At 68.3% G+C, this 109123-nt stretch carries 107 protein-coding genes, 5 tRNA genes and 4 pseudogenes (2 of these 116 running past the window's edge); 74 read left to right on the plus strand and 42 right to left on the minus strand.

Features of this window, described 5'->3' with window-relative positions; translation table 11 throughout:
* The 3 genes from ACZ5RK_RS04695 to ACZ5RK_RS04705 all read left to right on the plus strand — a co-directional run.
* Positions 1-3794, plus strand: partial view of a glutamate synthase-related protein gene (locus tag ACZ5RK_RS04695; RefSeq protein WP_464909858.1) — the 3' portion only. It extends 685 nt beyond the left edge of the window; only the last 3794 of its 4479 coding nucleotides appear in the window; its start codon lies beyond the left edge, outside the window; its stop codon occupies positions 3792-3794.
* A 33-nt stretch (positions 3795-3827) separates the two neighbouring features.
* Positions 3828-4184, plus strand: coding sequence for an IS5 family transposase (locus tag ACZ5RK_RS04700; protein WP_464909859.1), 357 nt, complete (start codon positions 3828-3830; stop codon positions 4182-4184).
* An 88-nt stretch (positions 4185-4272) separates the two neighbouring features.
* The gene (locus ACZ5RK_RS04705) at positions 4273-4740 is read left to right on the plus strand and encodes a transposase (protein WP_464909860.1); all 468 of its coding nucleotides are present in this window, start codon (positions 4273-4275) and stop codon (positions 4738-4740) included.
* Between the two features lie 116 nt (positions 4741-4856).
* Here the strand turns inward: ACZ5RK_RS04705 and ACZ5RK_RS04710 are convergent, their stop codons facing one another.
* Together ACZ5RK_RS04710 and ACZ5RK_RS04715 are read right to left on the minus strand one after the other, a co-directional pair.
* Positions 4857-6050 carry an MFS transporter gene (locus ACZ5RK_RS04710; RefSeq protein WP_464909861.1) on the minus strand — a complete coding sequence of 398 codons (1194 nt, stop codon included), beginning with the start codon at positions 6048-6050 and terminating at the stop codon, positions 4857-4859.
* Between the two features lie 43 nt (positions 6051-6093).
* Positions 6094-7806, minus strand: coding sequence for a hypothetical protein (locus tag ACZ5RK_RS04715; protein ID WP_464909862.1), 1713 nt, complete (start codon positions 7804-7806; stop codon positions 6094-6096).
* A gap of 25 nt (positions 7807-7831) precedes the next feature.
* Between ACZ5RK_RS04715 and ACZ5RK_RS04720 the strand changes: the two genes are divergently transcribed.
* The 8 genes and pseudogenes from ACZ5RK_RS04720 to ACZ5RK_RS04755 all read left to right on the plus strand — a co-directional run bounded on the left by ACZ5RK_RS04720 (position 7832) and on the right by ACZ5RK_RS04755 (position 18357).
* Positions 7832-8587, plus strand: coding sequence for a PP2C family protein-serine/threonine phosphatase (locus ACZ5RK_RS04720; protein ID WP_464909863.1), 756 nt, complete (start codon positions 7832-7834; stop codon positions 8585-8587).
* Positions 8587-10542 carry a protein kinase domain-containing protein gene (locus ACZ5RK_RS04725; RefSeq protein ID WP_464909864.1) on the plus strand — a complete coding sequence of 652 codons (1956 nt, stop codon included), beginning with the start codon at positions 8587-8589 and terminating at the stop codon, positions 10540-10542. The genes ACZ5RK_RS04720 and ACZ5RK_RS04725 overlap by 1 nt, the downstream gene beginning before the upstream one ends.
* Complete coding sequence (locus ACZ5RK_RS04730; protein WP_054647082.1) at positions 10539-11183, plus strand: response regulator; 645 nt, start codon at positions 10539-10541, stop codon at positions 11181-11183. The genes ACZ5RK_RS04725 and ACZ5RK_RS04730 overlap by 4 nt, the downstream gene beginning before the upstream one ends.
* Positions 11158-12463 (plus strand): annotated as a pseudogene (locus ACZ5RK_RS04735) (sensor histidine kinase). The gene ACZ5RK_RS04730 and the pseudogene ACZ5RK_RS04735 overlap by 26 nt, the downstream one beginning before the upstream one ends.
* Before the next feature lie 24 nt (positions 12464-12487).
* Positions 12488-13036 carry a hypothetical protein gene (locus ACZ5RK_RS04740; RefSeq protein WP_464909865.1) on the plus strand — a complete coding sequence of 183 codons (549 nt, stop codon included), beginning with the start codon at positions 12488-12490 and terminating at the stop codon, positions 13034-13036.
* A 46-nt stretch (positions 13037-13082) separates the two neighbouring features.
* Complete coding sequence (locus ACZ5RK_RS04745; protein WP_464909866.1) at positions 13083-13493, plus strand: hypothetical protein; 411 nt, start codon at positions 13083-13085, stop codon at positions 13491-13493.
* Positions 13494-13523: 30 nt separating this feature from the next.
* Positions 13524-15737: a PD-(D/E)XK nuclease family protein gene (locus tag ACZ5RK_RS04750; protein WP_464909867.1), complete on the plus strand. Its 2214-nt coding sequence runs from the start codon at positions 13524-13526 to the stop codon at positions 15735-15737.
* Positions 15734-18357 (plus strand): annotated as a pseudogene (locus tag ACZ5RK_RS04755) (UvrD-helicase domain-containing protein). The gene ACZ5RK_RS04750 and the pseudogene ACZ5RK_RS04755 overlap by 4 nt, the downstream one beginning before the upstream one ends.
* On the opposite strand, the gene rpsI reads toward ACZ5RK_RS04755, so the two are convergent.
* On the minus strand, positions 18354-18740 hold the full coding sequence (rpsI, locus tag ACZ5RK_RS04760) for a 30S ribosomal protein S9 (RefSeq protein ID WP_464909868.1): 387 nt from the start codon (positions 18738-18740) through the stop codon (positions 18354-18356). The pseudogene ACZ5RK_RS04755 and the gene rpsI overlap by 4 nt on opposite strands.
* Positions 18740-19165, minus strand: a complete 426-nt coding sequence (rplM, locus tag ACZ5RK_RS04765) for a 50S ribosomal protein L13 (RefSeq protein WP_464909869.1) — start codon at positions 19163-19165, stop codon at positions 18740-18742. Before rplM ends, rpsI begins: the two co-directional genes overlap by 1 nt.
* A 131-nt stretch (positions 19166-19296) precedes the next feature.
* Here rplM and ACZ5RK_RS04770 point away from each other — a divergent pair, with 131 nt between their 5' ends.
* Positions 19297-20949, plus strand: a complete 1653-nt coding sequence (locus ACZ5RK_RS04770; protein ID WP_464909870.1) for a CTP synthase — start codon at positions 19297-19299, stop codon at positions 20947-20949.
* On the opposite strand, the gene ACZ5RK_RS04775 is transcribed toward ACZ5RK_RS04770, so the two are convergent.
* The 5 genes from ACZ5RK_RS04775 to cycA form a co-directional block, all read right to left on the minus strand.
* The gene (locus ACZ5RK_RS04775) at positions 20946-21971 is read right to left on the minus strand and encodes a DUF815 domain-containing protein (RefSeq protein WP_464909871.1); all 1026 of its coding nucleotides are present in this window, start codon (positions 21969-21971) and stop codon (positions 20946-20948) included. The genes ACZ5RK_RS04770 and ACZ5RK_RS04775 overlap by 4 nt on opposite strands.
* Before the next feature lie 44 nt (positions 21972-22015).
* Positions 22016-22091: transfer RNA gene (locus tag ACZ5RK_RS04780), tRNA-Lys, on the minus strand.
* 39 nt (positions 22092-22130) lie between these two features.
* Positions 22131-22742 carry a thiamine diphosphokinase gene (locus ACZ5RK_RS04785; RefSeq protein ID WP_464909872.1) on the minus strand — a complete coding sequence of 204 codons (612 nt, stop codon included), beginning with the start codon at positions 22740-22742 and terminating at the stop codon, positions 22131-22133.
* Entirely contained in the window at positions 22739-23689 is a 951-nt protein-coding gene (locus ACZ5RK_RS04790; protein ID WP_464909873.1) for an ABC transporter ATP-binding protein, read from the minus strand. The genes ACZ5RK_RS04785 and ACZ5RK_RS04790 overlap by 4 nt, the downstream gene beginning before the upstream one ends.
* Positions 23690-23746: 57 nt before the next feature.
* Positions 23747-24193 (minus strand): cytochrome C-552, encoded by a 447-nt coding sequence (gene cycA / locus ACZ5RK_RS04795; RefSeq protein WP_464909874.1) that lies wholly within the window; start codon positions 24191-24193, stop codon positions 23747-23749.
* Positions 24194-24445: 252 nt separating this feature from the next.
* Here cycA and ACZ5RK_RS04800 point away from each other — a divergent pair, with 252 nt between their 5' ends.
* The 23 genes from ACZ5RK_RS04800 to ACZ5RK_RS04910 all read left to right on the plus strand — a co-directional run bounded on the left by ACZ5RK_RS04800 (position 24446) and on the right by ACZ5RK_RS04910 (position 42291).
* Positions 24446-24847, plus strand: a complete 402-nt coding sequence (locus tag ACZ5RK_RS04800; RefSeq protein WP_464909875.1) for a SoxW family protein — start codon at positions 24446-24448, stop codon at positions 24845-24847.
* Entirely contained in the window at positions 24840-25292 is a 453-nt protein-coding gene (gene soxY / locus ACZ5RK_RS04805; RefSeq protein ID WP_464909876.1) for a thiosulfate oxidation carrier protein SoxY, read from the plus strand. The genes ACZ5RK_RS04800 and soxY overlap by 8 nt, the downstream gene beginning before the upstream one ends.
* A gap of 11 nt (positions 25293-25303) precedes the next feature.
* On the plus strand, positions 25304-25630 hold the full coding sequence (soxZ, locus tag ACZ5RK_RS04810; RefSeq protein ID WP_054647296.1) for a thiosulfate oxidation carrier complex protein SoxZ: 327 nt from the start codon (positions 25304-25306) through the stop codon (positions 25628-25630).
* Positions 25631-25674: 44 nt separating this feature from the next.
* On the plus strand, positions 25675-26448 hold the full coding sequence (gene soxA, locus ACZ5RK_RS04815) for a sulfur oxidation c-type cytochrome SoxA (protein ID WP_054647295.1): 774 nt from the start codon (positions 25675-25677) through the stop codon (positions 26446-26448).
* A gap of 9 nt (positions 26449-26457) precedes the next feature.
* Positions 26458-27030, plus strand: coding sequence for a sulfur oxidation c-type cytochrome SoxX (gene soxX, locus ACZ5RK_RS04820; protein WP_464909877.1), 573 nt, complete (start codon positions 26458-26460; stop codon positions 27028-27030).
* Positions 27027-28748, plus strand: coding sequence for a thiosulfohydrolase SoxB (gene soxB / locus ACZ5RK_RS04825; protein WP_464909878.1), 1722 nt, complete (start codon positions 27027-27029; stop codon positions 28746-28748). The genes soxX (ACZ5RK_RS04820) and soxB overlap by 4 nt, the downstream gene beginning before the upstream one ends.
* Positions 28745-29302, plus strand: coding sequence for a sulfur oxidation c-type cytochrome SoxX (soxX, locus tag ACZ5RK_RS04830; RefSeq protein ID WP_464909879.1), 558 nt, complete (start codon positions 28745-28747; stop codon positions 29300-29302). The genes soxB and soxX (ACZ5RK_RS04830) overlap by 4 nt, the downstream gene beginning before the upstream one ends.
* A 3-nt stretch (positions 29303-29305) precedes the next feature.
* On the plus strand, positions 29306-30112 hold the full coding sequence (soxA, locus tag ACZ5RK_RS04835; RefSeq protein WP_054647294.1) for a sulfur oxidation c-type cytochrome SoxA: 807 nt from the start codon (positions 29306-29308) through the stop codon (positions 30110-30112).
* 2 nt (positions 30113-30114) lie between these two features.
* Positions 30115-30546, plus strand: coding sequence for a rhodanese-like domain-containing protein (locus ACZ5RK_RS04840; protein ID WP_464909880.1), 432 nt, complete (start codon positions 30115-30117; stop codon positions 30544-30546).
* Complete coding sequence (locus ACZ5RK_RS04845) at positions 30543-31397, plus strand: translation initiation factor 2 (RefSeq protein ID WP_464909881.1); 855 nt, start codon at positions 30543-30545, stop codon at positions 31395-31397. Before ACZ5RK_RS04840 ends, ACZ5RK_RS04845 begins: the two co-directional genes overlap by 4 nt.
* 9 nt (positions 31398-31406) lie before the next feature.
* The gene (locus tag ACZ5RK_RS04850; protein WP_464909882.1) at positions 31407-32696 is read left to right on the plus strand and encodes an FAD-dependent oxidoreductase; all 1290 of its coding nucleotides are present in this window, start codon (positions 31407-31409) and stop codon (positions 32694-32696) included.
* 70 nt (positions 32697-32766) lie between these two features.
* Complete coding sequence (gene soxC, locus ACZ5RK_RS04855; RefSeq protein ID WP_464909883.1) at positions 32767-34050, plus strand: sulfite dehydrogenase; 1284 nt, start codon at positions 32767-32769, stop codon at positions 34048-34050.
* Positions 34043-34591 carry a c-type cytochrome gene (locus ACZ5RK_RS04860; protein ID WP_464909884.1) on the plus strand — a complete coding sequence of 183 codons (549 nt, stop codon included), beginning with the start codon at positions 34043-34045 and terminating at the stop codon, positions 34589-34591. The genes soxC and ACZ5RK_RS04860 overlap by 8 nt, the downstream gene beginning before the upstream one ends.
* Positions 34592-34600: 9 nt before the next feature.
* Entirely contained in the window at positions 34601-35269 is a 669-nt protein-coding gene (gene ccdA / locus ACZ5RK_RS04865) for a cytochrome c biogenesis protein CcdA (RefSeq protein ID WP_464909885.1), read from the plus strand.
* Positions 35270-35344: 75 nt separating this feature from the next.
* Complete coding sequence (locus ACZ5RK_RS04870) at positions 35345-35914, plus strand: ABC transporter ATP-binding protein (protein WP_464909886.1); 570 nt, start codon at positions 35345-35347, stop codon at positions 35912-35914.
* A gap of 41 nt (positions 35915-35955) precedes the next feature.
* A complete protein-coding gene (locus tag ACZ5RK_RS04875; protein WP_464910056.1) occupies positions 35956-36621 on the plus strand; it encodes a heme exporter protein CcmB in 666 nt (221 codons plus the stop codon).
* Positions 36622-36673: 52 nt separating this feature from the next.
* Complete coding sequence (ccsA, locus tag ACZ5RK_RS04880; protein WP_464909887.1) at positions 36674-37360, plus strand: cytochrome c biogenesis protein CcsA; 687 nt, start codon at positions 36674-36676, stop codon at positions 37358-37360.
* Between the two features lie 91 nt (positions 37361-37451).
* The gene (gene ccmE / locus ACZ5RK_RS04885) at positions 37452-37880 is read left to right on the plus strand and encodes a cytochrome c maturation protein CcmE (protein ID WP_464909888.1); all 429 of its coding nucleotides are present in this window, start codon (positions 37452-37454) and stop codon (positions 37878-37880) included.
* On the plus strand, positions 37877-39808 hold the full coding sequence (locus ACZ5RK_RS04890; RefSeq protein ID WP_464909889.1) for a heme lyase CcmF/NrfE family subunit: 1932 nt from the start codon (positions 37877-37879) through the stop codon (positions 39806-39808). The genes ccmE and ACZ5RK_RS04890 overlap by 4 nt, the downstream gene beginning before the upstream one ends.
* Positions 39805-40341: a TlpA family protein disulfide reductase gene (locus tag ACZ5RK_RS04895; protein WP_054647095.1), complete on the plus strand. Its 537-nt coding sequence runs from the start codon at positions 39805-39807 to the stop codon at positions 40339-40341. The genes ACZ5RK_RS04890 and ACZ5RK_RS04895 overlap by 4 nt, the downstream gene beginning before the upstream one ends.
* Complete coding sequence (locus ACZ5RK_RS04900; protein WP_054647094.1) at positions 40338-40757, plus strand: cytochrome c-type biogenesis protein; 420 nt, start codon at positions 40338-40340, stop codon at positions 40755-40757. The genes ACZ5RK_RS04895 and ACZ5RK_RS04900 overlap by 4 nt, the downstream gene beginning before the upstream one ends.
* Positions 40754-41734: a c-type cytochrome gene (locus tag ACZ5RK_RS04905; RefSeq protein ID WP_464909890.1), complete on the plus strand. Its 981-nt coding sequence runs from the start codon at positions 40754-40756 to the stop codon at positions 41732-41734. Before ACZ5RK_RS04900 ends, ACZ5RK_RS04905 begins: the two co-directional genes overlap by 4 nt.
* Before the next feature lie 2 nt (positions 41735-41736).
* Entirely contained in the window at positions 41737-42291 is a 555-nt protein-coding gene (locus tag ACZ5RK_RS04910) for a QcrA and Rieske domain-containing protein (protein ID WP_464909891.1), read from the plus strand.
* Here ACZ5RK_RS04910 and tyrS read toward each other — a convergent pair.
* Positions 42288-43589 carry a tyrosine--tRNA ligase gene (gene tyrS, locus ACZ5RK_RS04915; protein ID WP_464909892.1) on the minus strand — a complete coding sequence of 434 codons (1302 nt, stop codon included), beginning with the start codon at positions 43587-43589 and terminating at the stop codon, positions 42288-42290. The genes ACZ5RK_RS04910 and tyrS overlap by 4 nt on opposite strands.
* 22 nt (positions 43590-43611) lie before the next feature.
* Here tyrS and ACZ5RK_RS04920 point away from each other — a divergent pair, with 22 nt between their 5' ends.
* The 3 genes from ACZ5RK_RS04920 to ACZ5RK_RS04930 are packed head-to-tail and all read left to right on the plus strand — an operon-like array spanning position 43612 to position 44442.
* Positions 43612-43989 carry a hypothetical protein gene (locus tag ACZ5RK_RS04920; protein ID WP_054647093.1) on the plus strand — a complete coding sequence of 126 codons (378 nt, stop codon included), beginning with the start codon at positions 43612-43614 and terminating at the stop codon, positions 43987-43989.
* A 58-nt stretch (positions 43990-44047) separates the two neighbouring features.
* The gene (gene rpsT, locus ACZ5RK_RS04925) at positions 44048-44347 is read left to right on the plus strand and encodes a 30S ribosomal protein S20 (RefSeq protein ID WP_054638082.1); all 300 of its coding nucleotides are present in this window, start codon (positions 44048-44050) and stop codon (positions 44345-44347) included.
* Between the two features lie 11 nt (positions 44348-44358).
* Positions 44359-44442: a 30S ribosomal protein THX gene (locus ACZ5RK_RS04930; RefSeq protein WP_008632889.1), complete on the plus strand. Its 84-nt coding sequence runs from the start codon at positions 44359-44361 to the stop codon at positions 44440-44442.
* A 32-nt stretch (positions 44443-44474) separates the two neighbouring features.
* Here ACZ5RK_RS04930 and ACZ5RK_RS04935 read toward each other — a convergent pair whose 3' ends face one another.
* The 5 genes and pseudogenes from ACZ5RK_RS04935 to ACZ5RK_RS04955 all read right to left on the minus strand — a co-directional run bounded on the left by ACZ5RK_RS04935 (position 44475) and on the right by ACZ5RK_RS04955 (position 50494).
* The gene (locus tag ACZ5RK_RS04935; RefSeq protein ID WP_464909893.1) at positions 44475-45215 is read right to left on the minus strand and encodes a DUF4388 domain-containing protein; all 741 of its coding nucleotides are present in this window, start codon (positions 45213-45215) and stop codon (positions 44475-44477) included.
* The gene (gene thrB / locus ACZ5RK_RS04940; protein WP_464909894.1) at positions 45200-46078 is read right to left on the minus strand and encodes a homoserine kinase; all 879 of its coding nucleotides are present in this window, start codon (positions 46076-46078) and stop codon (positions 45200-45202) included. Before thrB ends, ACZ5RK_RS04935 begins: the two co-directional genes overlap by 16 nt.
* A gap of 833 nt (positions 46079-46911) precedes the next feature.
* Positions 46912-47826, minus strand: coding sequence for a transposase family protein (locus ACZ5RK_RS04945; RefSeq protein WP_464910057.1), 915 nt, complete (start codon positions 47824-47826; stop codon positions 46912-46914).
* Between the two features lie 77 nt (positions 47827-47903).
* Positions 47904-48969, minus strand: a pseudogene (locus ACZ5RK_RS04950) (IS630 family transposase).
* Positions 48970-49045: 76 nt separating this feature from the next.
* Complete coding sequence (locus ACZ5RK_RS04955; protein ID WP_464909895.1) at positions 49046-50494, minus strand: NAD(P)H-hydrate dehydratase; 1449 nt, start codon at positions 50492-50494, stop codon at positions 49046-49048.
* A 22-nt stretch (positions 50495-50516) separates the two neighbouring features.
* Between ACZ5RK_RS04955 and ACZ5RK_RS04960 the strand changes: the two genes are divergently transcribed.
* Complete coding sequence (locus ACZ5RK_RS04960; protein WP_464909896.1) at positions 50517-51251, plus strand: SIR2 family NAD-dependent protein deacylase; 735 nt, start codon at positions 50517-50519, stop codon at positions 51249-51251.
* The gene (locus tag ACZ5RK_RS04965) at positions 51248-51781 is read left to right on the plus strand and encodes a hypothetical protein (protein WP_464909897.1); all 534 of its coding nucleotides are present in this window, start codon (positions 51248-51250) and stop codon (positions 51779-51781) included. Before ACZ5RK_RS04960 ends, ACZ5RK_RS04965 begins: the two co-directional genes overlap by 4 nt.
* Before the next feature lie 79 nt (positions 51782-51860).
* On the opposite strand, the gene der is transcribed toward ACZ5RK_RS04965, so the two are convergent.
* Positions 51861-53159, minus strand: coding sequence for a ribosome biogenesis GTPase Der (gene der / locus ACZ5RK_RS04970; protein WP_464909898.1), 1299 nt, complete (start codon positions 53157-53159; stop codon positions 51861-51863).
* Positions 53160-53238: 79 nt separating this feature from the next.
* Between der and ACZ5RK_RS04975 the strand changes: the two genes are divergently transcribed.
* Both ACZ5RK_RS04975 and ACZ5RK_RS04980 read left to right on the plus strand, forming a co-directional pair.
* Positions 53239-53799 carry a lysophospholipid acyltransferase family protein gene (locus ACZ5RK_RS04975; protein WP_054647535.1) on the plus strand — a complete coding sequence of 187 codons (561 nt, stop codon included), beginning with the start codon at positions 53239-53241 and terminating at the stop codon, positions 53797-53799.
* An 81-nt stretch (positions 53800-53880) separates the two neighbouring features.
* Positions 53881-54246 (plus strand): DUF4870 domain-containing protein, encoded by a 366-nt coding sequence (locus ACZ5RK_RS04980; RefSeq protein ID WP_464909899.1) that lies wholly within the window; start codon positions 53881-53883, stop codon positions 54244-54246.
* Here ACZ5RK_RS04980 and ACZ5RK_RS04985 read toward each other — a convergent pair.
* A complete protein-coding gene (locus ACZ5RK_RS04985) occupies positions 54224-54598 on the minus strand; it encodes a 4'-phosphopantetheinyl transferase superfamily protein (RefSeq protein ID WP_054647534.1) in 375 nt (124 codons plus the stop codon). The two genes, ACZ5RK_RS04980 and ACZ5RK_RS04985, sit on opposite strands and share 23 nt — an antisense overlap.
* A 52-nt stretch (positions 54599-54650) precedes the next feature.
* Between ACZ5RK_RS04985 and rsmF the strand changes: the two genes are divergently transcribed.
* From rsmF to ACZ5RK_RS05005, 4 genes are all read left to right on the plus strand, one after another.
* Complete coding sequence (gene rsmF / locus ACZ5RK_RS04990; protein WP_464909900.1) at positions 54651-56021, plus strand: 16S rRNA (cytosine(1407)-C(5))-methyltransferase RsmF; 1371 nt, start codon at positions 54651-54653, stop codon at positions 56019-56021.
* 131 nt (positions 56022-56152) lie between these two features.
* Positions 56153-56674 (plus strand): hypothetical protein, encoded by a 522-nt coding sequence (locus tag ACZ5RK_RS04995; protein ID WP_464909901.1) that lies wholly within the window; start codon positions 56153-56155, stop codon positions 56672-56674.
* 56 nt (positions 56675-56730) lie between these two features.
* Complete coding sequence (locus tag ACZ5RK_RS05000) at positions 56731-57411, plus strand: response regulator (protein WP_054647600.1); 681 nt, start codon at positions 56731-56733, stop codon at positions 57409-57411.
* The gene (locus tag ACZ5RK_RS05005; protein WP_464909902.1) at positions 57408-58502 is read left to right on the plus strand and encodes a sensor histidine kinase; all 1095 of its coding nucleotides are present in this window, start codon (positions 57408-57410) and stop codon (positions 58500-58502) included. Before ACZ5RK_RS05000 ends, ACZ5RK_RS05005 begins: the two co-directional genes overlap by 4 nt.
* Positions 58503-58534: 32 nt before the next feature.
* Here the strand turns inward: ACZ5RK_RS05005 and ACZ5RK_RS05010 are convergent, their stop codons facing one another.
* From ACZ5RK_RS05010 to ACZ5RK_RS05060, 11 genes are all read right to left on the minus strand, one after another.
* Positions 58535-59590: a 3-dehydroquinate synthase gene (locus ACZ5RK_RS05010; protein ID WP_464909903.1), complete on the minus strand. Its 1056-nt coding sequence runs from the start codon at positions 59588-59590 to the stop codon at positions 58535-58537.
* Positions 59568-60122, minus strand: coding sequence for a shikimate kinase (locus ACZ5RK_RS05015; protein WP_464909904.1), 555 nt, complete (start codon positions 60120-60122; stop codon positions 59568-59570). Before ACZ5RK_RS05015 ends, ACZ5RK_RS05010 begins: the two co-directional genes overlap by 23 nt.
* A gap of 15 nt (positions 60123-60137) precedes the next feature.
* A complete protein-coding gene (gene aroC / locus ACZ5RK_RS05020; RefSeq protein WP_464909905.1) occupies positions 60138-61289 on the minus strand; it encodes a chorismate synthase in 1152 nt (383 codons plus the stop codon).
* Between the two features lie 172 nt (positions 61290-61461).
* Positions 61462-63711, minus strand: a complete 2250-nt coding sequence (locus tag ACZ5RK_RS05025; protein ID WP_464909906.1) for a secretin N-terminal domain-containing protein — start codon at positions 63709-63711, stop codon at positions 61462-61464.
* A gap of 11 nt (positions 63712-63722) precedes the next feature.
* A complete protein-coding gene (locus tag ACZ5RK_RS05030) occupies positions 63723-64631 on the minus strand; it encodes a competence protein (protein WP_464909907.1) in 909 nt (302 codons plus the stop codon).
* A complete protein-coding gene (locus ACZ5RK_RS05035) occupies positions 64628-65215 on the minus strand; it encodes a type IV pilus inner membrane component PilO (RefSeq protein WP_464909908.1) in 588 nt (195 codons plus the stop codon). The genes ACZ5RK_RS05030 and ACZ5RK_RS05035 overlap by 4 nt, the downstream gene beginning before the upstream one ends.
* Positions 65205-65828: a flagellar protein FliT gene (locus tag ACZ5RK_RS05040; protein ID WP_464909909.1), complete on the minus strand. Its 624-nt coding sequence runs from the start codon at positions 65826-65828 to the stop codon at positions 65205-65207. The genes ACZ5RK_RS05035 and ACZ5RK_RS05040 overlap by 11 nt, the downstream gene beginning before the upstream one ends.
* A complete protein-coding gene (gene pilM, locus ACZ5RK_RS05045) occupies positions 65821-66954 on the minus strand; it encodes a type IV pilus assembly protein PilM (RefSeq protein WP_464909910.1) in 1134 nt (377 codons plus the stop codon). The genes ACZ5RK_RS05040 and pilM overlap by 8 nt, the downstream gene beginning before the upstream one ends.
* Positions 66955-67084: 130 nt before the next feature.
* Positions 67085-68089 carry a homoisocitrate dehydrogenase gene (locus ACZ5RK_RS05050; RefSeq protein ID WP_464909911.1) on the minus strand — a complete coding sequence of 335 codons (1005 nt, stop codon included), beginning with the start codon at positions 68087-68089 and terminating at the stop codon, positions 67085-67087.
* 65 nt (positions 68090-68154) lie between these two features.
* A complete protein-coding gene (locus ACZ5RK_RS05055) occupies positions 68155-68649 on the minus strand; it encodes a DUF5317 family protein (protein ID WP_054647147.1) in 495 nt (164 codons plus the stop codon).
* 50 nt (positions 68650-68699) lie between these two features.
* Positions 68700-70103, minus strand: a complete 1404-nt coding sequence (locus ACZ5RK_RS05060) for an HD-GYP domain-containing protein (protein WP_464909912.1) — start codon at positions 70101-70103, stop codon at positions 68700-68702.
* Between the two features lie 678 nt (positions 70104-70781).
* Between ACZ5RK_RS05060 and guaB the strand changes: the two genes are divergently transcribed.
* Entirely contained in the window at positions 70782-72266 is a 1485-nt protein-coding gene (gene guaB / locus ACZ5RK_RS05065) for an IMP dehydrogenase (protein ID WP_464909913.1), read from the plus strand.
* Between the two features lie 9 nt (positions 72267-72275).
* Here guaB and ACZ5RK_RS05070 read toward each other — a convergent pair whose 3' ends face one another.
* The gene (locus tag ACZ5RK_RS05070) at positions 72276-72512 is read right to left on the minus strand and encodes a hypothetical protein (protein WP_464909914.1); all 237 of its coding nucleotides are present in this window, start codon (positions 72510-72512) and stop codon (positions 72276-72278) included.
* A gap of 39 nt (positions 72513-72551) precedes the next feature.
* On the opposite strand from ACZ5RK_RS05070, the gene ACZ5RK_RS05075 reads away from it, so the two are divergent.
* A complete protein-coding gene (locus tag ACZ5RK_RS05075; RefSeq protein WP_054647146.1) occupies positions 72552-73010 on the plus strand; it encodes a hypothetical protein in 459 nt (152 codons plus the stop codon).
* A gap of 174 nt (positions 73011-73184) precedes the next feature.
* Here the strand turns inward: ACZ5RK_RS05075 and ACZ5RK_RS05080 are convergent.
* Together ACZ5RK_RS05080 and ACZ5RK_RS05085 are read right to left on the minus strand one after the other, a co-directional pair.
* Positions 73185-73261: transfer RNA gene (locus ACZ5RK_RS05080), tRNA-Ile, on the minus strand.
* Between the two features lie 101 nt (positions 73262-73362).
* A tRNA-Pro gene (locus ACZ5RK_RS05085) sits at positions 73363-73439 on the minus strand.
* Positions 73440-73494: 55 nt separating this feature from the next.
* Between ACZ5RK_RS05085 and ACZ5RK_RS05090 the strand changes: the two genes are divergently transcribed.
* The 5 genes from ACZ5RK_RS05090 to ACZ5RK_RS05110 are packed head-to-tail and all read left to right on the plus strand — an operon-like array spanning position 73495 to position 78935.
* Positions 73495-73812: a cupin domain-containing protein gene (locus tag ACZ5RK_RS05090; RefSeq protein WP_054647145.1), complete on the plus strand. Its 318-nt coding sequence runs from the start codon at positions 73495-73497 to the stop codon at positions 73810-73812.
* A 42-nt stretch (positions 73813-73854) separates the two neighbouring features.
* Positions 73855-76020, plus strand: a complete 2166-nt coding sequence (locus tag ACZ5RK_RS05095; protein ID WP_464909915.1) for an ATP-binding protein — start codon at positions 73855-73857, stop codon at positions 76018-76020.
* Positions 76017-76388: a response regulator transcription factor gene (locus ACZ5RK_RS05100; protein WP_464909916.1), complete on the plus strand. Its 372-nt coding sequence runs from the start codon at positions 76017-76019 to the stop codon at positions 76386-76388. The genes ACZ5RK_RS05095 and ACZ5RK_RS05100 overlap by 4 nt, the downstream gene beginning before the upstream one ends.
* Positions 76372-77511 (plus strand): HEAT repeat domain-containing protein, encoded by a 1140-nt coding sequence (locus ACZ5RK_RS05105; protein ID WP_464909917.1) that lies wholly within the window; start codon positions 76372-76374, stop codon positions 77509-77511. The genes ACZ5RK_RS05100 and ACZ5RK_RS05105 overlap by 17 nt, the downstream gene beginning before the upstream one ends.
* Positions 77508-78935, plus strand: a complete 1428-nt coding sequence (locus ACZ5RK_RS05110) for a glycosyltransferase family 2 protein (protein ID WP_464909918.1) — start codon at positions 77508-77510, stop codon at positions 78933-78935. The genes ACZ5RK_RS05105 and ACZ5RK_RS05110 overlap by 4 nt, the downstream gene beginning before the upstream one ends.
* Here ACZ5RK_RS05110 and ACZ5RK_RS05115 read toward each other — a convergent pair.
* A complete protein-coding gene (locus tag ACZ5RK_RS05115; RefSeq protein ID WP_464909919.1) occupies positions 78900-80069 on the minus strand; it encodes an MFS transporter in 1170 nt (389 codons plus the stop codon). The two genes, ACZ5RK_RS05110 and ACZ5RK_RS05115, sit on opposite strands and share 36 nt — an antisense overlap.
* Before the next feature lie 36 nt (positions 80070-80105).
* Between ACZ5RK_RS05115 and ACZ5RK_RS05120 the strand changes: the two genes are divergently transcribed.
* Genes ACZ5RK_RS05120 through ACZ5RK_RS05135 form a run of 4 tightly spaced genes read left to right on the plus strand, consistent with a single transcriptional unit; the run spans position 80106 to position 83831 of the window.
* Positions 80106-80960, plus strand: a complete 855-nt coding sequence (locus ACZ5RK_RS05120; protein ID WP_464909920.1) for an NAD(P)H-dependent flavin oxidoreductase — start codon at positions 80106-80108, stop codon at positions 80958-80960.
* Between the two features lie 20 nt (positions 80961-80980).
* Positions 80981-82687 (plus strand): FAD-dependent oxidoreductase, encoded by a 1707-nt coding sequence (locus tag ACZ5RK_RS05125; RefSeq protein WP_464909921.1) that lies wholly within the window; start codon positions 80981-80983, stop codon positions 82685-82687.
* A 9-nt stretch (positions 82688-82696) separates the two neighbouring features.
* A complete protein-coding gene (locus ACZ5RK_RS05130) occupies positions 82697-83191 on the plus strand; it encodes a hypothetical protein (RefSeq protein WP_054647372.1) in 495 nt (164 codons plus the stop codon).
* 25 nt (positions 83192-83216) lie between these two features.
* A complete protein-coding gene (locus ACZ5RK_RS05135) occupies positions 83217-83831 on the plus strand; it encodes a TetR/AcrR family transcriptional regulator (protein WP_054647373.1) in 615 nt (204 codons plus the stop codon).
* A gap of 48 nt (positions 83832-83879) precedes the next feature.
* Here the strand turns inward: ACZ5RK_RS05135 and uvrA are convergent, their stop codons facing one another.
* Complete coding sequence (gene uvrA / locus ACZ5RK_RS05140; protein WP_464909922.1) at positions 83880-86738, minus strand: excinuclease ABC subunit UvrA; 2859 nt, start codon at positions 86736-86738, stop codon at positions 83880-83882.
* A 160-nt stretch (positions 86739-86898) separates the two neighbouring features.
* On the opposite strand from uvrA, the gene ACZ5RK_RS05145 reads away from it, so the two are divergent.
* The gene (locus tag ACZ5RK_RS05145) at positions 86899-87930 is read left to right on the plus strand and encodes an SIS domain-containing protein (protein WP_464909923.1); all 1032 of its coding nucleotides are present in this window, start codon (positions 86899-86901) and stop codon (positions 87928-87930) included.
* Positions 87931-88069: 139 nt separating this feature from the next.
* Here the strand turns inward: ACZ5RK_RS05145 and ACZ5RK_RS05150 are convergent, their stop codons facing one another.
* Positions 88070-88399, minus strand: coding sequence for a tRNA-binding protein (locus tag ACZ5RK_RS05150; RefSeq protein WP_054647774.1), 330 nt, complete (start codon positions 88397-88399; stop codon positions 88070-88072).
* A 44-nt stretch (positions 88400-88443) separates the two neighbouring features.
* A tRNA-Ile gene (locus ACZ5RK_RS05155) sits at positions 88444-88520 on the minus strand.
* 61 nt (positions 88521-88581) lie between these two features.
* Between ACZ5RK_RS05155 and ACZ5RK_RS05160 the strand changes: the two genes are divergently transcribed.
* Positions 88582-88773: a YgaP family membrane protein gene (locus ACZ5RK_RS05160; RefSeq protein ID WP_054647773.1), complete on the plus strand. Its 192-nt coding sequence runs from the start codon at positions 88582-88584 to the stop codon at positions 88771-88773.
* The gene (locus ACZ5RK_RS05165) at positions 88770-89294 is read left to right on the plus strand and encodes a DUF402 domain-containing protein (protein ID WP_054647772.1); all 525 of its coding nucleotides are present in this window, start codon (positions 88770-88772) and stop codon (positions 89292-89294) included. Before ACZ5RK_RS05160 ends, ACZ5RK_RS05165 begins: the two co-directional genes overlap by 4 nt.
* Here ACZ5RK_RS05165 and ACZ5RK_RS05170 read toward each other — a convergent pair.
* From ACZ5RK_RS05170 to ACZ5RK_RS05185, 4 genes are all read right to left on the minus strand, one after another.
* Complete coding sequence (locus ACZ5RK_RS05170; RefSeq protein ID WP_464909924.1) at positions 89291-90310, minus strand: hypothetical protein; 1020 nt, start codon at positions 90308-90310, stop codon at positions 89291-89293. The two genes, ACZ5RK_RS05165 and ACZ5RK_RS05170, sit on opposite strands and share 4 nt — an antisense overlap.
* A 45-nt stretch (positions 90311-90355) precedes the next feature.
* The gene (locus ACZ5RK_RS05175; RefSeq protein ID WP_054647706.1) at positions 90356-90904 is read right to left on the minus strand and encodes a LabA-like NYN domain-containing protein; all 549 of its coding nucleotides are present in this window, start codon (positions 90902-90904) and stop codon (positions 90356-90358) included.
* 82 nt (positions 90905-90986) lie between these two features.
* Positions 90987-91994, minus strand: a complete 1008-nt coding sequence (locus ACZ5RK_RS05180; protein WP_464909925.1) for an NAD(P)/FAD-dependent oxidoreductase — start codon at positions 91992-91994, stop codon at positions 90987-90989.
* A 96-nt stretch (positions 91995-92090) separates the two neighbouring features.
* A complete protein-coding gene (locus ACZ5RK_RS05185; protein WP_464909926.1) occupies positions 92091-93122 on the minus strand; it encodes a zinc-binding dehydrogenase in 1032 nt (343 codons plus the stop codon).
* 118 nt (positions 93123-93240) lie between these two features.
* On the opposite strand from ACZ5RK_RS05185, the gene ACZ5RK_RS05190 reads away from it, so the two are divergent.
* From ACZ5RK_RS05190 to ACZ5RK_RS05245, 12 genes are all read left to right on the plus strand, one after another.
* The gene (locus ACZ5RK_RS05190; protein ID WP_464909927.1) at positions 93241-94989 is read left to right on the plus strand and encodes an ABC transporter substrate-binding protein; all 1749 of its coding nucleotides are present in this window, start codon (positions 93241-93243) and stop codon (positions 94987-94989) included.
* Between the two features lie 53 nt (positions 94990-95042).
* Positions 95043-96026: an ABC transporter permease gene (locus ACZ5RK_RS05195; RefSeq protein WP_054647292.1), complete on the plus strand. Its 984-nt coding sequence runs from the start codon at positions 95043-95045 to the stop codon at positions 96024-96026.
* 6 nt (positions 96027-96032) lie between these two features.
* Complete coding sequence (locus ACZ5RK_RS05200; protein WP_464909928.1) at positions 96033-97379, plus strand: ABC transporter permease; 1347 nt, start codon at positions 96033-96035, stop codon at positions 97377-97379.
* Between the two features lie 72 nt (positions 97380-97451).
* Positions 97452-98471 carry an ABC transporter ATP-binding protein gene (locus ACZ5RK_RS05205; RefSeq protein WP_054647293.1) on the plus strand — a complete coding sequence of 340 codons (1020 nt, stop codon included), beginning with the start codon at positions 97452-97454 and terminating at the stop codon, positions 98469-98471.
* Complete coding sequence (locus ACZ5RK_RS05210) at positions 98468-99451, plus strand: ABC transporter ATP-binding protein (protein WP_464909929.1); 984 nt, start codon at positions 98468-98470, stop codon at positions 99449-99451. Before ACZ5RK_RS05205 ends, ACZ5RK_RS05210 begins: the two co-directional genes overlap by 4 nt.
* 102 nt (positions 99452-99553) lie before the next feature.
* On the plus strand, positions 99554-100180 hold the full coding sequence (locus ACZ5RK_RS05215; protein WP_054647291.1) for an acetoin utilization AcuB family protein: 627 nt from the start codon (positions 99554-99556) through the stop codon (positions 100178-100180).
* Positions 100174-101301, plus strand: a complete 1128-nt coding sequence (locus tag ACZ5RK_RS05220) for an acetoin utilization protein AcuC (protein ID WP_464909930.1) — start codon at positions 100174-100176, stop codon at positions 101299-101301. Before ACZ5RK_RS05215 ends, ACZ5RK_RS05220 begins: the two co-directional genes overlap by 7 nt.
* A 4-nt stretch (positions 101302-101305) precedes the next feature.
* On the plus strand, positions 101306-101503 hold the full coding sequence (gene ttuB / locus ACZ5RK_RS05225; RefSeq protein WP_054647268.1) for a sulfur carrier protein TtuB: 198 nt from the start codon (positions 101306-101308) through the stop codon (positions 101501-101503).
* 1 nt (position 101504) lies between these two features.
* A complete protein-coding gene (gene ttuA / locus ACZ5RK_RS05230; RefSeq protein ID WP_464909931.1) occupies positions 101505-102470 on the plus strand; it encodes a tRNA-5-methyluridine(54) 2-sulfurtransferase in 966 nt (321 codons plus the stop codon).
* Positions 102471-102584: 114 nt separating this feature from the next.
* Positions 102585-104171, plus strand: coding sequence for an alpha-amylase family glycosyl hydrolase (locus ACZ5RK_RS05235; RefSeq protein WP_464909932.1), 1587 nt, complete (start codon positions 102585-102587; stop codon positions 104169-104171).
* A 4-nt stretch (positions 104172-104175) separates the two neighbouring features.
* The gene (locus ACZ5RK_RS05240; protein WP_054647267.1) at positions 104176-104814 is read left to right on the plus strand and encodes a class I SAM-dependent methyltransferase; all 639 of its coding nucleotides are present in this window, start codon (positions 104176-104178) and stop codon (positions 104812-104814) included.
* Complete coding sequence (locus ACZ5RK_RS05245; RefSeq protein WP_464909933.1) at positions 104805-105554, plus strand: methyltransferase domain-containing protein; 750 nt, start codon at positions 104805-104807, stop codon at positions 105552-105554. The genes ACZ5RK_RS05240 and ACZ5RK_RS05245 overlap by 10 nt, the downstream gene beginning before the upstream one ends.
* A gap of 19 nt (positions 105555-105573) precedes the next feature.
* Here the strand turns inward: ACZ5RK_RS05245 and ACZ5RK_RS05250 are convergent.
* Together ACZ5RK_RS05250 and lnt are read right to left on the minus strand one after the other, a co-directional pair.
* Positions 105574-105660: transfer RNA gene (locus ACZ5RK_RS05250), tRNA-Leu, on the minus strand.
* Positions 105639-106970 carry an apolipoprotein N-acyltransferase gene (gene lnt, locus ACZ5RK_RS05255; protein WP_464909934.1) on the minus strand — a complete coding sequence of 444 codons (1332 nt, stop codon included), beginning with the start codon at positions 106968-106970 and terminating at the stop codon, positions 105639-105641. The genes ACZ5RK_RS05250 and lnt overlap by 22 nt, the downstream gene beginning before the upstream one ends.
* A 69-nt stretch (positions 106971-107039) precedes the next feature.
* On the opposite strand from lnt, the gene ACZ5RK_RS05260 reads away from it, so the two are divergent.
* The gene (locus tag ACZ5RK_RS05260; RefSeq protein WP_464909935.1) at positions 107040-107741 is read left to right on the plus strand and encodes a metallophosphoesterase family protein; all 702 of its coding nucleotides are present in this window, start codon (positions 107040-107042) and stop codon (positions 107739-107741) included.
* Here ACZ5RK_RS05260 and queG read toward each other — a convergent pair.
* Entirely contained in the window at positions 107652-108791 is a 1140-nt protein-coding gene (gene queG / locus ACZ5RK_RS05265) for a tRNA epoxyqueuosine(34) reductase QueG (RefSeq protein WP_464909936.1), read from the minus strand. The two genes, ACZ5RK_RS05260 and queG, sit on opposite strands and share 90 nt — an antisense overlap.
* Before the next feature lie 18 nt (positions 108792-108809).
* Between queG and ACZ5RK_RS05270 the strand changes: the two are divergent.
* Positions 108810-109123, plus strand: a pseudogene (locus ACZ5RK_RS05270) (homoserine dehydrogenase) (it continues 684 nt past the right edge of the window).

The raw sequence follows: 109123 nt of genomic DNA on the forward strand, positions 1-109123 counted from the left end.
CCTTCGGTCTCCTCGGCCACAACGGGGAGATCAACACCATTGAGAGGCTGAGGCGCGAGATGGACTACCTGGGCATCCCCCGCACCGGGGGCTCGGACTCCCAGGACCTAAACCGCATGCTGGAAGGGCTCATCTACCGCTTCGGCCTCTCCCTCCCCGAGGCCATGGACCTGGTCTTTCCCCCCATCCTGGGGGAGGTCAAGGGGCTCGCCCCGGAGTTGCAGGACCTCTACATGGCCCTGCGCCAGCGCTTCGGGCCCCTGGCCCAGGGACCCGCGGCCATTGTGAGCCGCCACCGGGACGAGGCGGTCTTCGCCACGGATGCCATGGGCCTGCGGCCCCTCTGGCAGTTTGAAACCCCTTACGAGCTGGTGTTTTCCTCGGAAAGGGGGGTGTTCAGCGCCGAGGAGTTCGTCTCCGACCCCAAGCCGCTGGCCCCGGGAGAGAAGGTCTACCTGCGCCTTACCCCGGAAGGCCCCAAGGTCCTGCCCTTTGACCGGCACCAGCGCCTGGTGCTGGAGCGGCTCTCCGCCCGCACCCCGGTGGAGGGTTACCGGGTGCACCTGGGGGGTCCCCTAAGGCAGGGGCCGCCCCCCTTGAGCGGGGGGAGCGGGGTGGAGGTGGAGGAGAAGCCCGCCCCGCCGCCCTTGGGGCTGGAACGGGCCTTTGGCTGGGACCGCTGGGACCAGGCCTACCTCGAGGCCCTGGCCAAGACCGGGAACGAGCCCATCGGCTCTTTGGGCTACGATGGCCCCCTGGCTGCCCTTAATCCGGAGAAACCCAACCTGGCCGAGTTCTTCAAGGAAACGGTGGCGGTGGTGACCAACCCCGCCATTGACCGGGAGCGGGAAATTGAGCACTTCTCCACCCGCATCCTCTTGGGCCGCCGCCCCTTGCCCGACGGCCGGGGTGGGGGAAGGGTGGAGGAGCTCCTTCTGCCCATCGTCTTGGAAGGGGACCGGGGCCTGGCGGAAAGCTTCGGCACCCTGACCCTCTCCGAGGTCCGGGCCCGGTTCAAGACCGCTACCCTGGTGCCCCAGTTCGCCGTGGAGGAGGGGCTTTTGGCCGGTCTCAAGCGCCTGGAGGAGGAGGCGGTGCGGGCCGTGGAGGAGGGGGCCGAGGTCCTCATCCTCTCCGACCGGGAGGCCTTCCAGGGAGGCGTTTGGATTGACATCGGGCTCGCCGTGGCGGCGGTGAACCGGGCTCTCCTCAAGCGGGATGCCGAGGGGGTGGCCCTGAGGCGCAGGACCTCCCTCCTGGTCCACTCGGGGGGCGTGAGGAACCTCCACGACGTGGCCTTCCTCCTGGGCCTCGGCGCCGAGGCCGTGGCCCCCTGGCTCATGGAGGAGAAGGCCCGGGCCCTGGAGGGGAGGAAGGGGGTGGCGGGTGTCCTCGAGGCCCTCCGCAAGGGCCTGGAGAAGGTCATCTCCACCATGGGCATCCACGAGCTCCGGGGCTACGGAAGGATCTTTAGCGCCATCGGCTTGAAGCCCGAGCTCGCCGAGTACTTCGGCACCCGGAACTTCCTGGGCTCGGAAAACGCCGGGTACGGCTTCCTGGAGCTAGAGCGGACCCTCTTGGAGCGCGAGGGTTTCCTCCGGGCGGAGAAAGTCCTCCCGGCCAAAGACTTCCGCTTCAACCCCCGCATCTACAAGGCCGCCCAGGAGGTGGCCACGGGCCAGGCCCCCTACGCCCACTTCCAGGAGAAGGTCCGCGCCCTCGAGCGGGAAAACCCCGTGGCCGCCCGGCAACTTCTGGAGGTACGCTTCCCCGAAAGGAGCGAGGTGGCCCCGGAGGAGGTGGACCTTTCCGTGGGGGCCCACTCCCTGCCCTTCGTCATCAGCGCCATGAGCTTCGGCTCCCAGGGGGAGGCCGCCTTTAGGGCCTACGTGGAGGCGGCCAAGCGCCTCAACATGCTCTGCGTCAACGGAGAAGGCGGGGAGATCCCTGACATGCTGGGGAAGTACACCCCTTGGCGGGGGCAGCAGGTGGCCTCAGGCCGCTTCGGGGTCCACGCCTACATGCTGAACTCCGCCAGCGTCATAGAGATCAAGATCGGCCAGGGGGCCAAGCCCGGGGAAGGGGGGCACCTGCCGGGCAAGAAAGTCTCGGCCAAGGTGGCGGCCGCCAGGAACGCCGTCCCCGGGGTGGACCTCATCAGCCCCTCCAACAACCACGACCTCTACTCCATTGAGGACCTGGCCCAGCTCATTGAGGAGCTGAAAACCGTGAACCCCAGGGCCTTGGTCTCGGTAAAGGTGCCGGTGATTCCCGGCATCGGCACCATCGCCGTGGGCATCGCCAAGGCGGGGGCCGACGTCATCACCCTCTCGGGGTTTGAAGGGGGCACGGGGGCGGCCAGGCTCCACGCCCTGAAGTACGCCGGCCTTCCCGTGGAGATCGGGGTGCGCCGGGCCCACCGGGCCCTGGTGCGGGCCGGGCTTCGCGACCGGGTGGAGATCTGGGCCGACGGCGGCCTGAAGACGGCCTACGACGTTTTGCGCATGGTCCTTTTGGGCGCGGACCGGGTGGGCATGGCCACCATGGCCATGGTGGCCATCGGTTGTACCATCTGCCGAGGGTGCCAGCTGGACACCTGCCACGTGGGCATCACCACCCAGATAGAGACGGTGGAGGAGGCCCTGGCCCACGGCCTCAAGCGCTTTGTTCCCCAGGACACGGAGCGGGCGGTGGAGCAGCTCACCCGTTTCTTTGAGGCCAAGGGGGAGGCCCTGCGGGAACTGGTGGCCGCCTTGGGGGCCCGCTCCCTTAGGGAGGTTCGGGGCCGGGTGGACCTTCTCTACCAGCGGGACCACCTGGAGGAGCTGGACCTCGGCTACTTCTTCCAGCCGGTGGAGGAGCCCGAGTGGCTCAAGGACACCTCGGCCCACGTGCTGCGGAAGCCCCTGAACCAGCTCACCCGCACCATCACCGAGGTGGTGATGGCGGCCTACCAGGAGGGGAGCAAGCGCCTCCTTTTCCAGGAAGGGCCGGTGGACTCCACCGACCGGGCCCTGGGGGCCCACCTCTCCGGGGAGATCGCTAGGAGGCGCCTCTACGGCAAGGGCTTTGACGCCCAGGTGGAGCTCCACCTGGATGCGGGGAGCGTGGCCGGGAACGGCCTCGCCGCCTTCAACGTGGAGGGGGTTAAGGTGGTGGTGGAGGGCGGGGCCCAGGACGGGGTGGCCAAGGGTGCCTTCGGCGGGACCGTGGCCGTCCTCAAGGGGCGGAACCCCTATGGGGCCTACATGGACGGCTCCGTGGGCAAGAGCTTCGCCTACGGGGCCATCGGAGGATTCCTGGCGGTGGAGGGCATGGCCGACAGCCGCTTCTGCATCCGCCTCTCCGGGGCGGACGTGGTGCTGGGTGGGGAGCCCGAGCGCCCCTTGAGGGACGACCTGGGCAACCTGGCCGCCCGGGCCCAGGCCAAGGGCTTCGCCTTTGAGTACATGACCCGGGGCCGGGCCCTGGTCCTGGGGGATCCCGGACCTTGGATCTGCTCGGGGATGACGGGGGGCCGGGTCTACCTGCGCCACTGGCCGGAGATGGGCCTCACCGAGGAGGCCATGAAGCGCCGCCTGGCCAAGGGGGCCAAGGTGGCGGTGAAGCCCCTGGACGCCCGGGGGGTGGAGGACGTGCGGGAACTTCTTTCGGCCTACATCGCCCTTCTTCGGGAGGCCAAGCGGGAGGAGAAGGCGAGGAGGCTGGAGGCACTCCTGGAGGACCCTGCGCGGCACTTCCGTATGGTGGAACCCGTGAGCCAGCAGGTGGAGCAGGGGGTGAGCACGGAGTAAGAGGCTGTCGTAAAAGGGTGCCACACTTGAGGGGTGGTTCTTCGCAGAGCCTACCCCAGCGACCTGAGGGATGAGGAATGGAGCATCCTGGAGCCCTTGATCCCGGCCCCCAAAGCCGGCGGTCGCCCCGCCAAGGTGCCGAGGAGGGAAATAGTCAACGCCATCCTTTACGTCCTGGAGAACGGCATCAAGTGGCGGGCTATGCCTCATGATTTGCCCCACTGGTCCACGGTCTACCACTACTTCCGCAAGTGGCAGAAGGAGGGCGTATGGGAGAAAGCCGTCCAGGCTCTGGCCCGCCAGGACCGGGAACGAGAGGGGAGAGAGGCCTCCCCCAGTGCCTTGGTCATGGGTCAGCCCGTGAGGGCTACCTTGCCAGTCAGTCTGTAGTCACGAGCGAAGCTCGTACCTTGCAGACCACGGAAAAAGGGGGCCCCGAGGGAACGACGGGGCGAAAGTCACGGGCGAAGCCCGTATCTTGAAGGTCAAGGGGAGAAAACGGCAGATCCTGACGGACACGGGGGGCCGGTTGCTGAAGGCCTTCGTGCACCCGGCCAACGAGCACGATAAGCGGGGTGGGGAGGCCCTGCTCCTGGGGATGGACCTCTCCCTCTGGCCCCGGGTGCGGAAGGTCTTTGTGGACTGGGGGTACCGGGGCCTTCGGGGGCTGGCTTCTTCCCTGGGGCTGGAGCTTGAGGTGGTGGCCCGTCCCCACGCGGGGGTGCGAGGGGTCTGGGTGCGGGAGGGGGAAGAGGCGCCGGAGCTTCCGCGGGAGAGGGGGTTCAAGCCCTTGCCCAAGCGGTGGGTGGTGGAGCAGACCTTTGCCTGGCTTGGGCGGGACCGGCGGTTGTCCAAGGACTACGAAGCTAACCCTGGGGTGAGCGAGGCCTGGGTGTACTTGGGCATGCTACGCTTGTTGGTGAAGCGGCTGGCCAGGGCCGCGTAGCTTCCGTGGAGGGGTTTTACGACAGCCTCTAAGTACCCCGCTCTGGCTTTCGCCAGAGCGGGGGCCCCAAAAGGGCTTTCCCGGGCCTTCGCGTGGCAGAACCAAGGCGTGGGCGCTTAGGCTTCCCTGGCCTTGGGGGCGGGGAGGCCCCCGGTGAGGAGGGTGTAGCCTGCGGCCAGGGCCACCATGGCCCCCGCCAGGAGGAAGACCCTGGGGGCCCCGAGGACCCCTTCCAGGGCCCCGCCCAGCATGGTGCCGATGAGAACGGCGGCGTTCATCACGGCGCTGAAGGCGGCGAAGATCCGCCCCCGCATCTCCTGGGGGGTGTTGAGCTGGAGGATGGAGCGGGCGGGCACGATGAAGGCCATGTTGAGGAAGCCGCTTACGAAGAAGGCGGCCAGCGTCCAGGCGAACACCGGAAAAAGCCCCACCGAGGCCTCAAAAACCCCGAAGAGGAGGAGGGCGAGGAGGAAGAGGCGCTCCCTGGGAATCCGCCTCAGGAGGTGGGGGAGGCTCACTCCCCCCAGGATGGCCCCCAGGGCCATGGCCGCCTCCATGAAACCGAACCCCGCCGACCCCACCCCGAGCCACTTGAGGGCCAGGACCACGCCCAAGGCCGTCTCCACCGAGCCGAAGGCCGCGGCGGCGAAGAGGGTGCCCACCGCACGCCGGATGGTGGGGTGGTGGAGGAGGTGGCCCAGGCCCTCCTTCACCCGCTCCAGGTACCCCGCCTTGGGGAGCCTTTGGGGCCTTAAGGAGGGGAGGCCCTGGAGGAGGAGGCCCGAGGCCAGGTAGGTGAGGGCGTCCAGGTAGAAGGCGAAGGCGGGGCCCACCGCCGCCACCAGGATCCCCGCCGCCCCCACGAAGAGCACTTCCGAGAGGCGGTCGGCCAGGAGGATGAGGCTGTTGGCCTCGTCCACCTCTTCCTCGGGCACCAGGTCGGGGACCACGGCGTTCTGGATGGGGTCGTGGAGGTCCCGAAGAAGCTCTATGAGGAAGACCAGGAGGAGGAGCGCGGGCAGGCTCTTGGCCCCGAGGAGGGGGATGAGGGCCACCAGGGGGGCCCTAAGGAGGTCGGACCAGACGAGAAGCCGCTTGCGGTCCTGGGTGTCGGCCCAGGCGGAGAGGAGGGGGGAGAAGACCACGGTGCCCAGAAGTTGCACCCCCAGGACCAAGGAGACCCAAAGGGCCTTCTCCGTGAGGAGGTAGACCAACACCAAAAGGGCCACCCGGTGGACCTTGCTCCCCGCCTGGGACACCAGGTAGGAAAGGATAAGCCGAGCGAAGGCTTGGTGTCTTAGGACCTTCATAAAATCCCCCTTGTGGGGGATTTTACCCAAAAGGTTTCCAACGTCAAGGGTTTTCCATCACCAGGTAGGCCACCCTGCGCCCCTCCCGGGCCAGCACCACGGTTCCCTCGGGCAGGCGGTAGAGGAGGAGGTCCTTGAGGCGCCGGGGCACCTCCCCCGCCTGGCCCACGTAGGCCACGTCCTCCCTGAGGCGGAGGGAAAGGACGCTGTGGCCCACCTTGAGGGCCTGGGGCTCAGGGGAGAGGGAGAGGAGGTGGACCTCGGCCCCCAGGGTCTCCCGGGTGGGGGGGCGGCGGCCCAGGTACTCCCGGAGGGCCTCGGCCAGGGCCCGGGCCTCCCCCTCCAGGTTCAGGGCCCGGCCCACCTCCAGAAGGAAGGGAAGGGGGTCGGCGGGCCCCAGGCGCCTTAAGGTGAGCTCCAGGCCCTTGCGGGCGAAGTCCAGGAGGGCCTCTTCCGGGGCCTGGCGGTACTTTTCCGCCAGGGCGGGGCCGAAGGCCTCGGGCTGAAACTCCCCCTTGAGCCTGGCGGAGAGGGCCCGGAGGAGGCGGAGGTGGGCGTAGTCCTTCTCCGGGGAGAGGAGGCGGGCCAGCACCCTGCCCTCCGAAAGGAGCTCGTAGAGCCGGGGGGCGCTCCGGGCCTCGAGGCGGAGGTGAAGGAGGGGACCCTCCCGCACCGCCCAGACCTCCAGGTCCTCCCAGGGGAGGACCAGGGTTTCCTCCAGGGGGTGGTCCTCCCCGGCCAGGCCCAGGTGCCACACGCCTTCCGCCTGGCTCAGGGTGAGGGAAAGGGGCCCGAGCTGGACCCGTCCGGGCCTTAGGGGCAGGGTGGCCAGGTTTTCCCGGACCTCCCCCGGGGGGGGCACCTCGGGCCAGGGGGTTTCCCCCTGGGGGGTGGGGAGGAGGTTGAGGAGGGCGAGCACCTTCTCCATGGCCACCCGGAAGCGGCGCCTCTCCTCCTCCAGGAGGAGCTCCCGCCGCCTCTCCTCCTGGGCCTCCCTCTTGAGGCGCTCCTCCAGGCGGGCGATCTCCTGGGGGCTGGCGCCAAGCCCTTTGGCCTCCTCCAGGGCCCGCCGCAGGGCCAGGAGGTCCCGCCTGGGAGGGAGGCCGTAGGCCCCGTCCCATTCCAAAAGGCGGTTGAGGAAGCGGCGCAGGTAGGTGCGGGTCTCCTCCGGGGGCAGGGGGAGGTCCTTGGGCAGGTGGAGGGCGGTTTCCAGGTACTCCACGAGGAGGGCCTTGGCCACCTTGGGGTCCTCCAGGTCCAGGAGGGTATCGGAAAGGGAGGGGATGGGGTGGCCCGGGGTGAAGCGGGAAAGGTTGAAGTCTCGCCGGAAGCCCTCGGTCTCCCGATAGGCCTGGTAGTTTTGCAAGAAGGCGTGGATGAGCCTGAGCTCCTCCCGTCTTCCCGAAAGGAACTCCTTGGCCTTGGCCTGGGCCTCCCGGAGGGCGTGGAGGCGCCAGACCTTGAGGGCCAGGTTCTTAAGGTCCAGGGGCCTTTCCTCGGGTTCCGGAGGGGCGGCTTCCTCCAGGAGGAGGGGAGGGAGGTCCGGGGGGGCCTCGAGGGGCCTCTGGCCCCTCAGGGCCCGGAAGCGGGCGTCCGCCTGGCGGAAGCGCTTGGCCAAGGGAGCGGGGAGCCGGCTTTGGGCGAGGAGGGAACGCAGCTCCAGCAGGGCCCGCTTGCCTCCCTTGGGGGTGCGGCCTTGGAGGAGGTCCTCCACCCGGTACTCGTAGAGGTCCACCAGATCGGCCAGGCGCTCCACCCTTTCATCCTATACAATGGGGCCGATGCGCCTTGCTCCCCGGTTCCAGGTGGCCGCCGTTTCCCACGTGGGGCGCCGCCGGAACAACGAGGACTTCCACCGGGTCCTCCGCCTCGAGGTTCCCCAGGGCAACCTCTTCCTCCTGGCGGTGGCCGACGGCATGGGGGGGATGGAGGCGGGGGAGTGGGCGAGCAAGGTGGCCATAGAGGCCCTCTCCGAGGCGGTGCGGGCCTACGCCGAGCACCTCAAGGGGGGCCGCCCGGCCGTGGGGCTTCCCCGGGTGATGGAAAAGGCCTTCGCCCTGGCGCAAAGACGGGTGGAGAAGGAGGCGGAAAAGCCGGGCCGGCGGGGGATGGGCACCACCCTCACCGCCTTCCTCTACGCCGACTGGCTGAAGGAGGGGGTGGTGGGGCACATCGGGGACTCCCGGGCCTACCTCCTGGGCAAGGGGGGGCTTCGCCGCCTCACCGAGGACCACTCCTGGGTGGCGGAGCGCCTCAAGGAGGGGGTGCTGACCCCCACCGAGGCGGAGCGCCACCCCTACCGCAACGTCCTCACCCGGGCCCTGGGCCTGCCCGAGGCCCGCTTTGACCTCCTCTCGGTGCGCCTCATGCCCGGGGAGGGGGTCCTCCTGGTGACCGACGGCCTCTACGGCCTGGTGCCCGAGGAGGAGTGGCGGCTGGACAAGGACCTGCAGGCGGGCCTCGAGGCCCTCCTCTCCGAGGCTTTGCGCCGGGGCGGGGACGACAACGTCACCGCCGTGGCCCTGAGGGTGGAGTGATGCCCCTGCTTTTGGCCTTCCTCCTGGTCCTTCTCACCGCGGCCCTGGCCGTGCGCCTCTCTCCCTGGCCCTTGGCCTTCCTCCTCGCCCTCCTTTCCGGGGCGGGGGTGGCCCTAGGGGTGAGGCCCGAGGCGGCCCTCCCCTGGCTTCTCCTGGCAGTGGGGGCCCTGGCGGCCCCCCGGGTGTACCTGGGGCCGAGGCGGAGGTTTCCCAGGCGGAGGCCTGCCCGGGAGAAAAACCCCACCCGCACCAAGACCACGGAGGAGGAGCAGGCCCTGGCCCAGCGCTACGAGGTCCTGGAGAAGGTGGGGATCGGGGGGATGGCCACCGTCTACAAGGCCAGGGACAAGAAGACGGGCCGCCTGGTGGCCCTAAAGGTGCCCCAAGAGCGCTTCGTGGGCGACCCCCGCTTCGTGCGCCGTTTCCACCGCGAGGCGGAGGTGCTGGCCAAGATGGACCACCCCAACATCGTCAAGGTCTACGACCACGGCCAGGTGGAGGGGGTCCACTTCATCGCCATGGAGTTCCTGGAAGGGGAGGGCCTGGACAAGCTCATTGAGGAAAAGCGCCTCAACCTCAGGCAGGCCGCCGCCATCCTCGCCCGGGTGGCGGACGCCCTCTCCCACATCCACGCCCAGGGTATCGTCCACCGGGACATCAAGCCGGGGAACATCATGGTCCTCAAGGGGGCCCTCCGGGAGGACGGGGTGGACCCCCGGGGGGTGCGCCTCATGGACTTCGGCATCGCCGCCGGGAAGGTCCTCACCCGCCTCACCATCACCGGGGCCCGCATCGGCACCCCCGTGTACATGAGCCCAGAGCAGGCCAAGGGGCAGAAGCTGGACCACCGCTCGGACATCTACTCCTTGGGCATCGTCCTCTACGAGGCCCTCACCGGCCAACCCCCCTTCACCGGGGGGTACGAGACCGTGATCCACCAGCAGATCTTCCAGATGCCCACCCCTCCCAAGCAGCTCCGGCCGGAGATTCCCCAGGCCCTCTCCGACCTGGTGCTGAAGATGCTGGAGAAGGACCCGGCCAAGCGGCCGGGCCTCGAGGAGGTCATCCGGGTCCTGGAAGGCCCCTGGGGCGAGGAGCGGGGCCTGCCCCACCCCCACTACCTCCTCCTGGGAGTGGAGGCCAAGAAGGGCACGGTGCGCCTCTTGGACCTGGAGGGCACCCCGGCCCGCCTCCTTTCCGGCATCGGCTCGGCCCCCGGCCACTTCCCCGCCCCTCCGCTGGCGGTGGCCGCCGACCCCGAGGGAGGGATCTGGGTCTCCGTCTTTGAGCACGGGGCCAAGATGCTCCACCGCTTTTCCCCCGAGGGGGCCCTGCTCCTTTCCACCGGTCCTTACGGGATGAAGCCCGGGGAGTTCCTCTTCCCCCTGGGCCTGGCCGTGGCCCATGGGGCCCTTTTCGTTCTGGACGGGGAGACGGCCACCATCACCCGCCTGGACCTCCAGGGCCGCTACCAGGCCCGCTTCGGCGGGCAGGGCCTGGGCCGGGGGAGCTTCCAAGACCCCAAGGCCCTGGTGGCCTCGGGGGAGTTCCTCTTCGTCCTGGACTACGGCAACCGCCAGGTGCAGCGCCTTTCCCTGGACGGGCGCTACCTTTCCCGCTACGCCTTCCGCCGCTCCAGGGAAAGCGAGGAGCTCAGGCTCCTGGGGGGCGTGGGGGCGGCGGGAGAGAGGCTTTACCTCTACGACGCCGAGGCGGGCAAGGTGCGGGAGCTGGACCTTTCCGGAACCCTCCTGGGGTCCTACGCCTTACCCCTTCTGGAGGGGGAGGACCGCATGAGCCTGGTGGAGCTCCTTCCCTTCGGGGGCATCCTCTACGCCGCCCGGCGGGGAAGTCCCCGGGTCCACCGCATTGACCTGGGGACCGGGGAGGCCCTTGCCCCCCTGGAGGCCTACGCCCCGGTGCGGGCCCTGGCCCTTTGGCGGAATCCAGCATGAGGGTTCTTCTGGTGGAGGACGACCCAGGGGTGCGGGAGGCCTTGGAGCTGGGCCTCTCCCTGGAGGGGCACGAGGTGCGGGCCGCGGCGGGCCCCGGGGCGGCCCTGGCCCTCCTTCCCTGGGCCGAGGCGGTGATCCTGGACATCCTCCTGCCCGAGGGGGACGGGTTTTCCCTCCTCAAGGAGATCCGCGCCCGCTCGGAGGTGCCGGTCCTCATCCTCACCGCCCTGGACCAGGTGGAGTGGCGGGTGAAGGGCCTTAGGGAGGGGGCGGACGACTACCTGGTGAAGCCCTATAGCCTCCAGGAGCTCCTCGCCCGCCTCGAGGCCCTGGCCCGCCGGGCCCGCCGCGAGGGAGAGGTCCTGGCCTACAAGGACCTCCGCCTCTACCCGAGGCGCATGGAGGCCTACCGTGGGGAAAGGCGCCTTCCCCTTTCCCCCAAGGCCTTCCTCCTCCTCAAGGCCTTCCTGGAAACCCCGGAGGAGGTGATCCCCAAGGAGGCCCTGATGCGGAAGGTCTGGGGGGAGGTGGTGGAGCCCGCCACCCTGGAGGTCCACCTCTCCGCCCTCCGGAAGGCCCTGGGGGAGCCCAGCCCCATCCAGACGGTGCGCGGCTATGGCTACCGCCTTTTCCTCCCTTAGGGGGAGGCTTCTCGCCCTACTCCTCCTCTCCCTGTGGCTCTTCCTCCTCCCCTTGGCCTGGCTTTCCGTCCGGGAGGCCGAGCGGGCGGCGGGCGAGGACCTTCAGCGGGCCCTCTTCACCCGGCTTTACCTCCTTAGAGAGGAAAGCTTCCCGGAAAGCGAGGCCCTCCTTCTGGAGCTCTTCCGCCTGGTCCAGCTCTTCGGGGGAGGGGTGGGGTTCGTGGTCCAGGGGGAGGAGGCCCGCTTCACCCAGGTGGAGGCCTGGCCCCTGCCCCAGGAGCTCTTCCAGGCCCTGAAGGAGGGGCGGCCCTACCAGGGGGTCTGGCGGGGAAGCCTCTACGTGGCCCTGCCCGGCAGGGGGTTTTCCTTCGGGGTGGCGGTGCCTTTGGAGGGGGTTTCCGCCTTGGGACGGAGGCTTTTCCTCCTTTACGCCACCTGGGGCGGGGGGCTTCTCCTCCTGGTCTTCCTCCTCGCCGCCTGGGGCTTCTCCCTGGCCCTGCGGCCTTTGGGGCGCCTGGAGAGGCTTTTAAAGGAGCGCTCCCCGGAGGACCTGAGCCCCCTCCCCGACCCTGGCCTCGCCGAGCTCCGCCCGGTGGTGGCTGCCCTCAACGCTCTTCTTTCCCGGGTGGCGGGGCTTCTGGCCGAGCTCTCCGAGAAGGAGGCCCTGGCCCGGCGCTTCGCCCGCCACGCCTCCCACGAGCTCCGGACCCCCCTCGCCGCCCTCAAGGGCTACCTGGAGGTCCTGAGGCGCAGGCCGGAGGCCAAGGCCCTGGAGGGGGCCCTGCGGGAGGCGGAGCGCCTGGAGCGGCGGCTTACCGGCCTTTTGCGCCTCTCCCGCCTTCGAGGCCACCCCCCTTTCCCCGAGGCCCCTGGACCTGCGGGCCTTCTTGCAGGAGAGGGGGGTGGAGGTGGAAGGGGAAGGGGAGGCCTTGGCCGACCCGGAGCTTCTGGCCCTGGCGGTGGAGAACATCCTGGAAAACGCCAGGCTGCACGGCGCCCCTCCCGTGCGGGCAAGGCTGGTGAGGGAGGGGGAGGGGGTGTGGCTCTGGCTTACCGATGCGGGGCCCGGCTTTCCCCAGGACCTCCTGCCCCGGGTCTTCAAGCCCTTCGTCCACGGGGGACGGGGGATGGGCCTGGGCCTGGCTCTGGTGGCGGCCGTGGCCCGGGCCCACGGGGGAAAGGCCCGGGCGGAGAACCGCCCGGGGGCGGCGGTGGGGCTTTTCCTGCCTTTAGGTTCCCTTAAGGTTTCCCCCGGTGCGCCCTTTGGGGAGGAGGGCTAGCCTGGACCTCGGGAGGTGATGGGCATGAAGCAGGCCGTGGTCGGCGTGCTGGCTTTGGTGGTGGGCCTCTCCCTGGCCCAGCAGGTGGACTACCGGGAAGTGGCCCGCTCGGCGGCGGCCCTGGCGCGCCTGCAGAGCGTGGCCCAGGGAGCCGCGGGGGAGGAAAAGCTCCTCGGGTGGGCCAAGGCGGTGAAGGCCCGGGCGGAGAAGAGCTACGAGGCCAAGGAGTACTTCAAGGCCCTGCGGGAGGCCCAGGCGGCCCTTCTCCTCTACCGGGCGGCCCGGGGGGAGCCCCAGGTCCGGGCCCGGGCACAGGCCCACATGGGCTTCCACCCCGGCTTTGGCCCCAGGGGCTGGCACGAAAAGGGCGTGGACCCTTCGGCCCGCCTGCGGGCCCGGGCCCAGGCCGCTTCCCAGCGGGCGGAGAAGGAGCTCGCCTACTACCGGGGCCAGGACCCCTTGGCCAAGGACCTGGTGGCCGAGGCCAAGAACCGGCTGGAGAAGGAGCCCGGCCGGGCCTGGATGCTGGCCCAGGCGGCCTTGGCCCTGATCTCGGCGGAGCGGGGCTTCTGACGCCACCCCATCCCGGCGCAGCCGGGATGGGGGCTCCAAAAAGCCTATGCGCTGGCCTATGCTCCTCCTCGTCCTCCTGGGGATGGCCCTGGGGGAGGAGGAGCCCAGGCCTTTTCCGGGGGAGGCCGTGCTCCTCCGCTGCGGTGAGGTGGTGCGGGGCCTCGAGGTCCTGGCCCTCTACCGGGAGGGGAGGGCCACCCTGGTCCTCCTGGGGCGGGAAACCCCCCTTCTCCTCTTGGCCCTGGAGGGGGAGAGGCCCTACCCCCACCTGGGCCCTCCCCGGGGCAGGCGCCTTCCCAAGCGGTCCCTTCCCTTCCTGAAGGAGCTCTCCCTGGCCCGGCGGGTGGTGGCGCTTTCGGGGGAGTACCGTTGCTTCGTCCTCCACCGGGGGCGGGTGGTGGGGGTGTTGCGCCTGGGGGAGGACCTCCATCCCCTGCCCCTACCCCAGGCCCCTTGAGGGGCCCGCCCGGGGTACAATGCCCCTCATATGAAGCCCGGGCTCTATCCCCTATGGGGTCCCCCGGCCTCGGGGAAGACCCGGCTGGCCCTGGTCCACGCCCTGGAGGCCCTCCGGGAGCGGGGGCGGGTGTGGTGGGTGGGCCTGCCCCACCAGCGCTTTTACGTTCTGGAGCGCTTCGGCAGAGAGGGGGCCTTTTTGGGCCTGGAGTACCTTTCCCTCCAGGCCCTTTACTACCGGGTGCTGGCCGAGGCGGGGCGCCTTGGACCCCTCCTGCCGGGGGCGGGGCGGGTGGCCCTGGTGGCCGAGGCCTTGCGGGCCCTATACGGGCCCGGGGTGGCCCCCGGGGAGGCCCGGCTTTTCGCCCGGGCCATCGCCGAGCTCAAGCGTTTCGGCCTCTCCCCCTTCGCCCTGCCCAAGGAGGGGGAGGCGGGGAGGCTGAGGCGGGTCTACCTGGCGTATGAGCGCCTGAAGTGGGGAAGCCTGGACTACGACGACTTCCGCCGCCTGGCCCTGAAGGTTCCCCTCCGCCTTTTCCCGAGGCCCCGCCTGGTGGTGGTGGACGGCTTCCGGGAGGTGGGGCCTTTGGACCTGGCCTTTCTCCGGCGCCTGGCCCGGGAGGTGCCCGTGCTCCTTACCCTCGAGGTCCTGCCCCAGGGCCTAGACCCCTGGGAGACCCTCCCCCCCAGGCCGGTGCGCAAGGAGGTGTGGCGCCTGGCCAACCCCGTGGAGGAGGCCCGCCACCTCCTTAGGGCCCTGAAGCGGGCCCTGGCCCCCCGGGAACAGGGAGGGGAGGGCCTGGCCCCGGAGGAGGTGCTGGTGGTGGCCCCGGAGGAGCGCATCGGGGGGCTCCTTCTCCTCAAGGAGGAGTACGGCCTCCCCCTGGAGGACGGCCGGGAGCGGGCCCTGGCGGAGACCGAGGAGGGGGAGAGGGTCCTGGCCCTCCTGAGCCCCTTTCCCACGGGGCGGGACCTCCTGGCCCTGGGGTTTGCCGCCCTGGGGCGGCGGGCCTTGCGCCTGGGGTTGGCGGGGGAGGAGGCCCTCGAGGCCTTGGCCGAGAGGGAAGGCCTCCTGCCGGAGTGGGAGGCCTTCCGGGCCCTGCGCACCCCGGGGCCGGACCCCTTGGCCTGGGCGGAGGAGGCCTTGGAAAGGGTGGGGGTTTCCGCCAAGGAGCCCTTCCTTTCCCGGCTCCGCCTGGCCCTCCGGGTGGACGGGGGAAACCCCCTCTCCTGGTGGCGGAGCCTCCTCCTGGACGAGGCCCTGCCCCCGGAGGGGGGAAGGGGCGTTCCCGTCCTTCCCCCCTTGCGGGCCACGGGGGTGCGGGCCAGGAGGGCCTACGTGCTGGACTGGGTGGCGGGGCGGTACACCCTGGGGGAGGGGGAGGACTACTTCCTCCTGGAGGAGCTCCGGGAGCGGGGGCTCTTGGAGAAGCTTCCCCGGCGCCTGAGGGGCCTGGACCCCCTCTTCTTGGAGGAGATGGCCACCCGGGGGGAGGAGGTCTTCCTCCTCTACCCGGAGGCCGGGCCCTCCGGCCTGTACCCCCCCGTGGAGGCGGGGAGAAGGCCCAGCCCCCTGCCCCCGGGAAGCCGCCTCGAGGCCCTGCCCCACACCCCCTTCCGCCCCCCCTGGCCCTCGGGCGGGGGAGGGCCTCCTTCCGTGGAAACCCTGAGGCGCCTTTTGGAATGCCCTTTCCGGACGTACATGGAGCGTTTCCCCCTGCGGGAGGCGGAGGAGGATGGGTACTGGTCCCTGCTGGCCCGGGAAGGGGAAGGGCTTCGGGACCGCCCGGAGGTGGGGCCCTGGCTTGAGCGGCACCGGGCGCACCTGGAGGGGATGCGGTTCTTCGTCGTCTGGGAGCGGGCAGGCTACCGCCTGCGCCTGGACGGGGTGCGGCGGGAGGGGAAGGCCTTGCACCTCTACCGCCTTCTCCCGGCCGGGGCCGAGCCCGAGTGGGACGCGCGGAAGCGCTGGACCGAGTGGAAGGCCCTGGAGGAACTCCTGGAGGGCAGCTTCAAGCCAAGGGTGGAGGAGGTCTACCTCTGGGCCTGGCCCTGGCTGGGGGAGCCCGTTCCTTATCGCAAACGCCCTTTCCGCCGGGGGGAGAGGCCTAGGCCCTTGGAGGCCATCAGGCCAAGGCTGGAGGAGGCCCTGGCCTTGTGGCAAGAGGGCCCTTTCCCCCTCAGGCCCGGGAGCCACTGCCATCCCTGTCCCTACAAGGACGTCTGCCGGAAGGAGGAGCTGTGAGGCTTTACGTGGCCTCGGCGGGCACGGGCAAAACCCACACCTTGGTGGAAGAACTCTTGGCCCTGCTGGAAAGGGGTGTGCCCCTGCGGCGCATTGCCGCCGTCACCTTCACCCGCAAGGCGGCGGAGGAGCTGAGGGCCCGGGCCAAGGAGGGGGTGGAGCGTCTTCTGGCGAAGGCCCCGGGGGCCCCTTGGGCCGAGGAGGCGGGGCGGGAGGTGCACGGGGCGGTGTTCACCACCATCCACGGCTTCCTGGCGGAGGCCCTCCGCCACGCGGCCCCCATGCTTTCCCTGGACCCGGACTTCGCCCTTTTGGACGAGCTCGTGGCCGAGGCCCTTTTCCTGGAGGAGGCGAGGAGCCTCCTCTACCTCCTGGGCCTTGCCCCGGACCCTTGGCTGGAGGTCCTCCACGCCCTCTACCGGAAGCGCCCCCTGGCCGAGGGGTTCACCCCCCTCCCGGGGGCGGAGGAGGCGGTGGGGCTTTTCCAGAAGGTCCTGGAGAGGTACCGCCGCCGCACCCGGGAAGCCCTGGGTCCGGGGGACCTGGAAGCCTGGGCCCTCCGCCTCCTGGACCACCCCGGGGCCCTGGGGCGGGTGGTGGAGCGTTTCCCCCACGTCCTCGTGGACGAGTACCAGGACCTGAACCCCCTGCAGGGCCGCTTCTTCCAGGCCCTGGAGGGGGCGGGGGCGGAGGTGGTGGCCGTGGGGGACCCCAAGCAGTCCATCTACCTCTTCCGCAACGCCCGGGTGGAGGTCTTCCGCGAGGCCATGGGGCGGGCAGAGGAGGTCCGCCCCCTGGGCCGCACCTTCCGCCACGCCCGGGAGGTGGCCCGCTTCCTCAACCGCTTCGTGGCCCTCTTCCCCGAGGAGGAGCGGGTCTTGGTGGCGCCCGAGCGCCTCGAGGAGGGGCGGGTGGAGGTCCACTGGGTGGTGGGGGAGGGGGATTTGGAGGGGAAGCGCAGGCGGGAGGCCGCCCTTCTGGCGGAGCGCCTTCTCGCCCTGGAGAAGGAGGGCTTCGCCTTTTCCCAGATGGCCGTCTTGGTGCGAAGCCGCACCAGCCTCCCCCACCTGGAGGCCGCCCTGCGCGCCCGGGGGGTGCCTTACGGGCTTAGGCGGGGACGGAGCTTCTTCAACCGCCCCGAGGTGCGGGACCTCTACCACGCCCTGCGCCTGGCCCTTCTGGAGGGGCCCTTGGGTCCGGAGGAGCGCCTCTCCCTCCTGGCCTTTCTGCGGGGGCCCTGGGTGGGGCTGGACCTGGCCCAGGTGGAGGAGGCCCTGCGGGCGCAAGACCCCCTTCCCCTCCTGCCCGAGGCCGTGCGGGAGCGGCTTTCCTGGCTGAAGGGGCTGGCCGGGGCCAGGCCCCTGGAGGCCCTGAAGGCCCTGGCCCGGGAGGAGGGCTTCCTGAGGAGGCTTTCCCCCAGGGCCCGGGCCAACCTGGACGCCCTGCTCCTCCTGGCGGCCATGGAGCGCTTCCCCGACCTCGAGGCCCTCCTGGAGTGGCTAAGGGTCCGGGCCCAGGACCCCGAGGCCAGCGAGCTCCCCGAGGGGGGGAGGGGGTAAGCCTCCTCACGGTGCACGCTGCCAAGGGGCTGGAGTGGCCCGTGGTGGCGGTCTTTGACCTGGCCCGGGAGGACCCCCCCTTCCGGGACCCCGTGGCGGTGGGCCCGGAGGGCCAGGTGGCCCTCCGGGGGACGGAGGCCTTCCCCCGGGTGCGCAAGGCCTGGGCCCAGGCCGAGGAGGAAGAGAGCCTCCGTCTCCTCTACGTGGCCCTTTCCCGGGCTAAGGACGTGCTTTTGGTGACGGGAAGCGCCTCGGGCCGCCCGGGGCCCTGGGCCAGGGCCTTCGGGCGCCTCGGCCTGGGGCCGGACGCCGAGGACCCCTGGGTCCATCGGCATCCCCTGGGGGAGGCGCCCCTTCCCGTCCCCCTCCCTTCTTCCCCCCTCCCTCCGGAGCCCGCCCCCTACGCCGCCCTGGCCTTCCCCGCCCGCCCCTTCCCCCGGGTCTACTCCCCCAGCGCCCACCGCAGGGCCGAGGAGCCCCTTCCCCTGCCTGAGGCCCTGGAGGGGGAAAGGGCCCCGGAGTTCGCCCGGGCCCTGGGCACCCTGGTCCACTACGCCATCGCCCGCCACCTGGACCCCGAGGACGAGGAGGCCATGGCCGCCCTCCTCCTCCAGGAGGTGGCCTTCCCCTTCGCCCCGGAGGAGCGGGGGGCGCTTTTGCGGGAGGCCCGCCTGCTCCTCCGCCACTACCGGGCCATGCTGGGGGGCCCCCTTCCCCCCTTGGAGGCCCGGGAGGAGGACCACGCCGAGCTTCCCCTGGTCCTGCCCCTGGGGGGAACGGTCTGGTACGGGGTCCTGGACCGCCTGTACCGGGTGGGGGAGACCTGGTACCTGGAGGACTACAAGACCGACCGGGAGGTGCGCCCGGAGGCCTACCGCTTGCAGCTCGCCCTCTACCGGGAGGCGGTGCGGCAGGCCTGGGGGCTCCAGGCCGAGGCCCGGCTGGTCTACCTCCGCCCCCGGGAGGTCCACCCCTTCTCCCCCGAGGAGCTCAGGGCGGCCTTGGCGGAGGTGGCAAACCCCCCCGGGGAGGCCCCGGGGGGTGAGGAAGGCCAGGCCTAGCGCTTGGAGTACTGGGGGGCGCGGCGGGCCTTGTGCTTGCCGTACTTCTTGCGCTCCACCATGCGGGCGTCCCGGGTGAGGAAGCCCAAGGGCTTGAGCTTCGCCCGGTAGTCGGGGTTGTACTGGAGAAGGGCCCGGGCCACCCCCAGCTTGATGGCGTCCACCTGGCCGCTCTTCCCGCCCCCCCTCACGGTGATGTAGGCGTCAAAGCGGCCCAGGGCGTCCACCGCCCTAAGAGGCTCCAGGGCCGCCACCGCCCGCACCAGCCCCTGGAAGTACTCCTGGAAGTCCTGGCCGTTCACGGTGACCTTACCGCTTCCCGGCCTCAGGAAGACCCGGGCCACCGCCTCCTTCCGCCGTCCGGTGCCGTAGTACTGCTCCATCACTTGACCTCCAGCTTCTCGGGCTTCTGGGCCTGGTGGGGGTGGGTGGGCCCGGCGTAGACCTTGAGCCGCTTGAAGAGCCTCCGGCCCAAGGGCCCCTTGGGGAGCATGCCCTTCACCGCGTGCTCCAGCACCCGCTCGGGGTGGGTGGCTAGCATCTTCTCCGCGGGGATCTCCTTAAGGCCCCCGGGGTAGCCGCTGTAGCGGGTGTAGACCTTCTGCTTGAGCTTTTTGCCGGTGAGGCGGATCTTCTCGGCGTTCACCACCACCACGAAATCCCCCATGGCCATGTTGGGGGTCCAGTCGGGGCGGTGCTTGCCCCGAAGGAGGGTGGCGATCCTGGTGGCGAGCCGCCCCAGGGTCTTGCCCTCGGCGTCAATCAAAACCCAGCGGGGTTCCGCTTCTTTAGGCACGTACGTCTTCACCAGGGCCCTCCTTATGGCTTGGGCGAAAAGGCTCCGCTCTTGACGGGGGATCGGGGGACCCCGCAAGAACGCCAAAGGTAACTTTACCACATCCCTAGGGCCTATGGGTAGATGTGGTAGGCTAAAGACCCGTGAGCGGGGTTTCCCAGCACCCAGCCAAGCCCAGAAAGTACATCTTCGTCACCGGGGGGGTGGTTTCCAGCCTGGGGAAGGGGATCCTCACCTCTTCCTTGGGGGCGCTCCTCCGGGCCCGGGGTTACCGGGTGACGGCCATCAAGATTGACCCTTACGTCAACGTGGATGCGGGCACCATGCGCCCCTACGAGCACGGGGAGGTCTTCGTCACCGCCGACGGGGCCGAGACCGATCTGGACATCGGCCACTACGAGCGCTTCCTGGACATGGACCTCTCCCGGGGCAACAACCTCACCACCGGCCAGGTCTACCTCTCGGTGATCCAGAAGGAGCGCCGGGGAGAGTACCTCTCCCAGACCGTCCAGGTCATCCCCCACATCACCGACGAGATCAAGGAGAGGATCCGCAAGGTGGCCGAGGAGCAGAAGGCGGAGATCGCCGTGGTGGAGGTGGGGGGCACGGTGGGGGACATAGAGAGCCTGCCCTTTTTGGAGGCCATCCGCCAGTTCCGCTTTGACGAGGGGGAGGGGAATACCCTCTACCTGCACCTGACCCTGGTCCCCTACCTGGAGACCAGCGAGGAGTTCAAGACCAAGCCCACCCAGCACTCCGTGGCCACCTTAAGGGGCGTGGGCATCCAGCCCGACATCGTGGTCCTCCGCTCCGCCAAGCCCGTGCCCGAGGAGGTGCGCAGGAAGGTGGCCCTGTTTACCAACGTGCGCCCCGGGCACGTCTTTTCCAGCCCCAACGTGGAGCACCTCTACGAGGTGCCCCTCCTCCTGGAGGAGCAGGGCCTGGGCCGGGCGGTGGAGAGGGCCTTGGGGCTCGAGCCCGTCTTCCCCAACCTCGCCTTCTGGCAGGAGGCGGTGCGGGTCCTGAAGCGGCCGGAGCGCGCCGTGCGCATCGCCATCGCCGGGAAGTACGTGAAGATGCCGGACGCCTACCTTTCCCTCCTCGAGGCCCTCAAGCACGCCGGCATCAAGAACCGGGCCCGGGTGGAGGTGAAATGGGTGGACGCCGAGGCCCTGGAGGGGGCGGACCTGGACGAGGCCTTCGCCGATGTTTCCGGGATCCTGGTCCCCGGGGGCTTCGGCGTGCGGGGGATCGAGGGCAAGGTGCGGGCGGCCCAGTACGCTCGGGAGAGGAAGATCCCTTACCTGGGCATCTGCTTGGGCCTGCAGATCGCCGTCATTGAGTTCGCCCGCAACGTGGCCGGGCTCAAGGGGGCCAACTCCACGGAGTTTGACCCCTACACCCCTCACCCGGTCATTGACCTCATGCCCGAGCAGCTGGAGGTGGAGGGCCTCGGGGGCACCATGCGCCTGGGGGACTGGCCCATGCGCATCAAGGAGGGCACCCTTCTTCACCGCCTCTACGGCCGGGAAGAGGCCCTGGAGCGCCACCGCCACCGCTACGAGGTGAACCCCCTCTACGTGGACGGGCTGGAGCGGGCGGGCCTCGTGGTCTCCGCCACCACCCCGGGGATGCGGGGCCGGGGGGCGGGGCTGGTGGAGGCCATTGAGCTTAAGGACCACCCCTTCTTCCTGGGCCTCCAGAGCCACCCCGAGTTCAAGAGCCGTCCCATGCGCCCCTCCCCGCCCTTCGCGGGCTTCGTGGAGGCGGCGCTCAGGCATCAGGGAGGGGCTTAGAGCAGCGTCCTCGCGAACTGCCTCGCCACCCGGCCGGAGAAGCCCTTCTCTAGGGCGAAGCGAAGGGCCTTTTGCGCCTCCTCTTCCGTGAGGGGCCGGCCCAGGTGGTGGGCCACCGCCTTCAGGTAGAGGGCCTTGTCAAAGGGGGGGAAGGTGAGCACCAGGCCGAAGCGCTCCGCCAAGGCCAGCTCCTCCTGGAGGGCGTCCCAGGCATGGGGGGCCTCCCCGGGGAGGGGGTTTTCCCCCAGGCGGCGCACCAGGTGGCGGCGGTTGGAGGTGGCGAGGAGGAGGACGTTTTCCGGGGGCCCCTCGAGGCTCCCCTCCAGGAGGGCCTTGAGGTGGTGGAAGGCCTCGTCCTCGGGGTCTAGGGAGAGGTCGTCCAGGAAGAGGAAGAAGCGGTGGGGAAGGAGGGAGAGCTTCTCCAGGAGGGCTTCCAGGCGGGGAAGGGCTTGGGGCTCCACCTCCACCATGCGGGCTTCCGGAAGGTGGAGGAGGCCCTTGGCGGCGGTGCTTTTCCCCGTGCCCCGGGCCCCGTAGAGGAGGGTGTGGAGGGCAGGCTTGCCGGAGAGAAAGCGCCGGGCGTTCTCCCGCAGGGCCTCCCGCTGGGTCTCGTAGCCCAGGAGCTCCTCCTCCCGGGGAAGGCGGGGGTGGGGGAGGGGGTGGAGCTCCCCGTCAAAGCGGAAGGCCCGGTAGAGGGCAAAGGGCCAGGGGCCGTGGGCCTGAAGGACGGCCACCAGGGCCTCCGGGTCGCGGGCGAGGAGGGCCTCTAGGGCCCCTTCCTCCGCCGGGTGGGGCGGGCGGGTGCCCAGGCTTCCTAAGGGCTTCTCCTCCCGCAGGCGGTGGAGCTCGGTGAAGAGGGCCTCGAGGTCCAGACGCACCAGGTCCAGAAGCCCAGGGGTGGGCCTCAGGGCCCGCCAGGCCCAGGGGGCCTTGAGGAGGGCCTGGGCCAGGGCGTAACCCCAGGGCTCGCCCTGGGGGAGGTCCAGGGAGAGGAGGTCCAGGGGCCGTTTGGGCAGCTCCATGGGCCCCATCATAAGGGCTTCCCCCGGGTTTCCCCGGGGGGCTTTGGTGGGCCGCACAGGACTCGAACCTGTAACCCACCGATTAAGAGTCGGTTGCTCTACCGGTTGAGCTAGCGGCCCAAACGCCAAAGGCTAGTGTAGCCCCCCTTTTTTCCCCTGTCAAGGGAAGAGGTAAAGGAGGGCCCGCCCCCTTTCCACATGGACCCTGAGGGGCCCCAGGGCCTGGTTTTCCAGGGTGCGGGTGGTGGCCCGGAGGGGGGTGGGGGGGAGGTTCCACCGGGCCCCTTCCACCCCCAGGGTGGCCTCAGGGAAGGGGAGGAGGCTGAAGGGGCTTCCCGGCCTTAGGGGAAGGCCGTGGGTCCCAGGCAGGAGGGGGAGGGCCCAGGTGAGGCCGTCGGTGAGTTCCACCCGACTCCCCTTCTCCGCCAGGAGGAAGGCGAGCTCCAGGTGGGCCAGGGTGTGGTCCAGCCGTCCCCCCAGGCCTCCGAGGAGGAGCACCTCCTCCGCTCCGGCCTCCAGGGCCTTCCGGAGGAGGGCCTCCCCGTCCGTCAGGTCCTTTTCCCGGGGCAGGACCTCCTTGGGGACGGGAAGGGCCTCCTGGAGCCAGGAGGGGCTCGAGTCCATGTCCCCTAGCCAGAGCTCCAGGGGAAGCCCCAGGGCCAGGGCGTGCCGCGCCCCCGAGTCCGCCGCCCAGAGGCGAAAGCCCCAAAGCCTTTCCTTCAGCCCCTCCGTCACCAAGAGGGGGCCCCCGAGGAGGAGGGCGAGCCTCATCCCTCCAAGGCTACCGCCTGGGCGAGGTCCAGGTGAAGGCCTACCCCTTCCCCCTCCTTGGGGCCTTCGGGGGCCTCGAGGTAGAGCCGCACCCCCCTCGCCCGCACCCAAAGCCCCACCCGGGGCCCGAAGAAGAGGCGCTCCTCCACCACCCCTACCAGCGCCCCGCCCAAGGCCAGGGCCTTAGGGGGGAGGAGGTGGGCCTTGGGGGGGAGGCCCAGGGCCTGGCTTTCCTCGGGGGAGAGGAGGTTCTTGTGCCCCAAAAAGCGGGCGGCCCAGGCGTTTTGGGGGCGGGCGTAGACCTCCTCGGGCCGGCCCACCTGGACGAGCCTCCCCTCCCGAAGAAGGGCCACGCGGTGGGCGAGGAGGAAGGCCTCCCCCTGGTCGTGGGTCACCAGGAGGGTGGTCACCCCCTCCTCCTTCAGGGTCTTACGGAGAAAAAGCAGGAGTTCTTCCCGAAGCCGAAGGTCCAGGGCCCCCAGAGGCTCGTCCAGGAGGAGAAGCCTGGGCCTACTGGCCAGGGCCCGGGCCAGGGCCACCCGCTGCTGCTCCCCTCCCGAGAGCTCCCTTGGGCGCTTCCCGGCGTGGGGGGTGAGTTCCATCCTCTCCAGGAGTTCTTCCACCCGGGCCTCCCGCGCCTTCTTGGGCCAGCGGGCCTCCACCAGGCCGAAGGCGATGTTCTCCGCCACCGTGAGGTGGGGGAAGAGGGCGTAGTCCTGGAAGAGGAAGCCCACCTTTCGCCTCTCCGGGGGGAGGGGGGTGAGGTCCTCCCCGCCGAAACGCAGGAAACCCCCGTCGGGCCTGAGGAGCCCGGCGATGAGCCTGAGCAGGGTGCTCTTTCCGCTTCCCGAAGGTCCTAGGAGGGCCAGGGTCTCCCCCTCGGCCACGGAGAGGGCGAGGGCGAGGCGAAAGCCGGGAAAGGCCTTCTCCAGAGAAAGCTCCAGCACCCTCCCATTAAACAGGAAGGGCCTGGGGCATCTCCCCAGGCCCTGGCCCGAGAGGGGCTACTTCAGGCCCAGCTTCTTCCGCTCCTCCAGCACCTGCTGGGGGGTGAGCTTCTTCTCCCTGAGGGCCTTCACCTCCTGGGGAGTGAAGGGCTTGAAGTCCTTCACCTTCTTGTCGTCCCCCCAGGCGGTGGCGATGTGGGTGAGGAGGGCGGCGATCTCCTCGTCCTTGAGGCCGTTGAAGGCGGGCATGGCCCCGTTATACTTCATACCCTTCACCTCAATCTGCCCCTGCAGGCCCCAGAGGAGGACCTTGATGAGGTACTCCCGCCCCCCCTGCTTGGAGAGGATCTCCGCCACGTGGCCCGCCAGGGGCGGGAAGGCCCCGGGAAGGCCCTGCCCGTTCGCCTGGTGGCACCCCGCGCACTGGGCGTAGAGCTTGGCGCCGTCCGCCTGGGCGAAGGCCAGGCCGCCGAGAAGGAGGAAAGCCATAAGGGTCCGCTTCATCTTTACCCTCCGGGGTATAGGGTAGTTTGTCCCTAGCCCCCCGTCAAGGGGTGTACCTTTAGCCTGGCTTAAGGCGTTTACTCTTTGGGGGTATGAACGGGCGGTGTGGGATAAGGGAAGGGGGCTTGTGAATAAGTACACGGGGGATTGTCGCCCGGGGCTCTTGATTTTTTCCTGACCTGCGGGTAAGGTACAAATGTCCTTGGGTGTACCCAGGCGGTGTGAAGTATGTACGTATACCGGGTACTTTGGATGCTCCTTCTGGGCCTGGCCCTGGCGGCCCCGGATTTCGCTCGCTGGTATCCCTTGCCCCAGGCCCAGGTCCTGGCCCAGGCCCACGGGCGCATGGTCCTGGTCTACTTCCACAGCCCCCACTGCCCCTACTGCGACCAGATGAACACCTTCGTCCTCTCCGACCCGGCCGTGAGCCGCCTTTTGGAGGAGCGGTTCGTGGTGGCCTCCGTGGGCACCGAAACCCCGGAAGGGCAGGAGCTTGTCCGGCGCTTCCGGGTGCCCGGAACCCCTACCTTTGTCTTCCTCGCCCTCCGCAAGGGGGCGTGGGAAGAGGTGGGCCGGCTTTTCGGCAGCCGGCCCCGGGCGCAGTTCCTGGAGGAGCTGCGCCAGATGTGTGCCAAGGGAGGTGCGTGTGAATAGGCGAGCGTTTCTAAAGGCAACCGGCATGACCCTGGGGGCCGTGGCCCTTTCGGGGCTTCCCGTGAGGGCCCAGGGCCTCGAGGGCGAGGACCTGGCCCACCTGGAAAAGGCCCTGCAGGAGACCCTGGGCAAGGGCTTCAAGGACCTCGCCCCTTCCGATCTGGTGAAGCTCACCATGCCTGCCATCGCCGAAAGCGGGGCCAACGTGCCCGCCGAGGTGGAGGTCAACCTGCCCTCGGCCCAGGTCAAGGCCGTCCACCTTTTCGCCGACAAGAACCCCACTCCCCGCCTGGTGAGCTTCATGCCCATGAAGGCCCTACCCTACTACGCCACCCGGGTGCGCCTGGCGGAGACCACGGCCATCCGTGCGGTGGTGGAAACGGCGGACGGGAAGCTTCTCCTGGCCTCGGCCAGCACCCGGGTCACGGTGGGCGGGTGCGGTTAAGGAGGTGAGCCATGGCGATTCGCGTGATCGTACGCACGACCCCGGCCAAGCCCAAGGTGGGCGAGGAGTTCAAGCTCCAGGCGGTGGCCCAGCACCCCAACGAGCCCGGCACCCGCCGGGACGCCGAGGGGAAGCTCATCCCCGCCAAGTACATCAACCTGGTGGAGGTCTACTTTGAGGGGGAGAAGGTGGCGGAGGCCCGCCCCGGGCCTTCCACCAGCGCCAACCCCCTCTACGGCTTCAAGTTCAAGGCGGAGAAGGCCGGGACCTTCACCGTCAGGCTCAAGGACACCGACGGGGACACGGGCGAGGGCACGGTCAAGCTGGAGCTGGCGTAGGGCAGGCGCCCGGGCTTTCCCGGGCGCCTTTATGGAGGTGGCGTATGCAGAAGGCGGTGCTTTTGGCGCTTCTCCTCCTGGCCGTGGCCCTGGCCCAGGGGGATGTGGACCCCAGGGAGGAGGCCAAGCGCCAAAAGGAGCTTCTCCTAAAGACCGCGGGCATCCTCCCCACGGAGCTGGTGGTGGCGCAAGGGGAGGAGCTTTTCCGCCGTAAAGGGCCTTCCGGCAAAACCATGGCCGAGTGCGACTTCGGCCTGGGGAAAGGGGTGTTGGAGGGAGCGGCCGCCCGGCTTCCCCGCTACTTCCTGGATACGGGCAGGGTGGAGGATCTGGACAGCCGCATCGTCACCTGCATGACCCGGGTCCAGGGGTACAAGCCCGAACAGGTCAAGCGCTCCGAGGTGGTGGCCGTGGCTTTTTACGTGGCCAGCAAGTCCACGGGGCACAAAATCCAGGTGCGCCTCCTCTTTCCGGAGGAACGGGAGCTTTACGCCCTAGGGGAGAAGCTCTTCTACGCCCGCACCGGGGCCCGGGACGTGGGGTGCGCCACCTGCCACGTGACCTACGTGGGGCGTCGCGCCGGGGTCCTGCCCTACGCCGATGTCCTGGGCAAGGACAAGTCCTGGACGCACTGGCCCGCCTACCGCTACTCCAACGACCAGACCTGGACCATGCAGGACCGCATCCGGGCCTGCTACGGCAACATCGCCCACCCCCAGCCTGCCCTTTACTCCCAGCCCGTCCTGGCTTTGGAGCTCTTCCTGGCCTACCACGCAAACGGGGCGGTGGTGGAGGAGTGGCCCGCCTTCGTGCGGTGAGGAGGAAGCATGCGGAAGGTTCTTGTAGCCTTTTTAGCCTTTGCCCTGGCCTTCGCCCTGGCCCAGCGCTACTTCGCCGAGGGGGAGCTTAAGCTCATCCAGACGGGAGGCAAGGCCTACGCCGAGGTTTTTGCGAACCAAAGGCCCGACCAGGCCCTCTGCTCCCTCCACCAAAACCGCCTGCCCGCAGACCTCCTTCCCAAGTTCCTGGAGGAGCAGCGGGCCCAGATCCAGTACCCGGCGGGCGGGAAGCTCATGGGGGACTGGAAAAAGGGCGGGGCCATCTTTAACAACCTGCAGAAGGCCAACTGCTTCTCCTGCCACTTCGGCTCCCCGGTCCACCTGGGGGGGGATGTGGGGCCGAGCCTGGAGAAGTACGGCCTCAAGCGGGGCCAGTCCGAGGCGGTGCAGCGCTACACCTACGAGGTGATCTACAACTCCTGGGCCTACTTCCCCTGCACGGTCATGTACCGCTTCGGGGCCCAGGGCCTCCTCACCCCGGAGGAGATCGCCGACGTGGTGGCCTACCTCCTGGACCCGGAGAGCGAGTTCAACACCAAGCCAGCGGTGGGGTCTAGATGAACCGCAGGGAGCTCCTCAAGCTTCTTTCCGCCCTGGCCGTTTTGGGGCCTAAGGGGGCGGCCAAGGCCCTGGAGAACCCTTCGTCCCTCTACGACCTCCCTCCCTTCGGCAACGCCACCCTCCTCTACTTCTCCGACCTCCACGGCCAGGCCTTTCCCCACTACTTCATGGAGCCCCCCAACCTCATCGCCCCCAAGCCCCTCATGGGCCGCCCCGGGTACCTCACGGGGGAGGCCATCCTTCGCTACTACGGGGTGGCCCGGGGGACGCCCCTCGCCTACCTCCTCTCCTACCTGGACTTCATGACCCTGGCCCAGGCCTTCGGCCCCGTGGGAGGCCTCTCCGCCCTCACCGCCCTCATCCGAGACCAGAAGGCCCGGGTGGAGGCGGAGGGAGGGCGGGCGCTGGTCCTGGACGGCGGGGATACCTGGACCAACTCCGGCCTCTCCCTCCTCACCCAGGGGGAGGCCATCGTGGCGTGGCAGAACCTCGTGGGCGTGGACCACATGGTCTCCCACTGGGAGTGGACCCTGGGGCGGGAAAGGGTGGAGGAGCTTCTTAAGACCTTCCGGGGGGAGTTCCTCTCCTACAACATCGTGGACGAGCTTTTCGGGGACCCCCTCTTCCCTGCCTACCGGATTCACCCGGTGGGGTCCTATGCCCTGGCGGTGGTGGGGGCGAGCTACCCCTACGTGAAGGTTTCCCACCCCGAGGCCTTCACGGAGGGCCTTTCCTTCGCCCTGGACGAGAGGAGGCTCCAGGAGGCGGTGGACAAGGCCCGCTCCGAGGGGGCGAACGCCGTGGTCCTCCTCTCCCACAACGGGATGCAACTGGACGCCGCCCTCGCCGAGAGGGTGCGGGGGATTGACCTCATCCTCTCCGGCCACACCCACGACCTCACCCCCTTGCCCTGGCGGGTGGGGAAGACCTGGATCGTGGCGGGGAGCGCCGCCGGCAAGGCCCTCATGCGGGTGGACCTGAAGCTTTGGAAGGGCGGCATCGCCAACCTCCGGGTGCGGGTGCTTCCCGTTTTGGCCCAGCACCTTCCCAAGGCCGAGGACGTGGAGGCCTTCCTCGAGGCCCGGCTCGCCCCTCACCGAAACCACCTCTTCGCCCCCTTGGCGGTTTCCGAGACCCTCCTCTACAAGCGGGACACCCTCTACTCCACCTGGGACCAGCTGGTGGGCCAGGCGGTGAGGGCCCTCTACCCCGAGGTGGAGGTGGTCTTCAGCCCGGCGGTGCGCTGGGGGACCACCCTCCTCCCGGGGCAGGCCATCACCTGGGACCACCTCTACGCCTTTACCGGCTTCACCTACCCCGAGCTCTACCTCTTCTACCTGCGGGGGGAGCAGATCAAGGCCGTGCTGGAGGACATCGCCAGCAACGTCTTCACCCCCGACCCCTTCTACCAGCAAGGCGGGGACGTGAGCCGGACACACGGCCTCACCTACGTCCTGGACCCCGATGCCCCCGCGGGCCGCCGGGTGGGGGAGATCGCCCTTAACGGCAAACCCCTGGACCCCAACCGCCGCTACCTGGTGGCCGCCTACGGGGGCAGGCTCCAGCGGGTGGGGGAGGCCAAGCCAGGCCACGAGCCCAGGCCCATCTACGAGATCTTGGCCGACTACCTCAGGTCCGTGGGCCGGGTGCGCGTCCCGCCCGAGCCCAACGTCAAGGTTTTGGGGCGCAACTACCGCGTGCCGGAGGTGTGGGAATGAGAAAAAAAGCGGTTTTGGCCGTGGGCGTTTTGGTCTTGGGCCTGGGGCTCTCCCAGGGGCCTTTCCGGGCCCGCCTCGAGGCCGCCATCCAAAGCGGAGGCCCCGGGTTCGCCAAGGTGATGCTTTCCCAGGACAAGGGGCAGGCCCTCTGTTCCCAGTACCGGGACAAGCTGCCCCCGGACCTTATCCCCCAGTTCCTGGCGGAGCAGAAGGCCCTGATCCGCTACCCTGCGGGCGGGAAGCTCATGGGGGACTGGAAAAACGGGGAGAAGGTCTTCACCGACCCCAAGCGGGGCAACTGCTACGCCTGCCACGCCGGGGTGCCGGGAGAGGTGGCCCACGGCACCATGGGGCCGAGCCTCACGGGCTACGGCCAGCGGGGGCAGTCGGAGGCGGTGGTGCGGTACACCTACGAGAAGATCTACAACGCCTGGGCCTTCGTGCCCTGTTCCCTCATGTACCGGGGCGGGGTCCACGGCCTCTTCACCCCCGAGGAAACCGCCGACCTGGTGGCCTTCCTTCTTGACCCCGAGTCCCCCATCAACCGGAGGTGAGTCGTGAGCGTGCGGAAGAAGCGTTTGGCCTTGCTGGCAGGGGTGGCCCTGGGGGCGCTGGGAGGGCTTGTGGCCTACACGCAGCAGAGCAAGCCCCTGGACCCCTTTGAGGAGGCCATGCGCCAGCGGCAGATGTACCTGGAAACCTTTGGCGTCCTTCCGGGGGAGCTCTTCGCCGAGGAGGGGAAGGAGCTCTTCCACCGGAAGGGGCCTTCGGGCAAGACCCTCGAGGCCTGCGACTTCGGCAAGGGCCCGGGGGTCCTGGAAGGGGTCTACGCCCTCCTCCCCAAGTACTTCCCCGACACGGGAAGGGTGGAGGACCTGGAGAGTAGGGTCTACACCTGCATGCAGCGGGTGCAGGGCTTCAAGCCCCAGGAGATCAAGCGGGACGAGGTGCGGGCCATCACCACCTACATCGCCTCCTTCTCCTCCAAGGCCAAGATCCAGGTGGTGCCCAAGCACCCCCAGGAGCTCGCCATGTACAACCTGGGCCGGGAGCTTTGGTATACCCGGGCAGGCCCAAGGGACATGAGCTGCGCCGTCTGCCACGACCAGTACGCCGGCCAGCGGGTGCGGCTTTCCCCGGTCAGGAGCCCCAAGCAGGGCCTGGGCAACGAGTGGCCCGCCTACCGTTTTGAGGAGGACCGCCTCTACACCTTTGAGGACCGCATAGACTTCTGCTACGAGTCCATCGGCATCCCCAAGCCGGAGTTCTACTCCGATGCGCACATCGCCCTGGCCACCTACATCCTGGCCGAGGCCACCAAGGCCGGGCACGCCTTTGAGGAGTTGCCCTTCTTCACGAGGTAAGGATGCGCCGCCGGGACCTCCTCGCCCTTCTACCCCTCCTCGCCCTGGGGAAGGCCCAGGGGGAGGAGGGCTGGACCCAGGCCTTCGGCCGGTTCCTCAAGCGGGTGCCCCCGGCGAGCTATCTGGTCTACCCCACGGAGGCCCGGGACCTTCTCCTCTTTGAGCCCTTCCTTCTGGACGTGCGCACCCTGGAGGAGCGGAAGAAGGGGTACATCCCGGGCTCGGTGCACATCTACGCCGGGGAGGTCCCGGACCGCCTGGCCGAGCTTCCTAAGGACAAGGAGGCGCTCATCCTCGTCTACTGCAACTCGGGGAGCGTCTCGGCGGTGGTGGCGGCGTTTCTGCAGGCCATAGGCTACAAGAACGCCAAAAACATAGCCCACGGCTTCAAAGGCTGGCTGGACGCCGGCCTTCCTGTGGAGGGAGGATCATGAGGAAACTGGTTGCCCTTTTGACCCTGGTCCTGGGTCTGGCCTCCGCCCAGTCCCTGGTGGTGGAGGTCCAAGGCTCCTTGGAGGAGGTGGAGGCCAAGACCCTCCAGGCCCTCAAGGCCTCGGGCCTGGAGGTGGAGCGGGTCCTGAACCTGGGCGAGCAGGTGCGCCAGGTGACGGGCCCGGGCTTCCCCGATTACCGCCTGATCGTGCTCAAGCCGGAGAAGGGAAGCGCCGAGGCCGTGAGCAAGAACCCCATGGCCGCCATCGTTCTGCCCCCCACGGTCTTCGTCACCGGGGAGGGGAAGCGGTACATGGTGGGCACCTTTGACGGCAGGCTCCTCTTCTCCATGCTCCAGGTCTACGGCGGGGAGGTGGAGCGCCTCACCTGGCGCCTCGAGGCCGCTTTGGGCCGTCTCGGCCCCGTGAAGCGGGTGGCCCCCGCCCTCATGCCCGACCCCCAAAGCGGCATGATGCCCGCCCTCCTCTACCGGGTGCCCGGGGCCAAGGTGGAGGACGTGGTGCTCCTGGTGGAGTCCGAGCTCACCGCCCACGGGCTCAACCTCCTCCCCAACGTCAAGGTGGGGCCGGTGACGGTGATCATGCCCTGCAAGAGCGAGTGGGCCCGCATCATGTTCCTCACCCAGCCCGCCGGGGGTTTCGCCGCCCCCTGCCGCTTCTTCGCCATGCAGATGGGGAGGGACGTCCTGGTGGGGGCCATTGAGCCCATGCTCATGACCATCATGCCCCGGGTGATGGGCTCGCAGGCGGTGCCCATGCTGCAGGAGGCCCGGCAGGTCATGACGGAGATCCTGGAAACCACGGGCGGGGCTCCCTACCGCCCTGGTCAGTGAGGAGGGAAGATGGCAAAGGTGAAGCGCAGGGATCTTCTCAAGGCGGGGGCCGCCATGGCGGCGGCCGGGGCTTTGGGGGGCAAGGGCCTGGCCCAGGAGTTCTACGCCAGCCCCCCCACCCTCCTCCCCCGCACCCGGGCCCCCCGGGTGGTGGTCATCGGGGGTGGATGGGGGGGGACCACGGTGGCCCGCAAGGTGAAGCAGCAGGCCCCCGAGGTGGAAGTGGTCCTGGTGGAGCAGAAGCCCATCTTCATGTCCTGCCCCATGTCCAACCTCTTCCTGGCGGGGCTGAAGCCCTTGGAGTGGCTGGTCTTTGACTACACCAACGTGGTCAAGGACGGGGTCATCTTCGTCCAGGAAAGGGTCCTGGACATCCAGCGGGACCGCCGCCTGGTGCGCACCACGGGGGGCTACCTGGCCTACGACCTTCTGGTCCTGGCCCCGGGGATCGATTACATGTACGAGGCCATCCCCGGCTACGCCGAGGTGAAGCACCTCATGCCCGTGGGCTTCAAGCCCTTTGAGCACATCGCCCTACGCCGCATGCTGGACCAGTTTGACGAGACCGGGGGGGAGCTGGTCATGTACATCCCCAACCCTCCCTACCGCTGCCCCCCTGGGCCCTATGAGCGGGCGGCCATGCTGGCCTGGCGGCTTAAGACCAAGGGGGTCAAGGGCAAGGTCATCGTCCTGGACGCCAACCCGCAGCCCGTCTCCAAGGCCCCGGGGTTCCTCGCCGCCTACAATGAGCTCTACAAGGACTACCTGGAGTACCACCCCAACACCCGCATCACTGGGCTGGACTACGGGAAGAAGCGGGTCCTGACGGAGCTTGGGGACGTGCCCTTCGCCCTGGCGGACATCATCCCCCCCATGAAGGCAGGGGAGCTGGTGCGCACCGCAGGCCTGGGGGAGCGCTGGGCCAACGTGCGGGTGCCCTACTTCCTCTCGGAGAAGGACGACCGCGTCTACCTGGTGGGGGACATTACCGGCAACACCCCCTTCCCCAAGAGCGGCATGGTGGCCTACGTCTCCGGCACCATCGTGGCCCGGCAGATCGTGGAGCGTCTGAAGGGCAAGCCCCTCGCCGAGATCCCCCCCGAGCTTCCCCACAACATCTGCTACTCCTTCGTGGACTCGGAGGAGGCCATCTGGGTCTCCGCCAACTACTCCTGGGACGAGGCGGCCAAGCAGATCAAGGCCCAAAGCGCCGTGGACAACCAGCGCTCCCAGGCGAACGGCATCGCCGCCATCGGCTGGGCAACGGGGCTTTGGAACGACATGTTCGGCCCGGCCTGAGGGCCTAGACCCCCGCCCCTTTGGGGGGCGGGGTTTTCCCTTGCCGGAAGGGAATACGCTAGGAGGGTATATGGACCGAAGGAGGTTCTTTCGGCTTTTGGGCGCCGGAGGGCTTTTAGGCCTCCTCAAGGGCAAGGCCCAGGGGCTTCCCTGGACGGAGGAGACCTTCGCCCCCACCAAGACTCTGGGGGCGCCCCTTTCCGAGTACGGGGAAAGGAGCCCCTTCGAGGCCGAGGTGGTGCGCTACATCTCCCCCAACCTGCGCACCCGTCACTCGGGGGCGGACTTCGCCCCTCTGGAGAAGCTGGAAGGGGTCATCACCCCCAACGGGCTCCACTTTGAGCGCCACCACGCCGGCGTGCCCCAGGTGGACCCCAGGCACTACCGCCTGGTGATCCACGGGATGGTGGAGCGCCCCCTGGTCTTCACCCTCGAGGACCTCAAGCGCTTCCCCTCCGTTACCCGCACCTACTTCATTGAGTGCGCCGGGAACGGGCAGAACGGCTACCGCAACCCCCCGGACCCCAATCTCACCGCCACCCGCAGCCGCGGCCTCGCCTCCAACGCCAGCTGGACCGGGGTGCCCCTGGCCCTCCTCCTCAAGGAGGCGGGGGTGAAGCCCGGGGCCAGGTGGCTCATCCCCGAGGGGATGGACGCCGCCATGTACACCCGTTCCCTCCCCCTGGAGAAGGCCATGGAGGACGTCCTGGTGGCCTATGCGCAAAACGGGGAGGCGCTTCGGCCCGAGCAGGGCTATCCCGTGCGCCTGGTGGTGCCGGGGTGGGAGGGGAGCATCCAGGTGAAGTGGCTAAGGCGCATCCTGGTCACGGACCTCCCCGCCATGGCCAAGGACGAGACCAGCGAGTACACCGACGTCATGGCCGACGGGCGGGTCCTGGCCTTCACCTGGGTCATGGACCCCGAGTCCATCATCACCTACCCCTCGGGGCTGCAGAGGATCCGGCCCGGCTTCCACGAGATCCGGGGTCTCGCCTGGAGCGGCCACGGGCGGGTCACCAAGGTGGAGATCTCCTTTGACGAGGGCCGGACCTGGCGGGAGGCCGCCCTCGAGCCCCCCGTGGAGCGGTACGCCTTCGTGCGCTTTAAGCTCCCCTGGTACTGGAGGGGCGAGGAGGTGGTCCTTTGGAGCCGGGCCTGGGACGAGAAGGGAAACACCCAGCCCACCCGGGAGGAGTTCTTCAAGAAGTGGGGGAGGAACAACCGCTACCACTACAACGCCATCCAGGCCTGGCGCATCCTGCCGGACGGCCGGGTGGTGAACGGGGACCGGCCCCTGGGAGGCCGGGCTTCCGGCCCCGCCGGGGGATGCGGGGGGGAGGTGTTTGATGTTTAGGCGCGCGCTCTTGGCCCTGGCCTTGGCGGGTTTGGCGGTGGGGGCCCGGTACCAGCTGGGCACCCCCATCAGCGAGGAGCTCGCCGCCCAGTACGACCTAAGGCCCGTGGTCCTCCCCGACGGCCGTGGGCTTCCCCCGGGGGAGGGGAGGGTGGAGGAAGGGGAGCGGATCTACGCCGAGAAGTGCGCCTCCTGCCACGGGGCCCGGGGGGAGGGCTACCCCTTCAACCGCCTGGTGGCCGAGCCCTTCCCCATCACCCCCGACACCGAGCCCGCAGAGTACGCCATCGGCAACTACTGGCAGTACCCCACCACCCTCTTTGACTACATCCGCCGGGCCATGCCCTTTGGACAGGAGGGGACCCTCACGGACGAGGAGGTCTACCACCTGGTGGCCTTCCTCCTCTACATGAACGGCATCACCGAGGCCAATACCCCCATCAACCAGAAGACCCTGCCCACCCTCAAGATGCCCGCCCGGGAGCTTCTTCACCTGGACCCTGAGACCAAGCGCCGCTTCCCCTGGCTCACCCTGCCCTAGGATGGAGGTATGACGCTTTCCCTGACGGCGGCCTTTCTGGCGGGGGTGCTCTCCTTCCTTTCCCCGTGCGTGCTCCCCCTGGTGCCCACCTACCTCTTCTACCTGGGAGGGGAGAGGGGACGGCCTCTCTTCAACGCCCTTTTCTTCGTCTTGGGCTTCGGGGCGGTCTTCTTCCTCCTGGGCCTGCCCTTCACCCTCCTGGGGGGGCTTCTCTTTGAGCACCGCCAGACCCTGGCCCGGCTTGGGGGGGTGGTCCTCATCCTCTTCGGGCTCTACATGCTGGGCCTCAGGCCCAGGTGGGGGGTTTCCCTCCGCTACGAGGGGGAGACGGGCCGCCCCTTGGGGGCCTTTCTCCTCGGGGCCACCCTGGCCTTGGGCTGGACCCCTTGCATCGGCCCCATCCTGGGGGCCATCCTCACCCTCACCGCCGTGGGAGGGGGGGTGGGGTTCCTCCTGGCCTACATCCTGGGGCTTGCCGTGCCTTTCCTCTTGGTGGCCCTCTTCGCCGAGCGGCTAAAGGGGTGGCTTAGGCGCGCGGGGCGGCTTTCCCACTACGTGGAGGTCTTTGCCGGGGTGGTCCTCATCGCGGTGGGGGTCCTCCTCCTCACCGACACCTTCACCGCCCTGAACACCTTCTTCCTGCGCCTCACGCCGGAGTGGCTACAGAAGTACTTGTGAGGCCACCCCCATGGGGCTCCGGAAAGGCCTTCCCTCCCCTCTCGGCCCGGGCGAAACCCCTAAACTGGGTTAGGCATGCTCCTTCGCCTCGAGGCCCTCTCCAAACGCTTCGGACGGGACTGGGTGGTCCGGGACCTGAGCTTCTCCCTGGACCGGGGGGAGGTGGTGGCCCTCCTGGGGCCCAACGGCTCGGGGAAGACCACCCTCTTAAGGCTCATGGCGGGGCTTTTGAAGCCCACCCGGGGCCGGGTGGAACGCCGGGGCCGGGCCCTCTTCCTCCCCAACCCCCCGGCCTTCCACCGGCACCTCACCGCCCGGGAGCACCTCCTCTTCGACCTGGCCTTCCACGGGGCCCGGGGGGACTGGAGGGGGGCCTTGGGGCGCTTTGGCCTCCCCGCGGACCTTCCTCTGGCCGCCTTTTCCAGCGGGATGAAGAAGCGCCTGGCCCTGGCCCGCCTTACCCTCCTGAGGCCGGATCTTTGGCTTTTGGACGAACCGGAGACCGCCTTGGACCTGGAGGGAAGGACCCTCCTTCTGGAGACCATCCAAGACGCCCGGAAGGGGGCTTCCGTGGTCCTGGCCACCCACGACCGGGCCTTGGCCGAGGCGGTGGCCGACCGGGCCCTGGAGCTGGGGGGGGCATGAGGCCGTCCTACCCTGGCCTGGACCGGGGAGGGGAGGGAGGGGTGCGGCGGGTCTGGCTTTTGGCCTTGCGGGACCTCCGCCTCGAGGTCCGGGACCGCTCCGGGCTTCTCTCCATCCTGGCCTTCCTGGGGGCGATGCTTTTCATCATGGCCCTGGCCTTGGGTCCCGAGGAGGCCCCCCTGCGCCGGGCGGCTCCAGGGGTCTTATGGGTGGCCCTGGCCTTCCTCTCCACCCTCCTCTCCACCCGGGCCTTCGCCTTGGAGGTGGAGGAGGGCACCCTGGAGGACCTCCTCCTCGCCCCGGGGGGCAAGGAGTGGATCTACCTGGGCAAGCTGCTCTTCCAGATGCTCCTTCTTCTTCCCTTAAGCCTCCTGGCCCTTTTTCTGGCCGCGGGGCTCTTCTACCTGCCCCTGGAAAGGGGGCTTTCCCTCTTCCTCACCCTGGCCCTGGGCACCCTGGGCTACGCCAGCGTGGCCACCTTCTACGCCGGCCTTCTCGCCCGGCTCCGGGGGCGGGAGGCCCTTTTGCCCCTCCTCCTCTTCTCCCTGGTGGTCCCCGTGGTCTTGGCCTCGGTGCGGGCCACGACGGGGCTTATGGAAGGCCTTCCCCTGGGGGAGGTGGCCTCCTGGTGGCAGCTTCTCCTGGTGTTTGACGCCGTTTACGTGACGGCCAGCGCCCTCCTCTTTCCCCTGGTCATGGACGGGTGAGGCCACAGACTTCTAAGCCAAGGAGGGCCTATGCTGGAAACGGAGGAATGCCATGCTTAAGGCGGCCTATCCGGAACGCCCCGATGCCCTGACCTGGGTTTTCCTGGGCCTGGGGCTTCTCCTCTTGCCCCTGGGCCTCTACCTGGCCCTGGCGGCCCCGCCCGATGTGAACCAGGGGTACCTGGTCCGCATCATGTACCTGCACGTCCCCGGGGCCTGGCTCGGCTACCTGGCCTTTCTCGTCACCTTCCTCTACTCCCTCCTCTACCTCTTCCGCCAGGACCCCCGCTACGACCGGGTGGCCTCGGCCAGCGCCGAGATCGGCCTGGTCTTCATGGGCCTGGCCCTGGTGACGGGGATGCTCTGGGCCAGGCCCACCTGGGGGGTCTACTGGACCTGGGAGCCCCGGCTCACCACCACCGCCATTCTCTTCGCCGTGTACGTGGGCTACTTCCTCCTCCGGGGGGCCATAGAGGACCCCGAGCTTCGCCGCAAGGCGGCGGCGGCGGTGGGCATCCTGGGCTTCCTCAACGTGCCCATCAGCTACATGTCGGTGAAGTGGTGGCGGAGCCTGCACCAGACCCAGTCCATTGACCTCACCACGGGCAAGATCCACATAGCCCCGGAGATGCTCCAGGCCCTTCTCTTTAACCTCCTGGTCTTCACCCTGCTCTACCTGGGCTTCGTGCGCTTCCGGGGTTTTCTGGTCGCCCTGGAGGAGAGAAAGGAGGAGGCGTGATGGGGGTCTTCGTCACCTGGGTTTACGCCCTCACCTACCTCACGGTCTTCGGGTACCTGGCCTACCTCTTCTTCCGTTACCGGAGGGCCAGATGAGGGCGAAGTACGTCTTCGGGCTCGTGGTGGTCCTCGGGGCCCTGGCCTACCTCCTCTTTGGGGGGCTTGGGCAGAACCTGGTGTACTTCCTCACCCCCTCGGAGTACCTGCAGGCAGAGGCCAAGTACGCCGGCCGCCCCGTGCGCCTGGGGGGGTTGGTGAAGCCCGGCACCGTCCGGTACGACAAGGACCTTTTGGAGCTTCGCTTTGTCCTCACGGACGGGGTGGCGGAGGTGCCGGTCCTCCACAAGGGCACCCCCCCGGGCATGTTCAAGGAGGGCCAGGGGGTGGTGGTGGAGGGCCGCTTCCAGGAGGGGGTCTTCCGGGGCACCAACCTCCTGGTGAAGCACTCCGAGACCTACCAACCCCCCAAGGCGGGCTGGACCCCGGAGGACGTGCGCAGGCTCATTGAGGAGGCCAAATGACCCCGGCCCTTCTCGGCAACCTGGGGGTGAGCCTGGCCCTGGCCTTCAGCCTCCTGGGGCTTGCCTTGGGCCTCCTGGCCTACTTCCAGGGGGATGGGCGCTTCCTTAAGGGGTTGAGGGCCCTGGCCCCCCTGGCCCTCCTGGGGGCCCTGGCGGCCTTTTTGGCCCTGGAGTGGGCCCTCCTCACCCACGACTTCAGCCTGGCCTACGTGGCCCGGAACCACTCCACCAAAGACCCCCTATGGGTGACCCTGGTGACGCCCTGGGCGGCCCTCGAGGGCAGCATCCTTCTCTGGGGCCTCCTCCAGACCCTCTACACCCTTCTCGCCAGCCGGAAGCCCCTGGACCCCTGGCGGGCCTCCCTGGTCCTCGCCGTGCTTTACGGCGTCCAGGTCTTCTTCTTCGGGGTCATGGCCACCATCGCCAGCCCCTTTGAGACCCTTGCCAGCCCGCCCCAAGACGGCGTGGGCCCGAACCCCCTCCTCCAGAACCACTGGATGATGGCCGTCCACCCCGTGCTCATGTACCTGGGCTTCGTGGGCCTGAGCGTGCCCTTTGCCTACGCCGTGGCGGCCATGGCCTCGAGGCGCTACCAGACCTGGGTGGAGGAGACGAGGTGGTGGACCCTCATCGCCTGGGGCTTCCTCACGGCGGGGAAGGTGGCGGGGATGTGGTGGAGCTACGAGGTCCTGGGCTGGGGGGGGTACTGGGCCTGGGACCCGGTGGAGAACGCCAGCTTCATCCCCTGGCTTCTCGCCACCGCCTTCCTGCACACGGCCATCGTGCAACAGACCCGGGGGGCCTTCAAGGCCTGGAACTTCGCCTTCGTGACCCTGGCCTTCGCCGCCACGGTGCTCGGCACCTTCCTCACCCGTAGCGGCGTGATCCAGTCGGTGCACGCCTTCGCCGAGGGCCCCGTGGGGCCCGCCTTCCTGGGCTTCTTCCTCCTGGTCATGGGCTTGGGCCTGGGCCTTCTCTCCCGGGTTTCCCGGGAGGTGCGGGACCTTACGGTCTTCCACCCCTTTTCCCGGGAGGGGGCGCTTCTCCTGGGGGCCTTCTTCTTCGCGGGCTGGGCCCTCGTGGTGGTCCTCGGCACCTTCTACCCCCTCCTGGTGGAGGCCTTCGCCAAGGCCAAGGTGAGCGTGGGGGCCCCCTTCTTCAACCAGGTTTCCGCCCCCTTGGGGGCGGGGATCCTCCTCCTCATGGGGGTAGGGCCCCTCCTGCCCTGGCGGAGGCCCCGGAGGGAGGCCCTGCGCAACCTGTACCTGCTCCTTCTGGTCCTGGCCCTGGGCACGATTCTCGGCTTCCTCCGAGGCTACGCCCCGGGGGCCTCCCTGGCGGTGGGGCTATTCCTCTATAACACGGCCGCCATCTACCTCTTGGCGCGGGAGGGCGTCCTGGCCCGGGTGCGGGCGGGGCTTTCCCCCTGGGGCTTTCTGGAGAACCGGAGGCGGGTGGGAAGCCTCGTGGTCCACTTCGCCGTGGCCCTCATGGGCCTGGCCATCGCCTTCAGCCAGACCTACCGCCTGGAGAGCGAGAAGACCCTCTACCGGGGGGGGACGTGGGAGGTGGCGGGGGTGCGCATGGCCTTCCAGGGGGTGCGGGCTTTGGACGAGGGGCGGCGCTTCGCCGTGGAGGCCCTCCTCAGGACCGACCGCTTCGGCGAGGTGAGGCCCAGGCTCCACTTCTACCCCCAGATGAACAGCCCCCTCCCCGCCCCCAAGGTGGTCTACACCCCGGGCAACGACTACTACTTCCTCCTCATGGACTTTGACCGGGAGAAGGGGGAGTGGGCCTCCTTTAGGCTCATCGTCACCCCCTTGGTCTTCTGGATGTGGGTGGCGGGGGGGCTTATGGCCCTGGGCACCCTGTACATCCTCTGGCCCACGGCGAGGCCGGAGGAGGCCAAGGGGGTGAGCCCGGCGTGAGGGGGTGGCTCTGGCTCCTCGTGGTTTTGGGCCTGGGAGGCCTGTTCTGGTGGGGGATGCAGCGGAACCCCAAGGACCTTCCCTCGGTCCTGGCCCAGGAAAGGCGGCCCGCCCCGGACTTCGCCCTGCCCCTTCTTCCCCCGTACCGGGAGGCCTGGGGGGAGACCTTCCGCCTGGCCGACTACCTGGGGAAGAAGCCCATTGTCCTGAACTTCTGGGCGAGCTGGTGCTACCCCGCCTGCTACGAGGAGGCGCCCGTCTTGGAGGCCGCTTGGCGCCGCCACCAAGGGGAGGCCCTCTTCGTGGGGGTGAACACCCAGGACAAGGAGGCCGAGGCCTTGCGGTTTATCGCCCAGTTCGGCCTCACCTTCCCCCAGGTTTACGATCCCCGGGGGCGGGTGGGGGTGGACTACGGGATGTACGGGGTGCCGGAGACCTTCTTCATTGACCGGGAAGGCCGGGTTCTGGCCCGGCACGCCGGGGCCATTGACGAGGCCACCTTGGAAAGGTATCTGGCGGAGGTGGTGCCATGAGGTGGGTTCTCTTGCTCCTCGCCCTTCTCCTCCCCGCCCTGGCCCAGGAGGGCCCGCCCCCTGACCTCTCCCCCGAGGTCTTCCAGATCGCCCGCACCCTGCGCTGCCCCGTGTGCCAGGGGGAGTCGGCCGCCGAGAGCAACTCGGGGGTGGCGGTGGAGATGCGCCGGATCATCGCCGAGATGCTTCGGGAGGGGAAGACCAAGGAGGAGATCCAGGCCTTCTTCGTGGACCGCTACGGGGAGTGGATCCTCTACGAGCCCCCAAGGCGCGGGGCCACGCTTTGGGTGTGGCTTCTGCCCCTTTTGGGGCTTCTCCTCCTCGGCCTTGGCCTTTTTGCCTACTTCCGGCCCAAGCCGCTTCCCAAGGAACTCCTCGAGGAGGCGGAGCGCCGCCTAAAGGAGCCTCCCCGATGACGGCCACCCTGCTTTTCCTCGGCCTTTTCCTCCTGGGCCTCTTCCTGGCCTTGAGGCCCCTCCTCGGGCCCAAGGAGCCCTTTCCCGAGCCCCCGAGGCGGGAGGAGCTCCTTAAGGAGCTTCAGGTCCTTAAAGGGGAGGTGGAGGCCCTGGAGGGGGAGGAGAAAAAACGGGCCCTGGCCCGCATGGTGGAGGTGGAAAGGCTTCTTGAGGGCTACCGCCCCCCGGCCCCCCGGGCCTTCAACCCCTGGCCCGTGGCCCTGGCCCTGGGGGCCGTGGTCCTTCTGGGGGTGGGCCTTTGGCGCTACACCCTCCCCCGCCTTCCCGGGGAGACCACCGTGACCCAGCGCCAGGAGGCCCGGGAGCTCAAGGCCCTGGCCGACAGGGCCAGGCGCACGGGGGCGGTGGAGGACCTCCTCGCCTGGGGGCGGAAGGCCTACGAGCTCCAGGCCTTTGACCAGGCCGCCGAGGCCTACCTGGAGGTCCTGAAGAAGGACCCCAAGAACATAGAGGCGGTGCGCCGGGTGGGGATCCTCCTCTTCATGGGGGGGCGGCTGGAGGAGGCCAGGCTTTTCCTGGAGATCGCCCAGCACGCCGACCCCAAAGCCGCCGAAGGGTGGCTTTTCCTGGGGAACCTCTACTTCCAGGAGGGGAGGATGGAGGAGGCCATCGCCGCCTGGGAGAAGTACCTGGAGGCAGGGGGGGAGGCCCGGGAACGGGTGGAGGGCCTCATCGCCATGGCCCGGGCCCAGGCCCAGGGAGGGAAGGACGGGAAGAGCGTCTACCAGGCCCGCTGCGCCGCCTGCCACGGCCCCCTGGGGGAAGGGGGTCTTGGCCCCAGGCTTAAGGGGAACCCCATCTTGAAGGCCCCGGAGGCGGTGCGGGAGATCGTGCTCAAGGGAAGGGGGCAGATGCCCCCCGTGCCCCTCTCCCAGGAGGAGCTTAAGGCCCTCCTGGACTACCTGGCCAGCCTCTAGCCATGAAGCGCCGCGACCTGGTCTTTTACCTCCCCGTGGCCGTGGCCGGGGGGTTCTTCGCCTGGTTTGGGGTGCGCACCTACAACCTCCGCTTCCGCCCGAGGCCCGAGGTGGGAGAGCCCACCTGGAGGGAGGGCCCGAGGGTGGCCGTGGCCCACCTCGGGGAGCTTGGGGTGTGGCAGGTGAAGCCCTTCGCCTATCCCCTCCCCCTGGGGGGGCTTAAGGCCTACCTCCTCCGCCTGCCCGAGCCCGCCCCCGGGGGGCTTTCCGTGGGGGAGGAGCACTACCTGGCCCTAAGCCGCATCTGCACCCACCAGGGGTGCACGGTGAACTTCGTCCCCGACCCCGAGGCGGCCTCCCTCCTCTACAACTTCCGCTACGAGAGGCCCTTTTTGGGCTGTCCCTGCCACTTCGGGGCCTTTGACCCCCTGCTTGGGGGGAAGGCCGTCTACGGCCCCCCCCGCTTTCCCCTCCCCAGGCTCCGCCTTCAGGCGGAGGGCGAAACCCTCTACGCCACCGGCCACGAGGTGCCCCTAAGGCCCATGGAGGGCGGTTAGCCCCTGAGCCGCACCCGCACGAAGCGGTCCCGGCCCCGCTGGAGGATGCGGGGGCGGGAGAGGTCCACCTCGAGGCTCGGGTCGGTGAGGACCTCCCCGTCCAGCCTCAGGCCCCGGTTCTGGATGAGCCTCTTGGCCTCGGCGTTGGAGGGGGTGAGGCCCGCCAGGGTGAAGAGCCTGGCCACCCAGATCCGGCCCCCCTTGAGCTCGGAGGCGGGGATCTCCACCTCGGGGATCTCCTCGGGAATCCCTCCCACGGCCACCTGGTCGTAGCGCGCCTCCGCCCTTCTCACCGCCTCGGGGCCCGCCTCCTTGTCCTTCCCGAAGGCCTCCCAGGCGTACCCCAGCCCCTCGTAGAAGGCCCGGTCTATGCGGGGGGGGATCTGCGGCAAGGCGTAGGCGGCGGTGAGGAGGCGGGCGAGGACCCGGTGGGCGGGAACGGGCCCTTGCCGGAGGAGGGCCTCTATCTCCTCCTCCTCCTCCAGGTCCGTGAGGAGGCGGAGGTAGCTCGGGAGGAGGGGGTCCGGCACCCGCATGAGCTTCTTGAACATCTCCTCCGGGGGCTCGGCCACCCCGATGTAGTTGTCCAGGCTCTTGCTCATCTTCTCCCGCCCGTCCAGGCCCACCAGGAGGGGCATGAGGAAAGCCACCTGGGGGCTTTGCCCGTAGGCCTTCTGCACCTCCCGGCCCACCAGGAGGTTGAAGCGCTGGTCCGTCCCCCCCATCTCCACGTCGGCCTTTATGGCCACGGAGTCGTAGGCCTGGGCGAAGGGGTAGAGGAACTCGTGCAGGGAGATGGGGATCCCCTCCTCGTAGCGTTTTTTAAAGTCCTCCCTCTCCAGCATCTGGGCCACGGTCATGAGGGAGGTGAGGCGCACCACCTCCTTGAAGGTGAGGCCCTCCAGCCACTGGGAGTTGTAGCGGAGTTCAAAGAGGTGGGGCTCCTGCCTCAGGATCTTCCCCGCCTGCTCCACGTAGGTCTTGGCGTTTTCCCGGGTCTCCTCCAGGGTGAGGGGGGGCCTGGTCTTGGATCGGCCTGAAGGGTCCCCGATCATCCCGGTGAAGTCCCCGATGATGAGGACCACCTTGTGCCCGAGTTCCTGGAACTGACGCATCTTTCTCAGGACCACCGCGTGGCCCAGGTGGAGGTCGGGCCGCGTGGGGTCGGCCCCCAGCTTCACCGTGAGGGGCCGACCCTCCCTTAGCTTCTCTAGAAGCTCCTCCTCGGGGAGGATCTCCTCTGCTCCCCGCTTCAAAAGGGCCAGGGCCGCTTCCGGGGAAAGCCTCGGGTCCGCCATGAGCCCAAGTATACTGAAGGCAATGCGGAGCCTGCTTTTCCTTGCTTTGGCCGCCCTGGGCCTCTATTGGTACGCCGAGCGTTACGGGCTCGCGGTGGGCTACCCCCCCTTCCTGCCCGTCTTTTACTGGAAGTACACGGGGGAGGCGGTCTACCCCATCCGGGTCACGGGGCTTTACGATGCCATCAAGGTGAAGGTTTCGGGAAGCCTCCAGGAGGGCCGCCTCCAGGTGGCCCTGCTCAAGGGAGGGCGACCCTTGGGGGAAAGGACCTTCGCGGGCACCTTCCAGGAGGAGCTCCGCTTCCCCGTGGAGGCCGGGGAGTATGCTTTGCGCTTTCACCTGGAGGGGGCCAAGGGCCAGGCCCGCTACGACTGGGTGGCCACCAAGTTTGCCCCTTAGGCGCAGGGTGTGCTACACTTAGCCCTGGCTTGCCCTTAGGGGCACGAAGGGGAGAGAGATGGCGCAGAAGAAGCCTAAGAGGAACCTATCCGCCCTCAAGCGGCACCGGCAGTCCTTGAAGCGCCGGCTTCGCAACAAGGCCAAGAAGTCGGCCATCAAGACCCTGAGCAAGAAGGCCATCCAGCTGGCCCAGGAGGGCAAGGCGGAGGAGGCCCTCAAGATCATGCGCAAGGCCGAAAGCCTCATTGACAAAGCGGCCAAGGGCTCCACCCTGCACAAGAACGCCGCCGCCCGCAGGAAGTCCCGGCTGATGCGTAAGGTGAACCAGCTCCTCGCCGCCCAGGGGGCGAGCGCCTAAGGAGGTGGGGCATGGGTAAGGGCGACCGCCGCACCCGCAGGGGCAAGATCTGGCGGGGCACCTACGGGAAGTACCGCCCCCGCAAGAAGAAGTAGGAGGCCCGGAGGGGTAAGGGCACGGGGGGTAGTTAGGCTTCCCCCTCTTTTTCCATCTCCCAGGTGAGGTCCCGGAGGAGCCAGCCCCGGCCCGGGGGGGCGACCTCCCCGGAGGCCAGGGCCTGGACCAGGTAACGGCGCACCAAGCCCACGGGCACCCCCTGGGCGATGACCTCGCCGAGGTTTCGGGTGCCGTCCAGAAGGCCCTGGAGCTGGCCGAACTCCTCCAGGGTCTTGCCCTTTCGCCCCTGGTAACGGATGCGCAGGGCATACCAGGCGTAGCGGCGGAGGGGGTAAAGGTCCCCTTCCCGCACCCCCATGTAGGCCCGTTCCATGGCGATGAGGAGGGGAACGCCCCAGGCCTTGGCCGCCGCCCGCACGCTTTTCCCTCCCTGGAAGACCTCCAGCAGAGGCTTGGGGCGGAGGGCTTCCAGCACGCGGCTGGGCGAGTCTAGGAGGCAGCGGAAGCGGTCCCACTCGTCGTTGACCCGGGCCCACTCCCCGAGGAGGGTGGGGAAGGGTAGGGGGGGTTTTTCCGGGGGGGCCTGCCCCGGCTGGAAGCGGAAGGTGCCTTCCTTAGGGTGGAGGGGGAAGGTGAAGAGGGCCTCGAGGCCCTCCCAGTCCAGGATGGCCGCCCCCACCACCTCCCCCTGGGCGAAGCGGAGGGTGAGGGGGAGGGGGCCGGCCTGCACCTCCAAGGTGCCGGAACGGCGGTGGCCGTGGATGAGTTCCAGGACCTCCGTGAGGGGGATGAGGCTCAGGTCTCCTTCCACCGGTATCCCTCCCCGATGCCCAAGACCAGGGTACGCCCCTCTCCCCGGTAGGCGGCAAGGGCCCTCATCACCGGCCCTTCCTCCCCCTCCCGCACCAGGGCGGCCAGGGTGGGGCCCGCCCCGCCCACGAAGGCGGCCAGGGCCCCGGCCTCCAGGGCCTTCTCGGTGGCCTCCAGAACCCCGGGCATGAGGTGGGCCCGGTGGGGCTGGTGGAGGCGGTCGCGGCAGGCCTCCCTTAGGGCCTCGAGCCTCCCCGAGCAAAGCGCCGCGGGCCAGAGGGCGCTTCTTGCCAGGTTGAAGACGGCGTCCTCCAGGGGCACCTCCCGGGGCAGGGCTTCCCGGGCCAGGGGGGTGGGGACCTCGTAGGGGGGAATGGCGAGGACGAAGCGCACCCCTTGAGGCCTGGGCAGGGGGATGGCCAAGGGAGGGTGGCTCAGGGCGGCCACGAAGCCCCCGTAGACCGCGGGGGCCACGTTGTCGGGGTGGCCCTCGAGGCCCGCCGCCACCCGGAAGACCCCATCCCGCCCGAGCCTCCCCCCGGAAAGGCGGTCCGCCAGGGCCACCCCGGCCACCAGGGCGGCGGAGGAGCTTCCCATGCCCCGGGCCAGGGGGATGGGGTTGAAGGCCCGCACCCGCAAGGGGAGGGGTTCCAGCCCCAGGGCCCGCATCCCGGCCCGGTACCCCTCGTGGATCAGGTTGTCCGTACCCTCCACGCGGCCCTCTCCTTGGTAAAGAAAGGTGTCCTCCAGGGCGGGGGCGGCCTCCACCTCCAGGTAGAGGTCCAGGGCCACGCCCAAGGCGTCAAAGCCCGAGCCCAGGTTGGCCAGGGTGGCCGGGACATAGAGGGGGGGAAAAGGTTCCATAGGCCCTATACCGCCCCCAGCATACCAGGACTTTCCCTGTGGTCTTGACAAGAAGAAGAAGAAGAGGCCCTATTTTAGGAGCGGAGGTGATAGAATGAAGCTGGCCACGCTGGGAGGGCTTGTGTTTATGGTCTTGGGTTTGCCATTGGCCATGGCTCAGGCCATGCCCTTCTCTCAAGAAGGGCCTTCTTGCCCATTGCCGTGGGATGAGATGGTGAAACCTCTGGAGAACCAGTGCTTGGACCCCGGCAATGGTGGCTCAGCGGTGTGCGGGAGCTACAATTGCTTTACGAAATGCGAAACCGTGACAGTTCAGGACTGTACCTTGAAATGGGCTTGCATAGCGGGCGAGGTAGTTTGTGTAAGGTATGGTGCAGTAGCACCTTATCCGTGTATGGCCACAATATTTGTCTGCAATGCTTTTGGCTGGGTAAACGAGTGTTTTGAGAGGCAGGAGGAGAGATGCCAAACTTACTGCGTACGCTAGCCAATAGTTTTGCAAGGTTGGCTCGCAGGGCTGCAGAAATCGTTTGGTATACTGGATTTCCCATCAGCTTCTTCAATCTTCTACGTGAGGTCCTCCATCATTGGAGGGCCGGAACATTTTCCGGGGAGGACGCTTTGGTTACCCTTGCATTGGTTATAATGGTGTGGAGCGCATTCCGATTTGTGGGCACCCCACTTGGTGGATCTCTCTTAGCTATCGCTTACATCGCCTATTCCTTGGAAGGCAGGTAATGGGTTTGCGCAGTCTTCGCTGCGACATGCCTTTGTGTGCTACCTCATAGCTCCACCCCGGCCATCCTGAGAAGCACCCGGCTACGGGTCAGCCGTTAGGCTACCTTGCTGAGGTTGTGAACGAGCAGGATGAGATTCACCCGGGCCACCAGACCCCAGTAGGACCGCGCTACAAGATGTTTCCCTAACGGGAAAGCAGCTATCCGATGAAGCCCCAAAGACCGCACCATCACGCTGAAGCGGGTCTCAATCCAGTTCCGTACCCTCCCCAACAAGGTACGCTGGCGCGTGACCCATCCTTTCCATCCCGTCTCCACCACCTTCCCTCCCCTGACCCGATAGGGCGGCGTCTTGACCCCCTGGACCCAGCGAAAGCCCCGGTCTCCCAAGACCGCGGGCAATCCCTCCACCAGCTCCTTTCCCCAGGTCTCCCGGGCGTTGCCGGGGAGGATGGTCCAACGAAAAAAGAGGCCGTGCTCGTTCATCACCGGCATGAGGACGTAGCCTGCAAAAGCCCCCAGGGGTCCCACCCCCACGGCAGCCTCGGGAAGAGAGAGGCCGTGAATCCGGTGGCCGTGGGCCAGGGGGATGGGCTTGAGGTCCACCACCTGCAGGAGGCCTTTTCCCCCGGAAAGCCTTATGGCGAGGTGGGCCAGCAGTTTCTGAGCCTTTTGAAGGACCCGGTAGAAGCGGGATAGGTGGGGCAGGGAGGGGAAGTAGGCCTTGAGGGTGGTCTTAGCGGCCAAGTAGCCTTTGGCAAGATCCTGGCCTTGAAACAGGAGAGTCACGGCCGAAGGCCGTATCTTGCAGATAGCGAGGGTCAGGAGCTCGGCCAGGGTGGCCTTCTGGTGCTTTTGCTTTGGGGGGAGCTTGAGGCCCTGGGCCTCCAGGGCTTTCAGTTCATCGGCGAGGTACGGGCTACGCCCGTGACCTACCCAGATGTAGGTAGCCACGAGAGTCAGCTCCGAAGGAGCTACCTTGCGGGTTTCCGCGTCAAGATGGTAAGTCAGCCGAAGGCTATGTTCTGGGGGTGCTCACGATCTTGCCTCATGGCACCCCCTCTTTTTTCACACCTCGGGGGTCCAGGTCAAGTAGCACACGAAGGCATATAAGTGCCCACGCATAGACCTTGCGACACCCCCTGCCCCATCCGCTCCCGCAGCCTCTCAAGGGCCTCGGCCACCGCCCCCCTCAGCTCCCCCACGCTCCCGTAGTGCCTCCGGGGCAGCAAAAACCCCTTCACCCGCCGCCACACCCCCTCCACCGGGTTCAGGTGCGGGCTGTACCGCGGCAGGTAGGCCACCTCCAACCCACGCTCCCTCCACCTCCCCGCCGCCTCCCGAAAGGCCCGGGACCGGTGAAAGGGCGCGTTGTCCAGGAACACCACCCCACGCGCCGCCTCCCGCTCCACCTCCCGGCTCAGTCCCTCCAGGTAGGCCACCACCTCCCCCGTCCCGCACCGCCCCTCCAGAAGCCTGTACCCCAGGACCCAGCCCCCCCAGGGAAGCCTCTCCAGGTGCGCCACCGCGTTCACCCGTCCCGACCTCCCCCAGGACCGCGGCACCCGCACCGCCTCCCCCTTCCTCGCCCAGGCGTAGGTGGGAGGCAGGGAGAGCCCAAACCCGCTCTCATCCAAAAAGAACACCCTCAGCCCCCCCTTTCCGCCTCCCCCAGGGCCGCCTTGAACCCCTCCACCTCCTCCTCCCGGGGCTTCCCCGTGGGCACATAGCGCGTCCGTTTCCACCGGTAGCCCATCTCCAGAAGCCTCCGCCGCACCGTCCCCGGGTGGAAGGTCACGAAGAAGCGCCTCTCCAGAGCCTCCAGAAGCCGGGGGGCCGTCCAGGCCTCCTCCCCCCGCAGAAGCTCCCGCAGGAAGGCGCTCATGGCCGGGGTCCACCGGGGCCTGGCCCCGGGGGCTTACCGTCCTCAAGCCCCTCTATCCCTCTCTCCAGCCACCGCCTGAGGTCGCGGTGGAGGGTGGTGCGGTCCAGGCCCAGGTGGCGGGCGATCCGGGGAGCCGTCCACCCCTGGGCGGCAAGGCGTACCGCCTGGGCCCGGCGCCGGACCTTGTGGGGGACCACGGGGTTGGTCTCCAGCTCCCGGAGCTGGGCCTCCTGCTCGGGGGTCAGGTGGATGCGAAGGGGGGCGGGCATGTAGATAGTTTAATGCATGGACACTTAGCAAGGCCGAGGGCAAGGCTATCCGCTGAATGGGAGCAGGAGGAGATGCTCATACCCGGGAAAGGGGCCAGGGGGTCCGCCCCTCCGCCAAAAGCTTCCTTGCCCAGGGCAAAGCCTCCGCCACCTCCCGGGCGAGGAGGCCCACCCCCTTCTCCTCCGCCAGGAGGTCCCCGGCGAGGCCGTGGAGAAAGACCCCAAGCCTGGCGGCGTCAAAGGGGGGAAGCCCTGCGGCCAGTAGGGCGGCCATGGCTCCCGAAAGCACGTCCCCCGTGCCCCCCGTGGCCAGGGCGGGGTTTCCCGTGGGGTTCACAAAGAGGCGGCCCCCTTCCGCCACCACCGTGGGGTTCCCCTTGAGGACCACGGTGAGCCCCGTCCGCTCCGCCAGGGCCCGGGCCGCCCCCAAGGGGTCCTTGGCCACCTCCTCGGGGGAAGCCCCAAGGAGCCTCCCCGCCTCCCCCGCGTGGGGGGTGAGGAGGGCGGGGACGCCCGCCTCCCTATAGGCCTCGGCCACCTCGAGGTGAAGGGCATCGGCGTCCAGAACGGTGGGGAGACGGGCCCTTAGGGCCTCGAGGGCCCACTCCCTGCCCCACGGCCCCCCGCCCATGCCCACGGCCAGGGCCTCCACCTTGAGGGGGGGGAGGGTGGGGTGGGAGACGGGGTGGAAGACGGCTTCCAGGGGCTCTAGAGGGGCGCCCTCCGGGGCCACCAGGTGCACAAGCCCCGCTCCCATGCGGTAGGCCCCGAGGGCGGCGAGGATGGGCGCCCCGGCGTAGCGGAGGCCCTCCCCCCTATACCCTCCCAGGACCCCCACCCGGCCCACGCTCCCCTTGTGGGCGGTGAGGGGGCGCTTGGGGAGGAGGGGCCTTAGGGCTTCGGGACTCGCCACCTCGGGGAGGTCTTCCCGCTCCAGGAGAGCCTTGGGGAGGCCGATCTCGGCCAGGTAAAGCTTTCCGCAGGCCTCCCTCTGGAAAAGGTGGGGGGTTTTGAGGGCGGCGAAGGCCACCGTGGCCGTGGCCTTGATGTGGGGGCTGAAGGGGAGGCCCGAGGGCAGGTCCAGGGCGAGGACGGGAAGGCCCGAGGCGTTCACCCGCTCCACGAGCCCGGCGAAGAAGCCCGTGAGGGGCCCCTTGAGCCCGGTGCCGAATAGGGCGTCCACCACCACCTCCCCTTCCTGGAAAAAGGCCTCCTCCAGCGGCTTCACCTCCACCCCGTGGGCCAGGAGGGCCTGAAGGGTGAGAAGGGCATCCCCCCCTTGGCCTTCGGCGGCGTGGACCCGCACCCGCACCCCTTCCAGGAGGAGGTGCCGTGCCAGGACCAGGCCGTCCCCGCCGTTGTTCCCCTTCCCCGCCAGGACGAGGGCGGGGGCCTTGCCAAAGAGATCCAGGTAAACCCTCGCCGCCTTCATCCCCGCCCACTCCATGAGGAGGAGGCTGGGGTAGCCCATCTCCACGGCCTTCCGGTCCGCTTCCCGCATGGCCTCGGGGGTGAAGAGCCTCATGGGTTAAGGATACGATGGGACCATGGAGCGCCTGGAGGAAGCCCGGAAGCGCCTGGAGAAGGCGGGGCGGGTGGCGGTCCTCACAGGGGCGGGCATCTCTAAGCCCTCGGGCATCCCCACCTTCCGGGACGCCGAGGGCCTTTGGAAGAACTTCAACCCCCTGGACTACGCCACCCCCGAGGCCTACGCCCGGGACCCCGAGAAGGTCTGGGCCTGGTACGCCTGGCGCATCCAGAAGGTGCGGGAGGCCCGGCCCAACCCGGCCCACCTGGCCCTGGTGGAGCTGGAAAGGCGGGTCCTGCAGAGGGGGGGAAGCTTCCTCCTGGTGACCCAGAACGTGGACGGCCTCCACGCCCTGGCGGGAAGCCAGAACCTGGTGGAGCTTCACGGCAACATCCTGAGGGCCCGGTGCGAGGCCTGTGGGAAGCGGTTTTCTTTGCCCGAGGTTTTCACCCCGCCTCCTTTCTGTCCAGATTGCGGCCACCGGGCCCGGCCCGACGTGGTCTGGTTCGGGGAGTTCTTGCCGGAGGGGGCCTGGGAGAGGGCAGAAAGGGCCTTCGCCGAGGCCGATTTTGCTCTGGTGGTGGGCACCAGCGCCGAGGTGGAGCCCGCCGCCTCCCTGGGCCGGATCGCCTTCGCCTCGGGGGCCCACCTGGTGGAGGTGAACCCGGAACCCACCCCCCTCACCCCCCTGGCCCACCTCTCCTTGAGGATGGGGGCGGTGGAGGGGATGGCGGCCCTTCTGGAGGGGGCATGACCGCCGGTCTGCGGCTTCTTGCGGACCTCGCCACCCTGGCGCGGGCCGGGGTGGTGGGCTGGGTCCTGCTCCAGGTGGGCCTGGGGCCGGAGGCCTTGGAGCGGGTGGTTCGCCTGCTCCTCCTAGGCTGGAGCCTGGACGTTTTGGACGGGGTTCTCGCCCGGGCTTCCGGGAGGCCCTCCCCCCTGGCCGCTTGGGACTATCCCCTGGACGCGGGCCTGGCCTGGGCGGGCTGGGCTTACCTGGCGGAGGCAGGGCTTGTGCCCGTGGGGTTCGCCTGGGCCTGGGCGGTGTTGGCGCTGGTCTTCCTCCTCCGCCACCCCCGGAAGAGCCTTTCCATGCTCCTCCAGGTGCCTCCCACCTTCGCGCCTTTCCTTGTGGCCTTTAACCTGGCCCCTACGGCTTTCCGGGAGGCGGTCCTTTGGGCGGCCCTGGCCTTGCTCCTGGACGGCCGCCGCTTCCTCGGGGTGGTGCGGGAGTTCATGGAGGAGACAGGCCTTCTCCCCTCTTCCCGGTCCCGAAGCCGCTAAGGGCCCGGTGGTCCAGTCCAGCCAAAGGTCCCCGCGCTCTGTCTAGGGTGCGGGAAAGCCCTTTGGGGGCCCCCACTACTTAGGCCTCCTCCCGCCTGCCCCGGAAGACCAGGCGGAAGGGGACCTCCCTCAGGCCCAGGTCCTCCCCGATGCGGTTTTTGAGATAGTTCTCAAAAGCTCGGGTGACGAACTCCGGGTGGTTCACGAAGAAGACGAAGGTGGGCGGGGCCACCTCGGGCTGGGTGGCGTAGAGGATCTTCAGGGGCTTGCCCTTGAAGTTGGGCATCTGGACCCGGCTGGTCCACACCGCTAGCCAGCGGTTGAGTTCCGAGGTGGGGATGCGGGTGTGGTTGAGCTCGTAGAGGCGCACCGCCTCGCGGAAGACCTTGTCCAGGTTCTGCTTGGTGAAGGCCGAGGTGTACACCCAAGGGAGGTGCTCCAGGTGGGCGAGCCTTCCCCGGAGTTCCCGGCGCACCCTAGGGGCCTCCTCCTTGGCCACCAAGTCCCACTTGGTCACCACCAGGAGGACGGGTTTGCCCTGCGCCAAGGCGTGGTTGGCCAGCTTCAGCTCCCGGTCCCCCGCCTGGAAGGGGTCCACCACCAGGAGGACCACGTCCGCCTCCTCTATGGCCCGGAAGCTCCGCTTGATGGCCAGCTCCTCCACCAGGCTTTCCGGGCGCTTGCGGATCCCGGCGGTGTCTACCAGGACGAAGCGCTGGCCCCCAAAGAAGAACTCCACGTCAATGGCGTCCCGGGTGGTGCCGGCTTCCTCGGATACGATGACCCTCTCCTCCCCCAGGATGGCGTTTAGGAGGCTGGACTTCCCGGCGTTGGGCCGGCCCACGATGGCGAGCCGTATGCCCACCACTTCGGGCTCGGTCTCGATCTGCCGGACGGGGAGCTTCTCCCAGATGGCCTCGAGGAGCTCCTCCAATCCCCTTGCGTGCTCGCTGGAGGTGGGGATGGGGTCGCCGAAGCCTAAGGCGTAAAGGGGGCCCAGGTAGTGCTCGTGCTTGGGGTCGTCCACCTTGGTGGCCACCAGGATCACGGGCTTGCCCTTCTTGCGCAGGTGCTCGGCCACCTCGAGGTCCGCCGGGGTGAGCTCCGCCCTCCCGTCCACGGCGAAGAGGACCAGTTCCGCGTCCTCCAGGGCCTGGTCCACCTTCTCCTGGATCTTCCTCTCCCACTTATCCCCCGACCAAAGCCCCCCGGTGTCCACCAGGAGGAAGCGGCCCCGGTCGGTTTCCACCACCCCCTCCTTGAGGTCCCGGGTGACCCCGGGCACATCGGCCACCACCGCGCTCCTTTTTTTCAGGAGGCGGTTGAACAGGCTAGACTTGCCCACGTTGGGCCTTCCCACGATCACGACCTTATGCATCTTGACCCCACAAAAAGGGGCGGGGAGGCCCCCGCCCGCACTGGTTTTCAGTATAGCACGCCGGGTATACTCTCGGGGCATGCGGCGGCTTGCCCTCTTTCTGCTTCGCCTCTTCGGCTGGACCTTGAAGGTGGAGCCTCCTCCCAGCAAGCGGTACGTCCTCATCGGGGCGCCCCACACCTCCAACTGGGACTTCGTGGTGGGGATTCTGGCCCTGTGGGGGGCGGGCATCCCCGCCCGGTGGCTGGGCAAAAAGGAGCTCTTTAAGCCCCCCTTGGGCTTCCTCATGCGGGTCCTGGGGGGCATCCCCGTGGACCGCTCCCGGCGGAACAACCTGGTGGACCAGGCGGCGCGGATTCTCCGGGAGCGGGAGGTGGCCATCCTCGTCACCCCTGAGGGCACCCGGGGCAGGGCCCCCTACTGGCGCACGGGCTTTTACTACATGGCCCTCGAGGCGGGGGTGCCCATCGCCCTGGGTTATGTGGACTTCCCCCGCAAGGAGGTGGGCATCGGGGGCTACCTTTACCCCACGGGGGACCTCCTTAAGGATTTCGCCGCCATCCGCGCCTTTTACCGGGACAAGCGGGGGCTCAGGCCGGAGAAGCAGGGGCCCATCCGCATCCGGGAGGAGGGGACCTGAGGGCTCCCTCACGCCCCGCCCCTCTGGAGCGGGGAAGACTTCGGAATAAGGCCCCTTCTCCTTTTAGAGTAAACTGCTTTCATGGAACAGCCCACGCCGGTATCCGAGGCGGACCGCACCTGGGCCGCGGTGGCCCACCTGGCTCCCCTGGTGGGTTACTTTTTGCTCATCGGCCAGATCCTTCTTCCCTTGGCTATCCTCCTTTGGGGTCCCAAAAGCGCCTTCGTACAGGATCACGCTAAGGAATCCCTGAACGGCCAGATCAGCTATACCCTTTACGGGCTGGCCCTCTTTCTCCTGGCGATCACCGTGGTGGGCCTAGTCTTGGTCGTGCCCTTGGGGATCGCCTTGGTGGGGTTGGTCCTTTGGAACATGGTGATGGGGGCCTTGGCCGCGGGACGGGGGGAGGTGTACCGCTACCTCCTCATTCTCCGCCTGGTTCCCTGACCAGGACCACCACCGCCAGGGCGTGGGTCCGCTCGTGGCTTAGGGAGAGGTGAGCCACGAGGTTTTGGCCTCGCATCACCCCTTCCAGCGAGGGGGCGAAGCGCAGGACGGGCCTCTTCCCCTCCATGCCTACCCAGACCGCTTTCCAAGAAATGGGATCGGGCCAGCACTTTTGAAAAGCCTCCTTGGCGGCCAGGCGGGCGGCGAGGCTTGGGAAGGGGTTTTTGCGGGCCAGGGCATAGGCCACCTCTTCCTCGTGGAAAAGCCGCCTTAGGGCCTTTTCCCCGTGCCGGAAAAGGAGCCTTTCCACGCGGGCGATCTCCACCAGGTCGGCCCCCAGGGCGACGATCATGGGCCCATGGTATCCCTTGAGCCCTTCGGGCTTCCCGTGCTAGGGTACTCGGGTGCTGCCCAAGGCCTTTCTCTCCCGCATGGCCGAGCTCCTCGGGGAGGAGTTCCCCGCCTTCCTGAGGGCCCTCACGGAGGGAAGGCGCGCGTATGGCCTACGGGTGAACACCCTGAAGCTTTCCCCCGAGGGCTTCGCGAAAATCGCTCCCTGGCCCCTCACGCCCATCCCCTGGTGCGAGGAAGGGTTTTACTACCCTGAGGAAGCCCGGCCTGGCCCTCACCCCTTTTTTTATGCCGGGCTCTACTACATCCAGGAGCCCAGCGCCCAGGCGGTGGGGGTGCTTTTGGACCCTAGGCCCGGGGAGCGGGTCTTGGACCTGGCGGCGGCCCCGGGGGGCAAGACCACCCACCTGGCCGCCCGCATGGGGGGAAGGGGCCTCCTCCTGGCCAACGAGGTGGACGGCAAGCGCATCAGGGGTCTCTTGGAGAACGTGGAGCGCTGGGGGGCGGGGCTTGCCGTGACCCAGGCTCCCCCTAGGGCCTTGGCCGAGGCCTTCGGGGCCTACTTCCACCGGGTCCTCCTGGACGCCCCCTGCTCCGGAGAGGGGATGTTCCGCAAGGACAAGGAGGCCGTGCGCCACTGGGGGCCCTCGGTTCCCAGGAGGATGGCCGAGGTGCAGAAGGGCCTCCTCGCCCAGGCCTCGAGGCTGGTGGGCCCTGGGGGGGTCCTGGTCTACTCCACCTGCACCTTCGCCCCCGAGGAGAACGAGGGGGTGGTGGCCCATTTCCTCAGGGAGCACCCGGAGTTCCGCCTGGAGGACGCCCGCCTCCACCCCCTTTTCGCCCCGGGGGTGTCGGAGTGGGGGGAGGGGAACGGGGAGCTTTGGAAGACCGCGAGGCTCTGGCCCCACCGCCTCGAGGGGGAGGGGCACTTCCTCGCCCGCTTCCGCAAGGAGGGGGGGGCCTGGAGCACGCCGCGCCTGGAGCGCCCTTCCCCCCTTTCCCCGGAAGCGGGGAGGGTCCTAAGGGCCTTCCTGGAGGAGGCGGGGCTTTTTTTGGAGGGGCCTGTCCTGGAACGGGCGGGCCACCTCTACCTCCTTCCCGAAGAACTTCCTGCCCTCTTGGGCCTCAAGGCCCCCGCCCCCGGCCTCTACCTGGGGAAGGTGCAGAAGGGCCGCTTCCTCCCCGCCAGGGCCCTGGCCCTGGCCTTCGGGGCTACCCTCCCATGGCCCGGGGGGCTTCCCCGCCTCGCCCTCCTCCCCGAGGACCCCAGGGCCCTGGCCTTCGCCACCGGGGAGGGGGTGGCCTGGGAGGGGGAGGATACCCCCCTGGCCCTGGTGGTGCTGAGGACGGCGGTGGGGGAGTTCCCACTGGACTGGGGCAAGGCCAAGCGCGGGGTGCTCAGGCCCGTGGGGATAGGGCTTTGAGGGCCCCAGCCTCCTCATGTTGCCGAGCCTGGGCGCGTTCACCCAGGGTTCACAGAAAACGCCTGTTTCTTTCACGCCTTCCTCCCTACCCTAGGGCTGACCCTGGTAGGGGTCAGAAAGGAGGAAGGAGGATGAAACGGCAAGCTTGGATGGTTCTGATGGCGGTGGCGGCGGTGGGAGTGGCCTTGGCCTACGGGCCCCGCATGGGAGGGGCAGGCCAGGGTGGTTCCCAGGCGGGGATGGCGGCGGGGTTGGTCCGGACCTTGCACGACGATGTGGTGACCGCCCTGGGCCTCGCCCCGGAGGAGCTCATGGCCCTGCGTCAGCAGGGGAAGACCCTCGCCCAGATCGCCCAGGAGCGGGGGGTGGATCTCGCCAGCCTGGAGGCCAAGCTGGTGCAGGCCCGTAACGCTGCCATTGATGAGGCGCTTAAGAACGGAAGCCTCAGCGAGGCCCAGGCCGCTTGGATGAAGGCGCGCACGCAGGTGGTGGTGCGGGCCATGCTGGAGCGGCAGGTGGGGCCGGGGACCGGTTCGGCCTACGCCAAGAGGGCAGGGCAGGCAATGACCCCTGGAGGGCCCGGCTATCCCACTTCTCCCCGCTCCCCCCGGGGCGGGGCCCATGGGCCCTTCGGGCCGGCTTGGAATAGGTAGCGGGTGAGCGTTTCTTACGGGCCCACACCGGAAGGGTGGGCCCTTAAGCTTGGAGTATGGCAGGAGAGCTCATCCTGGTGGTGGAGGACGAGCCCCAGATAGCCGACACCTTGGAGCGCTATCTGAGGGCGCAGGGATTCCGTACCGAACGGGCGGCGGATGGGGAGCGGGCCCTGGAGGTTTGGCGGGTTACCCGGCCTGACCTGGTCCTGCTAGACCTGATGCTGCCCCGGCTGGACGGCCTCGAGGTGTTGAAGCGCATCCGCCAGCAGGACCGTACCCCGGTTATCGTGATCACCGCCCGGGCGGAGGAGGTGGACCGCGTCCTGGGTTTGGAGCTGGGCGCGGACGATTACGTGGTGAAGCCCTTTAGCCCCCGGGAGGTGGTGGCCCGGGTCCGGGCGGTGCTTCGGCGGGCCCAGGGCTTGGTCCGCCCCGCCAGCCATCTTCAGGTTGGGGCCTTGGAGGTGGACCTCGAGGCCCTAAGGGCTCGTTGCCAAGGCCAGGAGCTCTCCCTCACCCCCACCCAGGTCCGCCTCCTGTACCTTCTCATGGCCCGGGCGGGGAAGGTGGTGTCCCGGCAGGAGCTTTTGGATGGCCTGGAGACCGAGGCGGACGAGCGCACGGTGGACGCCCACGTGAAGAACCTGCGGGCCCGTCTGGGGCCCTGCGCCGCCCTCTTGGAGACGGTGCGGGGCTACGGTTACCGCTTGCGGGAAGGACTGGAGGAAGGATGAGGCTTCTCCCGCGCCTCGCCCTGGCCATAGCCTTGGTGGCGGTGTCCGTGGCGGGTCTATCCGGCTGGTTGGCCTACCGGGTGGCGGCGGACCACGTGGGGCGGGCCTTGTCCCTGGGTGGGGGCCTGGGTAACCCGGGGGCCCCTCGCATAGGCCTGCGCCAGCAACGCCTCTTGCAGGACCTGCGTTCCTCCTTGTGGACGGCGGTGGGGGGAGCGCTTCTTCTGGGTTTGGGGGTAGGGACCCTCCTCGCCTTGAACCTGGTGCGCCCAGTGCAACAGCTGGCCGAGGTGGCCGAGGCGTACCGCAAGGGGGATAGACACCGCCGAGCCCGGGCAGAGGGGACGGACGAGGTGGCCGAGGTGGCCAGGAGTTTCAACCTCTTGCTGGACACCCTGGAGCGCAAGGAGGCTGAGGAAAAGAGGCTCTTCTCCGACATCGCCCACGACCTGCGCACCCCCCTCACCGTTCTTCAGGGCGACCTGGAGGCCATGGAGGACGGGCTCCTGCCTTGTACGCCGGAGAACCTCCGAAGGCTTCAGGAAGAAGTGCGCTTCTTGGCCCGGCTCGTGGAGGATATCCGGCTCCTTACCCAAGTGGAGGAGGGAGCCGTGCAGCTCTCTCCTAAGGTTTTGGACCTGGGGGCGCTGGCCCAAAAAATGCTGGACCGATTTCGTATTCAGGCGGAGGCCAAGGGGGTGCAGCTCTCCCTGGAGGTGGAACCTCTCTGGGTGTTGGCAGATGCGGGGGCGCTTTCCCGTGTCTTGCAGAACCTCTTGGACAACGCGGTGCGCCATACCCCACCGGAGGGAAGGGTGGAAGTGGTGTTGGGAAGGGAGGGAAGCTGGGCCCGGCTGGAGGTGCGGGACACGGGGCCGGGGCTGCGCCCTGGGGAAGAGGAGAAGGTGTTCCAGCGGTTTTACCGGGGAGACCCCGCCCGCACCCGGGGGGGAAGCGGCCTGGGGCTATCCATAGCCAAAGCCCTGGCCGAGGCCATGGGAGGAAGGCTTCAGGGCGCGAACCGAAAGGAGGGGGGAGCGGTCTTTACCCTCTGGCTTCCCTTAGCCCAGGGGAAGGGGTTGCCTTCGTGAGCCCCCTTGCCCAGCGCCGGGCGGGAGGCCGGTTAAGGTCCCGGCTTCTCGAGGCCGAGGGCGGCGAGCTCTTCTTGCCATGGGCCGAAGGCCTCCCGCAGGAGGGCTTCGGGCAGGGGGCGGATCTCCAGGCGCCCGGGGGCTAAAGGGATGACCCAGTGGAGGCTTTCCGAGACCTTCTTCTTGTCCCGGAGGAGGTAGGGGAGAAGGTCCTCCAGGGAGAGGCGGGGAAGGGGGGGCGGGGAGAGCCAGAGGAGGAGGCGGCGCACAAGGGGCAGGAGGTCCTCCCCGCCCAGGGCCTTCCCCAGAAGGGCGGCGTAGAGGAGGCCGTAGGCCACCGCCGCCCCGTGGGGGAGGGCGTGGCGGGTCCTGGCCTCCAGGGCGTGCCCCAGGGTGTGGCCCAGGTTTAGGAGGCGCCGCTTCCCCTTTTCCAGGGGGTCTTCCTCGGTGAGGGCGAGCTTCACCGCCACCGCCCTGGCCAGGTAGGCCTCCAGGCGGGGGCTTTCCGGCGTGAGGTCCTCCACCTGGAGAAGGTCCTCGTCCCCGGCGATGAGCCCGTGCTTGAAGCCCTCCACCAGGCCCTCCCGGAAGACGAAGGGGGGAAGGGTCTTGAGGGCCCTTAGCTCGGCGTAGACCCCCCTGGGGAAGTGGAAGGCCCCCACCAGGTTCTTCCCCTCGGGGAGGTTGAGCCCCGTCTTGCCCCCTACGCTGGCGTCCACCACGGCCAGGGTGGTGGTGGGGAAGGAGAGGTAGGCCACGCCTCTTAGGTAGGTGGCGGCCACGAAGCCCCCGAGGTCGGTGAGGGTCCCGCCCCCCACCACGAGGAGGGTGGCGTCCCGGGGAAGGCCCTCCCCGGCCAGCCAGGAAAGGACCTCCCCGTAGACCTCGAGGCTCTTGGCCCCTTCCCCCCCTTCCACCCCCAGGCGGGCGCGAACCCCCAGGGCCTCGGCCACCTCCTCCGCGAAGCCCGCCACCTTCCGGTCAAAGAGGAGGGCGGCGGGGCCCGGGGGCGGGGGCGCCTCCTTAAGGGCCCCCTCCCCGATGAGGACGGGGTAGGGGACCGGGTTACGGACGTTTAGCCTTCGCATAGGCCCAAAGCTTTTCCACGATCTCCGCCACCACCTCCTCCACCTTCCGGTGGTCGGTGGAGACGTGGATGGGGGCTTCCTGGTAGACGGGGGTGCGGGCTTCCAGGAGGGCCCGGATGCGCTCCAGGGGGTTTTCCACCTGGAGGAGGGGCCTTTCCCCCGGCTTGCGCAGGGTCCTTTCCAGGATGGTCTCGGGGCTCGCCCAGAGGGCCACCACCGGCCCCCTCCTCATGAGGGCCTTCCGGTTTTCCGGGTCCACGAAGGTACCGCCGCCCAGGGAAAGCACCAGGAAATCCTTCTCCAAAAGCTCCCGCACCGCCTCCCGTTCCATTTTACGGAAGGCCCCCTCCCCCAGGTGGCGGAAGATGTCGGGGATGGAAAGCCCCGTGCGCCTTTCTATGTAGCGGTCCAGGTCAATGAAGTGGAGCATCAGGGCCCGGGAGAGCTCCTTGCCGATGCGGCTTTTCCCCACCCCCATGAAGCCGGTGAGGCTCACGAAGGTGGCGGGGCGGGGGATTTCCAGGCGGGCCATGGGGTTATCCTACGCCTAGTAGGCGCGCGCCCGTTCCTTGTAGCGCTCCACACGTTCCTGGATTTCCTCCAAAGTATCCCCCCCAAACTTCTCCAGGTAAGCCTGGGCCAGCACGATGGCCGAAAGGGCGCAGAGGATCACGCTGGCCGCCGGCACGGCCGTGGTGTCCGAGCGTTCCCTGGCGGCGTCCTTAGGCTCGTGGGTCACCACGTCCACGGTGGGGAGGGGGCGCATCAGGGTGGCGATGGGCTTGAGGGCGGCCCGGACCACCAGCTCCTCCCCCGTGGTCATGCCCCCCTCCAGGCCCCCGGCCCGGTTGGTCTGGCGGTAAAAGCCTTTTTCCGGGCTCCAGTAGATGGCGTCGTGCACCTCCGAGCCCCGCTTCATGGCGTTCTCAAAGGCGGGGCCGATCTCCACCCCCTTCACCGCCGGGATGGAAAGGGCCATCTGGGCCAGGCGGCCGTCCAGCTTCCGGTCCCAGTGGACGTGGCTGCCGAGGCCCGGCACCAGGCCACGGAAGCGGGCCTCAATGACCCCCCCCAGGGTGTCCCCCTCGGCCTTGGCCCGGTCTATGCGGCGGATGGCCTCGGCCTCGGCCTCAGGGTCGGTCATGCGCAGGGGGCTTTCCTCAATCCGGGGCACCAGGTCCCAGGAGAAGGGCACCCTGGACCACACCCCGGCCATCCCGGGCACGTACCCCACCCCCTCCACCCCCAGGAGGGCGAGGAGCTTCAGGGCCACCGCCCCCACCGCCACCCGCATGGCCGTCTCCCGGGCGCTGGCCCTTTCCAGGACGTCCCGAAGGTCCTTGTGCCCGTACTTGATGCCCCCCGCCAGGTCGGCGTGGCCGGGGCGGGGAGCGGTGAGGGCCCTTTTGCGGGGCTCGTTCCCGGGGGCCGGGTCCATGATTTCCACCCAGTTCTTGAAGTCGGCGTTCTTGATGGCCAGGGCCACGGGGCCTCCCGTGGTGCGCCCCGCCCTTATGCCGGCCCGGAACTCCACCCGGTCGGTCTCTATGACCATGCGCCGGCCCCGGCCGTAGCCTTTCTGCCGCTTTTCCAGCCAGGGGTTGATGTCCTCCTCCGAGAGGGGAAGCCCGGCGGGAAGCCCTTCAATGATGGCGAGAAGCTCGGGGCCGTGGGACTCGCCTGCCGTGAGAAACCTCATGGGCCCATTGTAGGGAGGGAAGGGGCCGGGGTCCAGCGCCCCCGGCCCCCCGCTGGCCCAAGCGGTGTTATACCACCCCATGCCGGCTTGCGCCAGCATGGGGGCCCCGGCAAAAGGTTCCTAGGCAGGCTTCCTGGAGCCCGTAGAGCGAAGGAAACAGGGAGAAAGGGTATTAGGGCCTTTGCGCCCGTTCCTTGAGGATGTCGGCGGTGATGACCACCAGAAGCTCCCGGTCGGTGGTCTCGTTGGTCCTTTGCTTGAAGAGTTCCCCGATCAGAGGGATGTCCATGAGGAGGGGCACGCCCTGCTGGGTCTGGTTGTTCTCCTGGGAGGTGAGGCCCCCCAGGACCACGGTCTCCCCGTCCCGCACCCTCAGGGTGGTGGTCACCACCTGCTTGGTGAAGCGGTCCACGTCCCCGTCTACGGGGTTGCGTTGGACGTTCCCCGAGACCTCGGCCTTGATGTTGAGGAGGATCTGGCCGTCGGCGGTGATCTGGGGGGTGACCTCCACGATGATGCCGATGTCAAAGGGCACCCGTTCCACCCGGTCCCCCACCACCCTCCGGATGAGGAAGGTCTCCCCGGACTGCAGGCGGGCGGTCTGGTTGTTGAGCACGGTCTGGTTCACGTCCCTAAGGGCCCGGGAGAGGCCCTGGCGCTGGAGGGCCTCGAGGGTAGCCAGGATGTTGAGGGCGGCGAGGCTACGGGTGGAGTCAAAGATGAGGGAAAGCCCCGAGTCCAGGACGCTGGCCACCACGTTCCCCCCGGCCACGGTGTTCCACTTGAGGCCCAGGTTCCGGGTGAGGTTGGACTGCACCTCCTGGATGCGCACCCTTAGGTTCACCTGGGGCACGGCCTGGTCCAGCTTGGGGATAAGGCCTTCCACCAGGGCCAGTTCCTCCTGGGTGCCGGTGACGATGAGGGTGTTGGTGCGCTCGTCGGCCACCACCGTGGCCTGCCGGGTTGGGGCTTGGGCCTGGCCCTGAGCCTGGGGTTTTTGCGCCTGCAGGGCCTCTTGCAAGACCTTGGCGAGGTCGCTGGCCTTGGCGTTGGAGAGCTGGTAGGCCCGCTGGAAGACGGGGGGCCCTTGCTCCGGGGCCCGGTCAATCTGGGCCAGGAGGTTTTCCACCTCGGCGAGCTGCCTTTCCGTGCCCCTCACGGAGAGGACGGGCTGGCCCGGGACGGTCTGCACCACGATCCCCGGCACCTCCCGGGCGAGGAAGGGGGCCACCTTCTCGGCGTCGGCGAAGCGCAGGGGGTAGAGGCGGCGGGTGGTGGCCTCCGGGGTGGGCGGGGCCACCTGGGCCACCACGTCGGCGGCCTTGAGGAGTTCGGCGAAGAGAGCCTGGTCCGCCTCGGGGGCCTCGAGGAGGAGGGCCTTGGGGTTGCCGGGGATGCTTTCCAGGCGGGCGCCCCTGAGCTCCTTTTCCAGGAGGGGCTGGAGCCGGGTCTTGGCCTCCTCAAAGGTGAGGTTTTGCAGGGCGTAGACCCGCCGGACGGTCTTGGGGACGTCGGCGGCCTTGAGGAGCTCGCTGAGGCGGGCGTGCTCCTCCTCGGTGGCCAGCACCACGGCCCTTTGGGGATTGGTGGGCACCACGCTCACCTGGGCCCCGGGCACCTGGCTCTGGAGGAAAGCCAGGAGCTCGGGGAAGGTGGCGTAGGTGAGGGCGTAGGTCCTTTCCACCCGGGGCTTGGGCTGGGCCAGGGCCGGGAGGGGGCGGAAGTCTATGCCCGCCCGTTGCAGGATATCGGCAAAGCGGGTGTGCTGCTCCGGGGTGGCCAGGACCGAGAGGATGGTCTTAACCCTCCCTCCCTCCTCCACCACGATCCAGTTCACGTTGAGCCCGGCGGCCTCCCGGGAGAGGAAGGGGAGGAGGTCGTTTTGCACCCAGGCCTTGGCCCCCTCGAGGTTCACCACGGTCCGGGTCTGGCCCTGGGCATCGGTTTCGGTGCGCTTGTAGGCGATCTCGGGAACGCCCACCAGGTAGGGCCTCCGCTCCATGGCCCCCGCGCGGCTCGGGGCGTCCACCAAAGCGGTGATCACCTGGGTGGGGGCCACCACCACCACATCGGGGGGCAGGAAGAGGTAGTCCAGGTTGAACTGGGCCCCGTAGGTGGCGAAGAGGAGGTCCCATACCTCCCGGAAGGGCTTGCCCTGGAAGTCCAGCTTGACGTTGGGGAGGGGGGGCTGGGCCTTGGCCGGGTCCCCGCTGGGATCGTAGGCCCGGTAGATGAGGGGTTGCAGGCCCACGCTCCGCGCCAGGGCCTCCAGGGCCACGTCCAGGGGCAGGGTGAGGCCGGCCCGCACCTGGCTTTCCGAGACCTTGAGGTCCACCTTGGCCCCGAAGCGGGGCTCGTCGGGGAAGCTTCCCGCCAGGGCCGAAAAACCCAGGGCCAGCGAGGCCCAGATCAAGGGCTTCATAAGGGTTCCTTTCACCGTCCACCTCCGGCCTGCACGCTTACCAGGGGGATGTCCAAGGTTTCGTCTTTGAGGGCGAGGACCACGCGGTCGCCCTCTATGCGGCGGATCACCGCTTCGCTCCCGGGGATGGGGCTTCCCGCCGGGAGCACCAGGTAGCCTTCCTTGCTCTCCAGGATGGCCACGCTCACCGGTCCCAGGAGGGTCCCTGCGAGCTTAAGCCCTTTCTCCTCCACCAGGGCCTGCAAAGGGGTCTTGGGGGTGGTGGGGGCCTGGCCGGAAGGAGGGGCGGATTCGGGTAGGGGAGCCTCCACCAGGCCCGCCGGGGCGGAGGGGAGCACGGGGGGTTCCGGGGGGGGCGAGGGGGCCTCGGCTTTGGGCCCGGGGGTCAGGACCTTGGGGGCGGGTAGGGCCCCGGCGGTGCCGGGGAGGGGTCTCTGGGGGGCCTGGGCTGGGGCCAGGCTCGGCGTGGGGAGGGGGGTACCCGGGCTCACCCGTACCGGGGGTCCTTGGGGTACGGGCTTTGGGCTTGGGGAGGGCGCGGGGGGAGGGGAAGGCGGGGCCTCCACGAGAAGGGGCACGAAGGGGTTGGGGGGCGTGGCCTCCTCCTGGGCCTTGGGCAGGGGAAGCCCCTGGGGCTTGGCTTCCGTGGGGGTTTGGGCCTTGGGGGCGGGGGGGGGCGGGGTGGTCTGGGCGGGGGCGGGTTCGCTGAGGGGAGGGATGGGGGCGACCTCGAGGGCCTTGGGCTCCTCCCTGGGGGTGGGGCTTGGGGCCTCCGCCCCGGGGGGCATTTGGGCGGGGAGGTAGAGGCTCACGTACCAAAGGGTGACCGCTCCTACCAGCAGGAGTCCCGCCAGGAGAAGCTTGGTGGACTGGGGAAGGTTTTTCCAGGAGGCGGCGAGGCGGGCCAAAAGGTCCTTCACCGGGTACCCCCTTCCTGCGCCTGGTTGGTCTCGAGGTCCTTGGCCAGCATGTAGAGGGTGAGGGTCAGGCTGGTGGAGAGGATGGGATTGAGGTCCTGGCCCTGGACGCTTAGGTTAAGCCCAGAGAGGGAGCTAAAACGGGAGAGGCCCTCCAGGCGCCTGAGGTAGGCGTAGGTCTCCGGGAAGGGGCCCTCCAGGGACAGGGCCAGGTTCACCGCCCGCACCTCGGGCACGGGGGCGGTGGTGGGGGAGCGGGTGAAGGAGCGCACCGTGACCCCGCTCCGGTTCGCCTCTCCCAGGATCTCGGAGAGCACCTCCGCAAGGCGCTCTTCCTTGGGGAGAGCCCGGAGGAAAGCCTGCTTTTCCGCCTGCAGGAGGGCGATGGCGGCCCGGAGCTCGGGTAGGGCCCTCTGGGCCCGGCGGCCCTTGTCCCTTTCGGGGAGGAGGGTTGCTATCTCCTGGCGCACCGCCTCCGTCTCCTGCCGCAGGGGCAGGATTCCCAGGTAGTACCAAAGGAGGCCCACCACCAAGGTGAGGACCATGGCGATGAGGGCCCACTCCCTTTGCCCCAATCTAGCGAGCACCTTGCTCACCTCCCACCACGCCCACCCGGGCGCTGAAGGTGTAGAGCCCTCGGTTCTGGTCCAGGGAGGCCCCTTGGAACTCTATGCCAAAGCGGGGAGAGGTCTCAAAGGCCCGCACGAAGCGCACCAGGGCGCCTTGGCTCTGGACCTCCCCCTGGAGGGTGAACTCCACCCGCACCCGCTTGCCGCCAAAGGCCCCGTTTTGGGCCTGGGTGTTGGCCTCCTCCTCCGAGAGGGCACGGGTCCCCACGGAGCGCAAGGCCACGGGAAGACGCCCCCCTTCTTTGGGAATCTGGTTGATGAAGGCGGCAAGGTACTCGGACCAGGGGACGAAGTTTTTCCGTAGCCCCTCGCGGATGGCGAGGAGGGCCTCGAGGGTCTTCCTCTCCTGCACCAGGCGGTTCTGCTCCACTATGAAGGGCTTTAGGGCCTCCACCTCGGCCCTTAGGGCGTCCCGCTCCGACCTGGCCAGGGAAAGCTCGGTGTAAGCGGTGTAGTGGAGGAAGCCCAGGGTGCCCAGGACCACCAGGGCGAAGAGGGCCGCCGCCAGCCGCCACCACCCGGGCTCCACCCGGCGGCGAAGGTTCTTGGGAAGGAGGTTCAGCCTAATCAAGGGGATTCACCCCCCTCAGGGCCAACCCCACGGGCACCATCCACTCGGGGCCCAGCTCCCTAAGCTTCTCCGGGTCAAAGCGCTTGGGGTCCGCACGGATACCCTCCCAAGGATTGGGCGTGAGGAAGTTGACCCCAAGCACGTCCGTGAGCAGGGTGGAAAGCCCCCGGAGGCGGCTTCCCCCCCCGTAGAGGAAGCCCACCTCGGGCTGGATGTCCCCCAGCTGCACGCGGAAAAACTCCAGGCTCCGGCGGATCTCCTGGGTGAGGTCCACCAGAACCGGGCGGATGGCGTCGTAGATCTTCCCGGGGCTATACCGCTCCCTTTCGGCGTCAAAGTCCAAGAGGAGCTCCTCGTCCTCCGTGGGGATGGTGGCTAGACCATAGGTGCGCTTGACCTCCTCGGCGGTGAGGAAGTCCAGGCCAAAGCCCTTGGCGATGGCCTCGGTGAAATCCTTTCCCGAGAGCGTGAGGATGCGGATGGCCAGGGGACGGTCCCCTCTGAGAAGAAGGAGGCTGGTGCTTTCCGCCCCGATCTCTATGGCCACCGCCACCCGGTCCGGTTCTCCGCTTAGGGTTTCCTCCAGGGGATAGAGGCCGGCGAAGGGCTTCACGTCCAGGGCCACAGGGATAAGCCCCGCCCCCCTCAAAGCCTCGATCAAGGAGGCCACCGCCTCCTGCCTTGCGGCGGCGACCATGACCTCCACCTGTTCCCCCTCGGCCACCTCGGCCAGGGGGTCCAGGGGGGCGTAGTCTAGGACCACCTCGTCTATGGGGAAGGGGATGTACCGCTCGGCTTCCCAGCGCACCGCCTCCTCCATCTCCTTGGGGGGCATCTTGGGCACCTGCAGGGTGCGGAGGATGACGCTGGGATTGGGGACGGCGGACACCACGTAGCGCTTGCGGGTGCGGGCCTCGGCCAGGAGTTCCCGGATCTCCTGGCTTAGGGCCTGGGGCTCTGCCACCACCCCTTCCGTCAAGGTCCCCGGAGGCAGCGGGCGGGTGGCCAGGGCGGTGAGGGTGGGCGGAAAGCCCCGAAGCTCCACCAGCTTCAGGGCTTGGGCTCCCACCTCCAAACCCAGGGCCTCCACCCGGGGCCGGAATAGCTTGCTAAAACCTGAAAACACGGCACCTCCTCCTACGCTTTTTCAGCCGAACCCGAAGTCATACCCTAACCTAGCCCTATTGTATGGCCACCTCCACAAAAGGGGAAGAGGCTAAAGCCGAGGCTTTAGCCTCTAACCACGGAACGAGCTTTTAAAGGGATCGCAAGGCCGCCACCACCGCTTGGGTGAAGGTTTCCGTGGTGGCGTTGCCCCCTAGGTCCGGGGTGCGGGGGCCCCTCTCCAGCACCAGGTCCACCGCCTGTTCCACCTTCCTGGCGGCCTCCTTCTCCCCCAGGTAGTCCAGCATCATGGCCGCGGAGAGGATGGCGGCCGTGGGGTTGGCGATGCCCTTGCCGGCGATGTCGGGGGCGGAGCCGTGGACGGGTTCAAACACGGCCGTGGTGTCCCCGATGTTGGCGGAGGGGGCAAGGCCCAGGCCGCCCACGAGCCCGGCGGTGAGGTCGGAGAGGATGTCCCCCAGGAGGTTGGTGGTGACGATGACATCAAAGCGCTCGGGGCGCATGACGAGCTGCATGGCGCAGTTGTCCACGATGATGTCCTGAAGGTTCACCAGGGGGAAGTCCTTGGCCACCTCCTTTACCGTATCCAGGAAGAGCCCCTGGGTGACGGGAAGCACGTTGGCCTTGTGGGCGATGTGGAGGGTCTTACGGGGCCTACCCTCGGCAATCTTTAAGGCCACCCGTCCGATGCGCTCGCTGGCTTTCTTGGAGATCACCGCGTCGGCGATGGCCACGTCCAGGTAACGCCTTTCCTGCTCCACGTAGAGCCCTTCGGTGTTCTCCCGCACGATGACCAGGTCCACCCCGGGGCGGCTTTGGGGGATGGGGCGGCTTTTGGCGGGGCGCACGTTGGCGTAGAGGTCCAGCCGCCGCCTCAGGTAGCGGATGGCCCCGAAAAAGCCGGGGACCTTGCGGGTGGGGCTGGTGGCGGCCCCGAAGAGGGTGGCGTGGCAGGAGAGGATTTTTTCCACGGTTTCCTCGGGGACGGAGGAGCCTCTTCGCTCAAAGGTTTCCCAGCCCGCCTCGGCCTCCACGAACTCCAGGGGGAGGCCCGTGGCCTCCAGGACCCTTCTTGCGGCCGGAACCACTTCGTGCCCGATGCCGTCGCCTTCAATCAAGCAGATGCGGTACGCCATTTGCCCTCCGGGTCAGGGGTATAACCCCCTTACGGGACTATACACTACACTGCCGGGAGAGAGGGTTAGGAGCGGACCGCCAAAAGGCCCAGGACCAGGGCCAGGTAGACCAGGGTCCGTAGGGCCGCCTGGCGCAGGGAGAGGCGGAAGCCCCCGGCCTTGAGGGCGCCTTCCACCACCACGCCCACAAGGCCCAGCAGGACGAAAACGTCCCCCGGGCTGATGACCTTCTGCAAGGGGGGCAGGGGGATTACGTCTCCCAGGAAGGGCAGGCGGGTGGTCTCGTCTAGCAGGGCGTGGACCGCGTCCCCTTTGGTGCGCAGGATGGCCTCAAACCCTCCGATGCCCGCCTGGCGCAGGGCGGGTAGGCTTACCGGCATGTGCCCCCCGTTGGCGAAGATCACCAGGGTGTTGAGGAAGAGTCCCAAGAGCACCAGGTAGAGGCTTTTCAGGTGACGGTTTTGGTAGAGGCCGTAACCCACCAGGGCGAGCACCAGGACTTTGGCCAGAGGCCCTGCCACCTCCGGGGGGAAGAGCCCCCGGTAGGTGCCATAGGCCAGCCCTCCCTCCAGGAGGGCGGCCAGGAGGAAGGCCCAGGCCGCCCTTAGCTCTATCCCTCCGAAGTCCTTTGGCCGGGCTCCGAGGGCGAGGGCGAGTCCGAGGCCGAAGAGAGCTGCGGCAAGGTAAAGCGTGATAAGGATCCCTCCTTTGCCTTGAGGTAGGCTTCCCGGTCGCGCCACAGGGGATTCTCCTGCCAGAGCGCCGTGAAGGCCTCTACCAGCCTGGGGTCAAACTGGATGCCGGACATGTCCTGGACTTCCCGGAGCGCTTCCTCCGGGGTCTTGGCCTTCCGGTAGGGGCGGCCTGCGGTCATGGCCTCGTAGGCGTCGGCCAGGCCCACGATGCGGGCCTCCTCGGGGATCTCGTGCCCGGCGAGCCTCTCGGGGTAGCCCCGGCCGTCCCAGCGCTCGTGGTGGTAGAGCACAACGTTGTAGACCAGCTCCTCAAAGGCCACCTTTTTCCCGGGCTTGAGGATCTCCACCCCGAACTTGGGGTGCCTTTCCACGGCCTCGCGCTCGGCCGGACTGAGGGGCCCGGGCTTCAGCAACACGGCCTCGGGGATGCCGATCTTGCCGATGTCGTGAAGCCGGGCCGCCCGGTAGATGGCCTGGGCGTAGACCTCGTCCTTCTTTACCCTGCGGGCCAGGTCGCGGGCGATCTCGGCCACACGCTCGGAGTGGAGGCGGGTTTCCGTTTCCTTGGCCTCCAGGGCGTGCATGAGGGTTTCCAGGGTGGCGTCAAAGGCCTGTTCCAGGCGCACCTTCTCGTCCCAGTAGAAGCGGCTGTAGTAGAGGGGGATGAGGAAGAAGAGCACCGTCCAGCCGCCCCAGCCTGCGAGAAGGGGCGTCTCGTAGGCCCGGGCCAGGAGGAGGGCGATGGGGGAGAGGAGGAGGTAGCTGGCTGCAATCCAGGCTGAGTTTCTTCGCCAAACTTCCCTCCAAGGGGTTTGGGAGGCAAAATGGATTGCTGTTGTAACAAGAAAAGTATTTGTGAGGAAAAAAAGCAGTGACGCAGAAGCAATGCCTATGCCAGAGCTTAGGTTGAGTGTTCCCAAATAGACGGGATTTTGCTGAAAGAACTGCCAGGCCAGGGCCGCCAGGGCGGTGGCCAGGCCATCCTGAGAGCGGTTGAAAAGTTCTTTAAACCAAGCTTTTCGGCTCCATTGAGACAAAAAGCTAAAGAGAGGAGGTATCCATGGGGGGGCTATAACGACCAGCGCAAGAGCAAAGATAAAAAGTTGGCTCATGCTTGCGTTTAGGGGAAGGCGCACACGAACAACCACGCTCCAGAGCATGAGCGCGCCCCAGAAGAGCAGGTCCAGGAGGCTCAAGCGGAGGGGCATATGCCCGTAGGCCCAAAGCAGGAAGCCCTCCAGGGCTAGGAAGCCTAGGAAGGCTGAGAGGACCAAGAAGAGCACCCGCGGCGGGGGAAGCTCCGGGCGTTTAGCGGCCATAGTGGCCTGAGTGTAGCAAACTTCCCCCGCTAAGGCAAGAAAAAGGGCCAGCTAAGCTGGCCAATATGTTACTCCCAATGCATAGAAGCCCCAGCCGCAAGCCCCAGAGCGATCAAGCTGCCGAGAAGAACCAACACGCGAGCGATCAGCTTCTTCATCTTCATCCCTCCTTTTTCCTCCGCTTCCGGGGGGTCGGCCCCGTTTGCTTGTTTTTCACTTTAGGGGGTGGTGTCAATACTGTCAAGAGGGGAAGAATAGGTATCACAACGGTAAAAACTGCTTCTTCGGTCACATGCACTTGGAACCAGTCAGATTTTCACTACCCAGCTTAGCACACCCGGTGCCGGCTGGGTAGTGGCCTGGTCCGGCGGGGGGAAGCCTTCGGGGTTTGGGGGGAATGGCTTACAAAATACCGGGGCCCGCGGGGAGGCAGGCCCCCCCACGGACCCAAGAATGGCCTAGCTTGAACACATCCCCAGAATGCACGGGCAATACCGGAAAATACCTGCGAAAATGCCCTAAGAATGCCTGGCCCAAATACCGCCCCGAAATGGCTGAGGACTTCTTTCGGCTTCCCACCCCCTTCGGGGGCATTGTACCAGACTTTCTGGGCGCAAGGCTACCCTCTTGGAAGGCCGCCCCTAGACCTTTTCCTTTGGGCCTTGTACCCTGAGGAGCATGTACGAGGGGAAGATCCTCTACGAGGGGCTTACCTTTGATGACGTGCTCCTTTTGCCCGGCTACTCGGAGGTGCTGCCCAAGGAGGTCTCCGTCAGGACCCGCCTCACCAAGCGGCTTTTCCTGAACATCCCCATTCTCTCCGCGGCCATGGACACGGTGACCGAGGCGGAGATGGCCATCGCCATGGCCCGGGAGGGGGGGCTTGGGGTGATCCACAAGAACCTCTCCATAGAGGCCCAGGCGGCCATGGTGCGCAAGGTGAAGCGCTCCGAGGCGGGGATGATCCAGGACCCCGTGACCCTTCCCCCCACGGCCACCCTGGAGGATGCCGAGCGCCTCATGCGGGAGTACCGCATCGGGGGGCTTCCCGTGGTGGACCTCTACGGGAAGCTTTTGGGCCTCGTCACCAACCGGGACCTCCGCTTTGAGCGGGACCTGAAGCGCCCAGTCACCGAGGTCATGACCCCCTTTGAGCGCCTCATCACCGCTCCGCCCGGGACCACCCTCGAGGAGGCCGAGGAGATCCTCAGGCGGCACAAGGTGGAGAAGCTTCCCCTGGTGGACGAGTCGGGGAAGCTTAGGGGCCTCCTCACCCTGAAGGACATCGTGAAGCGCAAGCAGTACCCTAACGCCGCCAAGGACGCCCTGGGGCGCCTCCTGGTGGGGGCGGCAGTGGGGGCCAGCAAGGACCTTCCCGAGAGGGCCCAGGCCCTGGTGGAAGCGGGGGTGGACGTCCTGGTGCTGGACTCGGCCCACGGCCATTCCAAGGGAATCCTGGAGGCCCTGGCCTACCTCAAGGAGACCTTCGGCGAGAAGGTGGAGGTCATCGCCGGGAACGTGGCCACCCGGGAGGGGGCCAGGGCCCTGGCCGAGCGGGGGGCGGACGCGGTGAAGGTGGGCATCGGTCCCGGCTCCATCTGCACCACCCGGGTGGTGACCGGGGTGGGGGTGCCCCAGATCTCGGCCATCCTCGAGGCGGTGGCGGGGGTGGAGGGCCTGGACGTCCCGGTCATCGCCGACGGGGGGATCAAGTACACCGGGGACGTGGCCAAGGCCCTGGCCGCCGGGGCCCACACGGTGATGCTGGGGAGCATGCTGGCGGGCACCGAGGAGGCCCCGGGAGAGGAGGTCCTGAAGGACGGGAGGCGGTACAAGCTCTACCGGGGCATGGGCTCTTTGGGGGCCATGAAGCAGGGCTCCGCCGACCGCTACTTCCAAGACCCCGGGAAAGGTGGGGAGACCGAGGCCAAAAAGCTTGTTCCCGAGGGGATTGAGGGCATGGTGCCCTACAAGGGCCCGGTGGCCGACGTCCTCTACCAGATCGTGGGGGGCTTAAGGAGCGCCATGGGGTACGTGGGGGCGCCCGACATTGAGACCTTCCGCAAGAAAGCCCGCTTCGTGCGCATGACCATGGCCGGGCTCATTGAGAGCCATCCCCACGACGTGGTGGTCATGAAGGAGGCCCCCAACTACTGGCGCTGAGGGCCTCCCTTAGGGCTCGCCCCCGAAGAGCTTTTCAAAGGCCGCCTTGTCCCCCTTCTTGGGGGCGAGGCGGTAGGTGCCTTCCTTTTCCTCCACCCTGCCCTCCTGCACCAGGGCCTTAAGGGTGTCCTGGAGCTCCTTACGGGAGAAGGGCTCCCCCTCCTCGTCCAGGTAGCGCTGGATCTCCTGGAAGGTGGCGAAGCGGAGGGCCTCGAGGGCGCGCATCACCCAAGCCTTGCGGTCCATGGCACCATCCTATCCCTCCCGCCGTGGCATCCTGGGGGTGTGGACCCCTACCGGGAGTACCAGGATTACGTGGTGGCCTCGAGGCTCCTCGTGGCCCAAGGCCTTTCCCTGGAAATCCTCTCCCTATCCCGGTACGCCCGCCTGCGCCTGAAGCGGCTGGAGCTTGTCCGGGAGGGTCGGTGGGGGGCTTTGGAGGCCCTGGACGAGCGCCTGCGCTATGGCTTTTGGACCAACCCTTGGCGGCTCAAAGAGGCCCTGAGGCACCTGGGCCATGCCCCTTATCTGGCCTCCCTCGAGGCCTTTGAAGGGCTCCTTTTCCCCGAAGAAAGGGCCCGGCTCCGCTACCCCGGCCAGGCGGGGGAGTACTACCTGGGGTTTTTGCGCCTTCCCTCCTTGGTGATGGACCCCCTGGCCTTTGAGGAAGCCTTGAAGGAGCAGGAGGCCCGCGGCGAGCGCCTCCCTCTTTTTCTGAACGCCTTTCACCGCGTTCTGGGCTGAAAGGGCGGCCCCCCACCCGGAGTGGCATCTCCTGGCGTGGCCAGCATGGGGGCCCCGGTAAAAGGTTCCTAGGCGGGCTTCCCCGGGCCGGCAGGGCGAAGGAAACCGGAAGCACGGGTATGAAAGGCCAGTCCCCCGGGAATCGGCACCCGGGGGATTTTCCCCTGCGCATCGTGGTGGGCGATGGTGGACTTGAACCACCGACCTCACGCTTATCAGGCGTGCGCTCTGACCAGCTGAGCTAATCGCCCCCGCACGCAACGCTTAGCATACCGAGAAGGCGTGCCCTCGTCAAGATGGAGGGCGTGGCCCGCCGAAGGAGGAAAACCCCGCCCTCCGAGGGCGGGGGCTTTGGTCGGGGAGGCCGGATTTGAACCGACGACCACACGCACCCCAAGCGTGTGCGCTACCAGGCTGCGCTACTCCCCGGCGCGCAAAGGTTAGTGTAGCCCGCCCCAGGCCCCCCGTCAAGTAGACTCGGGGCATGGAGATCCGGGACTTGAAGAGCCTGGTGCGCTACGACCCAGAGAGGATGGCCAAGATCCCCGTCTTCCATTCGGAAAGGATGTTCTACGACCTGTACGCCCTCCTTCCCGGGCAGGCCCAGAAGGTGCACGCCCACGAGGGTTCGGACAAGGTGTACTACGTGCTGGAAGGGGAGGTGGTGGCGCGCGTGGGGGAGGAGGAGGCCCTTCTGGCCCCGGGGATGGCCGTCCTGGCCCCGGCGGGGGTGCCTCACGGGGTGCGCAACGAGTCCGCAAGCCCCGCCCTTCTCCTGGTGGTCATGGCCCCCAGGCCCTAGGCTTTCACGGGACTTTCAAGCGCCTCTCCTAGACTGGGGGCGATGGTGCAGAACCCCCCTGGGGACCTGGCCTTTCTGTCGGACCTTCTGCGCCGCTACCCGGTGCAAGTCGCCTGGCGGGGGGTGGTTCTGCCCGAGGGCCCTTTGCGGGGAGAAAAACTCCTAGAGGAAGGGGAGGCGGCCCTTTATTGGACGGGAAGCCGTCCCCCGAGCCCGGAGACCCTGGAGGCCCTGCGCCTCCTCCTCAAGGCTTTCCAGGAGGTCTTGGCCCTGAGGGAGCGGGAGCTTTCCCTGCTGCGGGCCCAGGACGAAACGGCGAGGCTTCTTAGGCTTCTTCTCCACGAGATCAAGAACCCCCTCATGAGCGTCCTCGGGGCCTTGGAGCTCACCCTGGGAACCGAGGGCCTGCCAGAGGAGGCCAAGGAGCTTTTGGGGATCGCCGAGAGGAGCGCCCGGCGCATCCAGGAGCTTCTGCAAAAAGCCCAGGAGTACCTGAGGCTCGGCCAGGGGGTGCGGCTCAGGAGCGAGCGGGTAGACCTGAAAGCCCTCCTCCGTCAGGCGGCCGAGGAGGTCCGGCCCCTGGCCCGCCGGAAGGGCCTCGCCTTGCGGCTTGTCCTCCCCCGGGGGGAGGCTTGGGTCTATGGAGATCCGGACTGGCTCTACCAGGCGGTGCTCAACGTCCTGAACAACGCGGTGAAGTACACCCCGAAAGGGGGGCGGGTGGCGGTGCGGCTCCTCTTGGGGCGGGAGCGCTACGGCATCGCCGTGGCCGACACGGGGCCCGGCATCCCAAAGGAGGAGCAGGACAAGGTGTTTGAGCCCTTTTACCGGGCCTCCACCCGGGGGGAGGTGGAGGGGACGGGGCTGGGGCTCGCCCTGGTGAAGCGGGTCCTCGAGGCCCACGGGGGGGAGGTGCGCCTCAAAAGCCGCATGGGCCGGGGGAGCACCTTCCTCCTCCTGTTGCCGCGGCCTAGGCCCGGGCAGAGGGCCCCCGTGGGCAGGCTCCTCCTCCTGGCCCTGGCCCTCCTGGCCCTGGCCCGCCTGCCCCTCTACCCCGCCCCTCTGGGCTCCCGGGCCTTCGGGGAGGTGCCCGCGGGCGAGGTGGTGCGGCTTAGAGGCTTGGAGCTCGCCTTCGGCCCGGAGGCCCGGGGAGAGGCCAGGCGCTGGCGGAGCCTCTGGGGCGGGGGGGAGAGGGTGCAGATCGCCCTGCAAGAGGGGGGGGTGGAGGTGGTGCGGGAGGCCCCCGTGCCCCTCTTCCTCTCCACTCCGGAAGGGGAGGTGAGGCCTCTTGGCACCCACCTCCGCCTTTCCCGGGGGGAGCGGGGGCGGCTTTCCCTTTACCGGGGGGAGGTGGCCTTGGGCCGGGAGCGGCTTCCTTCCGGGGAGGGGGCGGTGCTGGGCACGGGGGTGCGCCGAAGGCTCCTTCCCGCCCCCCTGGTGCGCCCCGCGCCGGGCCCAGAGGGGGAGGTGGCCTTCCGCCTTCTCCTTCCCGAGGGGGCCCGGGGCTTCCGGGTGGAGGTGCGAAGCGCCGACGCCGTGGTCCTTTCCGCCCGGGGAGAGGGAAGCCTCTTCCTCTACCGGCCGAAAGGGGACCGGGTGAGCCAGGTGCGGGCCTTCGCCCTGGACGAGGTGGGCCTCGAGGGCTACCCTTCCGACCCCGTGCCCTTCCGGGAGCGGCTTAGCTTCCACGAGGGGAAGCTAAGACTGCCCCAGGACCCCAAGGGGGCGGAGGCCTTCCTGAGGCGGGCGGTGGCCGCCTTCCCCGACGACGCCGAGGCCATAGGGGAGCTCGCCTTCGCCCTCTACCTCCAGGGGCGGCACGCCGAGGCCAAGCCCCTTTACGAGAAGGCCCTGGCCCTCCTGGACAGTCCCGACCTTCGGGTGCGCTACGGGAGGCTCCTCTACCACCTAAGGCGGTACGGGGAGGCCGAGGAGAGTTACCGCCGGGTCCTGGCCCAAGACCCCGGCAACCTGGACGCCCGCTGGGGCCTGGCGGAGGTGGTTTTGGCCCTGGGCCGGGCCAGGGAGGCCGAGCTTTTGGCCCGGCAGGTGCTTGCCCTCAAGCCCGACTACCCCCTGGCCCGCTTCACCCTGGCCAAGGCCCTTTTGGAGCAGGGGAGGAAGGAGGAGGCCAAGGGGCTTTTGCGGGAGGAGCTCCGCCGAAACCCCGACCCCGAGGTGGAGGCCCTTTTGGCCCGGATAGAATGAGCGCCGTGGCGCGGGTGCTGGTGGTGGAGGACGATCCGGCGGTGGCGGCCATCCTGGAGGTGGCCCTGAGGCGGGCGGGGCACGAGGTCTTCTTGGCCCGGGACTTCGCCTCGGGCAAGAGGGCCCTGGAAAAGGAGGTTGACGCCGTGGTCCTGGACCTCAACCTCCCCGGGGGCTTCGGTCTGGACCTGTTGCGCCACCTGCGCCAGGAGCTCGGGAAGAACACCCCGGTGGTGGTGCTCTCCGGGCTCAAGCAAGAGCGCCATATCCTGGAGGCCCTCCGGCTTGGGGCCCAGGACTACCTCACCAAGCCCTTCAGCCCAAGGGAGCTCGTACTTCGCTTGGAGCGGTATGTGGCGGCGGGGTGAAGAGCTTTACGCCCTCTTGGTCTTCCTGGTGGTGGGCCTCGAGGCCCTGGCCCTGGGGCAGCTGGTGCTGGCCTTTTCCGCCCGGCTTTTTGCCCTCCTAAACACCCCCCTCGCTTACCGGGCCCTCCTCCAGGCCCTCCTCCTCACGGGCCTGGCCTTGGCCTTCCTTTCCGCCTACGTCCTCCTCTACCACGCTTACACCGAGGCTAAGGAGGGGCGGGACCGGAGGGCCTACGAGGAGTGGCTCCGGCGCTTTACCCGGGCCCTTTGGGCGGAGGAATCCCTGCCCCCGCCCCCTTGGCCGAGGCCTGCCCTGGAGGCCCTTTTGCACCTCCGGGAGATGCTCCGGGGAGAGCTTGCCGAGCGCCTCGCCCTCTGGCTTCGCCAGGCGGGCCCTCCCTGGGGAAGGGTGCTCCGAGGGCGGTTCTACTCCCGCCCTGCGCGCCTGGAGGCCCTGGAGGCCCTGGCCCAGGCCCGGCTCCCCGAGACCCTGGACCTGGTCCTCCCCTACCTGAAGCACCCGGACCCCGTGCTCCGCCTGGCGGCGGCCCGGGCCGGGGCCAGGATCGCCCGGGGGGAGGGGGTAGGGGCCTTGGCCCAGGCCCTATTGGAGGCGGGACTTCCCCGGGGGGCCCTCCTGGAAGCCCTTCTCCTTTTGGAGGACCGGGCCGAGGCGGCCTTGCAGCGCCTTTTGTCCGAAGGTGGGGGGGAGGAGCGCTGGGCGGCCCTGGAGGCTGTGGGCCGCCTCAAGCTCGCTTCCCTGGGAGAGGAGGTGGCCCGTTTCCTCCAAGACCCCGACCCCGAGCTGCGGGCGGCGGCTTTGCGGGCCCTTTGGCGCCTGGGCTTTGTGCCTTCGGGCCTGGAGGAGGTGGTTCTCGCCCACCTGCAGGCCCCCGAGGAGTACTTGCGGCTCCAGGCCACCAGGCTTCTTCCCCTCCTCGGGAAGACCCTGGCCCGGAGGGCCCTGTGGAAGGCCCTTTACGATCCCTCCTTTTACGTGCGTCGGGCGGCGGCCGAGGGGCTTAGGGAACTCGGCCTGGAAGCCCTGGCCGAGGCCGCCCGGGCCCACCCCGACCCTTACGGCCGGGCCATGGCCCAGCAGGTGTTAAGGGAGGCGGCGTGAACCTTCTTCACTCCCTGCTTTTCGCCTACCAGGTCCTCGTTCTCTGGTACTTCGCCCTCCTTAACCTCCTCTACGCCCTCTTCGCCCTCTTTGGCATCCGCATGGTGGCCCGCTACGCCCGGGAGCTTTCCGAACTGGCCCTTAAGGACCTTTTGGAGCGGGAGGCCTATCTCCCGGTTTCCATCCTCGTGCCCACCTACAACGAGGAGAAAACCATCGCCGCCTCGGTGCGCTCCTTCCTGGCCCTCCACTACCCGGAGTTTGAGGTCATCGTGGTGGCGGATGGGCCCAAGGACCGCACCCTGGAAGTGCTCAAGGAGGCCTTCCACCTGGTGCCGGTGGAGGCGGCCTTTCGCAGGGTGGTCCCCACCCAGCCCATCCGGGGGGTCTATCGCTCCCTCCGCTACCCCAACCTCCTGGTGGTGGACAAGGAGAACGGGGGCAAGGCCGACGCCCTAAACGCCGGGCTCAACCTGGCCCGCTACCCCCTCTTCTGCGCCGTGGACGCCGACAGCCTCCTGGACGCCCAGGCCCTCCTCCGGGCGAGCCGGCTCTTCCTGGAGGACGACCGGGTCCTGGCCGTGGGGGGGACCATAAGGCCCCTGAACGGGGCCGTGGTGCGGGAGGGGATGGTGGAGGCCCTGCGCCTTCCCGGGAGCTTCCTGGAGCAGATGCAGGTCATTGAGTACGCCCGGGCCTTCTTCCTGGGGCGGGCGGGCTGGAGCGCCATGGACGCCCTCCTCATCATCTCCGGGGCCTTTGGGGTTTTCCGCCGGGCGGAGGCCCTTAGGGTGGGGGGGTACCGCACGGACACCGTGGGAGAGGACATGGAGCTGGTGGTGCGCCTCCACCGCCGGGCCCGGGAGGAGGAAAGGGCGTACCGCATCCTCTACACCCCAGACCCCATCTGCTACACCGAGGTGCCCTCGGACTGGGCCACCCTGAGGCGGCAGCGGGACCGCTGGCACCGGGGGCTTTGGGAGGTGCTTTGGATTCACCGGGCCATGCTCTTTAACCCCCGGTACGGGCGGCTTGGGCTTGTGGCCATGCCCTACTTCCTGCTCTTTGAGGCCCTGGCCCCGGTGGTGGAGGTGGTGGGGTATCTGGCCCTTCCCCTTTTCCACTTTTTAGGCCTGCTCAACCCGGAGTTCGCCCTTTTGTTCCTTCTCCTGGCCGTGGGCTACGGGATCCTCCTTTCCCAGCTGGCCGTGGGCATGGAGACCTTACTCCTTAAGCGCTATCCCCGGTTCCGCGACCGGCTTTGGCTCCTCCTTTTGAGCGTGGTGGAGGGGCTCGGTTACCGCCAGGCCTTGGCTTTGGTGCGCTTTTGGGCCACCTTCCAGGTGTGGCGCAAGCGGGGGGTGTGGGGGGAGATGCGGCGCAAGGGTCTAGGGGCGGAAACGCCAGACCAGGAGAAGCCTTAGGCCCATGGAGACCAGGATGGGCAGGTGGTAGGGGCTTGGGCCCCCAGGGAGGCGGGCCACCTGGCCCGCCAGGAGGCTTCCGAGAAGCCCTCCTAGCCCCAAGGCCAGCCAGAAGAGGGCCAGGTATCCCCTGCGTAGGTTCTTAGGGGAACGGGCCAGGACCACGTTGACCAAGGCGGTGTTGAGGCCGCTCCAGGCCAGGGCGTCGGCCACGGCCGCAAGCCAGATGGGCCAGGGAAACGCCCGGGAACCGGAGAGCCAGAGAAGGGGCATCAGAGCGGCCACGAGCCCCGCGCGAAAGAGGACCGTTCCGTGGCCTTCCCGGTCGGCGAGGCGCCCCCACATAGGGCCGAAGAAAAGGCCGGAAACCGCCGAAACCACCGTCCAGAGGCCCACCTGGGTCATGGAGAGGCCGCCCACCCCGAGAAAGTAGGGCACCACGTAGGGCCCCCCCACCATCACCGCCAGGTACCAGGTAAGGACGAGGCCCAGGTAGCGGCGGTAGCCTCGGTCCCGCCAGGCGGCCTCGAGGGCGGGAAGGGGCGCCGGGCTGGCCGGGGGAGGAGGCTCGGCCTGCAGGCGGAGGAGGAGAAGGGCGAGGAGTCCCAGGGCTACCCCCAGGAGGAGGACGGCCTGGTAACCGGAGGGGGGAGGGAGGCGGTCGGCCACCGCCCCTCCCAAGAGGTTGCCCAAGGTGGCCACCAGGCCCAGGAGGGCGTTGCGCAGGCCAAAGTAGCGCCCCCGCTTTTCCTCCTGGACCAGATCGGCCATCCAGGAGAGCCAAAGCACCCCCACGGGAGCGGCGAGGAGCTGGGAAAGCCCGGCGAAGACCAGCAAGCCGGGTACCCGGTAGGCCTCCGGCAGGAAAGGCGCCAGGATGGCGGGCAGGAAGAGTCCCCGGCTCAGGAGGTTCAGACGCATGCTCCAGGCCTTGCGGCTTCCCTCCAGGAAAAGGGCCAGGGGAGCCAGAAGCTGGGCCAGGAAGGGAAGGCCCCCCAAAAGGGCCAGGGCTTGGGGGGAGGCGCCCAAGGCCAGGGCGTAGCCCGTGAGGATCACTCCCGTGCTCCAGTTGAGGAAGAGGACGGAAAGGGTGCCTTCCCAGATGGCGAGCCTTAAGGAGCGGCCCGGTTCCACCTCCCGATTATCCTTGAACCCGGTAAAATCTCCCCCATGGAGACCGCCATCACTAGGATGCTGGGGATCCGTTACCCCATCGTGGCCGCGCCCATGTTCCTGGTTTCCGGGGCCAGGCTTCTCCAGGCGGTGGCCGAGGCGGGGGGGATTGGGGTTATCCCCAGCCTCAACTTCCGCACCCACCAGGCTTTCCGGGAGTTTCTGGAGGGCTTTCCCCAGGGGGTGCCCTTTGGGGTTAACCTCATCCTGAAGGACAACCCCCGCCTCGAGGAGGACCTAAAGGCCGTGGCCGAGCGCAAGGTCCCCCTGGTGGTCACCTCCCTGGGGGACCCCACCCCGGTGGTGGAGCGGGTCAAGGCCTACGGGGGGGTGGTCTGGTGCGACGTGGTGGGCCTGAGGCACGGGAAGAAGGCGGTGGAGGCCGGGGCGGACGCCCTGGTGGCGGTGGCCTGCGGGGCCGGGGGGCACGCGGGGAGGGTGAGCCCCTTCGTCTTGGGGCCCTGGCTTCGGGAGGAGCTTGGGGTGCCCGTGCTCATCGCCGGGGGTATCGCCACGGGAAGGCAGCTTCTGGCCGCCTTGGCCCTGGGGGATGGGGCCTACATCGGCACCCGCTTCATCGCCACCCTGGAGTCGGAGGCGCCTTTGGAGTACAAGGAGGCCCTCCTCCGGGCCTCTCCGGAGGACGTGGAGTACACCCCGGAGGTCACCGGGGTGCCCGCCAACTTCCTTAAGGAGTCCCTGGAGCGCTTCCGCCAGGGCGGGGGCAAGGCCTGGAAGGAGGTCTACTCCGCCGGGCACGGGGTGGCCTTCCTCCGGGAGATCCCCTCCGCCAAGGAGGTGGTGGCCCGGCTGGTGGCGGAGTACCAAGAGGCCAAGGAGCGCCTGCCCTAAGGCCCCCCGTTCTGGAAAACATGCGCGCCTTGGCGTTGTCCCTGGGTTTGGGCCTGGCCTTGGCCCAGTACGACCTCCTGGTCTACGGGGCCACGCCCCAAGGGGTTACGGCCGCCGTGGCCGGGGCCCAGGAGGGGCTTAGGGTCCTCCTCCTGGAGCCCGGGCGGGGCGTGGGAGGGGTGCTCACCCAAGGGTGGCTCGCCACCCTGGACCTGGCCAAGGACCGGGAGGGGCTTCTGCAGGGGGGGCTTTTCCGGGCGTTTTACCGCTCTATCGGCCAGGAGGCCTCCTTTGACGTGGAGGCGGCGGAAGGGGCTTTAGGGGCCATGCTCCGCGAGGCTAGGGTGGAGGTGCGCCTCGAGGAGCCCATAGACCGCCTGGAGCGGGAAGGCCCAAGGCTCCTCGGCCTCGCCACCCCCCGGGGGACCTACCAGGCCCTCTACTTCGTGGACGCCACCGACACCGCAGAGCTGGCTTTCCGCGCCGGGGCCTCCTTCACCCTGGGCCGGGAGGACACGGGGCTGGACGGGCGGAGCATGGCGGCCACCCTGGTGTTCCGCCTGGAAGGGGTGCCCTGGGGGGCGGTCTTTCTGGCGCTGAACTACGAGGGCCAGGTGCGGCGCACGGGGGCCGGGGCCTGGGGCCGGAGCGGCTGGGGCTTCGGCCAGCTGGTGCGGGGGTACGCCCCCTCGGACCCGGGCCGCTATGTCCTTCGCGGCCTGAACCTGGCCCGCCAGGACGACGGGAGCCTCCTGGTGAACGCCCTTTTGGTCTTCGGGGTGGACGGGACGGACCCCCTGGCCCTGGAGCGGGTGCGGGCCGAGGCGGCCCTGGAGGCCGACCGGGTGGTGGCCTTCCTCCGGGAACGGGACCCCTTGGTCTTCGGCACCGCCCGGCTCGCCGGGGTGGCCCCAAGCCTCTACATCCGGGAAAGCCGCCACCTTAAGGCCCTCTACCGCCTGCGGGCCGAGGAGGTTCTCCTGGGCAAGGACTTCCCCGACGCTGTGGCCCTGGGAGGGTATCCCTTGGACGGCCAGGCGTATTTCCCCGGGGAGACCCCCTACCTTCTGGGGACCCCGGCCCCTTACGGGGTACCTTTCCGCGCCCTGGTCCCCCGGGAGCTCGTGAACCTCCTGGTGGTCTCCCAGGCGGCCGGGTTTGACAGCGTGGCCGCCTTCTCTGCCCGGGTGGTGCCCCTGCAGATGGCCCTGGGGGAGGCGGCAGGGGTGGCGGCGGCCCTCCTGCGCAAAGCCCCCCAAGCGGGGCTGGAGAAGACGCCTTGGTCCGACTTCCACCAGCTCGCCAAGAGCCCAACGGGCCTTGGGGCCTTGCGTAAGCGCCTCCTGGAGCGGGGGGCCCGGCTTTCCTCCCCGGAGAAGGGGCAGGTGGAGGCCGGGGCCAGGGGCTTCGGCCAAGCCGTGAGCCTCCTCAGGCGGGGCCTGTTCGCCGCTCCTTACTACCTGAAGGGGCGCTTGGGGCTTTCCGAGCCCATGCTGCTGGGGGACTTCCTGGCGAACCTGGAGCATTACCACCGGGCTAAGGGCCCGGAGGACCGCCTGCGGGTGGTGCTGAAGGCCCGGGAGCTTTACCGGGATGACCTGCAAAGACCCCTCCAGCGGGCGGTTCTCAACACCCTCCTCCAGGCCTTGGGAGAGAAGGACTGGCCGGGAGAGGAGGTCCTGACCCGGGGGGAGGCGGCGGAGCTCCTTTACCGCCTTCTGCCATAATGGGCGAAGGTGCTTGCGGTCCTGCTCCTGCCAAGCTTTTCCGAGCTGGAGGCGGCTTTGGCCCTGGAGGCCGCCCGGCGCCTGGAGATCCCCGCCTACACCGTGGCCAAGGGACGGAAGGGCACGGAGGGCCTGGCGGGCTCGGTGTGGACCCCCACCTACGCCTTTCCCGCGGCCCCGCCCCCCAGGGCCCTCCTCATCCCGGGGGCCAGGAGGCCTGAGCGGCCGGCCCAGGACCCCACCTGGCTCGCCTTTTTGGAAGAGGTTTGGGAGGGCCTCGAGGCCGTCTTTTTGGGCTACAACGCCCACCTTTTCCTGGCCGAGGCGGGAAGGCTTCCCAAGGAGGTGGCGGCCCCGGGGGAGGTGGCGGAGGCCCTTCGGGTCCGGGGCCACCGAGTGGTGCCTGGGGGCTTCCACCGGGAGGGGAAGGTCTACGCCACCCAGGGCGGCCTTGCCCTGCTTCCGGCCCTCTCGGACTGGGTCGGCAAAGCGATTGAGCTTTGAGTTTGTACGGAAGTACACTTACCCCATGGGCGTCAGGGAGTACCAGAAAAAGCGCCGTCGCGACCGGATCTTCCAGGCGGCTATGAACCTTTTCCGCCAGCGCGGCTTCCAGGCCACCACGGCCACGGACATCGCCAAGGCCGCCCACGTTTCCCGGGGGACCTTCTTCAACTACTACCCCTACAAGGAGGCGGTCCTTCTGGAGTACGGGAGCCTGCTCCTTTCCCGCCTCAAGGAGGAGGTCAAGAGGCGGCTGGCCCAGGGGATGGACCCCCTGGCCATCCTCCGCTTCCTTCTCCAGGAGGTGGCCAAGGCCACCGAGGAGGAAAAAGACCTCCTCCTTCCCCTCCTTTACGAGCTCTTAAACCCCGACCCCGTCCGGGCCAGGGCCGCCTTTGAAGCCCTTCCCCTGGGGGACCTCATCGCCGAGGTCCTCAGGCCCTTGCGGGAGAAGGGAGCGGTGCGCCAGGACCTTTCCCTGGAGCGCATGGGCCGCACCCTGGCCGACCTCTACTTCCTCGCCGCCCTGCGCTGGGCCGCCTACACCCCCCACCGAAGCCTTTCCGAGGAGCTGGAGAAGTCCCTTGCCCTGGCCTTGGAGGGGATCCTCGCCCGGAGCCCCAAGGGGGCCAGGACCTAAAGCCTGCCTAAGGGCCCCCATGCTGGCCCAAGCCAGCATGGGGTGGTATCAGTCCGCCGCCACCCTTAGCCTCTCGGCGATCTCGGGGATCTTGGCAAGGAAGGCTCCCGTGGGGCTTCCCGAAAGGGCCACTTCCTCCGGGGTCCCCTCGGCCACGATCTCCCCGCCCCGGTCTCCCCCCTCGGGCCCCAGGTCTATCACCCAGTCCGCGGTCTTCACCACGTCCAGGTTGTGCTCAATGACCACCACGGTGTTCCCCGCCTCCACCAGGCGGTGGAGCACGGAGAGGAGCTTGGCCACGTCGTCAAAGTGGAGGCCGGTGGTGGGCTCGTCCAGGATGTAGAGGGTGCGGCCCGTGGACTTGCGGCCGAGCTCCGTGGCCAGCTTGATCCGCTGCGCCTCGCCCCCCGAGAGGGTGGGGGAGGGCTGGCCCAGGCGCATGTAGCCCAGGCCCACGTCCACCATGAGCTGGAGCTTGCGGGCGATGGTGGGGACGTTCTGGAAGAAATCCAGGGCTTCCTCGGCGGTCATGTCCAGGACGTCGGCGATGCTCTTGCCCCTGAGCTTTACCTCCAGGGTTTCCTTGTTGTACCGCTTGCCCTTGCACACCTCGCAGGGCACGTAGAGGTCGGGGAGGAAGAGCATCTCAATCTTCACCGTGCCGTCCCCGCCGCAGGCCTCGCACCGCCCCCCCTTGACGTTGAAGGAGAAGCGGCCTGGGCCGTAGCCCCGCTTCCTGGCCTCGGGGGTCTTGGCGAAGAGGTCGCGGATCTCGTCAAAGATGCCGGTGTAGGTGGCGGGGTTGGAGCGGGGGGTGCGGCCGATGGGGGACTGGTCAATCTCAATGACCTTGTCCAGGTGCTCCACCCCTTCCAGGCTCTCGTGGGCCCCCGGGGTGGCCTTGGCCCGCATGAGCCTTTGGGCCAAGGCGGCGTAGAGGACGTCGTGGATGAGGGTGCTCTTGCCGCTTCCCGAGGGGCCGGTGATGGCCACGAAGCGGCCCAAGGGGATCCTCAAGGTGACGTTTTTCAGGTTGTGCTCCCGGGCCCCCTTGAGCACGAGCCACTTGCCGTTGCCCTTGCGGCGCTCCTTGGGCACGGGGATTTTCTTGTCGCCCCGTAGGTAGGCGGCGGTGAGGCTCCGGGGGTTTTGCAGGATGGCCTCGAGGGGACCCTCCGCCACCACCTCCCCCCCGTGGATCCCCGCCCCCGGGCCCATGTCCACGATCCAGTCCGCGGCCCGCATGGTCTCCTCGTCGTGCTCCACCACGATGAGGGTATTCCCGAGGGCCTGGAGCCGCTTCAGGGTGGCGATGAGGCGCTGGTTGTCCCGGGGGTGGAGGCCGATGCTGGGCTCGTCCAGGACGTAGAGCACCCCGGTGAGGCCCGAGCCCACCTGGGTGGCCAGGCGGATCCGCTGCGCCTCGCCCCCGGAGAGGGTGTTGGCCGCCCGGTCCAGGGTGAGGTAGTCCAGCCCCACCCCCACCAGGAACCCCAGGCGTTCCACGATCTCCCGCAGGATGGGCCTTGCGATCTGGGCTTGGAAGGGGGGAAGCCTTTCCTCCAGGTTCTGGAAGAAGTCCAGGGCCTCCCGCACAGGAAGGGCCGAGACCTCGGCGATGTTCTTGCCCGCCACCCGCACCGAGAGCACCTCCTTCTTGTAGCGGGTCCCCCCGCACACCGGGCAGGGCTTCAGGGACATGAACCCCTCCAGGGCCTCCCTTACCCCCTCGGAGTCCGCCTCCTGGTAGCGCTTTTCCAGCCAGGGGATGACCCCTTCGTAGTGGACCTCCACCCGGAAGGTCTCCTTGCCCCCCCGGCGGAAGACCACCTCAAAGGGCTCCGGAAGCCCGTAGAGCACGGCCTTTTGGGCGGTTTCGGGAAGCTCCTTGAAGGGGGTCTTGAGGTCAAAGCCCAGGTGCTCGGCCAAGGCCCTCAGCCGGTCCCACAGGTAGCTCCGCCCCGTGTCCCGCCCCCGGGACCAGGGGAGGATGGCCCCCTCGGCCAGGGAGAGCTCGGGGTTGATCACCAGGGCGGGGTCAAACTCCTGCTTGTAGCCCAGGCCCGAGCAGGCGGGGCAGGCCCCGTAGGGGGCGTTGAAGGAGAAGATGCGGGGCTCCAGCTCCTCCAGGACCGAACCGTGCTCCGGGCAGGCGAACTTCTCGGAGAAAAGCTCCTCCTCCCCGGTGTCCGGGAAGAGGACCCGCAAAAGGCCTTCCCCCCGGAGGAGGGCGAGCTCCACCGCCTCGGCGATGCGGGGGCGCTCCTCCTCTCTAAGGACCACCCGGTCAATCACCAGGTCTATGTCGTGCTTCTCGTACTTCTCCAGGTTCAGGCCCTGGGCCTCCTCCAGGAGGTAGATGACCCCGTCCACCCGCACCCTGGCGTAGCCCTCCTTGATGAGCTGCTGGAAGAGCTTCTTGTACTCCCCCTTCCTCCCCCGCACCAGGGGGGCCATGAGGATGGCCCGGGTGCCGGGGGGGCGCTTGAGGAGGCGGTCGGTGATCTCGCTCGCCGACTGCTTCTCAATGGGGCGGCCGCACTCGGGGCAGTAGGCCTGGCCCACGCGGGCGAAGAGGAGGCGGAGGTAGTCGTGGATCTCCGTGACCGTGCCCACGGTGGAGCGGGGGTTGTGGCTCGTGGTCTTCTGGTCAATGGAGATGGCGGGGGAAAGCCCTTCAATGCTCTCCACCTCGGGCTTGTCCATCACCCCCAGAAACTGCCGGGCGTAGCTGGAGAGGCTTTCCACGTAGCGCCTTTGCCCCTCGGCGTAGAGGGTGTCAAAGGCCAGGGTGCTCTTCCCCGAGCCCGAGACCCCGGTGATGACGATGAACTTGCCCCGGGGGAGCTCCAGGCTGATGTTCTTGAGGTTGTGCTCCCTCGCGCCCCGGATGAGGATGCGGTCCATCCGTGGAAGTATACCACTCCTCCGGGGAAGGGAGTAGGGCCTAGGCGCAGGCGGGGATACCGCCCCGTGCCGGCTTGCTTCGGCGTGGGGACCCCGGAAAACCCCCCCAAGGGCTTCCCCTCCTTGGTTTGGGGGAAGGGCGCACTTTTATCATGGAGTCATGCCCTCCTGGACCTTGCGGGAAGCTGAGGAGGCCCCCATGGTGGTGGAGCGCCTCCTTCGGGAGAACGAGCCCGAGGTGCGAAGCCTCGCCCGGTTTCTCCGGCGGAAGGCCCCCGCCTTGGTCCTCACCGCCGCCCGGGGAAGCTCGGACCACGCCGCTCTCTTCGCCAAGTACCTCCTCGAGGCCCGCCTCCTCTGGCCCGTCCTCTCCCTGGCCCCCTCCGTCCTCACCCTCTACGGGGCGAGGCCAAGGGTCCCCCACCCGGCCCTGCTTCTGGCCTTCAGCCAAAGCGGGGAAAGCCCCGACGTGGTGGAGGCGGTGCGGGCCTACCGGGGGCTTGGGGTCCTCACCGTGGCCTTGGTGAACCGGACGGAAAGCCCCTTGGCCCAGGCGGCGGAGGTGGTCCTCCCCCTCCACGCCGGGGAGGAGCGGGCGGTGGCAGCCACCAAGAGCCTTCTCGCCATGCTGGCGGCCACGGCCCAGCTTCTCGCCCACCTCCTGGAGGAACCCCGCCTAAAGGAGGCCCTTCCCGCCCTGCCGGAGGCCTTGGCGAAGGCCTTGGCGGTGGAGGGGAGCTTGGAGTATTTGGAGGAGGCGGAGAACCTCTTCACCCTGGGGCGGGGCTTTGCGTATCCGGTGGCCCTCGAGGCCGCCCTCAAGCTCAAGGAGGTGGCGGGCCTCCACGCCGAGGGCTTTTCCGCCGCCGAGTTCCTCCACGGGCCGCAGGCCCTCTTGGAGCCGGGCTTTCCCGTGCTGGCCTTGGTCCAGCGAGACGAGGCCCTGGAGGGGGTCCTGGCCACCTTGGAGGGCCTAAAGGCCAAGGGGGCCCATCTTTTGGTCCTTTCCCCCGAGCCCGAGGCCCTGGCCCTGGCCCACACCCCCTTGCGCCTCCCGGTGGCCCTGCCCCCGGAGCTTACCCCCCTCCTCCTGGCCCAGGGCCTTTATCCCTTGGCCGAGGCCCTGGCCCGGGCCCGGGGCCTGGACCCGGACCGGCCCCGGCACCTCGCCAAGGTGACCCGCACCCGTTGAGTGCCCGCGCCTTGGTTCTGCGGCCTGTAAGCCCCTACCTAAAGGCCCAGGAAGGGTCTTTTCGGGGCCCTTTGCCCTACCGGCTCGGGGAAGCCTGCCTAGGGGCCCCCATGCTGGCTTGGGCCAGCATGGGGTGGTATTAGAAGACCTTCCCCCCCAGGGGCACCTCCCGGTCGGGGGCGAGGAGGACCACCCGCCCCGCCTCGTCCGCCACCCCCAGGACCAGCACCTCCGAGGGAAACCCCCCGATGACCCGGGTTCCCAGGTTCACGGCGCAGACCACCAGGCGGCCCTCGAGGTCCTCCGGGCGGTAGAGCTCGGTGATCTGGGCCGAGCTCCTCCTCACCCCCAGGGGGCCCAGGTCTATCCAGAGCTTGTAGCTGGGCTTCCGGGCCTTCTCGTGGGGCTCGGCCCGGAGCACCCGGCCCACCCTCAGGTCCAGAAGCCCGAAGGCTTCCAAAGGCTCCATGCCCTAAGTGTGCGGAAAGGCAAAGCCCCCGGCAAGGGGGCCTCTGGTGGGCCGTGCAGGACTTGAACCTGCAACCAACCGGTTATGAGCCGGCCGCTCTCACCGATTGAGCTAACGGCCCACGCCGAAGGCTCATTGTAGCACAGGGGCTTGCGGGTATACTATCGGTTAGGAGGTGAACCATGACGGTGAACGAAAGCACCCCCGATCGGGTGATCCGCTTTGTCCTGGCCCTGGTCCTCTTCTACTTCGCCTTCCAGTCCGCTTCCCCCTGGAACTGGATCCTGGGCATCGTGGCGGTGGTCTTGCTTTTCACCGCCATCACCGGCTTCTGCGCCCTTTACCGGCTTCTCGGGATTAGCACCAAGCGGTGAGCTTCCCCGTGGCCCCCGGGGAGCGGGTACGGGTGGAGTTCTACAAGTTCCCCGGGGATCGGCTCCACTACTTTTGGGAGGCCCAGGTGGTGGAGGTGCGGCCCGAAGGGGTCCTCACCCTTCTCCCCCAGGGTGGGGTCTTTCACCATGTGGCCAAGGGGAAGGCCGTGGTCCTGGACCACGACGCCTACGTGGCCTTCTTCCCCGGGGCCTGGTACTCCGGGGGGCCCGATGTGCGGGAAGGGCGGGTCTTGGAGTACTACTGGAACGTGCAGACCCCGGCGGAGTGGACGGGGGAGGGCTTTCGCCAGTACGACCTGGAGCTGGACGTGCGGTGCCGCGCCGACCACACCTGCCAGGTCTTTGACCGGGAGGAGTTTTGGGCCAAGCGGGCCCTTTACCCGAAGACCTGGGTGGAGGAGGCGGAAAGGGCCCTTCAGGCCATCTTCCGCCACGTGCGGGAGGGGCGTTGGCCGGTCCTGCCCCCGGGGGAGCCCCTCCCCTGGATGGAGCGGCCTTAGGGAGTAAGCCCGGGAGTGGGGGAGGGGCGGGGCTCGGGGAGCCCTGGGCCCCAGGCCCTAAGGGGAAGGAGGCGGTGGTCCTGGAGGGTCCAGCGCCCTTCCAGGACCACTTGGTAGAGGAGGCCCTTGAAGAAGCCGTGGAAGCTGTCCTCCCAGGTTTCCAGGTTCTGGGCCCTGAGGGGGTAGTTGTGCCAGGCGGGGCCCAGGTAGTACAGCCAGGGGTCTTCCAGGGGGCGGGTGTCCTCCGGGGGGAGGGAGAGGAGGGCGTTGAAGTAGCCGCGCAGGCGGCTTGCGGTGAAGAGGAGGTTGAGGTAGGGGTCCTTGAGGGCCTCCCGGGCTTCGGCCTCCGTGTGGGGAAAGGGCCTTAAGGGGTCCCAGGCGCCGAAGCGGAGAAGGCGGGCCTTCTGCTTGAGGGCGTCCTCCCAGCTCATCTGGGCCAGGCCCAGGGTGCGGCTTAGGGGGGCCTGCCCTTGGGTATCGGCCAGCCCTTCGGCCAGGGTGTCCGCCACCTCCCGCACCCCCCGGGAGAGGCCCAAGGCCTTATCCCCTCCGTACTGCTCGTTGTCCACGATGGCCGCCAGCACCCCGTAGGGAAGGCGCAGGGCGGAAGCGGCGGCCCGGATTTCCCGGGCGTGGGGCAGCACGTGGTGGGGGGCGGTGGGCAGGCCCTCCAGGTGGACGGGGCGCCCCCGCACCGCCTGGCCTATGGCCAGAATCCAGCGGTGGGCGGCCTTCAGGGCGTCTTCCGGACGGGCGAAGGCCGAGCGCTTGCCGGAAAGCTGGTTCCGAAGCTCCAGGCGTAGGAGGCGGTCGTAGGCCCGGGCGGCCTCCTCCCCTAGGAGGAGGTGAAGGCTAGCCTTATGGCTTAGGTGCAGGGCCACCCATACTTCCCGCTCCTCGGGGGGGTAGGGGAGGAGGTCCCGGAGGCTGGGGGAGGGGGGCGGGGCAGGGGCTTGGGGTGGGGCAAAGACGAGGAGGAGAAGAAAGAGGAAGGCGGGCCAGGGGCCTAGGGGCATGGAGGAAGCGCCTCTTGCCTCTCTCCTGAGAGCCCGCGGGGGCGCCTAGGTGTCCGGCTCCTCGGCCGGGGCAGGGGGCATCTCCACCGTGGCCTCGAGGGGATACCCGGCGTAGGTGCGCCGCCCCCCCATGGTCCTTTCCAGCACCTCCCGCCACTCCGGGAGGTTCAGGAAACGGTCGGCCTGGTTGCGAAGCTCCAGGTCGGCGAGCTCATGGAGCCCCAGGAGGTAGAGTTCCTTGCCCAGGGCCCTTAGGGCTTGGAAGGTGTGCACCAGGTCCCCGGAGCCGCTGGCCACGATGGCCCGGTCCCAACGGGGGGCGGTGGTGAGGAGGTCCGTGGCCATCATGGCCTCAAAGCGGGCCTCTCCCCGCACCAGGCGGCTCCGCACCGTGTAGCCCATGAAGACCAGGGCGTCGATGAAGCGTTGCTGGCGTTCGTCCTCGGGGTCGGTGATGGGCACGTAGTAGAAGGCGTTGTAAAGCTGCTCGGGGGTGGCGAACTGGGTGATCACCCGCCGGTGGTCCACGTTCCAGCCCAGGCGCTTGGCCGCCTGGTACATGAAGGACCCATCAATGAAAAGGGCAACCCGCATATGCCCCCATCTTAAGGAACCCTCTGCCTTTTCGCCAGGGAGGGAGAGGAAAGGCCGCCTCCCTCCGGGGCAGGCCTTTCCCTTAGGCGGGGGCCTTCTCCTCGCTCTTCTCCGAGGAGTGGCCGGGGTTTACCTTCAGGGCGGGGTTGGCGTAGGCGGCGGCGTGGTTGGCGGCGATGGCCGCTTCCCCGAAGCCCAAGACGATGAGGGGGAGCTTCCCAGGGTAGGTGACGATGTCCCCGCAGGCGTAAACCCCAGGGAGGCTGGTGGCCATGGTGGTGTCCACCTTGATCTTGTTCTTCTCCAGCTCCAACCCCCAGTTGGCCAAGGGGCCGAGCTTGGTGAGGTAGCCGGCAAGGATCAGCACGGCGTCCACCTCCAGCTCCACCTCCTCCTGGGTCTGGTTCTGGAAGATCACCGCCTTCCTCACCCAGGCCTCCCCCTCTATGCGCCGGACCTCGTAAGGGGTGAGGACGCGGAGGCGCTCCTCCTCATGGGCCTTCATGAGCTCCTTGACGCTGGCCTCGTGGGCCCGGAACTGGGGCCTGCGGTGGATGAGAGTAATCTCCTGGGCGGTGCCCAGGAGGTTTAAGGCCCAGTCCACGGCGCTATCCCCCCCGCCCACGATGAGGACCCGCTTTCCCTGGAACTCCGCCTTGCTTCTCACGGCGTAGTAGACGCCCTTCCCCTCGAGCTCCCTCTCCCCCGGGGCCCCCAGGCGCCGGGGTTCAAAGGCCCCCACCCCAGCGGCGATGATCACCGCCTTGGCGGTGAAGGTGTTCCCCAAGGAGGTGGTCACCCGGAAGAGGTCCCCTTCCTTGGAGAGGGTTTCCGCCCGCTCCCCCAGGTTGTAGAGGGGGTTGAAGGGGGCTACCTGCTCCACCAGGCCCTTCACCAGGTCCTTGGCGTAAACCTTGGGAAAGCCCGCCACGTCATAGATGTACTTTTCCGGGTAGAGGGCCGATAACTGCCCCCCGGGCTCGGGCAAGGGATCCAGGAAGCGGAAGGAAAGTCCCCGCATGCCCACGTAGAACCCCGCGAAAAGCCCCGCGGGCCCGGCGCCGATGATGATCACGTCCGTGTGCTCCATGGCCCTACCTCTTCCCGCATTCTAAAGGCTCCTTCTTGGCCGAAGGGAACGGGGTCCTCTTAAAGGGACAAACCTCACGGCCCGGGATGGCCGGCTTCACCCCACCCGGAGGACCACCTTGCCGAAGACCCGCCTCTCCTCCAGGAGGCGGTGGCCCTCGGCGGCCTCCTCCAGGGGGAGGATCCGGCCCACCACGGGCTTAAGCCGCCCGTCCTCCACCAGGCGCAGGATGGGGAAGAGGCGGCTTTTGGAGGCCATGGTGGAGCCCAGGATGGAGAGCTGGCGGAAGAAGACGTGGGCGAAGGGCAGGGTGCCCTCGTACCCCGAGGAGGCCCCGGCGATGGCGATCCGGCCCCCGTTGGCGGTGGCCCGGATGACCCCTTCAAAGTACAGGGCCCCGGTGTGGTCCACCACCTTGTCGGCTCCCTTGCCCCCGGTAAGGCGGCGTACCTCCTTGGGCCAGTCGGGGTGGGTGTAGTTCACCACCTCGTCCGCCCCCAGCTCCCGGGCCTTCCTTAACTTCTCCTCGGAGCCTGCGGTGGCGATGACCCGCCCCCCGAAGAGCTTGGCGATCTGGATGGCGGCCACGCTGACCCCGCTTCCCGCGGCCATCACCAAGACATCGTCCCCCGGCCGTACCCCTAGCTTATCCACCACCATCTGCCAGGCGGTGAGGAAGGTGAGGGGGATGGCGGCGGCCTCCTCAAAGGAGAGGTTCTTGGGCTTGGGCAGGAGGTTGACCTCGGGGACCACCAGGTACTCGGCGTAGGCGCCAAAGCGGTGCTCCCCCAGGATCTCGTAGTGGGGGCAGAGGTTGTCCTCGCCGGCCAGGCACCGCTGGCAGCGCCCGCAGGAAAGCCCGGGGTTCACCACCACCTCGTCCCCCGGGGCGAAGGCGGTGACCCCCGGGCCCACGGCCTCCACCACCCCGCTGGCGTCCGCCCCCAGGATGTGGGGCAGGGGAAGCCTGGGGCTCGCCACGCCTTTGCGCACCCACACGTCCAGGTGGTTTAGGGCCGCGGCCTTGACCCGGATGCGCACCTCCTTGGGGCCGGGTTCCGGGGTGGACACCTCGGCCAGCTTGAGGACCTCGGGGCCGCCTCTGGCTTCCATCACCACGGCTTTCATGTCGCCTCCTTATGCCAGGGATTTTCCCACGGGCGCTTCCTGGGGTCAACTCCTTGACAAGGTCCTGAGGAAGCGGGTACCCTTACCCGCGTAGGACCTCTTAAGAGGAGGAACGTCTATGAGAAAAGCCCTGGTGGTTTTCGGTCTTGCGGCCCTGTTGGGAGCGGCCAGCGCCCAGACCTTCGTCTGGCCGCAGAAGTGGACGGTGGCCAAGCCCTCCGAGGTGAAGCGGGGAGGGACGCTTAGGGCGGCGGTGATCTCGGACTACCGCACCTTCAACCCCTTCCTCACCGCCGAGGCGGGCAACGTGCCGGACCTCATCTCGGGGGCGCGGGGCCTGGTGACCCGGGACCCCACCACCGGGGACTGGATCCCCTACATGGCGGAGTCCTTTACCGTAAGCCCCAACAAGCTGGAGATCACCTTCAAGATCCGCAAAGGGATGAAGTGGTCGGACGGCCGGCCCATCACCGCCGACGACTGGATCACCACCTGGCGCATCCACACCGACAAGGCGGTGGGCTCCAACAGCTACGACTCCTTCTTCATTGACGGCAAGCCCATTACCCTGAAGAAGATAGACGACTACACCCTCCGCTTCGTCTACCCCAAGACGGACGCCGAGGCCTTCACCGTGGCCAGCTTTGAGCCTTGGCCCGCCCACGTCTTCGGCCCCGTCTACCAGAAGGAGGGGGCCGAAGGCATCAAGAAGATGTGGACCCTGAACGAGAAGCCGGAGAACATCGTCTCCGGCGGGCCCTGGCTCATCGAGAGCTACCGCCCCGGGGAGCGCCTGGTCCTGAAGCGCAACCCCGCCTTCGGGGAGTGGAACAAGGACGAGGCGGGGAACCCCCTTCCCTACCTGGACCGGTACGAGATCAAGATCGTCAAGGACACCAACGCCCAACTGGCGGAGTTCCTGGCGGGGAACATCAACCTCATGGCTCCTTCCACCGTGGACCACATCTCCCAGATCCGCCAGGCCATCCAGCAGGGCCGCCTGGACGCCACCCTCAAGGTGAACGCCTCCCCCGTGGCCTCTAGCCAGTTCATGGTCTTCAACTGGAACAAGGCCTCGGACCCCTTCAAGCAGAGCCTCTTCCGCTCGGACAAGTTCCGCCGGGCCATGAGCCACCTCGTCAACCGCCAGGCGGTGATTGACATCGTCTACGGCGGCCTGGGCACCCCCATGTACTCCAGCGTCTACCCCGTGCTCACCCAGTGGATCAACCCCAAGGTGCCCAAGTACGAGTACGATCCCAAGCAGGCGGCGAAGCTCCTTTCCGAGCTCGGCTTCACCCGGAAGGACAAGGAAGGCTACCTGGTGAACGCCAAGGGCCAGCGGCTTGAGTTCAACCTGGCCACCAACGCCGGCAACGCCCAGCGGGAGCAGATGGCCAAGCTCATCGTGGACGAGGCCAAGAAGGTGGGGGTGAAGGTCAACTTCCAGGCCATCGACTTCAACACCCTGGTGGGGCAGCTCCTTTCCTCCGGTCCCGACCGGCCCTTTGACGCCATCATCATCGGACTCTCCGGGGGCGGCCTGGACTGGCCCTTCGGCTCCAACGTGGTGCCCTGCAAGGGGAACCTGCACATGTGGAACAAGTCCGGCCAGTGCCTGGACCCCCGGGAGACCCAACTGGACGCCCTCTACTCCCGTGGCCGCACGGAGCTGGACTTCAAGAAGCGGGTGGAGATCGGCTACCGCATGCAGGAGATTGAGGCAAGCCTCCTCCCCGTCATCTACATCGCCGGGCCCAACTACCACCCCGCTTGGAACAACCGCCTGGGCGGCGAACACCCCGACGCCATCATCAGCGCCATCTGGGGCCAGCGGGAAGTGGAACTCACCTTCATCAAGAAGTAGCCGGGTGCTGGGGGTCCCCGGGGCCCAAGGCCCCGGGGCCTCTTTGGAAAGCCATGACCGCATACATCCTCAGGCGCATCCTCTACCTGATCCCCACCTTTTTCGGGGCCACCTTCCTGGCCTTCCTCATCATCCAGCTGGCCCCCGGGGACTACCTGACCCAGCTGGAGCTGGACCCCAAGGTGACCCCGGAGACCATCGCCCGCCTGCGCGCCCAGTTCGGCCTGGACCGGCCCATCTACGAGCAGTACCTTCTTTGGATGAACAACCTCTTCCACCTCAACCTGGGCTATTCCTTCGCCTTTCAGGCGCCGGTCCTCGAGGTCATCTGGCCCCGGGTGGTGAACTCCATGGTCATCGTCATCCCCTCCACGGTCCTCCTCTACCTGGTGGCCATCCCCATCGGGGTCTACGGGGCGGTGCGCCAGTACTCCCTGGGGGACCGGGTTCTTTCCTTCCTGGCCTACGTGGGCCTTTCCGTGCCCAGTTTCTTCCTGGCCCTCATCGCCATCTACATCCTCCTCCAGATCAAGTTCCGGACGGGCACCCTGGTCTTCCCGGTCTCCGGCATGACCTCCACGGGCTTTGAGCAGATGCCCAGGCTTAGGCAGGTCTTGGACATCGCCTGGCACGCTGTGGTTCCCGTCCTCGTGGCCACGGCCAACGACATCGCCGGGCTTTCCCGCCTCATGCGGGGGCAGATGCTGGAGGTGCTTTCCCAGGACTACATCCGCACCGCCCGGGCCAAGGGGCTTTCCCAAAGGGTGGTGCTTTACAAGCATGCCTTCCGCAACGCCGTGATCCCCTTCGTGGCCACCTTAGGAGGGCTTCTTCCCGGCCTGATCTCCGGGGCGGGGTTCGTGGAGGTGGTCATGGCCTGGCCGGGTATCACGCCCTTTTTCCTGGACGCCATCGCCAACCAGGACCTTTACGTCATCGCCGGTTTCCTCACCGTGAGCCTCGTCCTCCTCATGGTGGGCAACCTGATCTCCGACCTGCTTCTGGCCTGGGTGGACCCCAGGATCCGCTACGAGTAGGGGGTTATGGGAACCGTTATGCGTACCAACCCCGTCTTGCACCGCTTCCGCAAGCACCGCCTGGCGGTATGGGGCGGGCGCATCCTCTTGGTGCTTTACCTGATGGCGGCCTTTGCCGGCTTCTTCAGCCCCTACGATCCCAACCACTACGAGCTTTACCCCCCCAAGGGCCACCACCCGCCCACCCGTATCCACCTCGTGGACCCGGAGACGGGAAGGCTCACCCGTCCCTTCGTCTACGCCACCAAGCGGAGCATTGACCCGGTTTCCTTGCAGCCCCGCTACGAGGAAGACCCAAGCCAGGGCAAGTTCTACATCCGTTTCTTCGTGCGCACCCCGGACCAACCCTACACCCTTTTCAAGGTCTTCCGCGCCGACCTCCGCCTCTTTGGGGTGGACCCCCCAGGGAAGATCTTCCTGATGGGCACCGACAACTTCGGCCGTGACCTCTTTAGCCGCATTGTCTACGGCGGCCAGGTGTCCTTGACCATCGGCATCCTCTCGGCCCTGGTCTCCTTCGCCCTGGGGCTTTTGTTGGGAGGGATCGCCGGGTATTTCTCCGGCCGCCCCTTCGCCCTTTCCCTGCCCCCGGCCCTGTGGAGGGGCCCGGGCCTTCTCCTGGGGCCCCTGGCCCTCCTCCTCTGGCTTGGGGTAGCGGGCACGGCCCTTTACCTGTCCCTGGCCTTCGTTCGGCTGAGCCCAGGAAGGGAGGCTTTTTCCTATCTGGTGGACGGGGCGGTGCTGCTCCTCGGGGTGGGGGCGGCGGGGCTTATCCTTTACCGCGTGTTTCGGGACCCCATCCGCCTGGACCCCGACGACCTCATCATGCGCACGGTGGAGATCATCGCCGCCATCCCCTCCCTTTTCCTCCTCATCTCCTTGCGGGCGGTCTTCCCCACCAACATTGACCCCCTCCTCACCTTCTACCTGGTGGTGGGGCTTTTGGGCTTCATTGGCTGGGGAGGGCTGGCCCGGGTGGTGCGGGGGATCGTGCTTTCCGTGAGGGAGATGGACTACGTGCAGGCGGCCAGGGCCCTGGGGGCCTCGGACGGGCGCATCATCGCCCGGCACGTCCTCCCCGCCACGGCCAGCTACGTGATCGTGAGCCTCTCCCTTACCATCCCGGGCTTCATCCTGGGGGAAAGCGGCCTTTCCTTCCTGGGCCTGGGGGTGACGGAGCCCTACACCAGCTGGGGGCTTCTCCTGCAGGCGGCCCAGCAGGGGGGTTTCGCCTCCTTCACCGACCGTCCTTGGGTGCTCTGGCCGGGGTTTTTCATCTTCCTCTCGGTGCTTTCCTGGAACTTCCTGGGCGATGGCCTGAGGGACGCCTTGGACCCCAGGCGAAAGACCTAGGCCCTTCTCTTTTGACCGGGTATGGCGTATAACGGGTGAGGTGTCTTTGGGGCAGTGCCCGGAGGAGTGCACATGGACGAAAAGCGCTTGCTGGAGGTGAGAGACCTCAAGGTCCACTTCTTCACCGACGACGGGGTGGTGAAGGCGGTGGACGGGGTTTCCTTTCACGTGGACAGAGGGGAGACGCTGGCGGTGGTGGGGGAGTCGGGTTCTGGGAAGAGCGTGACTGCGCTGGCCATTATGCGTTTGATTCCCACGCCTCCTGGGCGGATTGTGGGTGGGGAGGTGCTTTTTCGTGGGAAGGACGGGCAGGTGCGGGACCTAACCCGGCTTTCTGAGGCGGAGATGCGTGGGATCCGGGGGAACGACATCGCCATGATTTTCCAGGAGCCCATGACCTCCTTGAACCCGGTGTACACGGTGGGGGACCAGATTGCGGAGGCCATCATGCTCCACCAGGGGAAGAGCCGGAGGGAGGCCATGGAGCTGGCGGCGCACATGCTGGACCTGGTGGGGATTCCGGAGCCCAAGAAGCGGCTTGGCAACTACCCGCACCAGATGTCTGGGGGCATGCGCCAGAGGGTGATGATCGCCATGGCGCTTTCCTGCAATCCCTCGCTTCTCATTGCCGACGAGCCCACCACGGCCTTGGACGTGACCATCCAGGCGCAGATTTTGGAGCTGATGAAGAGGCTCCAGGAGGAGATTGGGATGAGCATTCTCTTCATCACCCATAACCTTGGGGTGGTGGCGGAGATGGCGGACCGGGTGGTGGTGATGTACGCGGGGCGAGCGGTGGAGGAGGCGGAGGTGGTGCCGCTTTTTAAGGAGCCCCTGCACCCCTATACCCGCGGGCTTTTGCACTCGGTGCCGCGGCTGGACGTGGCGGCGGAGCGGAGGGAGCGGTTGGAGGCCATACCTGGGAACGTGCCGAACCCGCTTTATCTTCCTTCTGGATGCGCCTTTCACCCGCGGTGCAAGCACTACGTGGAGGGGCTTTGCGACCGGGAGGTGCCGCCTTTGGAGGATACGGGGGAGGGGCGGCGGGTGCGGTGCGTGCGCTGGCGGGAGATCCGGGAGGTTAGGGCATGAAGGGGAACTCCATCCTCCTGGAGGTCAGGGACCTGAGGAAGCACTTTCCCATCCGCGGGGGTGTGCTTTCCCGGGTGGTGGCCAGCGTCAAGGCGGTGGACGGGGTTTCCTTTGCCATCCATAGGGGGGAGGTTCTGGGGCTGGTGGGGGAGTCCGGGAGCGGGAAGACCACGGTGGGCCGGACCCTTCTCCGGCTCATTGAGCCCACGGGGGGCCGGATTTTCTTTGACGGGCAGGAGATCACGGGGATTTCCCGGAACGCTCTGAGGCCTTTTCGGCGGCGGATGCAGATTATATTTCAGGACCCCTTTAGCTCCCTGAACCCGCGCATGACCGTGGGGGACATTATCGCCGAGCCGCTTGTGATCCACGGGATAGGGAGGACACCCCAGGAGCGGACGGAGAGGGTGGCGGAGCTTCTCAAGCTGGTGGGGCTTTCTCCGGACCACATGCGGCGCTACCCCCACGAGTTTTCTGGGGGCCAGAGGCAGCGCATTGGGATTGCCCGGGCTCTGGCGGTGGCGCCGGACTTTATTGTGGCGGACGAGCCGGTTTCGGCCCTGGACGTTTCCATCCAGGCGCAGGTGGTGAACCTTCTCCAGGACCTGAAGGAGGAGCTTGGGCTCACCCTGCTTTTCATTGCCCACGACCTGGCGGTGGTGGAGTACATTTCCGACCGGGTGGCGGTGATGTACCTGGGGAAGGTGATGGAGCTGGCTCCTGCCCGGGAGCTTTACCGGAACCCCAAGCACCCCTACACGGAGGCGCTGCTTTCGGCGGTGCCCATACCGGACCCCACGGTGAAGCGGGAGCGGATTGTGCTGGAGGGGGACATTCCTTCGCCCATCAACCCGCCCTCTGGGTGTGTTTTCCGCACGCGGTGCCGCTATGCTCTGCCGGAGTGCGCCCAGGTGGTGCCGGAGCTTAAGGAGGTGGCCCCGGGCCACTACAAGGCCTGCATCCGGGACGACATCCTCTAACACCACCCCAGGCTGGCCCGGGCCAGCCTGGGGACCCCGGTCAGGCCATCCCACCCTAGATGGGCCCCGGCTTCCGGGGCCCCTTCGCCGTATACTGGCCCCATGCTGGTCAAGGACGTGATGAAGAGCCCCGTCCTCACCGTGGGGCCGGAGGTGGCCCTGGAGGACGCCTACCGGCTCCTCCTGGAAAAGGGCATCCGCCACCTGCCCGTGGTGGCGGAAGGGAAGGTGGTGGGCATCCTCACCGACCGGGACATCCGCCTGGCCACGAGCCACCTCAACCCCAAAGGCCCCTGCCCCGGGTGCGCCCAGGTGGGGGAGGTGATGACCCGGGAGGTGATCACCGCCCACCCCCTAGACCCCGTGGAGGAGGCGGCCCGGGTGATGCGGGAGCGGAAGATCGGGTGCCTGCCGGTGTTGGAGGACGGCGCCCTCGTGGGCATCGTCACGGGGATTGACCTTTTGGACGCCCTCCTTAGGCTCACCGGGGTCACGGAGCCCTCGGGCCGCCTCGAGGTCCGCCTCCCCGACCGGGTGGGGGAGCTTTCCCGCCTCACGGGCTTCTTGGCGGAGCGGGGGGTGAACATCCACTCCCTCCTCTCCTATCCCGAGGACGAGGCCTTCGTCCGGGCGGTGGTGCGGGTGAACACCCTGGAGACCCACCTTTTGGCCGAGGCCTTGCGCCGGGTGGGGTTTGACGTCCTCTGGCCCCCCAAGAAGCCATGGTGATCTACCGGGACGAGTACCGCCTATACAACTTCGGTCCCAACCACCCCTTCAGCCCCGTGCGCCTGGAGATGCTCACCTCCCTCCTGGAGGCCCTCGGGGTGTGGCGGAAGCCCCTCTCCCCCCCCGAGGCCTCGAGGGAGGAGGTCCTCACGGTCCACTCCGAGCGCCTGGTGAGGCGGGTGGAGGCGGCAAGCCGGGGGGAAGGGGGGCCGGACCTGGAGCACTACGGCCTGGGCACGGGGGACACCCCGGTCTTCCCCGGCATGGACCGGGCGGCCCGCCTCCTGGTGGGGGGGACCCTGGAGGGGGCGAGGCGGATCCTCTCCGGGGAGAGGCGGGTCTTGCAGCTTGGCGGCGGCCTGCACCACGCCCAGTACGACCGCGCCTCGGGGTTTTGCGTCTACAACGACCTCTCCGTGGCCATCCGCCACCTCACCCGGTCTGGGCTTCGCGTGGCCTACCTGGACATAGACGTCCACCACGGGGACGGGGTGCAGTGGCTCCACTACGAGGAGAGGGAGGTCCTCACCCTAAGCCTCCACGAGTCGGGCCGCTACCTCTTCCCGGGGACCGGGCACGTCCACGAGATCGGCCGGGGGGAGGGCCTGGGGAAAAAGCTCAACCTCCCCCTGGAGCCCTTCACCGAGGACAGGAGCTACCTGGAGGTCTTTGAGGCCCTGGTCCCTTGGGCCCTAAAGGCCTTCCGCCCCGATGTCCTCGTGGTCCAGGCGGGGGCGGACGCCCACTATCTGGACCCCTTGGCGGACCTCCTCCTCACCACCCGGGCCTATGAGGGGCTTTTCCGCCTCCTCCTGGAGTACGCCGAGGCCTACGCGGGGGGAAGGGTCCTCTTCACCTTGGGGGGCGGGTACAGCCTGGATGCGGCGGTCAGGGTCTGGGCCCTCCTCTACCACCTCTTCCACGGCCTTCCCCTGCCCGAGCGCCTGCCCGAGGGGTGGCGGAGGTCCTGGGAGGAAAGGCTCGGAAAGCCCCTCACCCCCACCCTCCACGACCCCGGGGAGGGTTACCCGGAGATCCCCAGGCGGCCCGAGATTGAGAAGCGGAACCGCCTGACCTTGCAGAGGCTCACGGAGCTCGTGGGCCCCCACCTGCTAGACTAGTGGGGTGAGGGTCGTTCTGCGGCTTCCCGAGCGCCAGGAGGTGGAGGTCAAGGGGAACAGGCCCTTAAGGGAGGTCCTGGAGGAGCTCGGCCTGAACCCGGAGACCGTGGTGGCGGTGCGGGGCGAGGCGCTCCTCACCCTGGAGGATGAGGTGCGCGAGGAGGACGCCATAGAGGTCCTCTCCGCTATCTCGGGAGGGTAGCGTGGTCTGCAAGGTCTGTGGGGAGAAGGCCCAGGTGGAGATGAAGTCCCGGGGGCTCGCCCTCTGCCGGGAGCACTACCTGGACTGGTTTGTCAAGGAAACGGAAAGGGCCATCCGCCGCCACCGGATGCTCTTCCCCGGGGAGAGGGTCCTGGTGGCGGTATCGGGGGGGAAGGACTCCCTGGCCCTTTGGGACGTGCTCTCCCGCCTGGGCTACGAGGCGGTGGGGCTCCACATAGAGCTCGGCATCGGGGAGTACTCCAGAAGGAGCCTCGAGGCCACCCAGGCCTTCGCCAAGGAAAGGGGCCTGGAGCTTTTGGTGGTGGACCTAAAGGAGGCCTACGGCTTTGGCGTCCCCGAGCTTGCCGAGCTTTCCGGGCGGGTGGCCTGCTCCGCCTGCGGCCTCTCCAAGCGGTACATCCTCAACCAGGTGGCGGTGGAGGAGGGCTTCCGGGCGGTGGCCACGGGGCACAACCTGGACGACGAGGCCGCTGTCCTCTTCGGGAACCTCTTAAACCCGCAGGAAGACGCCCTGGTCCGCCAGGGGCCTGTCCTGCCGGAAAGGCCCGGCCTCGCCGCCCGGGTCAAGCCCTTCTACCGCTTTACCGAGCGGGAGGTCCTCTCCTACGCCCTCCTTCGGGGCATCCGCTACCTCCACGAGGAGTGCCCCAACGCCAAGGGGGCCAAGAGCCTCCTCTACAAGGAGGCCTTGAACCTGGTGGAGCGGGCCATGCCCGGGGCCAAGCTTCGCCTTCTGGAGGGATTTCTGGAGAAGATCCAGCCCCGCCTGAAGGCCGAGGAAGGGGTGGACCTAAGGGAGTGCCAGCGGTGCGGCTACCCCACCACGGGGGCGGTCTGCTCCTTCTGCCGCATGTGGGACGCCGTCTACCGCCGGGCCAAGAGGCGGCGGCTTTTGCCGGAAGAGGCCGCTTTCCGGCCCCGCGTGGAGCCCCTCCGCGTGGGCTAAGTGTCCACGCCTTGGCTCTGCCACATAAAGGCCTCCACCCCCGCCACGGGGGGCAGGGGGTTTCCCCCTGCCAGCCTGTGGAAGAGCTTCCAGGCCCGGGTGTACACTGAGGCCATGTGGTGGAAAGAGGCGGTCATCTACCAGGTCTACCCCCGGAGCTTCCAGGACACCAACGGGGACGGCGTCGGGGACCTCGAGGGCGTCCGCAGGCGGCTTCCCTACCTGAAGTCCCTGGGGGTGGGGGCGGTCTGGCTTTCCCCCTTCTACAAAAGCCCCATGAAGGACTTCGGCTACGACGTGGCCGACTACTGCGATGTGGACCCCATCTTCGGGACCCTGGAGGACTTTGACCGCCTCCTAGAGGAAGCCCACGCCCTGGGGCTAAGGGTCCTCATAGACCTCGTCCCCAACCACACCTCCAGCGAGCACCCCTGGTTCCTGGAGTCCCGCGCTTCCCGGAACAACCCCAAGCGCAACTGGTACGTCTGGGCGGACCCTGGGCCGGATGGCGGCCCCCCCAACAACTGGCAGAGCTTCTTCGGCGGCCCCGCCTGGACCCTGGACGAGGCCACGGGCCAGTACTACCTGCACCAGTTCCTTCCCGAGCAGCCCGACCTCAACTGGCGTAACCCCGAGGTGCGGGAGGCCGTCAAGGAGGCCATGCGCTTCTGGCTGAGGCGGGGGGTAGACGGCTTCCGGGTAGACGTCCTCTGGCTTCTGGCCGAGGACCTCCTCCTGCGGGACGAGCCCGGCAACCCCGAGTGGCGCCCGGGCATGTGGGACCGGGGCCGCCACCTCCACGTCTTCACCGAGGACCAGCCGGAGACCTACGCCTACGTGCGGGAGATGCGCCAGGTCCTGGACGAGTTCTCGGAGCCCGGCCGAGAGCGGGTGATGGTGGGGGAGATTTACCTGCCCTTCCCGCAGCTGGTGCGCTACTACCAGGCGGGGTGCCACCTGCCCTTCAACTTCCACCTCATCTTCCGGGGGCTTCCCGACTGGCGGCCCGAGAACCTGGCCCGCATCGTGGAGGAGTACGAGAGCCTCCTCACCCCCTGGGACTGGCCCAACTGGGTCCTGGGGAACCACGACCAGCCTCGCCTCGCCTCCCGCCTGGGGGAGGCAGGGGCCCGGGTGGCGGCCACCCTCCTCTTCACCTTAAGGGGCACCCCCACCTGGTACTACGGGGACGAGATCGGCATGCAAAACGGGGAGATCCCCCCGGAGAAGGTACAGGACCCCGCAGCCCTAAGGCAGAAAGGCCGCCTGGGGGAGCACGGCCTTCCCCCGGGCCGGGACCCCGAGCGGACCCCCATGCAGTGGGACGACACGCCTTTCGCGGGCTTCTCCACGGTGGAACCCTGGCTTCCCGTGAACCCTGACTACCAGACCCGCAACGTGGCCTTCCAGGAGAAGGACCCCCGCTCCATGCTCCACCTGGTGAAGCGCCTCATGGCCTTGAGGAAGGACCCGGACCTCCTCTATGGGGCCTACCGCACCTACCGGGCGAGGGACGGGGTCTACGCCTACCTCCGGGGGGAGGGGTGGCTCGTGGCCCTGAACCTCACGGAGAGGGAGAAGGCCCTGGAGCTTCCCCGCGGGGGGAGGGTGGCCCTTTCCACCTACCTGGACTGGGAGGAGGAGGTGGGGGAGAGGCTTCTTTTGCGCCCCGACGAGGGCGTGGTGGTGCGGCTAGACTAGGGGCGTGGACCCCTTCGCCCCCTTGGCCGAGGCCTACGAGGACTGGTATGGGACCCCCTTGGGGGCCTTCGTCATCGCCGAGGAGGAGAGGGCTCTAAAGGGGCTTCTTCCGGAGGGGAAGAGCCTCCTCGAGGTGGGCGCGGGGACCGGCTACTGGCTCAGGCGCCTTCCTTACCCCGGGAAGGTGGGGGTGGAGCCCTCCGAGGCCATGCTCGCCGTGGGTAGGAGGCAGGTGCCCGAGGCCACCTGGGTGCGGGCCCGGGGCGAGGCCCTGCCCTTTCCCGAGGCGGGCTTTGACGTGGTCCTCCTCTTCACCACCTTGGAGTTCGTGGAGGAGGTGGGGCGGGTCCTTCTCGAGGCCAGGCGGGTCCTCCGCCCGGGCGGGGCCCTCCTGGTGGGGATTCTGGAGGCCCTCTCCCCCTGGGCCGCCCTCTACCGGAGGCTCGGGGAGAAGGGGGTGCTTCCCTGGGCCGCGGCCCGCTTCCTCACCCGGGAGGATCTGAAGGCCCTCCTGGGGCCCCCTGAGGCGGAGGGGGAGGCGGTGTTTCTTGCCCCCGAGGCTAAGCCCCCCTACGAGGAGGCGGACCTTGCGGGAAGGCGGGCCGGGAACCGCCCCGCCCTATACTTGGGGAGATGGCGGTGAAGGCCCTCTTCGCCCTTTATCCCCTCCTCCAAGGGGACTACAAGGCGGTGGAGAAGGCCCTCCTGGCCCTGGAGGAAAGCGGGGCGAGCTACCGCGTCTTCCCCACCCACTCGGAGGTTTCCGGGGAGGAGGAGGCGGTCTTCCTCACCCTGCAAAGGGCCTTTCAGAAGGCGGCGGAGGAGGGGGCGTTGGTCATGTGGGCCCTTTTCACCAACGCCTGCGAGGCTAAGGACCCCTTCCGCAGCGAGGAAAGGCTCAGGCGCTTTCCCCCCGGGGAGGTGGCCCGCAAGGCCCTGGAAGGCTTGGAGGCCAAGAGCGCCCTGGACATCGGCACCGGCACCGGGGTCTTCGCCGAGGCTTTCGCCGCCTTGGGCCTCTTCACCGTGGGCCTGGACCCCCGGGCGGACCGCCTCGAGGTGGCCCGGGCCAGGGTGAAGGGGGCCCGGTTCGTGGAGGGGCGGGCCGAGGCCCTGCCCTTCCCCGAGGATAGCTTTGACCTGGCCTTCTTCGGCCTCGCCCTCCACCACCTGGACCCCATCCCGGCCCTAAAGGAGGCCTCCCGGGTGGCCAGGCGGGTGGCCGTCTTGGAGTGGCCTTACCGGGAGGAGGAGGTGGGGCCGCTCCTCGCCCGGCGGCTTTCCCTGGAAGCCTTGGAGGCCCTCTTCCGGGAGGCCTTGGGAAGCCCGCCCCGCTTCCGGGTGGAGGAAGGCTATGTCCTCGCCCTTTGGGATAAAGCCTAAGGCCCCCGAAGGGGCCTTTTGGTGCCGGGGGCGGGACTCGAACCCGCACGTCCTTGCGGACAGCAGATTTTGAGTCTGCCGCGTCTACCGGTTCCGCCACCCCGGCGGACGCACCCTAAGGATAAGGCCAAGGAGGAAGATGGTCAACGCCAGGCCCACCGCCCAGTCCCCGAAGCGGGCGTAAGGGGTGAGGCCCGTCTTTAGGGCGTAAGGGGCGAGGAGGAAACCCTCTTGGTGCGGGGGGATTTCCGCCACCACCCGGCCGAATGGGTCAACGCTTGCGGTGATCCCGTCGTTCCCGGCCCTGAGGAGCCAGCGCCCCGTCTCCACCGCCCTTAAGCGTCCCAGGGCGAAGTGCTGCCTGCCCCCAAAGGAGGGGCCGAACCAGGCGTCGTTGGTGAGGAGGACGAGGACCCCCGCCCCTTCCCGCGCCAGGCTTCGGGCCACGGAGGGAAAGACGGACTCGTAGCAGATCATGACCCCAAAGGGCCCCATGGGAACCACCCTTTCCCCGGGGACGCGGTCGGCCAGGTCCCCAAGCCCCATGGCCCGGAAGAAGAAGGCGTAGACCCCGCCCAAAACCTCCCGTAGGGGAAAGCGCTCCCCGAAGGGGACGAGGCGGGTCTTGTCGTAGTGGCCGAGGAGCTTGCCCTCCCGGTAGAGCACCGCCCGGTTGGGGCCGAAGAGGTTGAGGCCGGTGAGGAGGGGCCGCCCCTGGAGGAGGGTGTCCACCTCCCGGGGGATTTGCCAAACCGCCGTCTCTGGCCAGACCACCAGGTCCGCCTCGGGGTGGGCCTTTAGCCCGGCCTCGGTGAGCCTCAGGTAGACCGCCTCGTCCAGCTTCCCCTGGTACTTCTTCAGGGGGTTGATGTTCCCCTGGACCAGGAGGGCCTTCCCCTCGGGCTTGGCGGGCGGGAGGGGAAGGAGCCAGAGGAGGGTCCAGGGGAGGAGGACCCAAAGCCGCCTCTCCCTGAGGCCAAGGGCCACCAGGAGGACCAGGAGGGAGAGGAGGTAGACCCCGCCTAGGGCGGCGAGGACCCTCCCCGGGGCCTCCACCAGGGCGTAGCCCAGAAGCCCCCAGGGGAAGGCGAGCTCCCCTTGCTCCGTGAGCCACTCCAGGAGGACCCAGCCCCCCACCCGCATGAGGGGCGTGGGGGTGAGGGCGAAGAGGAGGCCGAAGGAGAGGGCCTTGACGAGGACCAGGGGAAGGAAGGGCACCGCCCCCCAGGGGCCGAAGTTTTCGGCGAAACTTTGGGGAAGCCAGAGGAGGTGAAGGCCAAAGAACCCTACCCCCATCCAGAACCCCTCCCGGAACCCCCCCCTTAGGAGGAAGGCCAGGACCAGGGGGGTGAGGAGGCCCAGGGGGAAGGGGGGCAGGGTGAGGGCCAGGAGGAGGCCCAAGAGGAAGGCCCGCACCCTTCCACCATAAGGGTTCCCTGGCCGCTTTGCACCCGGCTTTGGCGGGAAGGATGGCAGAATGGACCCATGCGCCTCGGGCTCCTCTCGGACATCCACGCCAACCTGCCCGCCCTCGAGGCCGCCCTCGAGGCCCTGAGGGCCGAGGGCGTGGACGAGGTCCTGGTCCTCGGGGACCTGGTGGGCTACGGGCCCCACCCCCGGCAGGTGATCCACAAGATCTGGCAGGAGGGGCTTTCCGCCATCGCCGGGGCCTGGGACTTAAGGGTGGCCTACCCCTTGCCCGGCCCCCTCCCTGAGGGGATCGGCAAGGCCACCCTGGAGTGGACCCGGGCGCAACTGGGGGAGAAGGAGCTCGCCTACCTGCGCGCCCTCAGGCTCTCCCACCGCAGGACCTACGGGGAGATGCGCCTTGTGGCCTTCCACGGCAAGCCCGGCAACCCCGAGGCCCAGGTGGACCTTCTGGGGGAGGCCCGGGAGCTCCACGGATTCTTGGAGCGCTACGGGGCGGAGGTCCTCCTCCTCGGGGGGCGGCACCTGCCCCTGGCGCGGCGGGTGGGGAGGGGAGTGGTGGCGGACCCGGGGAGCGTGGGCTTGAGCCTTACCGGGGAGCACGGGGCGGACGCCATGGTCCTGGACACCAAGACCCTGGAGGCCCGCTTCCTCAAAGTGCCCTACGACCTAGGCCCCCTCCTCTTTGACCTCCGGGCCTGGGGGCTCCCTTCGGTCCTGGAGAAGGTCTACCGCACCGGGCGCTTCCAAAAGGAGTAGGGCTTCCCTCCGGACCCGGGGGTCGGGGTCCTTCAGGAAGGGGTCCAGGGGCTTTCCCAGGAGATGGAGGGCCTGGAGGGCGGTGTGCCGGACCAGGGGGCTTGGGTCTTGGGCGGCCTCCCAAAAGAGCCTCTCCCCGAGGCCCAGGTGGAAGAGGACGATGAGGGCGTTCCGGGCCATGCGGGCCCTTCCCGCCCGGAGGAAGGCGGTACCCGCGTACTTCCTTTGGAAGGCCCGCCCCGAGAGGCGGAAGAAGTCCAGAAGGTCTGGGTGGGCGAGCCCGGGCTCGGGCCGGAAGCCCCTCCAGACCTTGCCGAACCGCTCCCAGGGGCAAGCCTCCCCGCAGAGGTCGCAGCCGAAAAGCCAGTCCCCTATCCCCGGCCAGAGGGAGGGGGGGATGAAGCCCTTGTGCTCAATGGTGAGGTAGCTCACGCAGGCGCGGGCGTCCAGGGTGCCGTCCCCCAGGAGGGCTCCCGTGGGGCAGGCGGCAAGGCAACGGGTACAGCGGCCGCAACGGTTCTGGTGGAGGGGGGGCGCCTCCACCTCCAGGGGGGTAAGGAGGACCCCGAGGAAGGCGTGGACCCCGAAGGCCTGGGAAAGGAAGTAGCCGCTTCTCCCGATCCAGCCCGTCCCGGAGAGGGCGGCCAGGGTGCGCTCGGGGAGGGGCCCGTGGTCCACGTAGCCCTTGGCCGGGAGGCCCAGGCCCCCCGCCACCCCCTCCAGCTCCCCAAGGACCGCCCCCAGGAGGAGGTGGTAGTCCCGCACCCAGGCGTAGCGGGCCACCCGGCCCCTCCTTAGCCCCCCCGGGGGGAGGCCGGGGTCGGGGTAGGCGTAGGGGGCATAGAGGAGGAGGGCGCTTTTCGCCCAGGGGAAGCGCCTTCTGGGGTGGAAGCGCTCCGGGGGTTCCAGGTAGGCCATCCCCCCGTGGTGGCCCGCCCGGACCCAGGCCCGGTGGCGGGCCTCCGCCTCAGGGGGCGGGTCCAGGGGGGCCCAGGCGGTGAGGAGGCCGAGCTCCCGCGCCCGTTCCTCGAGGAGGTCCTTCGCTTCCACCCCTTTATAATCCCCTACATGGAGGCTTTAAAGATCGCCCTCCTGGGGGGCGGCACCGTGGGGAGCGCTTTCTACCGCCTGGTGCTGGAAAGGCAGGAGGAGCTTTCCGCCCTGGGGTTTGCCCCCCGGTTTCTGGGCGTTTTGGTGCGGGACCCCAAAAAGCCCAGGGCCATTCCCCAGGAGCTCCTCCACACCGAGCCCTTTGGCCTTCTGGAGGCCGACCTGGTGGTGGAGGCCATGGGGGGGGTGGAGGCCCCCCTGAGTCTCCTCCTTCCCCCCTCGAGGCCGGCATCCCCCTCATCACCGCCAACAAGGCCCTTTTGGCCGAGGCC

It is taken from the genome of Thermus kawarayensis JCM 12314 (assembly GCF_055393575.1).

Coding starts and splice junctions, on each gene's coding strand:
- ACZ5RK_RS04710 (WP_464909861.1), bottom strand. CDS start 6,050: ATGAAGGTCCTAAGACACCAAGCCTTCGCTCGGCTTATCCTTTCCTAC.
- ACZ5RK_RS04720 (WP_464909863.1), top strand. CDS start 7,832: ATGCGCCTTGCTCCCCGGTTCCAGGTGGCCGCCGTTTCCCACGTGGGG.
- ACZ5RK_RS04725 (WP_464909864.1), top strand. CDS start 8,587: ATGCCCCTGCTTTTGGCCTTCCTCCTGGTCCTTCTCACCGCGGCCCTG.
- ACZ5RK_RS04730 (WP_054647082.1), top strand. CDS start 10,539: ATGAGGGTTCTTCTGGTGGAGGACGACCCAGGGGTGCGGGAGGCCTTG.
- ACZ5RK_RS04740 (WP_464909865.1), top strand. CDS start 12,488: ATGAAGCAGGCCGTGGTCGGCGTGCTGGCTTTGGTGGTGGGCCTCTCC.
- ACZ5RK_RS04745 (WP_464909866.1), top strand. CDS start 13,083: ATGCGCTGGCCTATGCTCCTCCTCGTCCTCCTGGGGATGGCCCTGGGG.
- ACZ5RK_RS04750 (WP_464909867.1), top strand. CDS start 13,524: ATGAAGCCCGGGCTCTATCCCCTATGGGGTCCCCCGGCCTCGGGGAAG.
- rpsI (WP_464909868.1), bottom strand. CDS start 18,740: ATGGAGCAGTACTACGGCACCGGACGGCGGAAGGAGGCGGTGGCCCGG.
- ACZ5RK_RS04775 (WP_464909871.1), bottom strand. CDS start 21,971: ATGGAGCTGCCCAAACGGCCCCTGGACCTCCTCTCCCTGGACCTCCCC.
- ACZ5RK_RS04785 (WP_464909872.1), bottom strand. CDS start 22,742: ATGAGGCTCGCCCTCCTCCTCGGGGGCCCCCTCTTGGTGACGGAGGGG.
- cycA (WP_464909874.1), bottom strand. CDS start 24,193: ATGAAGCGGACCCTTATGGCTTTCCTCCTTCTCGGCGGCCTGGCCTTC.
- ACZ5RK_RS04800 (WP_464909875.1), top strand. CDS start 24,446: ATGCTCCTTCTGGGCCTGGCCCTGGCGGCCCCGGATTTCGCTCGCTGG.
- soxZ (WP_054647296.1), top strand. CDS start 25,304: ATGGCGATTCGCGTGATCGTACGCACGACCCCGGCCAAGCCCAAGGTG.
- soxA (WP_054647295.1), top strand. CDS start 25,675: ATGCAGAAGGCGGTGCTTTTGGCGCTTCTCCTCCTGGCCGTGGCCCTG.
- soxX (WP_464909877.1), top strand. CDS start 26,458: ATGCGGAAGGTTCTTGTAGCCTTTTTAGCCTTTGCCCTGGCCTTCGCC.
- soxB (WP_464909878.1), top strand. CDS start 27,027: ATGAACCGCAGGGAGCTCCTCAAGCTTCTTTCCGCCCTGGCCGTTTTG.
- soxX (WP_464909879.1), top strand. CDS start 28,745: ATGAGAAAAAAAGCGGTTTTGGCCGTGGGCGTTTTGGTCTTGGGCCTG.
- ACZ5RK_RS04840 (WP_464909880.1), top strand. CDS start 30,115: ATGCGCCGCCGGGACCTCCTCGCCCTTCTACCCCTCCTCGCCCTGGGG.
- ACZ5RK_RS04845 (WP_464909881.1), top strand. CDS start 30,543: ATGAGGAAACTGGTTGCCCTTTTGACCCTGGTCCTGGGTCTGGCCTCC.
- ACZ5RK_RS04850 (WP_464909882.1), top strand. CDS start 31,407: ATGGCAAAGGTGAAGCGCAGGGATCTTCTCAAGGCGGGGGCCGCCATG.
- soxC (WP_464909883.1), top strand. CDS start 32,767: ATGGACCGAAGGAGGTTCTTTCGGCTTTTGGGCGCCGGAGGGCTTTTA.
- ACZ5RK_RS04860 (WP_464909884.1), top strand. CDS start 34,043: ATGTTTAGGCGCGCGCTCTTGGCCCTGGCCTTGGCGGGTTTGGCGGTG.
- ccdA (WP_464909885.1), top strand. CDS start 34,601: ATGACGCTTTCCCTGACGGCGGCCTTTCTGGCGGGGGTGCTCTCCTTC.
- ACZ5RK_RS04870 (WP_464909886.1), top strand. CDS start 35,345: ATGCTCCTTCGCCTCGAGGCCCTCTCCAAACGCTTCGGACGGGACTGG.
- ccsA (WP_464909887.1), top strand. CDS start 36,674: ATGCTTAAGGCGGCCTATCCGGAACGCCCCGATGCCCTGACCTGGGTT.
- ccmE (WP_464909888.1), top strand. CDS start 37,452: ATGAGGGCGAAGTACGTCTTCGGGCTCGTGGTGGTCCTCGGGGCCCTG.
- ACZ5RK_RS04890 (WP_464909889.1), top strand. CDS start 37,877: ATGACCCCGGCCCTTCTCGGCAACCTGGGGGTGAGCCTGGCCCTGGCC.
- ACZ5RK_RS04900 (WP_054647094.1), top strand. CDS start 40,338: ATGAGGTGGGTTCTCTTGCTCCTCGCCCTTCTCCTCCCCGCCCTGGCC.
- ACZ5RK_RS04905 (WP_464909890.1), top strand. CDS start 40,754: ATGACGGCCACCCTGCTTTTCCTCGGCCTTTTCCTCCTGGGCCTCTTC.
- ACZ5RK_RS04910 (WP_464909891.1), top strand. CDS start 41,737: ATGAAGCGCCGCGACCTGGTCTTTTACCTCCCCGTGGCCGTGGCCGGG.
- tyrS (WP_464909892.1), bottom strand. CDS start 43,589: ATGGCGGACCCGAGGCTTTCCCCGGAAGCGGCCCTGGCCCTTTTGAAG.
- ACZ5RK_RS04920 (WP_054647093.1), top strand. CDS start 43,612: ATGCGGAGCCTGCTTTTCCTTGCTTTGGCCGCCCTGGGCCTCTATTGG.
- rpsT (WP_054638082.1), top strand. CDS start 44,048: ATGGCGCAGAAGAAGCCTAAGAGGAACCTATCCGCCCTCAAGCGGCAC.
- ACZ5RK_RS04930 (WP_008632889.1), top strand. CDS start 44,359: ATGGGTAAGGGCGACCGCCGCACCCGCAGGGGCAAGATCTGGCGGGGC.
- thrB (WP_464909894.1), bottom strand. CDS start 46,078: ATGGAACCTTTTCCCCCCCTCTATGTCCCGGCCACCCTGGCCAACCTG.
- ACZ5RK_RS04955 (WP_464909895.1), bottom strand. CDS start 50,494: ATGAGGCTCTTCACCCCCGAGGCCATGCGGGAAGCGGACCGGAAGGCC.
- ACZ5RK_RS04960 (WP_464909896.1), top strand. CDS start 50,517: ATGGAGCGCCTGGAGGAAGCCCGGAAGCGCCTGGAGAAGGCGGGGCGG.
- ACZ5RK_RS04965 (WP_464909897.1), top strand. CDS start 51,248: ATGACCGCCGGTCTGCGGCTTCTTGCGGACCTCGCCACCCTGGCGCGG.
- der (WP_464909898.1), bottom strand. CDS start 53,159: ATGCATAAGGTCGTGATCGTGGGAAGGCCCAACGTGGGCAAGTCTAGC.
- ACZ5RK_RS04975 (WP_054647535.1), top strand. CDS start 53,239: ATGCGGCGGCTTGCCCTCTTTCTGCTTCGCCTCTTCGGCTGGACCTTG.
- ACZ5RK_RS04980 (WP_464909899.1), top strand. CDS start 53,881: ATGGAACAGCCCACGCCGGTATCCGAGGCGGACCGCACCTGGGCCGCG.
- ACZ5RK_RS04985 (WP_054647534.1), bottom strand. CDS start 54,598: ATGATCGTCGCCCTGGGGGCCGACCTGGTGGAGATCGCCCGCGTGGAA.
- ACZ5RK_RS04995 (WP_464909901.1), top strand. CDS start 56,153: ATGAAACGGCAAGCTTGGATGGTTCTGATGGCGGTGGCGGCGGTGGGA.
- ACZ5RK_RS05000 (WP_054647600.1), top strand. CDS start 56,731: ATGGCAGGAGAGCTCATCCTGGTGGTGGAGGACGAGCCCCAGATAGCC.
- ACZ5RK_RS05005 (WP_464909902.1), top strand. CDS start 57,408: ATGAGGCTTCTCCCGCGCCTCGCCCTGGCCATAGCCTTGGTGGCGGTG.
- ACZ5RK_RS05010 (WP_464909903.1), bottom strand. CDS start 59,590: ATGCGAAGGCTAAACGTCCGTAACCCGGTCCCCTACCCCGTCCTCATC.
- ACZ5RK_RS05015 (WP_464909904.1), bottom strand. CDS start 60,122: ATGGCCCGCCTGGAAATCCCCCGCCCCGCCACCTTCGTGAGCCTCACC.
- aroC (WP_464909905.1), bottom strand. CDS start 61,289: ATGAGGTTTCTCACGGCAGGCGAGTCCCACGGCCCCGAGCTTCTCGCC.
- ACZ5RK_RS05025 (WP_464909906.1), bottom strand. CDS start 63,711: ATGAAGCCCTTGATCTGGGCCTCGCTGGCCCTGGGTTTTTCGGCCCTG.
- ACZ5RK_RS05050 (WP_464909911.1), bottom strand. CDS start 68,089: ATGGCGTACCGCATCTGCTTGATTGAAGGCGACGGCATCGGGCACGAA.
- ACZ5RK_RS05060 (WP_464909912.1), bottom strand. CDS start 70,103: ATGGCCGCTAAACGCCCGGAGCTTCCCCCGCCGCGGGTGCTCTTCTTG.
- guaB (WP_464909913.1), top strand. CDS start 70,782: ATGTACGAGGGGAAGATCCTCTACGAGGGGCTTACCTTTGATGACGTG.
- ACZ5RK_RS05070 (WP_464909914.1), bottom strand. CDS start 72,512: ATGGACCGCAAGGCTTGGGTGATGCGCGCCCTCGAGGCCCTCCGCTTC.
- ACZ5RK_RS05090 (WP_054647145.1), top strand. CDS start 73,495: ATGGAGATCCGGGACTTGAAGAGCCTGGTGCGCTACGACCCAGAGAGG.
- ACZ5RK_RS05095 (WP_464909915.1), top strand. CDS start 73,855: ATGGTGCAGAACCCCCCTGGGGACCTGGCCTTTCTGTCGGACCTTCTG.
- ACZ5RK_RS05100 (WP_464909916.1), top strand. CDS start 76,017: ATGAGCGCCGTGGCGCGGGTGCTGGTGGTGGAGGACGATCCGGCGGTG.
- ACZ5RK_RS05105 (WP_464909917.1), top strand. CDS start 76,372: ATGTGGCGGCGGGGTGAAGAGCTTTACGCCCTCTTGGTCTTCCTGGTG.
- ACZ5RK_RS05120 (WP_464909920.1), top strand. CDS start 80,106: ATGGAGACCGCCATCACTAGGATGCTGGGGATCCGTTACCCCATCGTG.
- ACZ5RK_RS05125 (WP_464909921.1), top strand. CDS start 80,981: ATGCGCGCCTTGGCGTTGTCCCTGGGTTTGGGCCTGGCCTTGGCCCAG.
- ACZ5RK_RS05135 (WP_054647373.1), top strand. CDS start 83,217: ATGGGCGTCAGGGAGTACCAGAAAAAGCGCCGTCGCGACCGGATCTTC.
- uvrA (WP_464909922.1), bottom strand. CDS start 86,738: ATGGACCGCATCCTCATCCGGGGCGCGAGGGAGCACAACCTCAAGAAC.
- ACZ5RK_RS05145 (WP_464909923.1), top strand. CDS start 86,899: ATGCCCTCCTGGACCTTGCGGGAAGCTGAGGAGGCCCCCATGGTGGTG.
- ACZ5RK_RS05150 (WP_054647774.1), bottom strand. CDS start 88,399: ATGGAGCCTTTGGAAGCCTTCGGGCTTCTGGACCTGAGGGTGGGCCGG.
- ACZ5RK_RS05160 (WP_054647773.1), top strand. CDS start 88,582: ATGACGGTGAACGAAAGCACCCCCGATCGGGTGATCCGCTTTGTCCTG.
- ACZ5RK_RS05170 (WP_464909924.1), bottom strand. CDS start 90,310: ATGCCCCTAGGCCCCTGGCCCGCCTTCCTCTTTCTTCTCCTCCTCGTC.
- ACZ5RK_RS05175 (WP_054647706.1), bottom strand. CDS start 90,904: ATGCGGGTTGCCCTTTTCATTGATGGGTCCTTCATGTACCAGGCGGCC.
- ACZ5RK_RS05180 (WP_464909925.1), bottom strand. CDS start 91,994: ATGGAGCACACGGACGTGATCATCATCGGCGCCGGGCCCGCGGGGCTT.
- ACZ5RK_RS05185 (WP_464909926.1), bottom strand. CDS start 93,122: ATGAAAGCCGTGGTGATGGAAGCCAGAGGCGGCCCCGAGGTCCTCAAG.
- ACZ5RK_RS05190 (WP_464909927.1), top strand. CDS start 93,241: ATGAGAAAAGCCCTGGTGGTTTTCGGTCTTGCGGCCCTGTTGGGAGCG.
- ACZ5RK_RS05195 (WP_054647292.1), top strand. CDS start 95,043: ATGACCGCATACATCCTCAGGCGCATCCTCTACCTGATCCCCACCTTT.
- ACZ5RK_RS05200 (WP_464909928.1), top strand. CDS start 96,033: ATGGGAACCGTTATGCGTACCAACCCCGTCTTGCACCGCTTCCGCAAG.
- ACZ5RK_RS05205 (WP_054647293.1), top strand. CDS start 97,452: ATGGACGAAAAGCGCTTGCTGGAGGTGAGAGACCTCAAGGTCCACTTC.
- ACZ5RK_RS05210 (WP_464909929.1), top strand. CDS start 98,468: ATGAAGGGGAACTCCATCCTCCTGGAGGTCAGGGACCTGAGGAAGCAC.
- ACZ5RK_RS05215 (WP_054647291.1), top strand. CDS start 99,554: ATGCTGGTCAAGGACGTGATGAAGAGCCCCGTCCTCACCGTGGGGCCG.
- ACZ5RK_RS05220 (WP_464909930.1), top strand. CDS start 100,174: ATGGTGATCTACCGGGACGAGTACCGCCTATACAACTTCGGTCCCAAC.
- ACZ5RK_RS05235 (WP_464909932.1), top strand. CDS start 102,585: ATGTGGTGGAAAGAGGCGGTCATCTACCAGGTCTACCCCCGGAGCTTC.
- ACZ5RK_RS05245 (WP_464909933.1), top strand. CDS start 104,805: ATGGCGGTGAAGGCCCTCTTCGCCCTTTATCCCCTCCTCCAAGGGGAC.
- ACZ5RK_RS05260 (WP_464909935.1), top strand. CDS start 107,040: ATGCGCCTCGGGCTCCTCTCGGACATCCACGCCAACCTGCCCGCCCTC.